The organism is Bradyrhizobium sp. ARR65, from assembly GCF_000472385.1.
GTDB lineage: Bacteria > Pseudomonadota > Alphaproteobacteria > Rhizobiales > Xanthobacteraceae > Bradyrhizobium.
The window spans coordinates 1-113,047 of sequence record NZ_AWZU01000001.1 but is presented as its reverse complement, the minus strand read 5'-3'; the positions used below and the strand labels follow the sequence as shown (position 1 = coordinate 113,047).

The 113,047-nt window shown below is 63.8% G+C and carries 109 protein-coding genes, 1 tRNA gene, 1 pseudogene and 1 riboswitch (1 of these 112 cut by a window edge); of the genes and pseudogenes, 50 read left to right on the top strand and 61 right to left on the bottom strand.

The features are described 5' to 3' along the window. Positions 1-390, bottom strand: the 5' portion of a protein-coding gene (locus tag F758_RS43080; RefSeq protein WP_035720369.1) for a hypothetical protein. It extends 45 nt beyond the left edge of the window; the window shows 390 of its 435 coding nt (coding positions 1-390); the start codon lies at positions 388-390; its stop codon lies beyond the left edge, outside the window. A 264-nt stretch (positions 391-654) separates the two neighbouring features. On the opposite strand from F758_RS43080, the gene F758_RS0100580 reads away from it, so the two are divergent. Next, the gene (locus F758_RS0100580; protein WP_051386621.1) at positions 655-1,017 is read left to right on the top strand and encodes an SPW repeat protein; all 363 of its coding nucleotides are present in this window, start codon (positions 655-657) and stop codon (positions 1,015-1,017) included. Positions 1,018-1,092: 75 nt separating this feature from the next. Further along, entirely contained in the window at positions 1,093-1,359 is a 267-nt protein-coding gene (locus tag F758_RS0100575; RefSeq protein ID WP_024506019.1) for a hypothetical protein, read from the top strand. Between the two features lie 71 nt (positions 1,360-1,430). Here the strand turns inward: F758_RS0100575 and clpB are convergent, their stop codons facing one another. Beyond that, on the bottom strand, positions 1,431-4,070 hold the full coding sequence (gene clpB / locus F758_RS0100570) for an ATP-dependent chaperone ClpB (protein WP_024506018.1): 2,640 nt from the start codon (positions 4,068-4,070) through the stop codon (positions 1,431-1,433). Positions 4,071-4,309: 239 nt separating this feature from the next. Here clpB and F758_RS0100565 point away from each other — a divergent pair, with 239 nt between their 5' ends. The 3 genes from F758_RS0100565 to F758_RS0100555 all read left to right on the top strand — a co-directional run bounded on the left by F758_RS0100565 (position 4,310) and on the right by F758_RS0100555 (position 7,956). Next, entirely contained in the window at positions 4,310-5,095 is a 786-nt protein-coding gene (locus F758_RS0100565) for an MOSC domain-containing protein (RefSeq protein ID WP_024506017.1), read from the top strand. 1,023 nt (positions 5,096-6,118) lie between these two features. Further along, entirely contained in the window at positions 6,119-7,723 is a 1,605-nt protein-coding gene (locus F758_RS0100560) for a purple acid phosphatase family protein (RefSeq protein ID WP_024506016.1), read from the top strand. A 29-nt stretch (positions 7,724-7,752) separates the two neighbouring features. Next, positions 7,753-7,956: a hypothetical protein gene (locus F758_RS0100555; protein WP_157449805.1), complete on the top strand. Its 204-nt coding sequence runs from the start codon at positions 7,753-7,755 to the stop codon at positions 7,954-7,956. 235 nt (positions 7,957-8,191) lie between these two features. Here F758_RS0100555 and F758_RS0100550 read toward each other — a convergent pair whose 3' ends face one another. After that, positions 8,192-8,824, bottom strand: coding sequence for a TIGR02594 family protein (locus F758_RS0100550; RefSeq protein ID WP_024506014.1), 633 nt, complete (start codon positions 8,822-8,824; stop codon positions 8,192-8,194). A 232-nt stretch (positions 8,825-9,056) separates the two neighbouring features. On the opposite strand from F758_RS0100550, the gene F758_RS0100545 reads away from it, so the two are divergent. Further along, positions 9,057-9,923, top strand: a complete 867-nt coding sequence (locus F758_RS0100545; RefSeq protein WP_024506013.1) for an alpha/beta fold hydrolase — start codon at positions 9,057-9,059, stop codon at positions 9,921-9,923. A gap of 103 nt (positions 9,924-10,026) precedes the next feature. Here the strand turns inward: F758_RS0100545 and metW are convergent, their stop codons facing one another. Together metW and metX are read right to left on the bottom strand one after the other, a co-directional pair. Beyond that, positions 10,027-10,692, bottom strand: a complete 666-nt coding sequence (metW, locus tag F758_RS0100540) for a methionine biosynthesis protein MetW (protein WP_024506012.1) — start codon at positions 10,690-10,692, stop codon at positions 10,027-10,029. A 2-nt stretch (positions 10,693-10,694) separates the two neighbouring features. Then, on the bottom strand, positions 10,695-11,906 hold the full coding sequence (metX, locus tag F758_RS0100535; protein ID WP_024506011.1) for a homoserine O-acetyltransferase MetX: 1,212 nt from the start codon (positions 11,904-11,906) through the stop codon (positions 10,695-10,697). An 88-nt stretch (positions 11,907-11,994) separates the two neighbouring features. Then, positions 11,995-12,074: riboswitch (SAM riboswitch) on the bottom strand. A gap of 177 nt (positions 12,075-12,251) precedes the next feature. Between metX and F758_RS0100530 the strand changes: the two genes are divergently transcribed. The 3 genes from F758_RS0100530 to F758_RS0100520 are packed head-to-tail and all read left to right on the top strand — an operon-like array spanning position 12,252 to position 15,165. Next, a complete protein-coding gene (locus F758_RS0100530) occupies positions 12,252-13,100 on the top strand; it encodes a chorismate mutase (protein WP_024506010.1) in 849 nt (282 codons plus the stop codon). Between the two features lie 26 nt (positions 13,101-13,126). Next, the gene (hisC, locus tag F758_RS0100525) at positions 13,127-14,224 is read left to right on the top strand and encodes a histidinol-phosphate transaminase (RefSeq protein WP_024506009.1); all 1,098 of its coding nucleotides are present in this window, start codon (positions 13,127-13,129) and stop codon (positions 14,222-14,224) included. After that, the gene (locus F758_RS0100520) at positions 14,221-15,165 is read left to right on the top strand and encodes a prephenate/arogenate dehydrogenase family protein (protein ID WP_024506008.1); all 945 of its coding nucleotides are present in this window, start codon (positions 14,221-14,223) and stop codon (positions 15,163-15,165) included. Before hisC ends, F758_RS0100520 begins: the two co-directional genes overlap by 4 nt. A gap of 527 nt (positions 15,166-15,692) precedes the next feature. On the opposite strand, the gene F758_RS0100510 is transcribed toward F758_RS0100520, so the two are convergent. Continuing rightward, on the bottom strand, positions 15,693-16,889 hold the full coding sequence (locus tag F758_RS0100510) for a DUF2125 domain-containing protein (RefSeq protein WP_024506006.1): 1,197 nt from the start codon (positions 16,887-16,889) through the stop codon (positions 15,693-15,695). Positions 16,890-17,006: 117 nt separating this feature from the next. Between F758_RS0100510 and F758_RS0100505 the strand changes: the two genes are divergently transcribed. Next, positions 17,007-17,606: a gamma-glutamylcyclotransferase gene (locus F758_RS0100505; protein ID WP_024506005.1), complete on the top strand. Its 600-nt coding sequence runs from the start codon at positions 17,007-17,009 to the stop codon at positions 17,604-17,606. Here the strand turns inward: F758_RS0100505 and F758_RS0100500 are convergent. The 4 genes from F758_RS0100500 to ftsE form a co-directional block, all read right to left on the bottom strand. Further along, entirely contained in the window at positions 17,596-18,363 is a 768-nt protein-coding gene (locus F758_RS0100500; protein WP_024506004.1) for a lysophospholipid acyltransferase family protein, read from the bottom strand. The genes F758_RS0100505 and F758_RS0100500 overlap by 11 nt on opposite strands. Positions 18,364-18,389: 26 nt before the next feature. After that, positions 18,390-19,109 (bottom strand): YdcF family protein, encoded by a 720-nt coding sequence (locus F758_RS0100495; protein WP_024506003.1) that lies wholly within the window; start codon positions 19,107-19,109, stop codon positions 18,390-18,392. Between the two features lie 79 nt (positions 19,110-19,188). After that, complete coding sequence (locus tag F758_RS0100490; protein ID WP_024506002.1) at positions 19,189-20,157, bottom strand: cell division protein FtsX; 969 nt, start codon at positions 20,155-20,157, stop codon at positions 19,189-19,191. Positions 20,158-20,160: 3 nt separating this feature from the next. After that, on the bottom strand, positions 20,161-20,820 hold the full coding sequence (gene ftsE, locus F758_RS0100485) for a cell division ATP-binding protein FtsE (RefSeq protein ID WP_024506001.1): 660 nt from the start codon (positions 20,818-20,820) through the stop codon (positions 20,161-20,163). 150 nt (positions 20,821-20,970) lie between these two features. Between ftsE and F758_RS0100480 the strand changes: the two genes are divergently transcribed. Together F758_RS0100480 and F758_RS0100475 are read left to right on the top strand one after the other, a co-directional pair. Further along, positions 20,971-21,831: an MJ0042-type zinc finger domain-containing protein gene (locus tag F758_RS0100480; RefSeq protein ID WP_024506000.1), complete on the top strand. Its 861-nt coding sequence runs from the start codon at positions 20,971-20,973 to the stop codon at positions 21,829-21,831. 39 nt (positions 21,832-21,870) lie between these two features. Further along, the gene (locus tag F758_RS0100475; RefSeq protein ID WP_024505999.1) at positions 21,871-22,245 is read left to right on the top strand and encodes a response regulator; all 375 of its coding nucleotides are present in this window, start codon (positions 21,871-21,873) and stop codon (positions 22,243-22,245) included. 244 nt (positions 22,246-22,489) lie between these two features. Here F758_RS0100475 and F758_RS0100470 read toward each other — a convergent pair whose 3' ends face one another. Further along, entirely contained in the window at positions 22,490-23,827 is a 1,338-nt protein-coding gene (locus F758_RS0100470) for an ATP-binding protein (protein ID WP_051386592.1), read from the bottom strand. Then, positions 23,824-24,486, bottom strand: a complete 663-nt coding sequence (locus F758_RS0100465) for a response regulator transcription factor (protein WP_024505997.1) — start codon at positions 24,484-24,486, stop codon at positions 23,824-23,826. The genes F758_RS0100470 and F758_RS0100465 overlap by 4 nt, the downstream gene beginning before the upstream one ends. 241 nt (positions 24,487-24,727) lie before the next feature. Between F758_RS0100465 and F758_RS0100460 the strand changes: the two genes are divergently transcribed. The 7 genes from F758_RS0100460 to pyk all read left to right on the top strand — a co-directional run bounded on the left by F758_RS0100460 (position 24,728) and on the right by pyk (position 32,019). Further along, positions 24,728-25,477: a COG4705 family protein gene (locus tag F758_RS0100460; protein ID WP_024505996.1), complete on the top strand. Its 750-nt coding sequence runs from the start codon at positions 24,728-24,730 to the stop codon at positions 25,475-25,477. A 68-nt stretch (positions 25,478-25,545) separates the two neighbouring features. Further along, positions 25,546-25,950 (top strand): hypothetical protein, encoded by a 405-nt coding sequence (locus F758_RS0100455; protein ID WP_024505995.1) that lies wholly within the window; start codon positions 25,546-25,548, stop codon positions 25,948-25,950. 74 nt (positions 25,951-26,024) lie between these two features. After that, complete coding sequence (locus F758_RS0100450) at positions 26,025-26,333, top strand: PepSY domain-containing protein (RefSeq protein WP_024505994.1); 309 nt, start codon at positions 26,025-26,027, stop codon at positions 26,331-26,333. A gap of 115 nt (positions 26,334-26,448) precedes the next feature. Further along, positions 26,449-27,243, top strand: coding sequence for a COG4705 family protein (locus tag F758_RS0100445; RefSeq protein ID WP_024505993.1), 795 nt, complete (start codon positions 26,449-26,451; stop codon positions 27,241-27,243). A 512-nt stretch (positions 27,244-27,755) separates the two neighbouring features. Continuing rightward, positions 27,756-29,057 (top strand): hemolysin family protein, encoded by a 1,302-nt coding sequence (locus F758_RS0100435; protein ID WP_024505991.1) that lies wholly within the window; start codon positions 27,756-27,758, stop codon positions 29,055-29,057. 212 nt (positions 29,058-29,269) lie between these two features. Beyond that, positions 29,270-30,343, top strand: coding sequence for a tartrate dehydrogenase (locus F758_RS0100430; RefSeq protein WP_024505990.1), 1,074 nt, complete (start codon positions 29,270-29,272; stop codon positions 30,341-30,343). 257 nt (positions 30,344-30,600) lie between these two features. Beyond that, positions 30,601-32,019 carry a pyruvate kinase gene (gene pyk / locus F758_RS0100420; protein WP_024505989.1) on the top strand — a complete coding sequence of 473 codons (1,419 nt, stop codon included), beginning with the start codon at positions 30,601-30,603 and terminating at the stop codon, positions 32,017-32,019. A 12-nt stretch (positions 32,020-32,031) separates the two neighbouring features. Here the strand turns inward: pyk and F758_RS0100415 are convergent, their stop codons facing one another. From F758_RS0100415 to nikR, 4 genes are all read right to left on the bottom strand, one after another. Next, on the bottom strand, positions 32,032-33,144 hold the full coding sequence (locus F758_RS0100415; RefSeq protein ID WP_245286387.1) for a nickel/cobalt transporter: 1,113 nt from the start codon (positions 33,142-33,144) through the stop codon (positions 32,032-32,034). Continuing rightward, a complete protein-coding gene (locus F758_RS0100410; protein ID WP_024505987.1) occupies positions 33,141-33,782 on the bottom strand; it encodes a DUF1007 family protein in 642 nt (213 codons plus the stop codon). The genes F758_RS0100415 and F758_RS0100410 overlap by 4 nt, the downstream gene beginning before the upstream one ends. A gap of 186 nt (positions 33,783-33,968) precedes the next feature. Further along, the gene (locus F758_RS0100405; protein ID WP_157449802.1) at positions 33,969-34,328 is read right to left on the bottom strand and encodes a hypothetical protein; all 360 of its coding nucleotides are present in this window, start codon (positions 34,326-34,328) and stop codon (positions 33,969-33,971) included. A gap of 279 nt (positions 34,329-34,607) precedes the next feature. Beyond that, positions 34,608-35,102: a nickel-responsive transcriptional regulator NikR gene (gene nikR, locus F758_RS0100400; RefSeq protein ID WP_024505985.1), complete on the bottom strand. Its 495-nt coding sequence runs from the start codon at positions 35,100-35,102 to the stop codon at positions 34,608-34,610. A 224-nt stretch (positions 35,103-35,326) separates the two neighbouring features. On the opposite strand from nikR, the gene F758_RS0100395 reads away from it, so the two are divergent. Then, positions 35,327-36,823 carry an AMP nucleosidase gene (locus F758_RS0100395; protein WP_502689115.1) on the top strand — a complete coding sequence of 499 codons (1,497 nt, stop codon included), beginning with the start codon at positions 35,327-35,329 and terminating at the stop codon, positions 36,821-36,823. A 179-nt stretch (positions 36,824-37,002) separates the two neighbouring features. On the opposite strand, the gene F758_RS0100390 is transcribed toward F758_RS0100395, so the two are convergent. Beyond that, the gene (locus tag F758_RS0100390) at positions 37,003-39,642 is read right to left on the bottom strand and encodes a TIGR02302 family protein (RefSeq protein ID WP_024505983.1); all 2,640 of its coding nucleotides are present in this window, start codon (positions 39,640-39,642) and stop codon (positions 37,003-37,005) included. 166 nt (positions 39,643-39,808) lie between these two features. On the opposite strand from F758_RS0100390, the gene F758_RS0100385 reads away from it, so the two are divergent. Both F758_RS0100385 and F758_RS0100380 read left to right on the top strand, forming a co-directional pair. Next, entirely contained in the window at positions 39,809-40,189 is a 381-nt protein-coding gene (locus F758_RS0100385; protein ID WP_024505982.1) for a carboxymuconolactone decarboxylase family protein, read from the top strand. 9 nt (positions 40,190-40,198) lie between these two features. Then, positions 40,199-41,107 (top strand): NAD(P)-dependent oxidoreductase, encoded by a 909-nt coding sequence (locus F758_RS0100380; RefSeq protein ID WP_024505981.1) that lies wholly within the window; start codon positions 40,199-40,201, stop codon positions 41,105-41,107. Between the two features lie 252 nt (positions 41,108-41,359). Here the strand turns inward: F758_RS0100380 and lysA are convergent, their stop codons facing one another. From lysA to argH, 3 genes are all read right to left on the bottom strand, one after another. Further along, positions 41,360-42,625, bottom strand: coding sequence for a diaminopimelate decarboxylase (gene lysA / locus F758_RS0100375; protein WP_024505980.1), 1,266 nt, complete (start codon positions 42,623-42,625; stop codon positions 41,360-41,362). A 6-nt stretch (positions 42,626-42,631) separates the two neighbouring features. Further along, positions 42,632-42,910 (bottom strand): LPS translocon maturation chaperone LptM, encoded by a 279-nt coding sequence (gene lptM, locus F758_RS0100370; protein WP_024505979.1) that lies wholly within the window; start codon positions 42,908-42,910, stop codon positions 42,632-42,634. A 98-nt stretch (positions 42,911-43,008) separates the two neighbouring features. After that, complete coding sequence (argH, locus tag F758_RS0100365; protein ID WP_024505978.1) at positions 43,009-44,400, bottom strand: argininosuccinate lyase; 1,392 nt, start codon at positions 44,398-44,400, stop codon at positions 43,009-43,011. 164 nt (positions 44,401-44,564) lie between these two features. On the opposite strand from argH, the gene tlpA reads away from it, so the two are divergent. Then, a complete protein-coding gene (gene tlpA / locus F758_RS0100360) occupies positions 44,565-45,254 on the top strand; it encodes a thiol:disulfide interchange protein TlpA (RefSeq protein ID WP_024505977.1) in 690 nt (229 codons plus the stop codon). Positions 45,255-45,326: 72 nt separating this feature from the next. Here tlpA and F758_RS0100355 read toward each other — a convergent pair whose 3' ends face one another. The 6 genes from F758_RS0100355 to F758_RS0100330 all read right to left on the bottom strand — a co-directional run bounded on the left by F758_RS0100355 (position 45,327) and on the right by F758_RS0100330 (position 49,391). Then, positions 45,327-45,524 carry a putative motility protein gene (locus tag F758_RS0100355; RefSeq protein ID WP_024505976.1) on the bottom strand — a complete coding sequence of 66 codons (198 nt, stop codon included), beginning with the start codon at positions 45,522-45,524 and terminating at the stop codon, positions 45,327-45,329. A 179-nt stretch (positions 45,525-45,703) separates the two neighbouring features. Further along, on the bottom strand, positions 45,704-46,582 hold the full coding sequence (locus F758_RS0100350) for a 3-hydroxybutyryl-CoA dehydrogenase (protein ID WP_024505975.1): 879 nt from the start codon (positions 46,580-46,582) through the stop codon (positions 45,704-45,706). Positions 46,583-46,794: 212 nt separating this feature from the next. Continuing rightward, entirely contained in the window at positions 46,795-47,739 is a 945-nt protein-coding gene (locus F758_RS0100345; RefSeq protein ID WP_024505974.1) for an electron transfer flavoprotein subunit alpha/FixB family protein, read from the bottom strand. Continuing rightward, complete coding sequence (locus F758_RS0100340; protein WP_024505973.1) at positions 47,740-48,489, bottom strand: electron transfer flavoprotein subunit beta/FixA family protein; 750 nt, start codon at positions 48,487-48,489, stop codon at positions 47,740-47,742. Positions 48,490-48,605: 116 nt separating this feature from the next. Continuing rightward, complete coding sequence (locus tag F758_RS0100335) at positions 48,606-49,178, bottom strand: cob(I)yrinic acid a,c-diamide adenosyltransferase (RefSeq protein ID WP_024505972.1); 573 nt, start codon at positions 49,176-49,178, stop codon at positions 48,606-48,608. A gap of 18 nt (positions 49,179-49,196) precedes the next feature. Then, positions 49,197-49,391, bottom strand: a complete 195-nt coding sequence (locus tag F758_RS0100330; RefSeq protein WP_024505971.1) for a twin transmembrane helix small protein — start codon at positions 49,389-49,391, stop codon at positions 49,197-49,199. Positions 49,392-49,483: 92 nt separating this feature from the next. Here F758_RS0100330 and F758_RS0100325 point away from each other — a divergent pair, with 92 nt between their 5' ends. Then, positions 49,484-50,419: a YihY/virulence factor BrkB family protein gene (locus tag F758_RS0100325; RefSeq protein ID WP_502689113.1), complete on the top strand. Its 936-nt coding sequence runs from the start codon at positions 49,484-49,486 to the stop codon at positions 50,417-50,419. Here the strand turns inward: F758_RS0100325 and F758_RS0100320 are convergent. Then, entirely contained in the window at positions 50,346-51,623 is a 1,278-nt protein-coding gene (locus F758_RS0100320; protein ID WP_024505969.1) for an ATP-binding protein, read from the bottom strand. The genes F758_RS0100325 and F758_RS0100320 overlap by 74 nt on opposite strands. Before the next feature lie 103 nt (positions 51,624-51,726). After that, the gene (gene gluQRS / locus F758_RS0100310) at positions 51,727-52,596 is read right to left on the bottom strand and encodes a tRNA glutamyl-Q(34) synthetase GluQRS (protein ID WP_024505968.1); all 870 of its coding nucleotides are present in this window, start codon (positions 52,594-52,596) and stop codon (positions 51,727-51,729) included. A gap of 110 nt (positions 52,597-52,706) precedes the next feature. Here gluQRS and F758_RS0100305 point away from each other — a divergent pair, with 110 nt between their 5' ends. The 6 genes from F758_RS0100305 (at position 52,707) to F758_RS0100280 (ending at position 58,884) form a co-directional block, all read left to right on the top strand. Continuing rightward, positions 52,707-53,447, top strand: coding sequence for a DNA-3-methyladenine glycosylase family protein (locus F758_RS0100305; protein ID WP_024505967.1), 741 nt, complete (start codon positions 52,707-52,709; stop codon positions 53,445-53,447). A 2-nt stretch (positions 53,448-53,449) separates the two neighbouring features. Then, entirely contained in the window at positions 53,450-54,541 is a 1,092-nt protein-coding gene (locus tag F758_RS0100300; RefSeq protein WP_024505966.1) for a DUF2855 family protein, read from the top strand. 76 nt (positions 54,542-54,617) lie between these two features. Then, complete coding sequence (locus tag F758_RS0100295; protein WP_024505965.1) at positions 54,618-56,378, top strand: flavin-containing monooxygenase; 1,761 nt, start codon at positions 54,618-54,620, stop codon at positions 56,376-56,378. Positions 56,379-56,741: 363 nt separating this feature from the next. Beyond that, complete coding sequence (locus F758_RS0100290; RefSeq protein WP_024505964.1) at positions 56,742-57,299, top strand: HNH endonuclease; 558 nt, start codon at positions 56,742-56,744, stop codon at positions 57,297-57,299. A 257-nt stretch (positions 57,300-57,556) separates the two neighbouring features. Next, on the top strand, positions 57,557-58,027 hold the full coding sequence (locus F758_RS0100285; protein ID WP_024505963.1) for a carboxymuconolactone decarboxylase family protein: 471 nt from the start codon (positions 57,557-57,559) through the stop codon (positions 58,025-58,027). Then, positions 58,027-58,884, top strand: coding sequence for a sigma-70 family RNA polymerase sigma factor (locus tag F758_RS0100280; protein ID WP_024505962.1), 858 nt, complete (start codon positions 58,027-58,029; stop codon positions 58,882-58,884). Before F758_RS0100285 ends, F758_RS0100280 begins: the two co-directional genes overlap by 1 nt. 121 nt (positions 58,885-59,005) lie before the next feature. Here F758_RS0100280 and F758_RS0100275 read toward each other — a convergent pair whose 3' ends face one another. From F758_RS0100275 to F758_RS0100260, 3 genes are all read right to left on the bottom strand, one after another. Then, positions 59,006-59,947: a dihydrodipicolinate synthase family protein gene (locus F758_RS0100275; RefSeq protein ID WP_024505961.1), complete on the bottom strand. Its 942-nt coding sequence runs from the start codon at positions 59,945-59,947 to the stop codon at positions 59,006-59,008. A 154-nt stretch (positions 59,948-60,101) separates the two neighbouring features. Beyond that, entirely contained in the window at positions 60,102-61,925 is a 1,824-nt protein-coding gene (locus tag F758_RS0100265) for an ABC transporter ATP-binding protein/permease (protein WP_024505960.1), read from the bottom strand. A gap of 122 nt (positions 61,926-62,047) precedes the next feature. Beyond that, positions 62,048-63,868 (bottom strand): ABC transporter ATP-binding protein, encoded by a 1,821-nt coding sequence (locus F758_RS0100260; RefSeq protein ID WP_051386591.1) that lies wholly within the window; start codon positions 63,866-63,868, stop codon positions 62,048-62,050. Between the two features lie 465 nt (positions 63,869-64,333). On the opposite strand from F758_RS0100260, the gene F758_RS0100255 reads away from it, so the two are divergent. From F758_RS0100255 to F758_RS0100245, 3 genes are all read left to right on the top strand, one after another. Next, entirely contained in the window at positions 64,334-65,305 is a 972-nt protein-coding gene (locus tag F758_RS0100255; protein WP_024505958.1) for a S1C family serine protease, read from the top strand. A gap of 21 nt (positions 65,306-65,326) precedes the next feature. Beyond that, positions 65,327-66,397, top strand: a complete 1,071-nt coding sequence (locus F758_RS0100250) for an alpha/beta hydrolase family protein (RefSeq protein WP_024505957.1) — start codon at positions 65,327-65,329, stop codon at positions 66,395-66,397. 134 nt (positions 66,398-66,531) lie between these two features. Beyond that, positions 66,532-66,738, top strand: a complete 207-nt coding sequence (locus tag F758_RS0100245) for a hypothetical protein (protein WP_024505956.1) — start codon at positions 66,532-66,534, stop codon at positions 66,736-66,738. Between the two features lie 277 nt (positions 66,739-67,015). Here the strand turns inward: F758_RS0100245 and F758_RS0100240 are convergent, their stop codons facing one another. The 3 genes from F758_RS0100240 to F758_RS0100230 form a co-directional block, all read right to left on the bottom strand. Beyond that, positions 67,016-67,681 carry a DsbA family protein gene (locus F758_RS0100240; protein WP_024505955.1) on the bottom strand — a complete coding sequence of 222 codons (666 nt, stop codon included), beginning with the start codon at positions 67,679-67,681 and terminating at the stop codon, positions 67,016-67,018. Positions 67,682-67,714: 33 nt separating this feature from the next. Continuing rightward, complete coding sequence (locus F758_RS0100235; RefSeq protein ID WP_024505954.1) at positions 67,715-68,494, bottom strand: sulfite exporter TauE/SafE family protein; 780 nt, start codon at positions 68,492-68,494, stop codon at positions 67,715-67,717. 247 nt (positions 68,495-68,741) lie between these two features. Beyond that, a complete protein-coding gene (locus tag F758_RS0100230; protein WP_024505953.1) occupies positions 68,742-69,215 on the bottom strand; it encodes a hypothetical protein in 474 nt (157 codons plus the stop codon). A 181-nt stretch (positions 69,216-69,396) separates the two neighbouring features. Here F758_RS0100230 and F758_RS0100225 point away from each other — a divergent pair, with 181 nt between their 5' ends. Both F758_RS0100225 and F758_RS0100220 read left to right on the top strand, forming a co-directional pair. After that, positions 69,397-69,666, top strand: a complete 270-nt coding sequence (locus F758_RS0100225; RefSeq protein ID WP_024505952.1) for a PsiF family protein — start codon at positions 69,397-69,399, stop codon at positions 69,664-69,666. Between the two features lie 191 nt (positions 69,667-69,857). Next, on the top strand, positions 69,858-70,943 hold the full coding sequence (locus F758_RS0100220; protein ID WP_024505951.1) for an AbrB family transcriptional regulator: 1,086 nt from the start codon (positions 69,858-69,860) through the stop codon (positions 70,941-70,943). On the opposite strand, the gene F758_RS0100215 is transcribed toward F758_RS0100220, so the two are convergent. Then, positions 70,940-71,458 (bottom strand): disulfide bond formation protein B, encoded by a 519-nt coding sequence (locus F758_RS0100215; protein ID WP_035720356.1) that lies wholly within the window; start codon positions 71,456-71,458, stop codon positions 70,940-70,942. The two genes, F758_RS0100220 and F758_RS0100215, sit on opposite strands and share 4 nt — an antisense overlap. Before the next feature lie 177 nt (positions 71,459-71,635). Here F758_RS0100215 and F758_RS0100210 point away from each other — a divergent pair. After that, positions 71,636-71,720, top strand: a tRNA-Leu gene (locus tag F758_RS0100210). 298 nt (positions 71,721-72,018) lie between these two features. On the opposite strand, the gene F758_RS0100205 is transcribed toward F758_RS0100210, so the two are convergent. From F758_RS0100205 to F758_RS0100185, 5 genes are all read right to left on the bottom strand, one after another. Beyond that, positions 72,019-73,164, bottom strand: a complete 1,146-nt coding sequence (locus F758_RS0100205) for a DUF2336 domain-containing protein (protein WP_024505949.1) — start codon at positions 73,162-73,164, stop codon at positions 72,019-72,021. A 328-nt stretch (positions 73,165-73,492) separates the two neighbouring features. Next, complete coding sequence (locus tag F758_RS43075; RefSeq protein ID WP_024505948.1) at positions 73,493-74,182, bottom strand: hypothetical protein; 690 nt, start codon at positions 74,180-74,182, stop codon at positions 73,493-73,495. 324 nt (positions 74,183-74,506) lie between these two features. Beyond that, positions 74,507-75,208: a hypothetical protein gene (locus F758_RS0100195; protein ID WP_024505947.1), complete on the bottom strand. Its 702-nt coding sequence runs from the start codon at positions 75,206-75,208 to the stop codon at positions 74,507-74,509. A 131-nt stretch (positions 75,209-75,339) separates the two neighbouring features. After that, on the bottom strand, positions 75,340-75,588 hold the full coding sequence (locus F758_RS0100190) for a hypothetical protein (RefSeq protein ID WP_024505946.1): 249 nt from the start codon (positions 75,586-75,588) through the stop codon (positions 75,340-75,342). A gap of 114 nt (positions 75,589-75,702) precedes the next feature. Then, positions 75,703-76,686 (bottom strand): NAD(P)H-dependent flavin oxidoreductase, encoded by a 984-nt coding sequence (locus tag F758_RS0100185; protein ID WP_024505945.1) that lies wholly within the window; start codon positions 76,684-76,686, stop codon positions 75,703-75,705. Between the two features lie 202 nt (positions 76,687-76,888). Between F758_RS0100185 and F758_RS0100180 the strand changes: the two genes are divergently transcribed. Beyond that, on the top strand, positions 76,889-78,451 hold the full coding sequence (locus F758_RS0100180; RefSeq protein ID WP_024505944.1) for an AMP-binding protein: 1,563 nt from the start codon (positions 76,889-76,891) through the stop codon (positions 78,449-78,451). Positions 78,452-78,697: 246 nt separating this feature from the next. Here F758_RS0100180 and F758_RS0100170 read toward each other — a convergent pair whose 3' ends face one another. From F758_RS0100170 to hisE, 8 genes are all read right to left on the bottom strand, one after another. Next, the gene (locus F758_RS0100170) at positions 78,698-79,471 is read right to left on the bottom strand and encodes a thioesterase family protein (protein ID WP_024505943.1); all 774 of its coding nucleotides are present in this window, start codon (positions 79,469-79,471) and stop codon (positions 78,698-78,700) included. A gap of 43 nt (positions 79,472-79,514) precedes the next feature. Continuing rightward, positions 79,515-79,790 (bottom strand): cell division topological specificity factor MinE, encoded by a 276-nt coding sequence (gene minE / locus F758_RS0100165; protein ID WP_024505942.1) that lies wholly within the window; start codon positions 79,788-79,790, stop codon positions 79,515-79,517. After that, entirely contained in the window at positions 79,787-80,602 is an 816-nt protein-coding gene (gene minD, locus F758_RS0100160; protein WP_024505941.1) for a septum site-determining protein MinD, read from the bottom strand. The genes minE and minD overlap by 4 nt, the downstream gene beginning before the upstream one ends. Before the next feature lie 26 nt (positions 80,603-80,628). Next, positions 80,629-81,321, bottom strand: a complete 693-nt coding sequence (minC, locus tag F758_RS0100155) for a septum site-determining protein MinC (protein WP_024505940.1) — start codon at positions 81,319-81,321, stop codon at positions 80,629-80,631. Positions 81,322-81,444: 123 nt separating this feature from the next. Then, positions 81,445-82,413: an NAD(P)H-dependent flavin oxidoreductase gene (locus tag F758_RS0100150; protein ID WP_024505939.1), complete on the bottom strand. Its 969-nt coding sequence runs from the start codon at positions 82,411-82,413 to the stop codon at positions 81,445-81,447. Positions 82,414-82,685: 272 nt separating this feature from the next. Next, positions 82,686-83,195 carry a hypothetical protein gene (locus F758_RS0100145; RefSeq protein WP_051386618.1) on the bottom strand — a complete coding sequence of 170 codons (510 nt, stop codon included), beginning with the start codon at positions 83,193-83,195 and terminating at the stop codon, positions 82,686-82,688. A 122-nt stretch (positions 83,196-83,317) separates the two neighbouring features. After that, positions 83,318-83,917 carry a YqaA family protein gene (locus F758_RS0100140; protein ID WP_084304989.1) on the bottom strand — a complete coding sequence of 200 codons (600 nt, stop codon included), beginning with the start codon at positions 83,915-83,917 and terminating at the stop codon, positions 83,318-83,320. Positions 83,918-84,074: 157 nt separating this feature from the next. Continuing rightward, complete coding sequence (hisE, locus tag F758_RS0100135) at positions 84,075-84,476, bottom strand: phosphoribosyl-ATP diphosphatase (RefSeq protein ID WP_024505936.1); 402 nt, start codon at positions 84,474-84,476, stop codon at positions 84,075-84,077. A gap of 26 nt (positions 84,477-84,502) precedes the next feature. Here hisE and F758_RS43070 point away from each other — a divergent pair, with 26 nt between their 5' ends. The 6 genes from F758_RS43070 (at position 84,503) to F758_RS0100110 (ending at position 92,076) form a co-directional block, all read left to right on the top strand. After that, positions 84,503-84,784: a hypothetical protein gene (locus F758_RS43070; RefSeq protein WP_035720348.1), complete on the top strand. Its 282-nt coding sequence runs from the start codon at positions 84,503-84,505 to the stop codon at positions 84,782-84,784. Positions 84,785-84,911: 127 nt separating this feature from the next. Then, positions 84,912-85,922 (top strand): ABC transporter substrate-binding protein, encoded by a 1,011-nt coding sequence (locus tag F758_RS0100130; protein ID WP_157449801.1) that lies wholly within the window; start codon positions 84,912-84,914, stop codon positions 85,920-85,922. A 76-nt stretch (positions 85,923-85,998) separates the two neighbouring features. Beyond that, complete coding sequence (locus F758_RS0100125; protein WP_024505934.1) at positions 85,999-87,786, top strand: glucan ABC transporter ATP-binding protein/ permease; 1,788 nt, start codon at positions 85,999-86,001, stop codon at positions 87,784-87,786. A 195-nt stretch (positions 87,787-87,981) separates the two neighbouring features. Next, positions 87,982-89,514, top strand: a complete 1,533-nt coding sequence (locus tag F758_RS0100120) for a serine hydrolase (protein ID WP_024505933.1) — start codon at positions 87,982-87,984, stop codon at positions 89,512-89,514. Between the two features lie 189 nt (positions 89,515-89,703). After that, a complete protein-coding gene (locus tag F758_RS0100115) occupies positions 89,704-91,392 on the top strand; it encodes a long-chain fatty acid--CoA ligase (protein WP_024505932.1) in 1,689 nt (562 codons plus the stop codon). Positions 91,393-91,590: 198 nt separating this feature from the next. Then, entirely contained in the window at positions 91,591-92,076 is a 486-nt protein-coding gene (locus tag F758_RS0100110; RefSeq protein WP_024505931.1) for a peroxiredoxin, read from the top strand. A gap of 138 nt (positions 92,077-92,214) precedes the next feature. Here the strand turns inward: F758_RS0100110 and rnhA are convergent, their stop codons facing one another. The 3 genes from rnhA to ispH are packed head-to-tail and all read right to left on the bottom strand — an operon-like array spanning position 92,215 to position 94,624. After that, positions 92,215-92,679, bottom strand: coding sequence for a ribonuclease HI (gene rnhA, locus F758_RS0100105; RefSeq protein ID WP_024505930.1), 465 nt, complete (start codon positions 92,677-92,679; stop codon positions 92,215-92,217). Beyond that, on the bottom strand, positions 92,676-93,656 hold the full coding sequence (locus F758_RS0100100) for a homoserine kinase (protein ID WP_024505929.1): 981 nt from the start codon (positions 93,654-93,656) through the stop codon (positions 92,676-92,678). The genes rnhA and F758_RS0100100 overlap by 4 nt, the downstream gene beginning before the upstream one ends. 5 nt (positions 93,657-93,661) lie before the next feature. Next, complete coding sequence (gene ispH, locus F758_RS0100095; protein ID WP_024505928.1) at positions 93,662-94,624, bottom strand: 4-hydroxy-3-methylbut-2-enyl diphosphate reductase; 963 nt, start codon at positions 94,622-94,624, stop codon at positions 93,662-93,664. A 305-nt stretch (positions 94,625-94,929) separates the two neighbouring features. Here ispH and F758_RS0100090 point away from each other — a divergent pair, with 305 nt between their 5' ends. Beyond that, a complete protein-coding gene (locus tag F758_RS0100090; protein ID WP_024505927.1) occupies positions 94,930-95,625 on the top strand; it encodes a DUF1013 domain-containing protein in 696 nt (231 codons plus the stop codon). Positions 95,626-95,928: 303 nt separating this feature from the next. Here the strand turns inward: F758_RS0100090 and F758_RS0100085 are convergent, their stop codons facing one another. From F758_RS0100085 to F758_RS43065, 5 genes and pseudogenes are all read right to left on the bottom strand, one after another. After that, entirely contained in the window at positions 95,929-96,657 is a 729-nt protein-coding gene (locus tag F758_RS0100085; protein WP_024505926.1) for an OmpW/AlkL family protein, read from the bottom strand. Positions 96,658-96,883: 226 nt separating this feature from the next. Next, positions 96,884-97,090 (bottom strand): DUF6494 family protein, encoded by a 207-nt coding sequence (locus tag F758_RS0100080; protein ID WP_024505925.1) that lies wholly within the window; start codon positions 97,088-97,090, stop codon positions 96,884-96,886. A 159-nt stretch (positions 97,091-97,249) separates the two neighbouring features. Next, positions 97,250-97,516 carry a hypothetical protein gene (locus F758_RS0100075; protein WP_024505924.1) on the bottom strand — a complete coding sequence of 89 codons (267 nt, stop codon included), beginning with the start codon at positions 97,514-97,516 and terminating at the stop codon, positions 97,250-97,252. 167 nt (positions 97,517-97,683) lie between these two features. Continuing rightward, positions 97,684-99,594 carry a propionyl-CoA synthetase gene (locus F758_RS0100070; protein WP_024505923.1) on the bottom strand — a complete coding sequence of 637 codons (1,911 nt, stop codon included), beginning with the start codon at positions 99,592-99,594 and terminating at the stop codon, positions 97,684-97,686. Between the two features lie 298 nt (positions 99,595-99,892). Continuing rightward, positions 99,893-100,654: pseudogene (locus tag F758_RS43065) on the bottom strand (tetratricopeptide repeat protein). A gap of 136 nt (positions 100,655-100,790) precedes the next feature. Here F758_RS43065 and F758_RS0100060 point away from each other — a divergent pair. Beyond that, positions 100,791-102,335 carry a cation:proton antiporter gene (locus tag F758_RS0100060; protein WP_024505922.1) on the top strand — a complete coding sequence of 515 codons (1,545 nt, stop codon included), beginning with the start codon at positions 100,791-100,793 and terminating at the stop codon, positions 102,333-102,335. Positions 102,336-102,342: 7 nt separating this feature from the next. Here F758_RS0100060 and F758_RS0100055 read toward each other — a convergent pair whose 3' ends face one another. Next, complete coding sequence (locus F758_RS0100055; RefSeq protein WP_024505921.1) at positions 102,343-103,143, bottom strand: SDR family NAD(P)-dependent oxidoreductase; 801 nt, start codon at positions 103,141-103,143, stop codon at positions 102,343-102,345. Positions 103,144-103,334: 191 nt separating this feature from the next. On the opposite strand from F758_RS0100055, the gene F758_RS0100050 reads away from it, so the two are divergent. After that, positions 103,335-104,510 (top strand): YncE family protein, encoded by a 1,176-nt coding sequence (locus F758_RS0100050; protein ID WP_024505920.1) that lies wholly within the window; start codon positions 103,335-103,337, stop codon positions 104,508-104,510. Between the two features lie 208 nt (positions 104,511-104,718). On the opposite strand, the gene F758_RS0100045 is transcribed toward F758_RS0100050, so the two are convergent. After that, positions 104,719-105,210: a hypothetical protein gene (locus F758_RS0100045; protein ID WP_502689112.1), complete on the bottom strand. Its 492-nt coding sequence runs from the start codon at positions 105,208-105,210 to the stop codon at positions 104,719-104,721. Positions 105,211-105,412: 202 nt separating this feature from the next. On the opposite strand from F758_RS0100045, the gene F758_RS0100040 reads away from it, so the two are divergent. After that, positions 105,413-105,715, top strand: coding sequence for a hypothetical protein (locus F758_RS0100040; protein WP_024505918.1), 303 nt, complete (start codon positions 105,413-105,415; stop codon positions 105,713-105,715). A 26-nt stretch (positions 105,716-105,741) separates the two neighbouring features. Here F758_RS0100040 and F758_RS0100035 read toward each other — a convergent pair whose 3' ends face one another. Together F758_RS0100035 and F758_RS0100030 are read right to left on the bottom strand one after the other, a co-directional pair. Continuing rightward, positions 105,742-106,938, bottom strand: coding sequence for a hypothetical protein (locus F758_RS0100035; protein ID WP_024505917.1), 1,197 nt, complete (start codon positions 106,936-106,938; stop codon positions 105,742-105,744). 26 nt (positions 106,939-106,964) lie between these two features. Beyond that, the gene (locus F758_RS0100030; RefSeq protein WP_024505916.1) at positions 106,965-107,591 is read right to left on the bottom strand and encodes an NUDIX hydrolase; all 627 of its coding nucleotides are present in this window, start codon (positions 107,589-107,591) and stop codon (positions 106,965-106,967) included. Between the two features lie 70 nt (positions 107,592-107,661). Here F758_RS0100030 and F758_RS0100025 point away from each other — a divergent pair, with 70 nt between their 5' ends. The 3 genes from F758_RS0100025 (at position 107,662) to F758_RS0100015 (ending at position 110,051) form a co-directional block, all read left to right on the top strand. Then, a complete protein-coding gene (locus tag F758_RS0100025; RefSeq protein WP_024505915.1) occupies positions 107,662-108,087 on the top strand; it encodes a PaaI family thioesterase in 426 nt (141 codons plus the stop codon). 80 nt (positions 108,088-108,167) lie between these two features. Beyond that, entirely contained in the window at positions 108,168-109,178 is a 1,011-nt protein-coding gene (locus tag F758_RS0100020; protein WP_024505914.1) for an aldo/keto reductase, read from the top strand. 252 nt (positions 109,179-109,430) lie between these two features. Further along, positions 109,431-110,051, top strand: coding sequence for a hypothetical protein (locus tag F758_RS0100015; RefSeq protein ID WP_024505913.1), 621 nt, complete (start codon positions 109,431-109,433; stop codon positions 110,049-110,051). Between the two features lie 57 nt (positions 110,052-110,108). Here the strand turns inward: F758_RS0100015 and F758_RS0100010 are convergent, their stop codons facing one another. Beyond that, positions 110,109-112,232: a tetratricopeptide repeat protein gene (locus tag F758_RS0100010; protein WP_245286384.1), complete on the bottom strand. Its 2,124-nt coding sequence runs from the start codon at positions 112,230-112,232 to the stop codon at positions 110,109-110,111. Positions 112,233-113,047: the final 815 nt, after the last annotated feature.

The following is a 113,047-nucleotide window of genomic DNA, read 5'->3' as shown; positions in this document are numbered from 1 at the left end:
GGTGAGGCCGAATGCGACGGCCGCCAGCGGCAGCAGCATGTCGATGGCTGCATGCATGCTGTGAAGCTGGCTCCCCCAGACGGCGAAATCGCCGAGTCTCCAATCACGGAACGTCGTGTCCTGGGGATGTCGGTCATGCGGCTTCGGGTGCCGTTTCCCAACCAGGGACAGCTCCCAGGGCAAGAGGACGGCGAACAGGAGCAGGACGCTCACCATCGCGAGCGGCAGCGACATGTCGTCCGGTTTGCCGAACTGGTGGTCGAAGAAGATCCAGGCCGCCAGCGCGAACCACACGACAAGCCCGATCGCAACCACATAGATCCTCGGGTGGAGATAATCGAACACCGGCTTGTTGTGATCGACAAGGTTCTCGTCGAGATCCCCAGTCATGGCCCATCCTTCCGCTTGGTGCGCGTCCTGCTGCAGGGCAACGATGGAGGGCGACCACCTCGGACCGGTTTGTCTTGGCCGGATTTTGGAAGAGGTTCCGCGTCGCTGCGATATCTGGTGCAGCCTCCGACGGCGGACATAGGCAAAACCCGGGTGCTTCTGAGCCGGTTTCATTAAAATTTGCCGGCCCACATCGGAACTGCCCGGTAGTCCGCAGGTTGAAACCCTTCGGAGAAAGACCTTCGAGTTTCGATGGAGGCTGCCATGGAGAGCTGGTCAAACGCAAAGATTTGCGACGTTGCGAACCTGATCCTCGGCGCGTTCCTGTTCTTCTCACCCTGGATCTTCGCCTTTGAAGCCGGGAACATGTCCCAGAATGCCACCATTGCCGGTATCGCGATCGTGGTGCTGGCGATTGCGGCACTGTCCGCCTTCGCGGTCTGGGAAGAATGGCTCAACCTGATCGTCGGTCTGTGGACCCTGATTTCACCCTGGGTGCTCGGGTTCCATGCATCGACCACACCGATGACGGTCCATGTGATCGTGGGAGCCTTGGTGGCGATCCTCGCCGCGGTCGAGCTTTGGATCATGTCCCAGAACCCGCCCCGGCTCACTGCGAACCGCTAAGGCCGAATCCGCTGACCTGCGTAGTCCCGTCCGCCAGCGGCGGACGGGATCGCGCTGACAGAAGGGGGAGATGCCATGCGACGTATCACGCGCGAAGATGCGATCAAGGCGGTCGGGGGCGCCGATGATGTCGTGATTTCACAAATCATCGGAACCGGCGCGACTGTCGACGAGCTGGCAGAGGCTCAGGCCTGGATCGCCAATGACGAGCCGTTGATCAATACCGGCAGGCCACTCCCAAGCGGCCGCGTTGGCGAACTCGTCGATATCCTGTCGGAGCTTCAGGCGGCCGAAGACGACGGTGACGAGTCTAGCGGCGTGCCAACCGCCAATGAGGGCTGATCGCAGGACACTGATCGCAAGACAGATGAAAGGGCGCGGCTCTAAAGCCGCGCCCCGATCTGCCATTCCGCTTAGTTCAGCTTGCGCTTTGGCGGCGGCGCCTCGAATTGGGCAATCTCTGCCGTTCGCGGCGCCTTGCCGTTGAAGGTCAGCACATTGCCCTCGGCCGAAATCACAACCTTATCGCCGTCCTTGATCTCACCAGCGAGGATCATTTCCGCGAGCGGATCCTGCACGTAGCGCTGGATCACGCGCTTGAGCGGGCGCGCGCCGTAGGCCGGGTCCCAGCCCTTGGTCGCGAGCCAGTCGCGCGCGTCGGGGTCCAGCGTGAGGATGATCTTGCGCTCCTCCAGGAGCTTTTGCAGCCGCGCGAACTGGATCTCGACGATGCGGCCCATCTCGCTCCTCTGCAGGCGATGGAACAGAATGATCTCATCGATGCGATTGAGGAACTCGGGACGGAAATGCGCACGCACCATGCCCATCACCTGCTCCCGCACCAGCGAGGTATCCTCGCCCTCAGGCTGATTGACCAGGAACTCGGAGCCGAGATTCGAGGTCATGATGATCAGCGTGTTGCGGAAATCCACGGTGCGGCCCTGACCGTCGGTCAGGCGGCCATCGTCGAGCACCTGCAGCAGCACGTTGAAGACATCAGGATGCGCCTTTTCGATCTCGTCGAACAGCACGACCTGATAGGGTCGCCGGCGCACCGCTTCGGTCAGCGAGCCGCCCTCCTCATAGCCGACATAGCCGGGAGGCGCCCCGATCAGCCGGGCCACCGAGTGCTTCTCCATGTATTCGGACATGTCGAGGCGGACCATCGCGGTCTCGTCGTTGAAGAGGAACTCGGCTAGCGCCTTGGTCAACTCGGTCTTGCCGACGCCGGTGGGGCCCAAGAACATGAACGAGCCCATGGGCCGGTTCGGATCCTGCAGACCTGCACGCGAGCGCCGCACGGCGGTGGCGACGGCATGCACGGCCTCGGCCTGGCCGACGACGCGCTGACTCAACACATCCTCCATCTTCAGGAGCTTGTCCTTCTCGCCCTCCAGCATCTTGTCGACGGGCACGCCGGTCCAGCGCGACACCACCTGTGCGACGTGGTTGGCGGTGACGGCCTCCTCCATCATCTCGCCGCTGTTCTCCTTGGCCTCGATCTCGGCGAGCTTCTTCTCGATCTCCGGAATTTTGCCATAGGCGAGTTCGCCGGCGCGCTGGAATTCGCCGCGCCGCTGGGCGTTGGCGAGTTCAACCCGCAACGCATCCAGCTCGCTTTTCAGCTTCTGCGCGTTCGACAGCTTGTTCTTCTCCGCGCTCCAGCGCTGGGTCAGCGCGGCCGACTTCTCCTCGAGATCGGCGAGTTCCTTCTCAAGCGCCTGCAGCCGGGTCTTGGAGCCGGGGTCTGTTTCCTTCTTCAGCGCCTCCTGCTCGATCTTCAAGCGGATGATCTCGCGATCCAGCGAATCCAGCTCTTCCGGTTTGGAATCGACCTGCATCTTCAGCCGCGCCGCGGCCTCATCGACCAGGTCGATCGCCTTGTCGGGCAGGAAACGGTTGGTGATATAGCGGTTGGACAGCGTGGCGGCGGCCACGAGCGCGGAATCGGCGATCCGCACGCCGTGGTGCTGTTCGTATTTGTCCTTCAGGCCGCGCAGGATGGACACCGTGTCCTCGACCGTCGGCTCGTTGACATAGATCGGCTGGAAGCGCCGCGCCAGCGCCGCATCCTTCTCGACGTGCTTCTGGTATTCGTCGAGCGTGGTGGCGCCAATGCAGTGCAGCTCGCCGCGCGCCAGCGCTGGCTTCAGCAGGTTGGACGCGTCCATCGCGCCGTCCGCCTTGCCGGCACCGATCAGCGTGTGCATCTCGTCGATAAACAGGATGTAGGTGCCCTCGGAGGAAGTGACTTCCTGCAGCACGGCCTTTAGCCGCTCCTCGAATTCGCCGCGGTATTTCGCGCCGGCAATCATCGCGCCGAGGTCGAGCGCAAGCAGCCGCTTGTCCTTCAGGCTATCCGGCACGTCGCCATTGACGATGCGAAGCGCCAGACCCTCGACAATGGCGGTCTTGCCGACGCCCGGTTCGCCGATCAGCACCGGATTGTTCTTGGTGCGGCGGGACAGAACCTGAATCGTGCGGCGGATTTCCTCGTCGCGCCCGATCACCGGATCGAGCTTGCCGTCACGCGCCGCCTGCGTCAGGTCGCGCGCATATTTCTTCAGCGCGTCGTAGGCATTTTCGGCCGTGGCGGAATCGGCGGTGCGGCCCTTGCGCAGGGACTCGATCGCCGCGTTGAGGCTTTGCGGCGTCACGCCGCCCTTGGCCAGGATGCTGCCGGCCTCGCTGTTCTTCTCCAGCGCCAGCCCCAGCAACAACCGTTCCACCGTGACAAAACTGTCGCCGGCCTTCTCGGCCGCCTTCTCGGCGGCATCGAAAGCCCGCGCCAAGTCCGGTGACAGATAGATCTGGCCGGCGCCGCTTCCGGAAACCTTTGGCAGCTTGTTGAGCGCGTCCTCGGTCGCCTTGAGGATGGCGCGCGAATTGCCGCCGGCGCGGTCGATCAGCCCGCCCGCGAGGCCCTCGGAATCGTCCAGCAGTACTTTCAACAGGTGCAACGGCGAAAACTGCTGGTGGCCATCGCGCATGGCCAGCGACTGCGCGGACTGGATGAAGCCCCGTGCGCGCTCGGTATATTTTTCGATATTCATCAGTCATTCCCTCAAGCCTGCCACCCCCGCCTCGAAAGCACGGACTTGGCATCTTCATTGGGTTTTCCGCTGCTGGTGTTGACCTTCCTCAACGGGCCGAGCGGAGGTATCGCCGACGTTTCCGCCAGCTTGCGGCAAATGTGGGAAGGGCCTATCCCGAACGGAAGAGGCGGCTTCACAAATTCGTGCGCAGCTTTAGCCTCGGGGCAGAAATCGACCAGGAATCCGAAGGGAATCGAATGCCTGATACACCCCCCGCCGCAATCAGCGGTCTCTACCGCTACCCGGTGAAGGGCCTCACGCCTGAGGCTTTGGAGAAGGTAAGCCTGGCTGTGGGCCAGACCCTTCCGGCGGACCGCCGCTATGCCATCGAGAATGGGCCTTCGGGCTTTGACCCCGCCGCACCGGCCTGGCGGCCCAAGACCCAGTATTTGATGCTGATGCGCGACGAGCGGCTGGCCACGCTGCGCAGCCAGTTTGACGATGCAACGAACCTTCTCACCATTCGCAAAGGCGGCGACGTGGTCGCGCGCGGCGACCTTGAGACCGCGCAGGGCCGCGAGATCATCGAGAGCTATTTCGCGCAAGACTTTCAGCCCGAATTGAAGGGGCCGCCGAAGCTGCTGTCGGGCGGCGGACACAGCTTTTCCGACGTCGCCAAGAAGGTTGTCTCGATCATCAATCTCGGCAGCATCGCGGCCATCGAGACCATGGTCGGCGCCAAGGTTAATCCCTTGCGCTTCCGCGCCAACCTTTACTTGCGCGGCTGGCCTGCCTGGCACGAACTCGGTCTCGTCGGCCAAACGCTCGCAATCGGCGAGGCGCGGCTCAAGGTCGTCAAGTGCATCACCCGCTGCGCCGCGACCAATGTCGATCCGGAGACGGGCGCGCGCGACTTGGAGATCCCCGCCACGCTCATGCGAGAGCTCGGCCACAATGAATGCGGCATCTATGCCGAGGTGATCTCGGGAGGCACGATAGGGGTGGGTGACCGCATCGAGTTGGACGAACCGAGGCTGGTTTGAGAGAAGCGCTCTCGCCTTGGCGGACATAGCGGAAATCAGGATCAAACTGTCGGCGCATTCGTTCAAAAGACACACCTTCGCATTCCCGCGGCGTATCCCGCCCGGGTTCTGCTTTCACCTTGTCCCTCTTGAAAAGACAGAGGGCACAGGGAAGGCCGGGTGGCCGCATGCACCCGGGGCCCTCGCGCAAGAAAATTTGCGCGAGGCGCGTTGACCACAGGTACAGGCGGTAGCAACCGGCCTTCCCTGCGCGGTGGTTTACGGCTTACTTCGTGCTCTCCCCGGTGAACCAGCTTCTTGCCACCGTCGCCTTGCGATTATCTGCGCATCTCTGCCCGGTTGGGCTCAACGCAAAGCTCGCAAGACTTGACGCCTGCATGGGCGCGCCAGGACCACACGACTTCACCGTCCGCGAACCCCTCCACGCGCGCGGCGGAATCTCTCGCATGGCCCGCCGAATTTCTGATGGAGACGCTTTGAGCGCCGCTCGTCCCGCGCGCCGTTCGGTCGCTCACGACAAAGCCGCCCTGCGACCACGCGCGCGCACGACGCCCTCGCGTCCACCGCATCCTGAGAGCCCAACGTTTCGTGACGTTCGCGAGACGCCCCTCTTTCCCGGGCCCGGACGATGCAAGCATGCACGATTTCTGAAAAAGCGAAAGAAGGATATTTTTGCGTGGCGGACTGGACAGTCCAAATCAGCTTGAGCGGAAACGCGAAATTCGATTTTTCGCGCACGTGGTTTTTGAGGCTCACTGACAGCCCCGAGACCACGCAAGGCAGAAAAATTTCGACCGATCTTGCCCCGTCGCGCGAATCGCCTACTCACGATTGATGAGCCATAGCGCGGCCTCGTCGGGGCGCGGCCGCGGCGGTCCTGCAGTCTGGCCGCGCGGTCCCGTGCTCTGGCGGGAGCAACGGCGGACGCACAACCACTGGATCAGCCCTTGAGGCCGGTTCGCCGAACTGTCGTCAAGCTGCGATAGGCTCTTCCGGCCAACAGCTGAGAGCAAATCGATTCAAATGACCACGCACGACACCGACACAATCGACCTCGATCTCAGCCGCCGCAAACTGCTCGCTGCAGCAGGCATCGGTGGTGCGGCTTATCTGGCAGCGTCGCTCGTAGGAAGCGGCGACGCCGAGGCCGCCACCGTCTCGCCCGAGGCATCGGCCGATCCGGTGACGATACCTCCGGTCGCCGGGCTGCACCTGCAGTTCGGCGCGGATGCGTCGTCGGAAATGGTGGTGTCCTGGCACACGCTGCAGCCCGTGCAAAATCCCCGCGTTGTGCTCGGGCATCTCGACGGCAAGCTTGAGCAAACGGTGCAAGCCAAGGAAACGAGCTACCTGGATGCGAAGTCGAACAAGCGCGTCTACGCCTATCATGCGAGGCTCGGTGGTCTGCAGGCCGACTTTGCCTATCTCTACGGCGCCATGCATGACGGCGCCGAACCGGAATTCGCGACCTTCCGCACCGCACCGCGCGGCCGCGCACCATTCACATTCACGAGCTTCGGCGATCAGGGCACGCCGACGCTCGGCAAGAAGTTCGTGCCGCCTGAAGGTGTGACTATGCGCAATCCCACCTATGTGAACGACAATCTCGGCTCACCGGCGGCCGGCGATACCACGCTCGGCATTGAGCGGTTGAAACCACTGTTTCACCTATTCAACGGCGACCTCTGCTACGCCAATCTCGCCGAGGACCGGGTGCGGACCTGGTGGGATTTCTGGGACAACAACAGCCGCAGCGCCCGCAAGCGTCCGTGGATGCCCTCACCCGGCAATCACGAAAACGAACTCGGCAATGGACCGATCGGATATCAGGCCTACCAGACCTATTTCTCGCTGCCGGAAGCCGAAGGCCAGACGGAGGTCACCCGCGGGCTCTGGTACGCCTTCACGGCCGGCTCCATGCGCGTGATCAGCATCGCCAACGACGACATCTGTTATCAGGACGGCGGCAACTCCTACGTCCGCGGCTATTCGCAAGGGGCTCAAAAGGCCTGGCTGGAAAAGGAACTGGCCGCGGCGCGCAGCGATCACGATATCGACTGGGTCGTCGTGTGCATGCATCAGGTCGCGATCTCGACGGCTGACATGTTCAACGGCGCAGACCTCGGGATCCGCGAGGAATGGGTGCCGCTGTTCGACAAGTATGGCGTTGATCTCGTGGTGTGCGGACATGAGCACCACTATGAGCGCTCGCACCCGATCCGCGGGCAGGAGTCGAACGCGACGTTGACGCCTGTGCCCGCTGCGACCACAACGGACGTGATCGACACGACGGAAGGAACGGTCCACATGGTCATCGGTGGCGGCGGAACGTCCGCCCCGTCGAACCAGTTGTTCTTCAACCCGCCGGCGTGCCGGGTGATCACCGCTGTTGGCGAGCCCGACCCGAAGACGGGCAAGCGTCCGCCTGTCTATGTCAAGGAACAGGCGCCTTGGTCGGCAGTACGAAATGCAGCGCATGCCTACGGCTTTGCGGCATTCGCGCTCGATCCAGGTTCGGCTCGCGGCGGCACCACCTCGATCAGGGTGACCTATTACGATGTGGTCGGGCCGGATGGCCAGTTGGCCCCCTTCGACACCTTCACGCTGCGCCGCCCCCGCCGCGACTAGACCATGATCCGATTAGACAGAATCGGATCATGATCTCATCCCTTTGTTTAAGCATGATTCTTTTGGAAAACCGCTACACGCTTTTCCGGATCATGCTCAAGGCGATTTCACGTTTGGGCTTTGACGATCCGGATGGCGGGCAAAGCGCAAGCGCGCCCACCATCCGCGTTTCGGCAGATGTGGTGGGCACGGCGCACAGCGCCTTTGCCCACCCTACAATTCGAATGCGCTAGAGCATCCGCCGATCAAGTTGCAGAGGTCCGTCATTGCAAGGAGCGAAGCGACGAAGCAATCCAGACTGCATCTGCGGAGAGAGTCTGGATTGCTTCGCGGAGCCTGTCATCGGGCCGCGCTTAGCGCGGACCCGTTGGCTCGCAATGACTGCGGAGGCCGGGCGGGCCGTCCCCCTCGATTCGAGAAGCGCGACGACGATCCAACCTGATCTCATCGCGCTCCAGCGATGTCAGATCAATTCGGCATCACATAGGCGTAGATGCGGCCGCGCGAGACCGCCGCCTCGCGCACACGGTGGCCGTTGTTGCCGGAAATCATGATCGGATTGCCCCGGGCGTCGATGCCGGTGATGATGCCGACATGGCCGCCGCCGCGCCGGCTCATCACTGCAATCGCGCCGACTTCGGGACCGGACACCCGCTGGCCGTAATGGGCGAACGAGGCCGCAAGATCGGAGCCGGTGCCGCGATGGCCGGTCCGCTCCAGCACCATGTTCAGGAAGCGCGCGCACCACAGGCTGCCGCGCCCCGTGGGATTGCCGCCGAGATAGCGACGCGCCTCAGCAATCAGGCTCGAACCGCTGAACCCGCCCGACATCGCAACGCCGCTCGAGGCCGCGCCGGATTGCGTCACATCGAAGCCATCCGAACCCATTTGCGCGACACCGCGCTCCGAGCGCGAAGCACGAGCGTAAGTACGGTGGTGGTGGACATGCCGCTTGGCGAAGTGGTGGCTCGCATGGCGCGACTGCGCATGGTGCCTTGAGCCGTGATGAGATCTCGCCGAAGCGGGAGAAGAAACGGCGACCGCCGCTGAACAGAAAGCCAGCGCAACAAGCGACCGGCCGAACGCAGAAAACGCAACCATACTCATTCCCTGGTTAGCACCCCCATTTCCGTGCCGGCCATCCGCGATGGGCCGACGCGCGCGGGCCGTATGAGAATCCGGATGTGGCAAGAACATGACGCATGCCGCGATGCAGAAACCATGTTTTGCGAATTTCCGCGATGATTTAATGCCTGCGTTGCGGCGGCCGCATTGCTGCCGGCCGCATTAACTGCGATTTTTTACCTTCGGCCAAAACAACAAGGAAACGCCCATGCCCCACGCCCTCACGAAGGATAACGTCCGTCTGTATTTCGAAGAGGTAGGCAGCGGGACGCCGATCCTCTTCCTGCATGAGTTCGCGGCCGACCACACCAATTGGGAGCCGCAGATGCGCTATTTTTCGCGCGGTCACCGCTGCATTGCCTATTCCGCGCGCGGCTACACGCCCTCCGACGTGCCGCCTTCGCCCGAGGTCTACAGCTATAAGCATTTTTATACCGACGCACTTGCCGTGCTCGATCATCTCGGAATCGAGGCGGCGCATCTGGTGGGGCTTTCCATGGGCTCCTACTCGTCGCTGCAGATCGCGCTTCATTCGCCGCAGCGTGCGCTCTCGATGACGCTCGCCGGCATCGGTTCAGGGTCGAGCCTCGAAAATCTCGAGAGCTTTCGCGCGCAATGCCGCGCCACGGCCGAGCAGTTCGAGACACTCGGCTCGGTGAAGGTTGCCGAAGTGACGCGCGAGGCGCCGGGGCGGATTCCCTTCCTGGTCAAGGATCCGCGCGGACACGCGGATTTCTATGCGGCGCTGGCGCGTCATGATGCCAAGGGCTCCGCCAACACCATGCGCGGTTTTCAGGGCGGCCGTCCCTCGATCTACACGATGACCGAGGCGATCAAGAAGGTGGCGACGCCGGCGCTCATCATCTGCGGCGATGAGGACGACAATTGCGTCGAGCCGAGCCTCTTTTTGAAGAAGCATTTGCCCGCGGCCGGACTGACGTTTTTCCCGAAATCCGGCCATGTGCTCAATCTCGAGGAGCCGGCGCTGTTCAACGAAATGGTCGAACGCTTCATCGCGCTTGTCGAAGCGGGCCGCTGGCCGCCGCGCGATCCGCGATCGTTGGTGGCAGACTGATATACGATGTCATTCCGGGGCGCGCGCAAGCGCGAACCCGGAATCCGGAGGTTGCGGCGCGAGATTCCGGGTTCACGCTTCGCGTGCCCCGGAATGACGGCATTTATCTATACTTCCCCGCCCGGCTCAGCAGGAACACGCCCTGCTCGCCGAACATGTTCCAGAACCACCAGGGCAGCTTGAGCCGCAGCGGCCGGCCGTAAATGTCGAGGGCCCAGGACCGCTCCATCTTGACGCCGATCTCGTCACAAAGCTGCACGAAGTCCTTGATGGTGCAGAAGTGAATGTTGGGCGTATCATACCAGGTGGCGGGCAGGTTTTCGGTACGCGGCATGTGCCCGCCGATCAGAAGCTGCAGCCGCATCTTCCAGAAGCCGAAATTTGGAAACGTGACGATGGCGCGGCGGCCGATCCGGAGCAGGTTCTCCAGCACCGCTTTCGGCTGTCGTGTTGCCTGCAGCGTCTGCGACAGGATCACATAATCGAAGGCGTCATCGGGGTAATTGACGAGGTCGGTGTCGGCGTCGCCCTGCACCACCGCGAGTCCCTTGGCGACGCAGCGGTTGACACCCTCACGCGACAGTTCGATGCCGCGGCCGTCAATGCCGCGGCTCTCCAGAAGCTGTAAGAGATCGCCATCGCCGCAGCCGACGTCAAGCACCTTTGAGCCGGGCTCGATCAGCCCAGCCACCAGAAGGTGATCGCCACGATGCCGACCGGGCGAGCTTGCTGCCGCGCCATTCAGCGGCAAGGCTTCCTGCACGGACATGATCAGCTTCCATTGTTGAGTCCGCGCGCCTTGCCCGCCGATTGCAGGAAGGCACGGGAGATGTCGAAAAATTCGGGCACGTCGAGCAGGAAGGCGTCGTGCCCGCGGTCGGTCTCGATTTCCGCAAACGACACGCGCGCGCTGGAGGCATTGAGCGCATGCACCAGCGCCCGCGACTCCGAGGTCGGAAACAGCCAGTCGCTGGTGAACGACACCACGCAGAAGCGCGTCTTGATTTCGCGAAAGGCTTCCGCCAGCACGCCATCATGATCGGCCGCGATGTCGAAATAATCCATCGCTCGCGTCAGATAGAGATAGCTGTTGGCATCAAAGCGCTCGACAAAGGACGAGCCCTGGTAGCGCAGATAGCTTTCGACCTGGAAATCCGCGTCGAAGGAGAAGGTCGGGAGCTCGCGGTCCTGCATGCGCCGGCCGAACTTGCGATGCAGCGCAGCGTCCGAAAGATAGGTGATATGCGCGGCCATGCGCGCGACGGCGAGGCCGCGATGGGGGTGGCTGCCAAGGTCGGCATAACGGCCGCCATGCCAATCCGGATCGGCCATGACCGCCTGTCGGCCGAGCTCGTGGAAGGCGATGTTCTGCGCGGAATGGCGCGTCGAGCAGGCGATCGCAAGCGCGGAGAACACGCGCTCGGGATAGGCCGCGGTCCATTGCAGCGCTTGCATGCCGCCCATCGAGCCCCCGACCACGCAGAACAGCGTCTCGATGCCGAGGCGATCCAGCAGCATCGCCTGCGCCCGCACCATGTCGGGAATGGTGATGATCGGAAAATCGAGCCCCCACACCTTCCCGGTCAAGGAATTGATCGAGGCAGGTCCGGTCGACCCCATGCAACCGCCGATCACGTTGGAGCAGATGATGAAATAGTGATTGGTGTCGAGCGGCCGGCCCGGTCCCACCATCGTCTCCCACCAGCCCGGCTTGCCAGTGACCGGGTGCACATTGGCGACATGCTGGTCGCCGGTCAGCGCGTGGCAGACCAGAATGGCGTTGGAGCGATCGGCGTTGAGCTTGCCATAGGTTTGATAGGCGATCTGGAACGGCGACAGATCGAGCCCGCAGTCGAGCTTGAGCGGCTGATCGGCACCGAACCGCGCGAGGGGCGAACTCGGATGGTCCACCTCATGCGACCGTTCGTCCGCGCTGACCGACGGAGTTTTCGCGGGACTCGGCCTGGACTTTACGCTTGCCATCTTGCACTGACCTCGTTTGCGATGGCGCAGAAGCCAGCGCTGAATTCAGGCCACAAAAAACCCGGCCTGAACAAAGGTTCGGCCGGGATTTCATCTCTCCCCGGCCTGTTTAGCGAGTTGTTTAACGTGGCTGCAAGCCGGCCGGCTCAAATGACCACGGAACTGCACAAAGGTAGTCCGCCATCGCCGCCTCGTCAAGCCAAAGGGCGTGGTTAACGCAGGAGAGCGCTGCGGGCACGGACCAGCCGATTTGACGTTTCTCTTTGCTTTCGTCGGCTGTCTTTCCTAATCAATCCTCAGCGTGCCGGTCGGACTCAGCCGATCCGGCTCCCAAGGCATTCAATCATGTCCCAGCGTCCACCCGCCCCGCCTTCGCTCGCCGAGCTGCGCGAGGAAATCGATCGCATCGACGAAGGCATGCACCGGCTGCTGATGCAGCGCGGCGATATCATCGACCGCCTGATCCAGGTCAAGCAGACTCAAGAGGTCGGTTCTGCCTTTCGCCCTGCACGCGAGGCCGACATGATGCGCCGCCTGGTCCAGCGCCATCGCGGCATCCTGCCGCTCGACACCGTCGAGAGCATCTGGCGCGTGATCATCTCGACCTTCACCTATGTGCAGGCGCCGTTTTCGGTGCATGCCGACGTGTCGCTCGGTGAATCCGCGATGCGGGATTCCGCACGTTTCCATTTCGGCTTCACCGTTCCCTATGTCGCGCATTTCAGCGCCGCTGCCGCGGTCGAGGCGGTCGCGAAGTCGAAAGGCGATCTGGCGCTGGTCTCCGCCGTCTCCAGCCGCATCCCGTGGTGGACGACGCTGGAGGCGGTTGGTGCCCCGAAGATCATCGCGCGGCTGCCCTTTGTCGAGCGTGCCGACCACCCGGCGGCGCTGCCCGTTTTCGTGGTCTCGCGCGTGGCCGACAGCGCCATGGTGACCGAAGTCGAAACCTGGAGCGTGCGGGTCTCGGGCTGGAATGCCGAGGTCGCACACGCGCTGTCGCCGCTGGCCGAGATCGTCGCCGTGCCGGATACCGCTTTCGACGGTGCGGCGCTCTTGGTCTCGATCGCAGGAGCCAACCGGCTGGAAAAGATCAAGCTGGCGCTCATCGAGGCCGGCGCCTCGGTGCGCTCAACGGCTCTCGTCGGCAGCCACGCAACGCGCTATACGGTCCCTCCAAGCGGATCGGCCAAATAGCCGCCTCGCCAATTCCGGAGTTGAAGATGTCCCGCCCCGTGCCGAATCCCGGCATTCTCGATATTGCGCCTTATACGCCCGGCAAGAGCCCGGTGCCGGAACCGGGTCGCAAGGTGTTCAAGCTTTCGGCCAACGAAACACCGTTCGGCCCCTCGCCCAAAGCGATCAAGGCTTATAAGGATGCGGCGGCGCATCTGGAGGACTATCCGGAAGGCACATCCCGGGTGTTGCGCGAGGCGATCGGCCGCGGGTTCGGGCTCGACCCTAACCGCATCATCTGCGGCGCCGGTTCGGACGAAATTCTGAACCTGCTGGCGCACACCTATCTGAGCCAGGGCGACGAGGCGATCTCCACGACGCACGGCTTTCTCGTCTATCCGATCGCGACCATGGCGAACGGCGCGAAGAACGTGGTCGCGCCCGAGAGCGAGTTTACCGCCGACGTCGATGCTATCCTCAAAGCGGTGACGCCGCGCACCAAAATGGTGTGGCTCGCCAACCCGAACAATCCGACCGGGACCTATCTGCCGTTCGACGAGGTCAAGCGGCTGCGCGCCGGCCTGCCCTCGCATGTGCTGCTGGTGCTCGATGCGGCCTATTCCGATTACGTGTCGCGCAACGACTACGAGCGCGGCCTTGAACTCGTGGCGACCACGGAGAACACCGTGATGACCCATACCTTCTCAAAGATCCACGGTCTCGCCGCGCTGCGGGTCGGCTGGATGTTCGGACCGGAACACATTGTGGATGCCGTCAATCGGATTCGCGGCCCCTTCAATGTCTCGACGCCCGCGATGGTCGCGGCGGTGGCCGCGATCGAGGACACCGCGCATCTGGAGATGTCGAAGGCGCATACAGAGAAATGGCGCAACTGGCTGACGGAGGAGATCGGCAAGCTCGGATTGAACGTGACGCCGAGCGTCGCCAATTTCGTGCTGATCCATTTCCCGACCGAGAAGGGCAAGACCGCGGCCGATGCCGACGCGTTTCTTACCAAGCGCGGGCTGGTGCTACGCGCGCTGAATAACTACAAGCTGCCGCATGCCCTGCGCATGACCATCGGTACCGAGGAGGCCAACCGCCTCGTCGTCGAAGGCTTGCGCGACTTCATGGGCGGCAAGTGAACGGCGTCGCACCGCAATTTGCGCGGCTTGCGCTGATCGGTTTTGGCCTGATCGGCGGTTCGATCGCGCGCGCGGCGCGGGCGCAAGGGTTGGCGGCCGAAATCATCACCACCGCGCGCTCGGAAAAGACACGCGCGCGGGTCGCCGAGCTCGGCGTCGTCGACCGCGTGGTCGACACCAACGTGGAAGCGGTCAGGGATGCCGATCTCGTCATCCTCTGCATTCCCGTCGGCGCCTGCGGCGCGGTTGCGCAGGAGATTGCCGCGCATCTCAAGCCCGGCGCGATTGTATCCGATGTCGGTTCGGTGAAAGGCGCGGTCGTCAAGGACATGGCGCCGCATCTGCCGAAGCACGTGCACTTCGTCCCGGCGCATCCCGTGGCCGGCACCGAACATTCAGGGCCCGATTCAGGCTTCGCCGAGCTGTTCATCAATCGCTGGTGCATCCTGACGCCGCCGGAGGGCACAGACGCAGGCGCTGTCGATCGCTTGCGCGCGTTCTGGGCCGCGATGGGCGCCAAGGTCGAGGTCATGACGCCGGAGCACCATGACCTCGTGCTGGCGATCACGAGCCACCTGCCGCACCTGATCGCATACACCATCGTCGGCACGGCCGACGAGCTTGCGCAGGTGACCTCGTCGGAGGTGATAAAGTTTTCCGCCGGCGGTTTTCGCGATTTCACCCGCATCGCGGCGTCCGATCCCACCATGTGGCGCGACGTTTTCCTGGCCAACAAGGACGCCGTGTTGGAGATGCTCGGCACGTTCAACGAGGACCTCGCCAAGCTGACGCGGGCGATCCGCCGCGGCGACGGCGAGGCGCTGTTCGACCACTTCACACGCACCCGCGCCATCCGCCGCGGCATTGTCGAAATCGGGCAAGATTCCGCTGCACCCGACTTCGGGCGTCCGCACCCGCAGCTCCAGAAGAAGCCGGACTAAAAAGGAAGGCCCAACCGGTGATTGGCTGAGCCCTGTCAGTTGGAGCAACACACGGGAAAGATGATGGGCGTTATGACGCCCGCAGGGAGGACTTCGAAATTTCAGTAGGCTCTGCCGAAGCGCCTGTGATGCATCCGATGTGGCCGTACCTCCAGCCTCGGGCCACCTATGTCAGGACGCGCAGGGTAAAAGGCCAGCGCATCGCGCGGCGCCGATCGCCCCGCGTTGAGAACGTCGGCGTTGGGATGATAGAATGCAAAAGCACCGGGTTCCTGAACTGCAGCCTGCGCAAAGGCCTGTGTGGCAAATAGCGCGGAGAAAAGCACCGCCGCGCCGAATAACTTGAAACCAACCATTGCTATCCTCCTGTCACGGCCCGCAACGTACGGTTCGAGCCGCCTGAGAACTAGACCTGCAGTTGGGCGTTCTCATTCCCGACCAAAAGAGGAGCAGCCATCACTCTTCCGCGAGCCCGGTACAAGCTTCGTAAATTACCGCTCGCGAGGACGTGAAATGATGGTCGAACTTCAAAATAGCGGCGGGATATCGGCGACCTTCAAGGGTCCTAAGAACACCGCACCATCAACGAACCGCAGCGGAAAGGTCCGCGCCTTCTTGCCCTCGAGCTGAGCTTCGGTGCCGAGCGCATTGATACCGGCCGCGACACCGACGTTCGCGTTCTGCTTCACAACCTTGCCGAGGCCAGGAATAGCGCGATCGAGCGCACCGAATAGATTATTGATGTCCTGGCTCTTCACGCCGGGCGCGACACGGTCGAGCGTTGCTTGCGGCACGCCTTGCTCCAGCATCTTGTCGATTCCCAGCGCCGGGATCACTTTCTCGATGCCCGCGACCGTCATCTGCAATTCACCATCGAGCCGGCCATTGGCCGAAAGGCCCAGCTTGCCGGCTGCGACCGCGATCACATCCCCCTGCTGGATACGCGATTGCAGAATTTCGATATGGCCGCCTGCGGCCTGGATCTCGCGAAAGCGCTCCGGCCACGGCTTGGGTGCGAAATCCTTCAGGCCGCTCACCATCGCCCGCACATCGGCATCGAACGGCTGCGTCAACAGCGGATGTACACCCTGGATGCTGCCCTGGTTGATCTCCACGAGGCTTTCAATATCGGGATGATCGCCCGGCGAGCCCTGCGCGATGCGGCCGTGCAGCTCGATATGCTTGGCGCTCGCGAACGGGACCTGCACGGCCCCTTCAAGGCGATCGATCGCGGCATCGTCGAACACGATCGAGGCGCGCTGCGGTGTGGCGGGCAAGCCGAACACGCTGCTGCGTCCCTTGCTCCAGTTGACGACGTAGCTCGGCTGCTGCGCGCTTTGCTCAAAGATCTTTGCCGGCGCGGTGAACTCCGCGATCACGAGTTTCGGATCGTAGATTTGCGCGACCGCGAGTATCTCACCGAGCTTTGCCGTAACCGGCGCTTGCGACGGCTGGCCGGCCATTTGCGAGATCAGTGACACGGTCACGTCGTCGCAGCGGACTTCGAGACGGAATGGGAAGCCTGCGATCGAATGTCGCGCGCAGTCGTAGACCCGGCCGGATTTTGCCTCCTGCGCGCGCCAGGCATCGGCTTTCACACCGACCTGGGAGGCGGCGTAAAACCAGAATGCGCTCCAGCCGATGGCGGCGATCAGAAGCAGAACGGGAGCAACGAAAAGCGGCCAAAGCGGGCGCTGGCGCTGCGCAAGCGTAACATCAGACATGGGCCGACCCCTTTGAGCAGCAATTTTGTCAATAAAGCGGAGACGGATCGGCACGGCCAAGCCGGGCCATTTTGATCATTCGCCAAATTCTGCTAGCCGTTAACCGCAATGGCGGCAATGACCCTTTCCGACACGGACTCTTCCAAAGGTGACCTCTGGGTGTTCGGCTACGGTTCGCTGATGTGGCGACCGGGCTTCGACTATCTCGAGCGGGTTCCGGCGCGGCTGATCGGCGAGCACCGTGCGCTGTGCGTCTATTCCTTCGTGCACCGGGGCACGCCGGAGAAACCCGGATTGGTGCTCGGCCTTGACCGCGGCGGAGCGTGCCGCGGCATCGCTTTCCGGGTCGCCGCGAATAGGCGCGCGGAGACCATCGCCTATTTGCGCGCGCGCGAGCAGGTCACGTCGGTCTACCGCGAGGTAACGCGTTCGGTCTGGCTGGAGGACGACGCGCGACAGCGCGTGAGCGCGCTTGTTTACGTCGTCGATCGCGGCCATGTGCAATATGCCGGTCGGCTGACGCCGGCCGAGCAGCTTCGCCATGTGCTGCAAGGGCACGGCCAATCCGGCAACAACCGCGATTACGTCCTTTCGACAGTGAAGGCGATCGAAGCCGAAGGTTTTCGCGACGGCCCGCTGCATCAGCTCGCGCTGATGCTGCATGAATCGCATCCGCTGCATGCCGCGCCGGATAGCGAGAAAAGCGTCACGCCTTGACCGTGGTAGACGCGCGGCGGAACAATCGCGCCTGCTCGGCGCGGCCGGCTGCGACGAGTCGCTCGGTCGTTTGTTCGATCGCGGCACGCAAGCGCTCGAGAAATTCCTCGCGCGGCAAGCCCGGCGGCAGAGGATCGAGAAACTCGACCACCAACGTTCCCGGATAACGCATGAAGGTGCGGCGCGGCCAGAACAAGCCGGAATTGAGCGCAACCGGCAGGCACGGCACGCCGCACTCGACATAGATCTGGCCCACGCCGGGCTTGTAATGCGGCGCCGCGCCGGGCGCCGTGCGCGTGCCTTCGGGGAAGATCACGAGCTGGCGGCCGTGACGAACTTCCTGCACCGCGCGACGCACCATCGCCAGCAGGGCGCGCCCACCGGCGCGGCGGTCGATCGCGATCATGTTCGCCTTTTTCAGAAACAGGCCGAAGATCGGAATCCACAGCAGCTCGCGCTTGAGCACGAAGAACGGGGCCTCGAACAAGTGGAGCAGCGAAATGGTCTCCCACATCGACTGGTGCTTGGAGGCGACGAGCAGCGGACCCTTCGGAATCTTCTCGGCGCCCCTGAACTCGACCTTGATGCCGCACACGATGCGCATCAGGACGATGTTGGTTTGTGCCCACCAATGACCGACACGCAGCAGGGCGGCGCGCGGCAGCACGAGCGTTGGCACCGCAATCACGGCCCAGAACAGGAACGCCGGATAGAACAGGATGTTGAAGAGGAGCGAACGCAGGAAAATCGCAACCATCGAAGACCTTAAATTAGTTCGCCAAATTAGTTCGCCTGAGCCGTCGCCGGCCGGCGCGGCGGGCTTAAAGTCGGGGGAGCTTCCGGCGCATCGAAGTTCAGCTCGATGCCGAGATCGGCCAGACACACCCTCAACTCAGCGGCGAGATATTTCACATACTCCGATAACACCAGTCGCAGGGTCGCACCACCGGACCACCATGGTTCTTCGCGCCATTTATCGCCGACCACCGCGAATGGGATGAGCTCGATGTCGGGCATGGCGTGCGACAACTCCACGATCGCGCGCGGCATGTGGTAGTTCGACGTCACCACGATCAGCGATTTGAATCCGCGCTCATGCGCCCAGCGCCGCGCCTCCGCCGCGTTGCTGCGAGTGTTGACGGCGGAGCGGTCGAGATCGACGCAGCAACCCAGGTAGGACTGGCCTTCGGGAAGCGAGCGCGAGATGTCATTAGCTCCGCTCGAGGGATGCACGCCGGAGATCAGCAGCCTTTTGCCGTAACCTGCGGCCAGCAGTTCCATCGCGTCGGATACCCGCGAACTCCCGCCGGTCAGCACCACGATGCCGTCCGCCTTGTGGTCGGGTGCGATCTCCGCGCCGCGAAGCTGCGCCAGGAAGCCGCCAAAGCCGGCCGCGACTCCGACGACGGCAAGGCCAAGCACCGCGACGATGGTCCTGCGCAGCCGGCCTCGTCCCCGGCGCGCGGGCGCATGCGGCTTGTCGTCGGGTGGCGGCGTGCTCATACGATGGTTAACGTCCTCTTCGCCAGGTAATGTTAGAAAGCTTTTTGGGCGAAGTGGAGTCCGCCGCGTCACGCCCACGTCACTCGATCTCGTCCAGCGTGGCAAACAGCGTCCGCCGCGAGGCCCAGGCGGTGATCGCCGCGATCAGCACCGCCTGCACGGCCAGCGCGAGATAGCCTGATGGCCGCAACGAGAACGTGCCGAGCAGCGCCGCGAACTGGTCACCGACCGGCGTGCCGGAGAACCAGGTGGCAATCGATTCGGAAAAGCCAAACGCGAGCATGGCGACGCCGCCGCCGATCAGGCCGCCTTCGAGCCCGAGCAGCAGGAAATGCCAGAAAAAGCGGTCCGCGATGTAGCGGTCGCCGGCGCCGACGAAATGCAGCACCTCCACGATCGGACGGTTGGCGGCCATCGCGCCGCGGGTCGCGAAGGATACCGAGATGATGGTCGCGACGATCACCAGCGCCAGAATGCCAAGCCCTGCAAACACCGTGGCGCCGCTCATCGAGCGCATCCGCTCGATCCAGGCGCGGTGATCGTCCACGGTGGCGGTGGGAGCGGCCTGCGTCACCGCCTTGCGCAAGCCGGCCAGATCGAGCGCGCTGCCGGGCTGCACGCGCCCGACAATGAGGCGCGGCACGGGGAGATCGTCCAGCGCCAGCCCACTGCCCAGCCACGGCTCCAGCAGCTTTGCCGATTCATCCCTGGTGAAGGGACGGACCTCGAGGATGCCCGATTGCGCGCGCATCGCCGCCGCGGCCGCCGCCGTGTCGCGCTCGAGATCGCGCCCGGTTTGCGGCCGCACCTGGACGGTGATCTCGCTGGCGACGTCCGACTGCCACTCGGCGGCCGAGGCGCTCACTAGCAGTACGGCACCTGTCGTAAGCGAAGCGAGAAAGGTCATGATGGCGACCACGGCGACCAAAGCGCGCCCGGCGATCGAAGCCCGCGGCACGATCGGCGACAGGTTGCGCGCGCGCGCCGGCAACTGCGGACGCTCGTTGCCGAGGTCCACCAGAGGTCCGTGCTGCTCAACCCTGTTCATGGCCTACTCGTAGATATGCAGACGGCCCTGGTGCAGCACCAGCCGCCTTGCGTCATATTGATCCATCAGCGTGATGTCGTGGGTGGCGATGACCACCGCGGTGCCCGACTTGTTCAATTCGATGAACAACCTGAGCAGCCGCCGTCCCAGCGTCGGATCGACGTTGCCGGTCGGCTCGTCCGCCAGCAAAAGCTGCGGACGGGAGATCACGGCGCGGGCGATCGCCGCACGCTGCTTCTCGCCGCCCGAGAGAATCGGCGGCAACGCGTCCATCCGCTCGCCTAATCCGACCCATTTGAGCAGATCGATGACCTCCTTGCGGTAGCTCGATTCGTCGCGCCCCATCACGCGAAACGGCAGCGCGACGTTCTCATACGTCGTCATGTGATCGAGCAGGCGAAAATCCTGCAGCACAATGCCGATCCGTTTGCGCAAGTTCGCGACGCCGTCCTTGCCCAGCAGCGAGACGTCGTGGCCGAACAGATTCACAAGGCCGCGCGTCGGCCGCAGCGACAGGAACAAAAGTTTCAATAAGGACGTCTTGCCCGCGCCGGAGGGGCCGGTGAGGAACTGGAAGGAATGCGCCGGGATGATAAAACTAAGGTCGCGCAAAATCTCCGGTCCAAGCCCGTAACGCAATCCGACATTTTCGAACCGAACCAAGCCTAGCTCCGTTCGATGGAGGACCCGGATGGAACCGGTAAACCGCGCATTAAACGCGCGCCGTGAAGCGGTTTTGCTTCGGCTATGGTTTCCGGTTCGTTAACGGTCGCCTTGTAGCATTGCTGCAGGGTAAGCTGAGAATCCTGCTCCATGCACATCGTCTGTCCCCATTGTACAACCTCTTACGCGATCGATCCGGCCACATTGGGCGCCACCGGCCGCATGGTCCGCTGCTCCCGCTGCAAGGAAGTCTGGCTGGCGCGCCCGGAAGACGCGGTCGAGCCGGTCGCGCCCATGATGGCTGGAGCCAGCCCGACAAACGACGCCGATGCCGCGGCCGAATGGGAGGCCATGGCGCGCGGGGAAGCCGGCGAAGAGCCCCCGCACGTCGAGAGCCCATCCATTGCGGGCGACTTCCCGTCCGACCGCAACTTCTCGTCTCACATAGATGAAGCCGATTGGCAAACTATGGCGCATCATGAGGCGGAGGAAGGGCAAGACGGCGACCGTCAGCCCTGGTTCCGCAAGCTTTTGCCGCACCTGGCGCCGCGGGGGCGCGTCGGGAGTTTCCTCCTCAAGCCAAGTACCGCCTGCGCCGCCTTGGGGGCTCTGGCGGCTGCCCTGGTGATCTGGCGGGCCGACGTGGTGCGGCTGATGCCGCAGACTGCCGCCTTCTACCGGATGGCCGGCCTTGGGGTGAACCTGCGCGGTGTGCAGTTCAAGGATGTCAAGGTCACGACCGAAACGGTTGAAGGTAAGCCGGTGCTGGTGATCGAAGGCACCATCGTCGGCGAGACCCGCAAGAGCGTCGACCTGCCTCGGCTGCGCTTTTCCGTGCGCGACGCGCAGGGAGCGGAAATCTATGCCTGGAACGCGGTGCTGGACCAGACGGTGCTGAAGCCCGGCGAACGCGCTGCGTTCAAGTCGCGCCTGGCATCGCCGCCCGCGGAAGGGCGCAGCATCGATATCCGCTTCTTCAACAAGCGAGACATTGCCGGCGGAAGTGTATAATGCGGAGCAATCGCATTTTCGCTGGTGAGATTGTCTCCGATGTCGCGCGTCCTGATTGCCGATGACGAAGATTCCATGCGCACGCTGGTGGCGCGGGCGATCGCCATGGACGGTCACGAGACCGTGACTGCGCAGGACGGCGCCGAGGCGTTGGAGATCCTGACACGGGAGGACGGCGCCTTCGATCTCCTGCTCACCGACATCCAGATGCCGGTCATGGACGGAATCGCGCTGGCGCTGTCGGCGGCGCGCGACTTTCCGCGGCTGACCGTCTTGTTGATGACCGGCTTTGCCGACCAGCGCGAGCGCGCCTCCAATCTCAACGCCATCGTTCATGACGTGGTCACAAAGCCGTTTTCGGTGGCCGATATCCGCACCGCGGTGGCGGACGCGCTCGCCGCGCGGAAGGGGTAGCGGCAGCGCGAGTGCGTGGGGTGCGCAAAGCGAAATGTGCCCACCGATCGAGCCGAGTTTTGCCACGGTGATCACGGCGCATGCGCGCGTCTGCCCATCGTACAACTTTGTCCGAGGCGATGTGCGGTCATTTCCCGATTCAATTTTCAAACAGCGCACCCCGTCATTGCGAGCGTAAGCGAAGCAATGACGCCGGCGTGAGCCCACGTTCTCGCGGCGGAGTTCGCCCGAGCTTTGCATCGACTTACGCCACGCGGGAGACTTCCTTTGACGGATCGGCTGCAAGCGGCAGACGAACCGTCACGCGAAGCCCGGAGCGGTCGGCCCTGCCGATATTTTCCAGCCTGATCGAGCCGCCCAGCCTCTCTACCACACGCTTCACGATCGATAAGCCAAGGCCGCTGCCTTCGCCTTGCGGATAAGAACCACGAAAGAACGGCTCGAAGATCCGTTCCAGATCAGGGGATGCGATGCCGGGTCCCGTGTCCTCGATTTGCAGGACGGCCACCTCTCCCTCTCGATACACGCCGACATCTATGCTTCCCGAACGCTGCGTGACGCGCAGCGCATTATCGAGCAGATTGCGCACCATCGTCGTGAGCATCACAGGCTCAGCGCGTACCGCGATTGGTTCAACAAGTTGGAAACCGAGATCTATCCCGCGATCAAATGCATGCGGGAGCAAGTCAGCGACGACCTCCTTGGTGGCGCCGTCCAGTGCGGCCAGCGGCATTTCACCGGCCTCCGCGAGGGGAGCTTCGTGTCGAGCCAGCGCAAGCAACTGCTCGAGCAAATGCTTGGTGCGCTGCATGCCCTGCCGTAGCGCGGCAAGGCGGTCCCGCGCGGCCTCGGGAATGTCCACCGAATCGAGGTTCTCCGCCTGCAGGCTGAGCGCCGTAATCGGCGTCCGCAATTCATGTGCAGCGTCGGCAACAAACCGCCGCTGCTGATCCATCAGCGAGCGTATTCGCGCCAGCAATCCGTTGATGGAGTTGATGAACGGATGCAATTCGCTCGGCGTACCGGACAGCGGCAGCGGAGTGAGTTCGTCGGCGCGTCTTGCATCGAGATCGCCCGCCAGCCGCACCATCGGCCGCAGCGACCGCGTGATGACCAGCGCCGTGACCAGCATCAGACATGGAATCAGCGCGGCGATCGGCAGCAGCGTGCGAAAGGCCATGTCGCGTGCGGTCTCGTCGCGAACCGCGGTCGGTTGCGCGACAGCGAAACGGCTTCCGTCCGATCGCGTCTGCAACAGCACCCGGATCGGCTGCCCCTTGCGGGTGGCGATCTGCAGGCCGTCCTTCAAGCCGAAAAGCTGGCGATCGTCGGCCGGGCCGCGCGGCGTCTTTCCCAGTTCGATCAGCCAGACGTCGGTATCCTCCTCAACGCCCTGCAGAGGCTGGCCGCTGGCAAAACTACCGTTTTGAACGACGCTCGCGAGCTGGATCAGGACCGAATCCTGCAGCTCCATGGCCTCGCCGAATGCCCATTCGTAGACGAACATGACGCCGATGGCGCCCGTCAGGATGATGATTGCGGTCAGCCCGATGAACAGGCGTCCGCGCAGCGACCTGATCATGACGAGCGGTCCACCATCCAGCCGACCCCACGCACGTTGCGGATCGCCGCAGCCCCGAGCTTCTTGCGGATGGTATGGATCAAAAACTCGATTGCATTGCTCTCGATCTCCTCGTTCCAGCCGTAAATCTGCCGTTCGAGCTCGCCGCGCGACAGGATCGTGCCCGGCCGCGCCAATAGCGCCTGCAGCAGCGCGAACTCGCGCGCGGTGAGCATTGCGCTCTCGCCGATGAAAGAGGCTTCGCGGGTAGCCGGATCGAGGCTGAGCTTTCCATTGCTCAGGACCGGCGAAGCTCCGCTGCCCTCTCGGCGGAGCACGGCGCGCATCCGCGCCAGCAACTCGCGCATCTCGAACGGCTTGATCAGATAGTCGTCGGCGCCGAGATCGAGTCCCTCGATCCGCTCGTCGACGCCATCTCGCGCGGTCACGATGATGATAGGTAGCCTGCGGCCGAGTGCACGCAAGTGCCGAAGCACGTCGCGGCCGTCGGCCTTCGGCAGCCCGAGGTCGAGCAGGGCAAGCTCGTAGGCTTCGCTCTCCGCCGCATGGATGGCGGTCTCACCGTCCATCACCCAGTCGACCGCGTAGGCCGCGTCCTTGAGCGCCTGCTGGACGGCCGTGCCGATCATCCTGTCGTCCTCGATCAGCAGAACTCGCATCCTCTTGATCCTTGCCCGGGCACGGACGGCGCACCCCCCCGTTCTCATGCGCCAGACTTAGCGCAGACTTAGGACGGCGTCGCGTATCGCGCGCCGCGAAAAATGCCTGTTCGAGCAGTTCCGGAAAATATCGCTCTAAGTCGCGCCTAAGTCGGCCGTGCTCATGATTTGACAGTGTCTGGGGCTATATCGTTTCCGGGAGAACCGCGTGTCCACCACCTGGCAAATCCGCTTATCGCCGATGCTGAACAAGGTTCCAGAAGTCACTCTGATCTTCTGGGCCATCAAGGTGCTCTCAACGACGGTCGGCGAGACCGGGGCCGACTATCTCGCGGTGCATGTGGGTCTTGGGGCGAACCTGACGCTGGCATGCATGGCTTCCCTGCTGTTTGCCGCGCTGATCCTGCAGCTCCGTGCCCGCCATTACGTTCCATGGATCTACTGGCTGACCGTGGTTCTGGTCAGCATTGTCGGCACCCAGATCACCGATCTCCTGACCGATAAGCTTGAGGTCAGCCTCTATGTGAGCACGGCCGTCTTCACCTGCGCGCTGGCCGCGACATTCGCGATCTGGTTCGCCGTCGAGCGTACGCTGTCGATCCGCACGATCGTGACCTCGCGCCGCGAACTGTTTTATTGGGCCGCCAATCTTTTCACCTTCGCGCTGGGCACGGCGGCGGGCGACCTGGCCACTGAAGCGCTCGGGCTCGGATTCCGGCTCGGTGTGATCGTGTTCGGCGTGCTGATCGCGTTTGTCGCCGTTTTCTATACGCTTGGCGTGAACTCGGTTCTCACCTTTTGGCTGGCCTACATTCTCACCCGGCCACTTGGCGCTTCGCTCGGGGACCTGCTGTCGCAATCTCGACATTACGGTGGGGTCGGTCTCGGCACAGTCCACACCAGCCTCGCTTTCCTCACCGTCATCATCGCGCTGGTCGCCTGGATGACGTTCGAAGGTGACCGCACGGAAGGCGCCGATCCGGCGCAGTGATTTCCGCATCTTGCATATCCACCAGAAGCCCGGGCGATCACGCGTGGGCCGCAATGAGGAGATTTCAGATGAACAGACTGATCCTGGCCTCGGTCATCGGCGTGCTGACGGTCGCTTGGGGCGAGCCGCATATGCATGCAGGTCAGCGAAGCTCATTCGTGCCGCTCGCCGAAGCCGCAACGTCCTCGAAGCTCGGCGACCTCTCGCCATTCCGCGCCATCGTCGTCGACGTCGCCGACTTGATCGACAAGGGCGATCTGCCGGGCGCCAAGACGCGGATCAGGGATCTCGAGGTGCAGTGGGACGATGCAGAAGCCGCCCTGAAGCCGCGCGCCGCCGTCGAGTGGCACATCGTCGACAAGGCGATTGATCGTGCCCTCGAAGCTTTGCGTGCAGCAACGCCGGACCCCGTCAACTGCAAGCAGACCATCACCGAACTTCTGTCTGCGATGGATTCGGTCGAGAAGTCCTGATGTGACCAGGCACCAATCGCCGGACAGCAAGCGGCGGCCTTATCTTCGTAAGCGGGGCAAGAAAGGAGCTAGAGATGAGAAGAATGTCTTCGGCCATGCTGAGCCTCGCAGCGAGCCTCATGTTAGGCGCGCTGCCCGCTTGGGCTTACACCGGAGAGAAGCTGGCAAAGCAGGCCAAGATCGGGATCGCACAAGCGAGAGCCATCGCTCTAAAGGCCTATCCCGGTAGGATAACCGATGAAGAGCTTGAATGGGAGAAGGGTGGCAGCGGCCTGCGCTACTCTTTCGACATCAAGCATGGATCGACTACGCAAGAAGTCGGCGTCGATGCCCGGACGGGCAAGGTGCTCGAAAACAAGAAGGAGGGGCGTCACCCGGACTGAACGCGCATTCCGCCCGGGCGCAAGCGAAGGCTCGGCGCTGAAACGCTTGACGCCTCGCGCGGCCTTCATTGGAAACCACTCGACCCATTCCCCTCTAACGACGTGATGCAATGCCATGACAGCTTTCAAATCCCACGATCCACGCGACGCTTTCACGAAGGTTCCTGAGGTCACGCTGGTCTTCTGGATCATCAAGATTGCCGCCACCACTCTCGGTGAAACCGGTGGGGACTCGGTGACGATGACCCTGGATTGGGGGTATTTGACCGGGACGGCGATTTTTCTTGCCGCACTCATCGCCCTGGTCGTGGCGCAGATTCTCGCCAAGCGCTTCCATCCTTTCCTTTATTGGTCGACGATCGTTGCTTCCACCACCTTTGGCACGACCATGGCTGATTTCGCCGACCGGTCGTTGGGGATCGGCTATACGGGAGGCTCATCGCTGCTTTTGGTCCTGCTGCTGGCGACGCTGGCGCTTTGGTATTTTGCCGAGGGTTCGATCTCGGTTGCGACGGTGAGCCGGCCGAGAGTCGAAGCGTTTTACTGGGCGGCCATCACGTTTTCCCAGACTCTGGGAACGGCGTTGGGAGATTGGGCGGCCGACACGACCGGCCTCGGCTATGAAGGCGGCGCGCTCGTGTTTGGAGCGGGGCTGACCATTCTGGCAGCGGCGTATTTCTGGACGAGCATCTCGCGGGTGACCTTGTTCTGGGCCGCTTTCATCTTGACGCGACCGCTTGGCGCAACGGTTGGCGACTTCCTTGACAAACCCGTCGACCACGGCGGCCTGGCGCTCAGCCGGCCCATCGCCTCCGCTGTCATTGCGGCATTCATCGTTGGCTGCATCCTGCTCCTGCCGCAACGGGCGGGAAGGCACCCCGGCGAATCCTACGCCAGCACCGGAAGTTAGGGCATGATCCGGAAAAGTGTGAAGCGGTTTTCCGACGAGATCATTCTCAAAGAAGAACCCAAAGCGCGATAGCAATTCAGCCTAATCCCACCGCGCTTTAGAGCGTCCGCCGGCCAAGTTGCAGAGCCGGACGAGCGCCAATCTCCGGCGTTATTGCGAGCGCAAGCGACGCCTCGCCATAGCTCGCGCAGCGAGCGACGGCGGGTCGCCGCTTTTTGTTCCTCGCAATGACGCCGAAGGTTGGCGCTCGTTCGCGGAGCGTTGCCGGGCGGACAACGCGTAGCGTTGCCGGGAGCTCGCTTGTCCGGGACTTGTTTCTCGATTCTATTTTGATCAGCGCTCCGCCACCGTCCACCTGCACAAGCGTCGTGCCATGGAGTGGGCTGTGTCAATTTGACGCGAATGGCGCGTTGCAATGTTGAAGCGGAACGAGAATCGGGCAGCCGACGTAAAGCTTGCTTATATAAGGCGGAGTCCGCGCATTGAACCGCGGCAGGTCCGGTACACTCAAAATGTTGCTGCTTGAACTCGCCATCGTCGTTGTCCTGATCGTCGTCAATGGTTTGTTGTCGATGTCCGAACTGGCGATCGTCTCCTCCCGCCCCGCGCGGCTCGAAATCCTCGCGCAAAAGCGCGTTCGCGGCGCTGAAACCGCGCTCAGGCTTGCTTCGGATGCAGGAAAATTCCTGTCGACCGTGCAGATCGGGATTACGCTGGTCGGCGTCTTGTCGGGCGCGTTTTCGGGAACCACGCTTGGTCAGCGCCTGACCGAGCGCTTCGTCGAGCTCGGCCTCTCGAAATCGATATCCGACGTTCTGGGGATCGGCCTTGTCGTGACCGTCATCACCTACGCAACGCTGATCGTGGGCGAGCTCGTTCCCAAGCAGGTGGCGCTGCGCGATCCAGAAGCTGTCGCCGTGAAGGTAGCCCCGGCGATGGATTTCCTGGCGAGGATCTCACTGCCGCTCGTGACCCTGCTCGACATCTCTGGAAAGGCCGTCCTGACGATACTGGGCAGGAGCGGCGAAGCCGAAGAGAAGATCTCCGAAGACGAGATCCATCACGTGGTGAGGGAAGCAGAGAGTGCGGGCGTGCTGGAGCCCGGAGAAAAGGAGATGATCGCGGGCGTGATGCGGCTCGGCGACCGCCCGGTGGGCGCCGTCATGACACCTCGCACCGATGTCGATGAAATCGACCTCAACGACGATCCGAAGGTGATTCGCGAAGCCTTGGCGAAGAGCCCGCATTCACGCCTGCCGGTCACCGACGGCGATCGCGACCGTCCCATCGGAATCCTGCAGGCAAAGGATATGCTGGTCGCCTATCTGCGCGAGGAAGTGCCCGACTTTCGGGCCCTCGTGCGCGAGGCGCCGATCATTCCGGCATCTGCCGACGCCCGCGACGTGCTTGCGATCTTGAAGGCTTCGGCAGTGCATATCGGTCTGGTGCATGACGAATACGGTGCGTTCGAGGGCGTTGTCACGGCCACAGACATCCTCGAAGCCATCGTCGGCGCCTTCCATTCCGAAGAGGGGCCGCCCGAACCTGCCTACGTGGCCCGCGCCGACGGCTCGTTTCTGGTCGCTGGGTGGATGCCGGTCGACGAATTCGCAGAGCTGTTATCGGTGCCCGTCCCACCGCACCGCGGCTATCATACGGTCGCCGGCCTGGTCCTGCAGCAATCCGGAACGCTGCCTGAAGTCGCTTACTCCTTCGATCTGGAGGGGTGGCGGATTGAGGTCGTCGATCTCGATGGACGTCGGATCGACAAGATCCTGGCAACGAAGATCAAGGCGACTCCGCGCGAAATCTGACGCGGAGGCCCGGACGCGCAGCCACGTTTTTCAGGATCGCAAAAAGTAATCGCGAACGGGGTTTGCATTTACCGGGCGCTCGCATAGCCTGCCCCGCGGCGCGGGCGGCACCGCCGGCGCGACCGCCCTTCTCACCCTCAACTCTCCGGCTCCCAACGCGGAAGTGCGGAGCCCGCCGTCGGCGGCAGTGATTCCCTCATGGAGCATTCCACATGCGAAGCTACTCAATTGCAGCCATTCCCGCCGATGGCATCGGGCCCGAGGTGATCTCCTCCGGCATCCGCGTGCTGGAGGCGCTGGCCAGGCGCGACGGCGGGATCACCTTCAACGTCAAGACCTTCGATTGGGGCTCCGATTACTACAAGAAGCACGGCGTCATGATGCCGGCCGACGGCCTTGCCGAGCTGAAGAAATTCGACGCGATCTATTTCGGTGCCGTCGGGGCGCCCGATGTGCCCGATCACATCACGCTCTGGGGCCTGCGGCTGCCGATCTGCCAGGGCTTTGACCAGTACGCCAATGTGCGGCCGACTAAGATCCTGCCCGGTGTCGCCTCACCGCTGCGCAATGTCGGCGTCGGCGATCTCGACTGGGTGATCGTGCGCGAGAATTCCGAGGGCGAATATGCCGGCGCCGGGGGGCGGGCGCACAAGGGCCTGCCCGAAGAGGTCGGCACCGAGGTCGCCATCTTCACCCGCGTCGGGGTGACGCGGATCATGCGCTACGCCTTCCAGCTTGCGCAGTCCCGTCCGCGCAAGCTGCTGACCGTGGTGACCAAGTCGAACGCGCAGCGCCACGGCATGGTGATGTGGGACGAGATCGCGGCCGAGGTCGCGCAAGGCTTTCCCGACGTGACCTGGGACAAGATGCTGGTCGACGCGATGACGGTGCGCATGACGCTCAACCCGAAAAGCCTCGACACGATCGTCGCGACCAACCTGCACGCCGACATCCTGTCCGACCTTGCCGGTGCGCTCGCCGGCAGCCTCGGCGTTGCGCCGACCGGCAATATCGATCCGGAGCGCCGCTTCCCCTCGATGTTCGAGCCCATTCACGGCTCGGCCTTCGACATCACCGGCAAGGGCATCGCCAACCCGGTCGCGACATTCTGGACGGCGGTGCAGATGCTGGAGCATCTCGGGGAGAAGGAAGCAGCAGTGCGGCTGATGGCGGCGGTCGAGAAGGTCTGCGCGGCCGGCGTGCTGACGCCCGATATCGGCGGAACGGCCACGACCAAAGAGGTAACCGACGCCGTCATCGACGCGATCCACGGCTCGAATGTCTGATCGGGTGATCCTGCGCGGGCTCGCCCAGGCTCAGCCCTGTCTTAAATCGGTGGAACGAAGACAGGGCTGGCGCTTTGAGTGGCGAGGGCAAGGGCCTGCGTCGGCGGACGCGATGCCGGCCGGGTTCATGCCGGGCATGACAGCGTCACGTTTTTCGATTATCTCAGCGATCTTGTCCGTATCGGACCAACGCTTGTGAATATGAACGATGTGCGTGCCGTGCTGGTTGCAGCCGGCGCAGAAAGGGCCAAGTGATCATGCGTCGTCATCGACGGGCCAAAATTGTCGCGACCGTCGGTCCTGCCAGCGCCTCTCCCGATATGCTGGAAGCGCTGTTTCTCGCCGGCGTCGATACATTCCGCCTGAACTTCAGTCACGGGACTCAGGACGATCACGCCAGGGTGCATGCCGCGATCCGCGCGCTGGAGCAGAAGCGCAGGCGGCCGATCGGGATCCTGATGGACCTGCAGGGCCCGAAAATCCGCGTCGGCACCTTGCGCGATGGCAAGATCACCTTCGTATCGGGCGAAACTATCCGCTTTGTGTTATCAGGATCGGAGGGCGACCGTGCGGCGATCCCGCTGCCGCATCCGGAAATCTTCGCGGCCGTGGCGCCCAACCACGATCTCCTGATCGACGACGGGCGGGTTCGCGTGCGGATCACGGGGCTCGGCAATGATTTCATCGAAGCCAAGGTGGTCGTCGGCGGCACCATCTCCAATCACAAGGGCGTCAATCTTCCCGGAACGGTGCTTGACCTCTCGCCGCTCACCGCGAAGGACCGCGCCGACCTCGAATTCGGCCTGCGGCTCGGCGTTGACTGGGTGGCCCTGTCCTTCGTGCAGAAGCCGTCAGACCTCATCGAGGCCCGCGCGCTGATCGCCGGACGCGCCGGGCTGATGGCGAAAATCGAAAAGCCGGCGGCGCTGGAGCGGATCGAGGACATCATCGGCCTCTCGGACGCGGTCATGGTGGCGCGCGGCGATCTTGGCGTCGAAATCCCGCATGAGGATGTGCCCGGCCGCCAGAAGGAGCTGGTGCGCGCCTGCAGGCTGGCCGTAAAACCGGTGATCGTCGCCACGCAGATGCTCGATTCGATGGTCGCCGCGCCGACCCCGACGCGCGCGGAGGCGTCCGATGTGGCGACCGCCATCTACGACGGCGCGGACGCGGTGATGCTCTCAGCGGAGTCGGCGACCGGCCGCTATCCGCGTGAGGCGGTCGAGATGATGGACCGCATCATCAGGAGCACGGAGCGGCATAAGATGTACCGGTCCATCATCGAGGCGGCGCAGCCGGGCGAAGAGCAGACGCCGCCGCACGCGGTTGCCGCCGCCGCGGCCGATCTCGCTTCGGCCGTCCATGCGACGGCGATCGTGGCCTACACCTCGAGCGGGACCACGGCCGCACGCGTCGCACGCAAGCGGCCGAGCCTGCCGATCCTGGCGATTACTCCGAACCCCGAGATCTGCCGGCGGCTGTGCCTGCTTTGGGGCGCTCACAGCGTGCTCTCCGAGGACGTGCAGAGCTATGAGGAAATGGTCGCGCATGCGACCGAACTCGCGATCGAGGAAGAGTTCGCCCAAGAGCGCGATTTGCTGGTGGTCGTTGCCGGCATCCCGTTCGGCCAGGTCGGAACGACCAACAATCTGCGCGTCGTTTCGGTGTCTGCATGATTGCCGGCCGCTCTACCCCGTGAACATCCAGAGCTGCTCGCTCGCCATATAACCGGCCAGCAGCAGCGCGCCGAAGCCGACGATCAGCGCCGCGGCGCCGACCTCGACCGCTCTCATCGCGAGCATGCCGAGCCCGGCCCGTGCCGTCGCCACGCGGCCTGCGAGATGCCGCGCGCTGACGGCGAGCGTTGCGATCACGGCTACAGTGATCGCGGTGCCCAATCCCATGATCAGCGTCGCGCCGACACCGGTCCAGAACAGGTCCTGCGCCAGCGCAAAGATGAGGACGATGATCGCCCCTGAACATGGCCGCAGTCCGACCGCGACCACGGCGGACAGGCCGCGTCGCCAGCCGCCTGCGCCGGCGAGATCCGCCGGCTCGGGGCCATGAGCGTGGCTCCAGGCGGACGCGTGATCGTCGTGATCGCAATGAAAGCCGTGCACGTGGCCGGTGCATCCCTCGACCTGGCATTGCCCGCCACGGATGGCGATTGCGCCAAGCCGCTGGCCGGTTAGCTGAAGCGGCTTGACGCCTTGAGCCGGAGCGAAGGCAAGGAGGGGCGCTTGCCGCCAAGCCAGCGCGCGGCAGGCAATGAGAAAGCCGCGGCTCTTGACGTAGAGCAGGCGCAGGCCGATCAGGATGACAAGGCCGTAGCTCGCGATCTCGACGAGGTGGACCGTCAGTCCGATCGCCTTGGCGGTCGCGCCGAGAAGCGCGGCGGCGATCGCCACGATGATAATGGCGACGACCGATTGAATGCCTGCCGACGCAAATGACAGCACGACGCCGCGGCGCCAGGTCTCCGCGTTGGCGACGAGGTAAGAGGAGATCACGGCCTTGCCATGCCCCGGCCCGAGCGCGTGGAATACGCCGTAGACAAAGGAGACGCCGAACAGCCACCACATCGCGGCGCCGTCCGCCTTGGCTGCCCTGATCAGGCCCGACAGCGACCGGTAGAAGGCTGCCTGTTGCGCAAAGATCCAGCCCGCGAGTCCGGAGGCCGACGTGGCAGCGGCCGGATGAGGGGCTCCGAATGGCGCCCCCTGCGCGGACACCGCATGAATTGCGCAGATCGCGAACACTGCCGCCATCGCCGTCAGCTTCGCAGCACTTGATCTGGTCATGGGCATTTCACCAGCATCTTGTTGGCGAAGATTGCTCCATAGGTGCTGGAGGGATCGAGCGGCTCGTTGTCGAGCTGGCTGAGCCGCGCCTGTTCGGCCGGTGTCGGCTGGTGCGGCAAATCATAGGTCACCATACATTGCGGCGCGCCGGTCACGGAAACCGGCTTGTCCTTGGCGAATTCGAAATCGACGAAGATCGTGGGATCGTAGACCTCGATTTGCACGGATTTCGCCGCGGGGGCCGCCTTCAAAGGCAGCGTGAAATGCAGCGTGAGGGCGGCGTTCTTGTAGTCGAGCCAATAGTCGACGGGATCGGAGAACTTCAGCTTCTTGCCGTCGGCGCGGGCAAAGGTGAAGTAGCCATACTCCTTCAGCGACTCCACGTTGGTCTGGGCGAGAGAGGCCAGCTCCTCCCGCGTGTACTGTCCCTTCTTGGCGTGCTGGATGCCCTGCAGCGCAAAAGCGGAGAACATGTCATCGAAGGTCCAGTCGTGGCGAACGCCGGTCATGGTGCCGTCGGCTGCGTAGAGCACTTCGCTGTGGAAGGTGACCCAGACGTGGGGATGCGCCTCCGCGCCCGTCATGAACGAGGAAAGCAGGAGAAAGGCGCAGAAACCGTATGAGGTGAGTTTTGTCATGGCCCATCTGCCGGATCGGGAAATCGGTTCGAAGCGCCCGCGGGCGGCGGACGGTGTGATCTCGGATGCGCGCAAGCTTTGCGAGGTGAGGGGTGCGCCTTCGTCGCGCAACTGCGGGACGCGCGCGACGCATCGCCACGCATCATCATGCAGACGACGGCGAGGGACGTCGCCCTCGGCCTTCAATCAGGATGAGCGGGCGACCTCGACCCAGTCGCGCATTACGGGCGGGGCACGCGACAGGAAAGCCGCACGGCGCGGCCGGAATGGGATGTCGGAAACCGAAATGACCGAACGACCGAACTCTGCGAACTCGGGCAAGGGAGGATTCGCCGGCGCATCCGGCATCGACGAATTCGACAGCAGGAAGCTCGAGAAGCAGATCGTGCAATGGTCGTCGTCGTCGGCAAGCCGCGACGGAAGCCGCTTCGTGGCTTTCTGTTGTGATGCGAGGTGCCCGACGCCCGCGACACCCGCCTCGCCGCGCTTGGCGAAGGCCAGCTCGTGATTGTGGATGTGCGCGAACGACAGCACGAGCTGCAGCATGAGCGCTGCGAGCGCGAGACAGGCTCCGCAGCGCTGCGCCAAGGCCCGTGCCAACATGACTTTTGCTCCCGCCAAGGAGTCGTCCCCGTTCACGCCGCCACTATGCAGCAAAGGAATATGGCGATCCATAGGCCATTATCGCCCGCTGTGCCAGATCGGGAGCGCCTCCGGCGCACGTTAGATCATGATCCGATTAGATGGAATCGGATCATGATCTCATCTCTTTGTTTGAGCATGATCTTTTCGGAAAAACCGGTTTCCACTTTTGCGGATCATGCTCTAGCGCGCGGATTTCGCCTTCGCTCCGGTGTGACGAACATGCGCATGAGGATGAACGTGCGGCTTGCCGCCGCCATGCGCGTGCGCCTCCGCCTCCAGCGCCACCGGGATAACCACCAGCCGGCCGTGGCGAACCCCGCGTTCGGCGATGACATGCTCGGAGAAATGACGGACCTCGGCGGAGGAGCCGCGCAGCACGGCGACCTCGAGACAGGAGTTGTGGTCAAGATGAACATGCATGGTCGCAACCGAAAGGTCATGATGATCATGCTGAGCCGTGGTCAACCGCTTGGCGAGCGCGCGAACCTCATGGTCATAGACATAGACCAGCGCACCGACGCAGGCGCCGCTTTCATGGCCATGCGCGCCCTCCTGCAGGCCCGCGCGGATCAGATCACGCAGCGCCTCCGAGCGATTCTGGTAGCCGCGGTCCTTCTGAAACCGATCGAGCTCCTGGACCAGGTCCTTATCGAGAGTTGCGGTGATGCGCTCCATGGCCGGCCCCTGTCTGCAGCCGCGGCACAGTAGCGAACGAGTACAACGCCGGTCAATTTGCCCGGCGGCGCCGCTCGCGTGTTCCCCGGGGATAGTGGGCCAGGATAGGCCCGCTGGAGATCCTGTGCCGTCAAAGCCAGATGCGTCTGGAAATGAACAGCTCCCGACCTATTATAGGCTGACTAGCAACGACATGACCCAAAAGCGAATCGGCCTTGCACAAGATCAATCCCGCTCCGACCATCCTGACCCCGCCGACGGTCGCGACCGAAGCGTTCACCGATGCCGGCGCTGCCGTCGGCCGCCTTGAGGAAATCTACGAGCGCAACACGCAATTCCTGCGGGATCGCTTCGAGGCCTATGTCAACGGCGAGGCGCTCACCACGCGGGTGCGTGCCAACTATCCGTTTGTGCGTGTGACCACCTCGACTTATGCGCGGCTGGATTCGCGGCTCGCCTATGGCTTCGTCGCGGGACCCGGCGTGCATGAGACCAGCGTGACGCGGCCGGACATTTTCCGCGCCTATCTCACCGAGCAGATCAGGCTGTTGATCGAAAATCACGGCGTGCCGGTCGAGGTCGGCGAGTCCAGCGAGCCGATCCCGATTCATTTCGCCTATCGCCGCGACATCAACATCGAGGCGGCGCTCACCACGGGCGACAGCTCGGCCGCGACGCGATCCCTGCGCGACCTGTTCGATACGCCCAATCTCGCAGCCATGGATGACGCGATCGCCGACGGCACGCTCGATCTGCCGCCCGGCGCCCCGGAGCCGCTGGCCTTGTTTCGTGCGGCGCGCGTCGACTACTCGTTGCGCCGGCTTTATCACTACACCGGCACCGACCCGGAGCACTTCCAGAATTTCGTGATCTTCACGAACTACCAGTTCTATGTCGACGCCTTCGTGCAGCTCTGCCTGCAGCGGCTGAGCTCGGGCCAGACCGGTCCCGATGCCTTCGTCGGTCCCGGCAACGTGATCACGCGCAACGCGCGCCTCGGCGGCGGCACGAGCGGGAGTGCTCCCGAGCGCGCGCCGCAAATGCCAGCCTATCATCTCGTCGAGCCCGGCTATCGCGGCATCACCCTGATCAATATCGGGACGGGCCCCTCCAACGCCCGGAACGTGACCGACCACGTCGCGGTGCTGCGGCCGCACGCCTGGCTGATGCTGGGACACTGCGCGGGCCTGCGGAACACGCAGAGGCTCGGGGATTACGTCCTCGCCCATGGCTACGTGCGCGAGGACCATGTGCTCGATCATGAACTGCCGCTGTGGGTGCCGATCCCGGCGCTGGCCGAGATGCAGGTCGCGCTTGAGGAAGCGGTCGGCGAAGTCACGGGGCTTTCGGGTTTCGAGCTCAAGCGGCTGATGCGCACCGGAACGGTGGCGAGCGTCGACAATCGCAATTGGGAAATCAGCGGACCCTCGGTGATCCGGCGGATGTCGCAATCGCGCGCGATCGCGCTCGATATGGAATCCGCGGCGATCGCGGCCAACGGCTATCGCTTCCGCGTTCCCTACGGCACCTTGCTGTGCGTCTCCGACAAGCCGCTGCACGGCGAGATCAAGCTCGCCGGCATGGCCAGCGAGTTCTACCGGCGACGCGTCGGCCAGCATCTCGAGATCGGGTTGAAGGCGCTGGAGCGGCTCAAGCACCAGGAGTCGGAGCGCCTGCACTCGCGCAAGCTGCGCAGTTTTGCGGAGGTGGCGTTTCAGTAGGAGTGCGAGGCGCGAGCATCCGCCGATCGAGTTGCAGAATCGGACGAGCGTCTTCACCACTGACGCCGGAGCGCGCTGTTGGTCGCAGCGAACTCCGTCACTTCCCCTTCTGGGAGAAGGTGGCGCGGACGAAGTCCGGGACGGAATGAGAGGTCTCTCGCCTCGCCGCCAGAGCGCCCTCAATTCTCCTTCAACAGCCGCTCGAGATAGTCGAGCTCGAGCTGCGGCCGCGAGGGATCGCCGAGGCGACGGCGCAGTTCTTCGATGATCTTGCGCGCCCGCTGCACGTCGATCTCGCCGGGCACCATCTTGGACAATTCGTCGCCATATTCGCGGCCGCGCAGCGGACGACCGAGCGGATCGGTCTGGTTGCCGCCGCCCTGCTGCCGTCCGACGCGGTCGCCGGGCCCACCGTTCTGGCCGTCGCCATCGCCCTGCTGCATCGCCTCGGCAAGGCTCTGGGCGCCCTTGCGCAAGGCATCCAGCGCACGCCCCTGCGACTCGACCGCGCCGTCGGCATTGCCGTCACCGAGCTGGCCCGAGGCATCGCCCATGGCGGTGTCGGCATCGCCGAGACCATTGCCGCTGTCGCCCTGGTCGGCTTGCTGGTCATCGCCCTGCTGATCGCCGCCTTGATCGCCGCGCTGGCCCTGCTGCGGCTGGCCGCGGCTGCCCTTGTCGCCGCGCTGCATCTGCTGTCCGAGGCCGCGCTTGGCGAGCTCGTCCTGCAGCTTCTTCAGGCGGTCGCGCAGGTTTTCCTGATCCTGCTGCAGGTCGCTCATGCCCTGGTCGCCCTGCTGCTTGCCCCGCATGCGGTCGCGCCGCGAATCCTGGCCCTGCTTGAAGGTCTTGTCGCGCAGTTGCTGCTGCTTGCGGATCATGTCGCCGAGCTCGTTGAGCGCCTGCTCCATGTCGCTGTCGCCGGATTGTCCCGGCTGCGCCATTTGCAGGTTCTCCAGCATCTCCTGGAGCTGCTCGAGCAGTTGCTTGGCGCCTTCCTTGTCGCCCTGGCGCGACAGCCGCTCCATGCGCTCGATCATGTTGTTGAGATCCTGCTGGCGCAGGACCTTGGTGTTGGGATCGAGCGGACGCGCGAGTGCCTGCGGATTGTTGCGGAACTGCTCGGCGAGCTGGCGCATGTAGTTGTCCAGCGCCTGGCGCAGATTCTCGGTGAGCTTCTTGATCTCCTCGTCGGTGGCGCCGCGATCCAGCGCCTGCTTGAGCGCGTCCTGCGCCGCGCGGAGCGCCTTGTCGACGTCAGTGATGTCGCCGTCCTCGATCGAGACCGCGAGCGCCCACAGGCTCGCCACCACCTCGCGCAAGCCATCGTCGGTGCGCGCCGCCTCGAGCTGGTGCGTCACGTTGTAGAGCCCGAGATAATGCCCGGTCTCACCAGGCATGAACAATTCCGGCGCGATCATCAGCGCGTCCAGCGCCGCGTAGACGTCGGAGTTCTTGTTGGCGTCGAGCGCGAGGATGCGGCGCTGCTCGATCAGTGCCCGCGCCAAAGGCTTCGTGAACAATCGCTCCGGCAGGCGCATGTTAAAGGGCTCGCTGTGCGCCTCATTGCCGGCCTCGTCCTTGGCCGAGAGCGTCAGCGTGACATCGGCGCCCGCGTACGGATCCTCGCTCAGATCCTTCACCGTCTGGCCGACGCCATTGCGAGTCCGCGCATTGGGCAGGCTCAGCGCGAATTGCGGCGGCTGGAACAGCGGCCGCGGCGCCGGCGCGCTCTTGTCCGCGGTGCCCTTCTCAGATGCGCTTTGGTCGCCCTCGCCCGCGCGCGCAGCGAGATGAGCCTGGGCTTCGGTGACGCCGTAGTCGTCTTCGAGCTTGTAGGAAAGCTGCAGCGCGCCGCGCGCCTGGCGTTCCGGATCCTTGGCGAGCGAAATGGTGGGCGGGCGGTCGGGAATGGCGGCAAAGCGCCATTGCGGCTGACCGGAGGGCGCACGGACATGCACGGTGCCGTCACCGGTGATCGTGTAATGTTTTTCGTTGGTGCCCTGCGGAGCCTGTTCTTTCGGCGTCGCCTCGGCGATGCCGCCGCCCGTGATGACGTCGAGCGTGCCGCCCGACGAACGCACGATCAGCGTACTGCCGGCCGGAACCGACAGCGGACCCGAGGCGGGCAGCGCCGCCGCCTCCTTGTTTGCTGCCGAGAGAATGATCGGCGGCTTGCCGGTGTATTGCGGCGGATTGACCCAGGCATCGACGCGGATGTTGGTCGGCGCAAGCACCCCGTTCCAGTCGAACGCCGCACCAAGCCGCATCATGCGTTCATCGCCCGCGGCAACATAAGTCGCGACCAGGAGGACGATGACCAGCGCGCGCAACGCCCAGGGATCCTGCAGCGCCAGCCGCGGCGACGGCAGGCCGGCACGGATGCGCTTGATCGCTGCGAGCGTGCGCTCGCGCTGGGCCTGCCAGAGGGCTAGCGATACCGGATCCTGCGTGCTGACGGTGTCAGTGAGCGCGGTTGCGGGGCGGTGGCGGATGCCGGAGCCGCGATCGAGCCGGGTCAGCGCCTGCTCGCGGCTAGGCCAGCGAAACCAGACCATTGGCCACAGGGCGGCGAGCGCCAGCACCGCGAACAGGCCAAAGCCGATCGCGCGCGCGAGCGTCGGCAGGCTTAGCCAGAGTCCCGACCAAGATACCACCAGGAACAGCCCGATCACGGTCAAAAGCCGCGCCAAAGGCGGCCAGGCACGTTCCCAGGCGATCGCGTATTTGGCCCGCTGAAGGGCCTGATCTAGCTTTAGCCGCGCCAAGGCGTCGCTGTTTCGCGACGGCTCCAGCGGGTCGGGCGTGACACCGCTCAAGAAATTCTCCGAGGTTGCCGGCACAACATCTTAACACAACGGCAGCAGTGAGGCACCCGTTCCTCCCCGGGGATCAGCCCCGAATCCACGCATAACACGCAGGCGTGACTGGCCTGGAGCGACCACTTAAGGTCGGCAGCCCAATGTGAAGCCTCGAGGAACGCTCATGGACCAGAAAACTTACGACAAAGGCCTGGAAATTCGCAAAGCCGTGCTCGGCGAGGCCCATGTCAACAACACACTTAAGACCGTCGACAGCTTCAACAAGCCGTTCCAGGAGCTGCTCACCGAATATTGCTGGGGCGCGGTGTGGGGACGCGAGGAGCTGCCGCGCAAGACGCGCAGCATGCTCAACATCGCCATGATCTCGATCCTCAACCGGCCGCATGAATTGCGCGCGCATCTGAAGGGCGCGCTCACCAACGGCGTCACGCGGGAGGAGATTCGCGAGATCCTGATGCAGGTCGCGATCTATGGCGGCATGCCGGCGGCCGTCGACAGTTTCCGCGTCGCGCGCGAAGTGTTTGCCGAAATCGACAAGGCTTGAGGCTGCCCAATGGATATCGGATTCATCGGGCTGGGGAAGATGGGCTTCCCCATGGCCCGCCGGCTGATCGAGGCCGGGCATCACCTGACCGTATTCGATACGCGCAAGGAACCGGTCGAGGCGCTGCGCGCGCTCGGCGCCGAGGCCGCCTCATCGCCGAAAGAGATCGCCGATCGCACCGAGACCGTGATGGCGAGCCTGCCCTCGCTGCAGGCCTCGCTCGATGTCGCAACGGGTGCTGCCGGCGTGATCGAAGGCAAGCGCGTGAGGCGCTTCGTCGATCTATCCACGGTCGGCTCGCAGATGGCACTGCGCATTCACGATTTGCTCGGGGGGCGCAACATCGTGCAGATCGACAGCCCCGTCTCCGGCGGTGTCGCCGGCGCCGAGAAAGGAACGCTGGCGGTCATGGTCTCGGGGCCGCGCGCGGAGTTCGAGGCGGTGAGAGGCGCGTTGGAGGTGATCGGCAAGGTGTTCTTCATCGGCGAGAAGCCGGGCTCCGGGCAGACGATGAAGCTCGCCAATAATTTTCTCTCGGCCACCGCGATGGTGGCGACATCGGAAGCCGTGGTGATGGGCGTGAAGGCCGGGCTCGATCCGAAGGTGATGATCGATGTCATCAATGCCGGATCGGGCCTCAACACCGCAAGCCGCGACAAGTTTCCGCGCTCCGTGCTGCCGCGCAGCTTCGATTTCGGCTTCGCCACGGGGCTGATGGTGAAGGACGTGCGGCTTGCGTTGGAAGAGATGAAATCTCTGGGCCTGAAGATGGAGGTCGCCGAGGCGGTCGGGCGGCTATGGGAAGTCGTGATCCGCGACGAGGGCGCGGAGTCCGATTTCACCGCGGCGATCAAGCCGATCGAGAAGGCGGCGGGCGTCGTGGTGGGAGAAACAACCGGCATTCACGCCACCAAATAAAGGCGATCGTCCGGCCAAGCGCCGGGACCCAGAACCACAGGCGGTCATAGGATGGCAATGACCAAGCCACACGTCATTGCCGGGCTTGTCCCGGCCATCCACGTCTTTGCAGCCTACAATGAGCAAGCGCGTGGATGCCCGGGACAAGCCCGGGCATGACGGAGGAGAGAGATTCGCGCCACAAGTCCCGCCTGGCGGTATGGGTCCCGGCCTTCGTCAGGCGGACACCGAAGGTGCTTTAGCAGCAATGCCTCACAGCCACGGCGCCGGTCTATCCAGCGCGATCAGCGCATCAACATCAAGGCGCGGACGCACGACGGCGTATTGGTCGCCTTTCACCAGCACTTCGGGCACCAGGGGGCGCGTATTGTAGGTGCCGGATTGCACGGCGCCATAGGCGCCGGAGGTCATGATCGCCAGGAGATCCCCGGCCCTGGGCTCGGGAAGGGTGCGGTCGAGCGCGAGATAGTCCCCGCTTTCGCAGACCGGCCCGACAACATCGGCCACGATCGTCTTCGCGCCCCCTGCAGCCTCAAGCACCGGCAGGATGTCGTGATGCGCCTCGTACAGCGTCGGCCGGATCATGTCGTTCATCGCGGCGTCGATGATGACGAAGTTCTTCGCTTGGCCATGCTTCACATAGATGACGCGCGCAACCAGGATGCCGGCATTGCCGACGATCAGCCGGCCCGGCTCGAACAGGAGCGTGCAGCCGAGATTATGCGCGATGCGCTTGACCATCGCGGCGTAGGCGTGGGGCTCCGGCGGCACCGCGCGGTCCAAGTGATAGGGAATGCCCAAGCCGCCCCCGAAATCGATATGCGAGATATCGTGACCGTCGGCACGCAGCGTCTGCACGAATTCAACGAGCAGGCGGAACGCCGTCTCCATGTTTGTGAGATCGGTGATCTGGCTGCCGATATGCATGTCGGCACCTCGCACCTTGATGCCCGGCAGCTTCGCGGCCCGCGCATAGACCGCCCGCGCATGGGTGAGCGGAATGCCGAACTTGTTTTCGGACTTGCCGGTGGAGATCTTGGCATGAGTACCGGCATCGACGTCCGGGTTGACGCGCACCGAGATGCTTGCGGGTCGCCCGGTCTCGACGGCAAGCCGCGACAGCAGTTCCAGCTCGGGCTCGGATTCGATGTTGATGCAGAGAATGTCCGCTGCGAGCGCGGCGCGCAGCTCGGCGTCGGTCTTGCCGACGCCGGAAAACACGATCTTGTGCGGCGGGATGCCGGCGGCCAGCGCCCGCTTCAATTCGCCGCCCGAGACCACATCGGCGCCAGCCCCTAGCCTCGCGAGCGTGCGCAGCACCGACTGGTTGGAGTTCGCCTTCATGGCGTAGCAGACGAGCGCTTTTTCGCCTGCGAATGCCTCGGTGAACACGCGGTAATGCCGCTCCAACGTCGCGGTGGAATAGCAATAAAACGGCGTCCCCACGCTTGAGGCGAGCTCAGCGAGGTTCACCGCCTCGGCGTGCAGCACGCCGTTGCGATAATCAAAATGGTTCATGGCTTCTCAGTTACCCAGAAGCGGGTCGAGGATGAAAGCTTTTTTGCCGCCTCTGGGCGCGGTCGGCCCAGCTTCCGTGCCATAGGTCGGATTGAAGACGCTGGGCCGGTTCGCGGCCTCCTGCTCGGTGTCGGTGGCCGGCGGGGGATTGGCCGTGGAAGCCGACGAGGCGGTCGGCGGCAATTCCAGCGGGCCCTTGCGGCCGCAGCCCGCCAGCGTCAGCGCAGCCACGCTCACGAACAGGACGGCCCATCCCGAAAATCTCGGGCGAAAATTGCGATTCACGGCGAAATCCCCAATGCGCGGCGCACCATACAAAGATTGCTTCGGTCTGGCGAGAGCTCAATCACCATGAAATTGCAGCGAGATTCGCCAACCCAGCCCTATTTTCGCTGCTTTTCCAGCCGCCTCGCCCAGGCCTTGGCCTGGGAGAGCACGTTTTTCGGCGCGGTACCACCGTAAGAGGTGCGGCTTTTCACCGATGATTCCACCGAAAGGACCTTCAGCACGTCGGCGGTGATCTTGGGCTCGATCTCCTGCATCGCCGCCAGCGGCAGTTCATGCAGCGCGACGCCATCTTGCGCCGCTCTCGCGACAATCCGCCCGGTGACGTGATGGGCATCGCGGAACGGCATTTTCAGCGTTCGCACTAGCCAATCGGCGAGATCGGTCGCGGTGGCATAGCCCTCGCCGGCGGCCGCCTTCATCCTGGCCTCGTCGGGCACGAGGTCGGCGACCATGCCGGTCATGGCGCGGATGGCTAGCGACAGCGCCGCAAAGGCTTCCATCGCGCCCTCCTTGTCCTCCTGCATGTCCTTCTGATAGGCGAGCGGCAGGCCCTTCATCACGATGAGGAGCCCGGTCAGCGCCCCGATCACGCGCCCGGTCTTGGCGCGCACCAGTTCCGCCGCGTCCGGATTGCGCTTCTGCGGCATGATGGAGGAGCCGGTGGTGAACTTGTCGGACAACCGCACCAGGCCGACCAGCGGCGAGGTCCAGATCACGATTTCCTCGGCAAAGCGCGACAGATGCACCGCGGTGATCGCCGCGGCCGACAGCGTTTCCAGCACGAAGTCGCGGTCGGAAACCGCGTCCAGCGAATTGGCCATGGGACGATCGAACCCCAGCGCTTTCGCGGTGGCTTCGCGGTCGATCGGAAAGGAGGTGCCGGCGAGCGCCGCGGCGCCGAGCGGGGACTCGTTGAGGCGCTTGCGGGCATCGGCAAAGCGGCCGCGATCGCGCCCCGCCATCTCGACATAGGCGAGCAGATGATGGCCGAAGGTCACCGGCTGCGCGGTCTGCAGATGGGTGAAGCCCGGCATGACGGTTGCGGCATGTTCGCTGGCGCGCGCCACCAGCGCGCTCTGGAACTGAAGTAGCGCCGCATCGATCTCGTCGATGGTGTCGCGGACATAGAGACGGAAATCGGTGGCGACCTGGTCGTTGCGCGAGCGGGCGGTGTGCAGCCGGCCCGCCGCGGGCCCGATCAATTCGGCAAGCCTGCTCTCGACATTCATGTGAATGTCCTCGAGCGCGCGCTTGAAGTCGAAGGCGCCTTTGCCGATTTCTGACAAAATCGTGTCTAGACCCCTCGCTATATTTTTTGCATCAGAGCCCGTGATGATGCCCTGGGCGGCGAGCATGGCCGCGTGCGCCTTGGACGCGGCAATATCCTGGGCGTAAAGGTGCCTGTCGACGTCGATGGAGACGTTGATCTCCTCCATGATCGCATCGGGGCGTTCGGAGAACCGGCCACCCCACATCTTGTTGCTCATGATTTGCTGCTCAATGTCCTGCCATTCGTCTAAATCTGGCGCCGTTGCGGCGGGCCCACGCTCCTTGTTTAAGCATGATCTCTTCGGAAAGCCGGTTTCCACTTTTCCGGACCATGCTGTAGGGCGCGTAACGTCGGCCCCTGCATAGCCGTATCCGATACAGAATGACAAACGATATGCCCGAACATCCCACAACCCCGCCGGCGAGGCCTGCGCGCCGCATTCCGCTGGCAATTGCGGCGGTCCTGATCGGCGGCGGCATCGGGTTTGCCGCCCTTTACGGGTTCGGCAGCCTGCACCATGAGGCGGGCGATCCCGCCTGCCGCGGCGCGGTCGACACGGCGAAAAGGATCGCCCCGCTGGTGCATGGCGAGGTGGCGGCGCTCAACGTCGCAACTAGCCCATTGAAGCTGCCGGACCTCACCTTTGAAGATGCAGACGGCAAGGCGAAAAAGCTCTCCGACTGGCACGGCAAGACGGTGCTGGTGAACCTCTGGGCCACTTGGTGCGTCCCCTGCCGACGGGAAATGCCCGCGCTGAACGGTCTTCAGGAGAAGCTTGGAGGCCCCAATTTCCAGGTGGTCGCGATCAACATCGACACCCGCGATCCCGACAAGCCGAAGAATTTCCTGAAAGATGCCAACCTGACCCGGCTCGGCAATTACAGCGACCAAAAAGCCAAGGTGTTTCAGGATCTTAAAGCGATAGGTCGGGCGCTGGGCATGCCGACCTCAGTGCTGGTCGACCCCAAAGGGTGCGAAATCGCGACCATCAATGGCCCCGCCGAGTGGAACAGCAACGACGCCATCAAGCTGATTACGGCGGCGATCGCGCCGGCTGCGGCAGGACTTTAGGTTCCGTCATCCTGAAGGCGCAAGCGAAAGCGAGCCTCGAAGGGCGAAGGACCAGGGTGTGGTGTGCCTTCCCTAGGCCGAGATATTGAGATTGTTACCGATCCCGGCGCCGACATTTGCCAGCGAGGGCTGCTGACCGGCGCCAAGCAGGGTCAGGACCGTCGATTTCTGCGCATCGAGATTCTGCTTCAGCAAGGTGGTGGCGACCTGCGTCTGCAGCGCCCCTGCCTTGGCGACCATGACGTCGCTGACCATGCTCACCAGATCCATACGCAAATACCCCTTTTGCAGGCACCGTACGCATGGATCGTTAATGAAGTGTGGAGATTGGGGGTGGGGAAACGCCGCGCCAGTTGTGCTCGTCATACGCGGGCTTGACCCACGTACCCATCCATCTTCAAAGAAAGCCGATGATGGATCGCCGGGTCAAGCCCGGCAATGACAAGCCGTTACCGCGTCGGGACCGGCTTGGGGCCGCGATAATCGTAAAAGCCGCGCTGGGTTTTGCGCCCCAACCAGCCGGCCTCGACATATTTCACGAGCAGCGGACAGGGACGGTATTTGGAGTCCGCGAGTCCCTCATGCAGCACCTGCATGATCGAGAGGCAGGTATCCAGGCCGATGAAATCCGCCAGTTCCAGCGGCCCCATCGGGTGATGCGCCCCCAGCTTCATGGCCGCATCGATCGCTTCGACGTTCCCGACCCCCTCATAGAGGGTGTAGATCGCCTCGTTGATCATCGGCATCAGGATGCGGTTGACGATGAAGGCGGGGAAATCCTCGGATACCGCGACCTGCTTGCCGAGCTTTGCGACGAATTCCTTGGCGGCCTCGAAGGTGGAATCATCGGTGGCGATGCCGCGAATCAGCTCGACCAACTCCATCAGCGGCACCGGATTCATGAAATGAATACCGATGAAGCGCTCGGGCCGATCGGTGGTCGAGGCGAGCCGGGTGATCGAGATCGAGGAGGTGTCGGAGGCGATCAGCGCCTCGGGCTTTAAGATGGCGCAGAGATCGTGAAAGATCTTGCGCTTGACCTCCTCCTTCTCGACCGCGGTCTCTATCACCAGGTCGCAATCGGCGAGATCGTCGAGCGTTCCGGTCAGCGTGATGCGGCCGATCGCCTTGGCCTTGGCACCCTCGCTGATCACCTGCTTGGCGACCTGCCGGGACAGATTGCCGTTGATGGTTGCCATGCCCGACTTCAGCCGATCGGCCGAAACGTCGTTGAGCACCACGTCAAAGCCTGCGAGCGCCGCGACATGAGCGATGCCATTGCCCATCTGGCCCGCACCGATCACGCCGACCTTCTTGATCACAGCCATTTTCTCATCCACCGGAACGGCGCGCTCACCGCGCCTGCCCTCTAGGGCGCAATAAGATTAGGCGGAATCTCGGTCGCGCTCTAGGTCTTGATTGCGCATCAGGTTCGGAAAAACCAGAGCCCCCTCGCGGCTCAACGCGGTTCTCCGGGTCCCGATTATGCTCCATAAAACAACACCGGCCGGATTTTTCCATCCGGCCGGTGGTCCCGAATTCACTTGCCGAGCTTACCGAGCTCCGAGGTCAGTTCAGGAACCGCCTGGTAGAGATCGGCGACCAGGCCGTAATCGGCGACCTGAAAGATCGGCGCGTCCTCGTCCTTGTTGATCGCCACGATCACCTTGGAATCCTTCATGCCGGCGAGATGCTGAATCGCGCCGGAAATACCGACGGCAATATAGAGCTCGGGCGCGACCACCTTGCCGGTCTGGCCGACCTGCCAGTCGTTCGGCGCGTAGCCGGCGTCGACCGCGGCGCGTGAGGCGCCCACACCGGCGCCGAGCTTATCCGCGAGCGGCTCGATATACTTGCTGAAATTCTCCCGGCTCTGCATGGCGCGGCCGCCGGAGACGATGATTTTCGCCGAGGTCAGCTCGGGCCGGTCGCTTTTCGCGACTTCCTCGCCGACAAAGCTGGAAAGGCCGGGATCGGCCGTGGCGGAGACGTTCTCGATTGGCGCGCTGCCGCCCTCGCCGGTCGCGGCGAAGGTCGAGGTGCGCACGGTGATGACCTTCTTGGCGTCCTTCGACTTCACGGTCTGGATCGCGTTACCGGCATAAATGGGCCGCTCGAAGGTATCGGGCGACACCACCTTGATGATCTCCGACACCTGCATGACGTCGAGCAGCGCCGCGACGCGCGGCATCACGTTCTTGAAGCGCGAGGTCGCCGGGGCGACGAGAGCGTCATAGGAAGACGCGAGCGACACGATCAGCGCGGCCAGAGGCTCGGCGAGATCATGGGCATAGACGTCGCCCTCGGCGAGCAGCACCTTCTTCACGCCGGAAAGCTTTGCGGCGGCCTCCGCCGCGCCCTTGGCATTCTGGCCGGCCACCAGCACGTCGACATCGGCGCCGAGCTGGCTTGCAGCCGTCACCGCCTTGTTGGTCGCATCCTTCAGCGATGCGTTGTCGTGTTCGGCAATCAGCAACGTCGTCATTTAGAGAACCCCGGCTTCATTCTTCAGCTTCGACACCAGCTCGGCGACGTCCTTGACCTTGACGCCTGCCTTGCGACCCGGTGGTTCCGCGGTTTTCAGGATTTCGAGATGGAGGCTAAGATCGACGCCGTAGTCGGATGCGTTCTTCTCCGCGATCGGCTTCTTCTTCGCCTTCATGATGTTGGGCAGCGAGGCGTAGCGCGGCTCGTTCAGCCGCAGATCCGTGGTGACGATCGCCGGGCCCTTCAGCTTGACCGTCTGCAGGCCGCCATCGACCTCGCGCGTCACCTTGAAGTCGCTTCCTTCGACCTCGAGCTTGGAGGCGAAGGTCGCTTGCGACCAGCCGAGCAGCGCCGCCAGCATCTGGCCGGTCTGGTTCGAGTCGTCATCGATCGCCTGCTTGCCGAGAATGATCAGGCCCGGCTGCTCTTCCTCAGCAACTTTCTTCAGGATTTTCGCGACCGCCAGCGGTTCGACGGTACCCTCGGCCTTGACCAGGATGCCGCGGTCAGCACCCATGGCGAGCCCGGTGCGGATGGTCTCGGACGCCTGCGCCGGTCCGATCGAGACGACGACGACCTCGGTTGCCTTGCCGGCCTCTTTCAGCCGCAGCGCTTCCTCGACCGCGATTTCGTCGAACGGATTCATCGACATTTTGACGTTCGCGAGTTCGACGCCCGATCCGTCGCTCTTGACGCGGACCTTGACGTTGTAATCGACCACGCGCTTCACCGGCACCAGAACCTTCATCGATCCTCTTTCGCTTAAGGCTAATTCAAGGGTTTGATCTCTGGGCGCGGAACCTAAAGGTCCCATTCATCCCGGTCAACGCGCGAGGCGGCAAAAATCGCCCCGAACGGCCACCTCTACCGGTTCTGACCGGGTATCCAAAGCACATCGCCTGCACCGTTATTATTCGCTGCGCGGCTGGCGACAAATAGGAAATCCGACAGCCGGTTCATATACTGGATCGCCGCGTCGCTGACCGGCTCATCCGGCTTGGCCGCAAGTTCCACCATCATGCGTTCCGCCCGGCGGCATATTGTGCGCGCCAGATGCAAATAAGCCGCGCCCGCGGTGCCGCCCGGCAGCACGAAGGAGGTGAGCGGCGCGAGCTTCGCATTCAGACTGTCAATATCGCGTTCCAGGCGCTCGACCTGGCTCGACACCATGCGCAGGCGCTCCGCCTTGCCCTCGCGCTGCGGCACCGAGAGGTCGGCGCCCAGATCGAACAGGTCGTTCTGGATCAGCCCCAGCATGGCGTCGAGCTCAGCCATGTCCTTCACATGCAGCCGCGCCACGCCGATGGCGGCGTTGGTCTCGTCGACGGTTCCATAGGCGGAAACGCGCAGATCGAATTTCGGACGGCGCTCGCCACTGCCGAGCGCGGTGGTGCCGTCGTCGCCGGTACGCGTGTAGATGCGATTGAGCACGACCATGATCTCAACTCCCTCTCATTAATGCCCCATCACCCAGACCGCGAGCATGGCGATGACGATCGCGACGAATTGCAGCAGCACGCGCAGGCGCATCAGGCGCTGCGACGTATTCGGCGAACCGCCCCGCATCATGTTGACGAGACCGAGCAGCAGAACCAGCGCGACGGCAGCGAGTGCGACGGGGAGGATGAACTTGCTTAGAAAGGTGGCCATCGCGGCTAGATAACATCCGCATGACGCCTGCGCCATCACCCCCCGCGCGCGGTTTTGATGCAACGATCTGGCTTTTTGCCGAGTAATATCAGATGGTAGCTGCAGCCGCCGTCGCCGGGATAAGGTGCATTGTGAAGCAGCTTCGCTACGTCTTCCATGTCGTCATGGATGCGTTCTACACCTTCCTCGCCGACGACGGTTGGGCGATCGCAAGCCATATTGCGCTCTCGAGCCTGATGGCGCTGTTTCCTTTCCTCATCGTGCTGACCTCGCTGGCCGGCTTCTTCTTCGGCTCCAAACAGCTCGCCGACCAGGCGATGCAGCTCCTGCTGCAGACCTGGCCGCACCAGGTCGCCGACGCGCTGTCGGACCAGATCCATGATGTGTTGAGCACCACGCGCGGCGATATCCTCACCGTCGGCGCAGTGCTTGCGGTCTATTTCGCCTCCAACGGCGTCGAAGCGCTGCGGGTCGGGCTCAACCGCGCCTATGCGGTGGTCGAGCCGCGCCGCTGGTACTGGCTGCGGCTGGAATCGATCGGCTACACGCTGGTTGCCGCCTTCACGGCCCTGGCGATGGCCTTCCTGATCGTGCTCGGGCCGCTGATCATCGAGGCCGCGCGGCGGTACATTCCCTTGATCGTCGAGACCAACGAACAGCTTCTGAACGTTCTCCGCTACGGCATCACCATCACCGCGCTGACGGTGGCGCTGTTCATCCTGCATGCCTGGTTGCCGGCCGGGCGGAGGAGATTTTTGCAGATCCTGCCCGGCATCGTCTTCACGCTGGTGGCCTCGCTGGTGTCAGGAATAGGTTTCGGCCAATATCTGGCGCGCTTCGCCAACAACTATGTCACGATGTATGCGGGGCTCGCGTCAGTGATCATCGCGCTGGTGTTTCTGTATTTCATAGCCGCGATCTTCGTCTATGGCGGCGAGCTCAACGCGGCCATCATCAAGTCGCGCCTGCCCCATGGCGTGTCGCTTCAAGCAGCGCAGTCGCTAACGCCCGCGGGGAGACAGGCTTGAGCAGAAAGGCGTCGGCGCCGGCCGCACGCGACGCCGCCTCGTCCTCGCCGCGGCCGGACACCCCGATGATGGGGATGCGTCCATGGGGCGGCGCAAGCCTGCGGATTCGCCTGATCGCCTCGATCCCGTCGATGCCGGGCAGAACCATGTCCATCAGCACGGCGTCGAAGGCGCCCTGCTCGACCCGCGCGATGGCATCCTCACCGCGACCGATGAATTCCGCCTGATGTCCGAGCTCGGTGAGGATGGTGTTGAGCACGACGCGCCCGAACGGATTGTCCTCGACGCTCAGGATCCGCAGCGCATGGCCGCCTTGCGGCAGCGCGCCGTCCGCCTCGCCCGCGTGCGTGGCCTGCGGCTGCTGGGCGGATTTGAGCGTAACCGTGAGCGTGAAAGTGGTGCCGCCGCCGCCGCGCTGCGACACCGCGACATCGCCGCCCATCGCGCGCGCGATCTGCTTCACCGAAGACAGGCCCAGGCCAGCGCCGCCGAAACGCGCGGCGATGCTGACATTGGCCTGCGAGAACGGCCGGAACAGGCGCTTGATCTCCTTCAGCGACACGCCGATGCCGCTGTCGGAGACGACGAAAGCGATCGCGATCCTGTCTTTGCTGCGCCGAGCGACACTCACCTTGAGCGCGACGCTGCCTCGCTCAGTGAACTTCACCGCGTTGTCGATCAGGTTCTCGAGGGCGGCACGGAGCCGCACCGGATCGCCAACCACGAGTGAGGGCAGGTCTTCGGCAATCTCTACCTCCGGCTGCAGCCCCTTGGCCACGGCCCGCCCGGCAAGGGCGTCGCCTGCAATGCGCGCCAGCGCCCTGACGTCGAATAAATCGTCGCGGAGCGCCGCCCTGGCGTGGCCGGGCTTGGCGGCATCGACGAACAGGGTCGCGAGTGCGGAAAGATGCTCGGCGCCGGCCTTGATGGTATCCACCCAGCGCCGCTCGCGCTCGCCGAGATCGGAGGTGGCCAGGAGATCGCTGATCGCGAGAATGCCCGTCAGTGGCGTGCGCACTTCATGGGCAAAGGCGGCCAGCGCAGCCTCGATCACACCGGAACCTGGCTCGGCTTTGACCCTGGCCTTGGCGACCTTGGCCTTTGCCTGGGGCTTTCTTTGGGCACGAGGGCGCGGCCGGCCCGCGGGAACGCGCTTGCCTGCCGATTGCTTCTTGCTGCGCTTAACGCGCGACCTTGACGCCATGATTGCCGTGGACCCCGCCCCCGAAAACAGCATCGCACGGCAAGGCCGCAGGAGTCACGGAGACGTTTGGGCTGTCCTGACCCAAGCCTTAACGAGCCATTGATCAGGGTAAGCCGAGCAGACTCCGGATATCGGCCGGCGTGGCACCCGCCGCACGCAATTCGCGCAAGCCTGTGGCCCTCGTCGATTTCGACAGCTTGTACCCGGCTTCGTCGACAATGAGACGATGATGGCGATATCGCGGCTGGGGCAGGCCGAGCAGGTGCTGCAACAGCACGTGCACGCTGGTGGCGTGAAACAGGTCTTGACCGCGGACCACCTCGGTCACCTCCTGCAAGGCGTCGTCGACCACAACCGAAAGGTGATAGCTGGTCGGCGTCTCCTTGCGCGCCAGAATGACGTCGCCCCAGGCCCCGGGGTGAGCTTCGATCCGGCCGGTCTCGCCCGCGGGCCCCTCGCCCTGTTCGGTCCAGAAAACCCGGCCCGCCCGCGCCATCGCGGCGGCCATGTCCAGCCGCAGCGCGTAAGGCGCGCCAGATTCCATCAGCCGCGCGCGCTCCCCGGCAGAAAGCTGTTTCGCGGTCCCCGGGTAAAGCGGCGCGCCGTCGGGATCGCGCGGCCAGGGACCGCTCTGCTCGCGCTGAGCCACGAGCCGCGCGACCTCGGCGCGGCTCTCGAAGCTTGGATAGACCAAGCCTTCGGCAGAGAGCTGTTCGAGCGCGTTGCCATAGTCGGCAAGGTGTTCGGATTGGCGCCGGACCGGCTGCTGCCAATTGATGCCAAGCCAGGCCAGATCCTCATGGATCGCCATCTCGAACTCCGCCCGGCAGCGCGCGGGGTCGATATCCTCGATCCGCAGCAGAAAACGGCCGCCCGATTGCCGCGCGAGGTCGAAGTTCAAGAGCGCCGAATAGGCGTGGCCGAGGTGAAGATAGCCGTTCGGGCTCGGGGCAAATCGGAAAACGGGTGGCATCTTTCGTCATTGCCGGGCTTGACCCGGCAATCCATCCATCAAGACTCTGTTAAGATGTGAGATGGATGCGCGGGTCAAGCCCGCGCATGACGAGTGAGTTGCTGCCAGCCATGACCGTCCACCTCCACACCCAGACCGACCTCGAAGAAGCCCTCGAGAAACTGCTCAAGCTCGACCCGCGCCTCAAGCCGGTCCTGGAGATCGCGGGCATGCCATCTCTGCGGCGGCGCGAGCCGGGCTTTGTGGGGCTCGCGCACATCGTTTGCGGGCAGCAGCTTTCGACCGCGAGCGCGGCGGCAATCTGGGGCCGGCTCACCGCCGCCTTCGATCCGTTTCACCATGACGCGTTCCGCCGGGCCCGGACCGACCGGCTGGGCCGGCTCGGCCTGTCGGCGGCCAAGATCAAAACGCTGAAACACATCGCACGCGAACTCGCGGAAGAGCGCTTAAACCTCGACGTCCTGGCGGAAGAGGACGCCGACGCCGCCCACCACACGCTCACCGCGCTGCCCGGCATCGGGCCGTGGACCGCCGATGTCTACCTGCTGTTCTGCCTCGGCCACGGCGATGCCTGGCCGGCGGGCGACCTCGCCGTGCAGGAGGCGATGAAAATCGGTCTCGGCTTGCAGGAACGACCGAGCGAGAAGCAGATGGCGCCGCTGGCAGAACCCTGGCGCCCACTGCGGGGCGCCGCGGCGCATTTGTGGTGGAGTTACTATCGGGCCGTGAAGAAGCGCGAAGGCATCATCGCGAGCGGGACAAAAGCGAACAATTTTTCAAACAATGTTGCAGTTGCAAAGGGTACCCCGACCAAAGCAAAGATCTCGGCGCGAAAGCAGCCGGGGTCCTGATCATGAATTGCACCGCCTTTGTCGTTGCCCGTGACGATCTCAAGCAAAGCAAGCTCATCGAGATGCAACTGCCCGATCAGGCAAGCCTGTCCGGCGAAGCGCTGCTGGTGAAGATCGAGCGCTTCGCCTTCACCGCCAACAACATCACCTATGCCGTCGTAGGCGATGAGCTGAAATATTGGCAGCTATTCCCGGCCCCAGACGGTTTTGGCAACATCCCGGTCTGGGGCTTTGGCGAGGTAATCGCGTCAAAGCATCCGGCTGTGGCCGTTGGCGAGCGCCTGTTCGGCTATTACCCGATGGCAACCCATCTGTTGATCGAAGCATCCGACGTGAGCAAACGCGGTTTGCGCGACGCGGCCGCGCATCGCCAGGGCGTGGCGCCGGTCTACAACGCCTATGCGCGCGTAACCGGTGACCCCGCTTATGAGGGGCGGCAGGGCGACTACCAGGCATTGCTGCGGCCGCTGTTCATGTTGTCGTTTCTGGTCGACGATTTTCTCGCCGAGAACGAGTTCTTCGGCGCGCAAAGCGTGATGCTGTCCTCGGCTTCCAGCAAGACCGCGTTCGGACTAGCTCATCTCTTGCATGCGGGGCGGCCGGGCATCAGGGTGATCGGGCTGACTTCCGCGCTGAATGCAGGCTTCGTCGCTTCGCTCGGATGCTATGACGAGGTCGTGACCTACGACCAGGTGAGTTCGCTGCGAGCGGATGCGCCGACGGCGTTCGTCGACATGGCAGGCAACAGCGACTTGAGCGCCAAGCTGCATCGCCACTTCGGCGACCACATCAGATATTCCGGCCGCATCGGTCTCACCCATCGCGCGAGCGTCGCGGACGAGCCGGAACTGCCCGGCGCGAAGCCGGCCTGGTTCTTCGCCCCCGACCAGATCCGCAAGCGCGCCAGGGAATGGGGCCCGGGCGGCATCGAAAAAAGATTTGGCGCCGCCTGGATCGGCTTTGCACCGAAGCTCGAGCAATGGCTCACCGTCGTCAAAGGCCACGGGGCTGCCGCCGTGCAGCGGATTTATCTCGATACGCTTTCGGGACGTATTCCGCCCGATCAGGGCCATATGCTGTCGCTTCTTGGGTGAGGCGCTTTCTGCGCGCCCGCAAATTGTATAGCCTTGCGATGAGGCCGCGGACCAAGACGGCCGAAGGAAACGCGCAATGCTCGACAGGACCGACGACGTCTCGGTTGCCGCACGCGATTGGCTTGCGGCGTTTGAAGCCTCGCTCGCGAGCCCGGATGGCAGCCTGGAACATCTGTTTTGCGGCGAGAGCTATTGGCGCGACGTGCTAGCGCTGAGCTGGAACATCCAGACCCTCAACGGCGCCGACGCCATCCTGAAACAACTAAGGCCATTGGCCGCTCGCGCAGCTCCTGCAATGTTCCATCTCGATCCGGACCGCGCCGCCCCGCGCTGGGTCACGCGCGCCGGCACCAGCACCGTTGAGGCGATCTTCAAGTTTGAAACCAAGCTCGGCCGCGGCCACGGCGTTCTGCGGCTGGTCCCGGATGCAGGCGATGGCAATCGGCTGAAGGCGTGGACGCTTCTCACCGCGCTGGAGGAGCTGAAAGGTTTTGAGGAGCAACTGGACAGGACGCGGCCGCGCGGGCAGGCCTATTCGCGCGATTTTCGCGGACCCAATTGGCTCGACCAACGCCGGGCATCAGCGTCTTATGCTGATCGCGACCCAGCCGTGCTCGTGGTCGGCGGCGGACAGGCAGGGCTCGCAATCGCCGCGCGGCTGAAGCAGCTAAAGGTCGACGCGCTGATCGTCGATCGCTGGCCGCGCATCGGCGACAATTGGCGCAGGCGCTATCACGCGCTGACGCTGCACAACCAGGTGCACGTCAATCACCTGCCCTATATGCCGTTCCCGCCGAACTGGCCGACTTACATCCCCAAGGACAAGCTCGCCAACTGGTTCGAAGCTTACGTCGATGCGATGGAGCTGAATTTCTGGACCGGCACCGAATTCCTCGGCGGCACCTATGACGAAGCGCGAGAGCGCTGGGACATCACGCTGCGCCGCTCCGATGGCACGACGCGCGAGATGCATCCGCGCCATGTCGTGATGGCGACCGGTGTGTCCGGCATTCCCAACCTGCCGGACATTCCGAGCCTGAAGAATTTCGCAGGCAGGCTCGTGCATTCCAGCCAATACGAGGACGGCGAGGATTGGAACGGCAGGCGTGCGATCGTGATCGGTACCGGCAATAGCGGACACGACATCGCGCAGGACCTTTACTCCAGCGGCGCCGCCGTCACGCTGGTGCAGCGCAGCCCGACGCTCATCACCAATATCGAGCCTTCGGCCCAGCTCGCTTATGCCGCCTATAGTGAGGGGACGGTGGAAGACAACGACCTGATCGCGGCCTCGATGCCGCTCAAGCTCGCCAGGCGCAGCCATCAGATGCTGACGGAGCAATCCAAGAAGTTCGATCAGGATCTGCTCGACCGGCTCGCGCGCATCGGCTTCAAGCTCGATTTCGGAGAAGACGGCACCGGCTGGCAGTTCAAATATCTCAGCCGCGGCGGCGGGTACTATTTCAACGTCGGCTGCTCGGACCTCGTCGCCAGCGGCGCGATCAGCCTGCTGCAGTTTGCCGACATCGACGGCTTTGTCGCCGAGGGCGCGCGGCTGAAAAACGGCGACATCATTGCCGCCGATTTGATCGTGCTCTCGACCGGCTACAAGGGCCAGGAATTTCTGGTGCGGAAGCTGTTTGGCGAGGACGTCGCTGACCGCGTCGGCCCGATCTGGGGCTTTGGCCAGGCGGAGGAACTCCGCAACATGTATACGCGCACGAAGCAGCCGGGGCTTTACTTCATTGCCGGCAGCCTCGCGCAATGCCGGATCAACTCGAAATTTCTGGCGCTGCAGATCAAGGCGATCGAGGAGGGATTATTGCCACGGGCATAAGCCCCGGGGCACGTCATTCCGGGGCGCTCGCGGAAGCGAGCGAACCCGGAATCCGGAGGTTGCGCGGCGAGATGCCAATCCGGCTGGAACTGGGCTCGCCCAGAATTAGCCGCATTTTCGTATGGGCCGCACAATCGGACCAACAAGCGGGCCTAAAGTACCGACACGTCCCAACATAAGAGGCTCCACAATAAGAGCTCCACAGCCCTGATTCGCCCGTTTCCGCGGCTTGCTGCTGCGCGTGCTACGCGGAACGTGCTTGCGGGATAAGCTCTTCTAAGCTCTTCACAATCCCGTCACGCTGCCTGTAGTATGTCGGTACATGCTGCTTCGCAGCCGATCTCTGGGGGTCAGGAGCGTTATTTGAACGCACATGTCTCACAAGGCGGTTGGCCGGTGCTGGTGTTGAACGCGGATTTCCGGCCGCTGAGTTACTATCCGCTGTCGCTTTGGTCGTGGCAGGACGCGATCAAGGCGGTGTTCCTCGACCGCGTCAATATCGTAGCGCATTACGAGAAGGCGGTACGAAGTCCCTCATTCGAAATGCAGATCCCGAGCGTCGTCTCGCTCAAATCCTTCGTCAAGCCGACCACCCACCCTGCCTTCACCCGCTTCAACGTTTTCCTGCGCGACCGCTTCAACTGCCAATATTGCGGCTCGCCCGACGATTTAACCTTCGACCACATCATCCCGCGCTCCAAAGGCGGCCAGACGACCTGGGAAAATGTGGTAGCCGCCTGCTCGCCCTGTAATTTGAAAAAGGGCAATCTCACGCCGCAGCAGGCAAAGATGTTTCCGAAACAGACGCCCTACGCGCCCACCGTGCACCAGCTCCACCGCAACGGCCGCCTGTTTCCGCCGAACTATCTGCATGATAGCTGGCTGGACTATCTGTATTGGGATACGGAGCTGGATCCGTAGGGTCGCGGCGACCAACACAGAACAACGTCATCGCGCTCACTAGCTCGCCCGTTCTCAATCCCGCCTTCCGCCAAAGACGCGTTCGCGAGACTCGCCGGCTCGAGGTGGCCTGTGATGTACGGGCTGCAATCGCAACATCTATTGGAATCGTCTCCATCGGCTAGACTACGCGATCGAGGTCAAAAAAATCGCCGAACATGTCACACGGGGAAATTCTACCTCGTCATGGTGTCGTAACCAATCAAAGGAAGGGAACCATGACTGCGAAACTTGATCCGTTTGCCGTTGCGCCTGCACTCATGAAGAGCTGGATGAGCACATCCATGGCCGTCGCTTCCAGCCTGGAGCCGAGCCTGATCGAGCTCGTGAAGATCCGCGCCTCCCAGATCAACGGCTGCGCCAATTGCCTCAACATGCACACGGCCGAAGCGCGTGCGAAGGGCGAGACCGAGCAGCGCATCTATCTGCTGTCGGCCTGGCGCGAAGCCCCGTGCTATTCCGACCGCGAGCGTGCGGCCCTCGGCTGGACCGAGGTGCTGACGCGGCTCTCCGAGGGACATCCACGCGATGCCGCCTACCAGGCCTTGAAGGCGCAGTTCACGCAGGAGGAGCAGGTGAAGCTCACGCTGATGATCAACGTCATCAATGGGTGGAACCGCCTCGCCGTGGGATTCGGCTTGTGGATCGAGCCGGAGGCCGCAAAGGCGGCCATGGCCGCGGTCGCGTGATGGCGGACGTGAGATCCGAGGACGCAGCGGCGAGCTTCAACCCGCTGCGTCCAAAGCTCATGCGCGTCGCCTATCGCATGCTCGGCTCGATGGCCGACGCGGAAGACGTGGTGCAGGAGGCTTTCATTCGCTGGATGGGCGCCGACCGCAACGAGGTGCAGGAGCCGGAAGCCTTCCTGCGCCGCACCGTCACACGGCTTTGTCTCGATCAGCTCAAATCGGCGCGACGCCGGCGCGAGACATATGTCGGTCCCTGGCTGCCCGATCCCGTGGTTGAGGACGAGCCGGACCAGGACGTGACCTTGCCGCTGATGCTGGCGCTTGAACGCCTTTCGCCGCTGGAGAGGGCCGCCTTCCTGCTTCACGACGTGTTCGGCTTAGGCTTTGACGAGGTCGCGACGACCATTCAGCGCGATTCGGCGGCCTGCCGCCAGCTCGCCGCCCGCGCACGCACCCATATCCGCGAAGCGAGGCCGCGCTTTGCGGTGGAAAAGCAGCGTGGCCTCGAACTCGCCGAGGCGTTCTTCGTCGCTTCGCGCAACGGCGATATGAATGCACTTGGCGCGATGTTGGCGGCCGACGTCAGCATCCATGCGGACAGCGGCGGCAAGCGTCCGGCAGCCCTGACGCCGATCGTCGGGTTCGATGCCGTGATGAAGCTGCACGAGCTTCTCGCGGCCCAGTTCCAGAAGAATGGCTCGAAACTTGTCCGCGTTGTTTTTGTCAACGGCTTGCCCGGCTTTGTTACGCTGGAAGCCGACGGCGAGCTACAGACCACCGCGCTGGAGATCGAGGATGGAAAGATCGCCGCGATCTATGTCGTGCGCAACCCGGACAAGCTGAAGCATCTGCACTAGACTTTCGGTCGTCATTGCAATGACGGGCCTGGTTGAAGGTGTTCGTCCGGCTCTGCAACTTGATCGGCGAAATGCTCCGGTTGCGATGCTAGCGCATCTTCTTGAATATGCGGATCGCGAATCATCGCCCCCATCGCAACGCCAGCGCATCGAGGTCGCGCGCGAGCTCGATCAGTCCTGACCGGAATACCGGGGGCAGCGGCTGCAGTGGATGGCGCACGCAGTCCGAGCGGATGACGCCGCCTTCGTGCATCAATACCTTGGCGGCACGCAGGCCGCATTGGCGGTTTTCATAGTTGATCAGCGGCAGCCAGCGCGCATAGGCCGCCTTGGCCTCATCGCGACGTCCGGCGAAATAGGGATCGATGATCTGCCTGATACCATCAGGATAGCCGCCGCCGGTCATGGCGCCGGTCGCGCCTGCATCGAGATCGGCCATCAGCGTGATCGCCTCTTCGCCATCCCAGGGGCCTTGAATCGCGCTGCCGCCCGCCTCGATCAGGCTGCGCAGCTTGCTCGCGGCCATCGGCACCTCGATCTTGAAATAGCTGATGTTCGCAAATTCCTTGGCGAGCCGCGCCAGCAGCGCCACCGGGAGCGGCGTGCCGGCGACCGGGGCGTCCTGAATCATGACCGGAATGCGGATCGCTTCGGCAACGACCTGGAAAAATTCGCAAATGCTCTTCTCGTCCACGCGAAAGGTCGCGCCATGATAGGGCGGCATCACCATCACCATGGCGGCTCCGGCCGCCTCGGCCTGGCGGCTGCGGGCGGCGCAGACCGCCGAGCTGAAGTGGCTGGTGGTCACGATCACCGGCACGCGACCGGCGACATGTTCGAGCACCGTATGCATCACAGTCTCGCGCTCGGCATCGGTCAGCACGAACTGCTCGGAGAAATTGGCCAGGATGCAGATGCCGTGCGAGCCGGCATCGATCATGAAGTCGATGCAGCGGCGCTGCCCATCGAGGTCGAGGGCTCCGCGCTCGTCGAAGATGGTCGGCGCGACCGGAAAAACGCCGCGGTAGGGCTGACCGGCCGGGTTGGAGAGAGCAGATGACATTGGCGATTCCCTCTTCTTTATTATCGCGTTTGTTATCGCGCGGCACGACGCGGTCCGCGCGCATCGGTCTTCTCGACCAATATGCCAAGCTTATGGGCCCGCGCACAATTGCCTTTTTGACGAGCCCCGTCCACGCAATCGCTTTTGTGTGCGCCTAACCGCGCGCGGCCCGGCGCGCATCTGCGGCTATGGCGGCCCGCCGGATCGGCGCATCGGCGACGATGACGGCGCCGTCGACCTTGCGCGCAAGCGACAGCTTGCGGTCGTGAAAGGCCTCGAGCTCGGGACGATGGCCGACGCTGATGATGGTCGCGTCCGGCAGCTCTCGCGCGATCGCTGCCATCAACTCGGCTTGGCCCTCGACATGCAGCGCGGAGGTGGCTTCATCCAGCGCGATGACGTCGGGCCGGTGCAGCAAGAGGCGCGCGATCGAAAGCCGCTGCTTCTCCCCTTCCGACAGGATCTTGTCCCACGCCGCAACATCATCAAGTTGCGGCAGGAACTGGCCGAGGCCCGCGGCCGCGAGTGCGCGGGCAGCGTGTTCGCGGCCGATCTCGGCCCGTCGCAAGGGATAAGTCACGGCATCACGCAGGCTGCCGGCCGGCACGTAGGGACGCTGCGGCACGACCAGCACGCGCGCGCCCGCGCCGAGCGCGATCCGCCCCCGGCCCCATGGCCAGCAGCCGGCAATGGCGCGCACCAGCGAGCTCTTGCCGGTGCCGGATTCGCCGGTGATCAGGACGTGCTCGCCGCGGCCGATCACGACATTGGCGCGCCGCACGATCGACCGGCCATCATCGAGGAACACGCCGAGCTCGCGAAGATGCAGCGACCCCTCTCCCTCCCGACTGCGCTCGATGCGGCCGGTGCCCGCCTTCTCGCTAGTCTCGAGCACGTCGATCGCCAGCAGCAGCGCGCCGACGCGGCGGGCGGACGCGGTCCAATCGGCGAGCCTGGTGTAGTTCTCCATGAACCAGCTCATCGCGCCCTGCACGATGGTGAAGGCGGAGGCCACCTGCATGATCGCGCCCAGGCTCATCGAGCCGTCGAAATAACGCGGCGTGCACAGCAGGATCGGCACCACGCCGCATAGCTGCGCGCTGCCCTGCGAGACGATCACGGCGCGCATGTGCTGCACCATCAGGTCGCGCCAGCGCGCGACCACGCTTCCAAAATTTTGGCTCAAGCTGGCCTGTTCGGCGTCGGCGCCGCCGAGCAGCGCGATGCTTTCGGCGTTCTCCCGCACCCGGGTCAAGGCGTAGCGATATTCGGCCTCGGCCTGGTTCTTCTGCTCGGTCAGCGGAATGAAGCGGAACGCGATTGCCAGCATCGATCCGTTCGCGATCAGCGCATAGACGACGGCCGCGATCACCAGGAATCCCGGGATTGTCAGCGAACGACCGCCGATCTCGAGCGCGAGCGCGCCGCCGACCGTGTAAAGCACCACGATGAAGGTCGCGGCCGACAGCAGCGAGGTGACAAAGCCGGTGACGAAATCGACCGGCATTTCGGTGGCAATGCGCAGATCGTCGTTGATGCGGTGTTCGGGGTTCTTGTGGTCGCCGCCGATCAGCTCGAGCTTGTAGAAGCGGCTATTGGCGAGCCAGCGCTTGAGCAGATGCTCATTGATGAACGCGCGCCAGGTCCTCTGCATGGTCATGCGCCCCCACATCGCGAACACGCAGAGCACGAGGTAAAGCCCGACTAGAAGCGGAAACAGCAGAGCCTGGTGCAGCGCGACCGGACCATTCCTGGCTTCGAGCGCGTCGTAGAAATGCCTGTTCCAGAGATTGATGCCGTAGGTGATGCCGAGACTTGCGAACACGACCGCGGTCAAGCTCACCGTGAGAAGCCAGGCTTGTCCAGAACCCCGGCCCCTCCAAAAGTCCCCCGCGCTCCGGCAAAAGCGACGAAGACGCGAGGACGCGGTCGCATGCGCACCGGAAGGCACGCACTGAGCATCGCTGAGCAGGCTCATGGATTCCCCCTCTGTGCCGGACTTCAGGCGCAAGCCAAGAAGAACGCGCAGCTTGGGTTCCGGGTTCCGGAAGCAGTCTGCCGCCCGGCGCGAGGGTGAGGTCGCGGGCCTGGCGCCTGGGTCTAGCCCACCGCGGAGGCGTCGACGTCGTTCTCGATCAGGCCGCGGTGCTGCCGGCGCACCAGCGAGGCATAGTAGCCGTTCTGCCGCATCAATTCGCCATGCCGGCCGCTCTCGATGATCTGCCCCTCCTTGAGCACGATGATACGGTCGGCGTTGACCACCGTTGACAGCCGGTGCGCGATGACGAAGGTCGTGCGCGGCGCGATGAGGTTTTCGAGCGCATGCTGCACGGCCTCCTCGGATTCCGCGTCCAGCGCCGAGGTCGCCTCATCCAGGATCAGGATCGGCGGGTTCTTGAGCAGCGCCCGTGCAATGGTGATGCGCTGGCGTTCGCCGACCGACAGCAAGGCGCCGCGCTCGCCAACCACCGTGTCATAGCCGTCCGGCAGGCGCATGATGAAATCATGCGCATAGGCGGCCTTTGCCGCCGCCTCGATCTGTTCGATCGTCGCCTCGGGCCGGCCGTAGGCGATATTGGCCTTGATGGTGTCGTTGAACAACAGCGGGTCCTGCAGCACCACGCCGATATGCCGCCGCAGCGAGCTTTGCTTGATGGTGCGCAAGCATCGCCCGTCGATGGCGATGCGCCCTTCCAGCGGATCATAGAACCGCATCAGAAGCGCCATCAGCGTGGTCTTGCCGGAGCCGCTGGGACCGACGATGGCGATGGTTTCCCCGGGGCTGGCATGCAGCGTCACGCCGTTCAGCAGCGGACGCTGCGGCTGTTCGTAGTGGAAATGCACGTTCTCGAAACTCACTTCGCCCTTGACGTCGGCCAGGTCGGTCGCATCGGGGGAGTCACCGAGATGCTCCTGTACATTGAGGATGCCGAAGATCTCGTCCAGCGACACCGAAGCCTTGCGCAGGTTTGAGTAGACGCCGCTCAAACCCTGCACTGGGCCGAACAGTCCGCCGATATAGCCGAGAAACGCAACCACCGTGCCGACCGTGATCTCGCTTTGGACGACGAAATAGGCGCCGAGCGCCAGCCCGCCAAGCCGCGCCATCGCGACCACGAGATTGCTCGCCGACGCATAACCCGCATCGGTCGCGACGCCGCGGATGACGACCTTGTTGGCGGCGGCGACGTCGCGCAAAAAGCGCGCCTTTTCCGCATCCTCCATCGCGAAGCTGCGCACGATCACGATGCCGGACAGCACTTCGTTGAACCGTGAGTAGATCTGCGCCCAGCGGTCGAGCAGCGTGCGCTCGCGCTGCATCTGCTCGGGCCCGGCATAGCCGGCAATGAAGGCCGGCAACGGGGCAAAGGCGAGCACGAACAGGGCAAGGCGCCACTCCAGCCGCAACATGATCGCGATCGCAATGACAAGAAAGATGACCGACGGCATGATATTGAACAGGATCAGGGTCACCGCGCTGGTGAAACCCTGGATGCTGCGGTCGAGCCTGGTCATGATAGCGCCGATGCCCTCACTGCGCTGGATGCGGAGCGGCATCCGGTGCAATTTGCCCATGGTCGCCTCGAGCAGCGCGTATTGCAGGCCGATGCGGGTGCGCCAGGTGAGCCAATTGGCGAAGCCGTCCATCGCCTCCCGCGTAACGGCGAAAGCGAGAAGAAGCAGCACGCCGGCCATAATTGCCGCGGCTTGCCGCATTTCGGTCAACTGGTCGAACACCGACTTCAGCACCAGCGGCTCGAAAGCGTTGATGGCGGCAACCGCGAGCACCAGCCCGACAATGAGGATGATGGCGTGCCGCTGCGGCAGCGCGAATCGCACCGCGGCATGCAGCCGCTTGAGCCGTCCCATCGTGTTCAACGGTACGTTCGGTAAATTGGGCCTGAGCGCTTGTCCGTGCATTATCGGCGCCACCTAAAGCGATTCCCCGGTCAAGGAAAGCTGGAACTTGCCGCCGCTATCCAATCATCGCGTCATCGCGGCACATTGAGCGGAGCGCCCGATGATCGGAACCCATGGCTGCCGACGGTCGCGCCGTTTCAAGGGACAGAGCAGAGCGGCCGAAGCTCGCGCCCAATTCCGCATCCATACCCTCGTAACGAGTGGCGCTGCACAAATGCAACCGATCCAGGCCACCGCGACGAATAATACCGCGGCCGCGGTTCAAGACGGGCGTCGTCCGCTACCGAACGGCTCGAACCGACCATGATGGATCGATCACGTTTGCAACGGCTGGACAGAACTGGTGCGTGCGGCGACAATGGTGCTAAATTAGCTTCAATTGCCGCTCCGGCCGCCGCCGAGTCCAATGGGTGATGCTCGGCCGACCGTTTGCGCGAACCCCGCGCCGTGAACAGGAGAGCCGCGATGCCCTCTTTGACAGAATGGCGAGTGCCACCCGCCTATCAGCCACATCCGGGCGACTACAGTTTCGATATCGATCGTGTGCTGTCCTCGATCGTCGGCCTGCATTCGATCATTCCGCCGGACGCCTTCAGCGCGGAAACTCTGGGCACTGAGCGCGCCGGCAACGGCGTTGTGATCGACGACGGCCTCGTGCTGACCATTGGCTATCTCATTACCGAGGCCGAGTCCGTCTGGTTGCATCGTGGCGACGGGCGCGTCGTGGAAGGTCACGCCCTCGGTTTCGATGCCGTCACCGGGTTCGGGCTGGTGCAGGCGCTCGGCACTCTCGACCTTGAACCCTTGCCGCTGGGCTCCTCGGCCGCGACGCGCGTCGGCGACAGTGTCGTGGTGGGCGGCGCCGGCGGGCGGACACGGTCGGTTGCCAGCCAAATCATCGCCAAGCAGGAATTCGCCGGCTATTGGGAATATCTGCTCGACGAAGCCATCTTCACCTATCCGGCGCATCCGAACTGGGGCGGTACCGGGTTGATTTCGGCGAGTGGCGAGCTGATCGGCATTGGCTCGCTCCAGCTCGAACGCGAGCGCGAGGGCAAGGCCGAGCATGTCAACATGATCGTGCCGATCGACCTGCTCACGCCGGTGCTCGAGGACTTGCGCAAATTCGGCCGGGTCAACCGCCCCGCGCGCCCCTGGCTCGGCATGTACACGACCGAGATCGACAACAAGGTCGTCGTGATCGGCATTTCCAGCAATGCACCCGCGGCGCACGCCGAGCTCAAGGCGGGTGATGTGATACTGGCGATCAATGGCGAGCGTATCTCGAGCCAAGCGGCGTTCTATCGCAAGCTCTGGGCGCTCGGATCCGCGGGCGTCGACGTGCCGCTGACCGTGCATCATGAAGGCGTCACCTTCGACGTGGTGCTGGCCTCGACCGACCGCGCCAAGCTGCTGAAGGCGCCGCGGCTGCATTAACGCGAGCGACAGGAAGGCGCGATGAGCGAGGCCGTGGTGGACGATATCCTGGCCTTGCTGCCGCCACTGCTGCAGTCGCTGGAAGCGCTCTCCTTCATTGCGCGCCATCTGCACCCGCCGGACTTCGACCGCATCATGGAAATGGTCGGTGCGCCGGAGGACACCTTGCAGGCCGCGCGCTCACAGCTTTCCGAATGGCCCGACCGCTTCGCCGGCGTTCGCGCCGCGCTCGAGGCGGGGAGCGATGCGGCGCTTTCCGCCTTCGCTCTCTTGCGCGCGGTCCAGCACGGCAACGGCGATCTGGCGACGGCGTTCCGCGCCTTGCGCTATGCGCCGCAGGCACAGGAAGCGCTCTATCCGCTGGCGGCGAAATTTCCGCCGATCAACGAATTCTTCCTTGATCCCGGCGTGCGCGAGGATGCCGACCTGCTGGCGCGGCTCGCCCAGCCTGCCGCCGAAAACACCGGGATTATTCACGACCACAACGAGCCGGGCAGCCGCGGCGGATTTTCGTTGTATGTACCGGAATATTATTCGACCAGCCGCGCCTGGCCGCTGGTGGTGGCGCTGCACGGCGGCAGCGGCAATGGCCGCGCCTTTCTCTGGAGCTGGCTGCGCGACGCGCGCAGCTTTGGTGCCATCCTGATAACTCCGACCGCCACGGGATCCACCTGGTCATTGAGCGGAGCCGATACCGACACGCCGAACCTGATGCGTATCCTGGAGACGGTGCGCGACCGCTGGAATGTTGATCCCACGCGACTGCTGCTCACCGGCATGAGCGACGGCGGCACGTTCTGCTATGTCACCGGGCTCGACAGCGCCTCGCCTTTCACGCATCTGGCTCCCGTCTCCGCCACCTTCCATGCCTTGATGGCGGCCATGGCCGACGCGGAACGGTTGCGCGGCCTGCCGATCCATCTCGTACACGGCAGGCTCGACTGGATGTTTCCGATCGAGGTGGCGCGGCACGCGCGCGATGCGCTCGCCGCTGCCGGCGCCAACGTCACCTATCGCGAGATCGAGGATCTGAGCCATTGCTATCCGCGCGAGGTCAATGCGGAGATTTTGCGATGGTTGGACGTTTCCTGACGTTTCTGCGAGCCTGTTCGAGCCCGAGGAGGTGACGCGCCGCTGGCCACGGTACAGCTATCGGATGCGGGAACAGTCGGCGGAACCATCCAGCAGGGTCGGCGTTAGTTGCCGGCACACGGAGGATTGGCACCATGCAGACCATTCTTGGCATGATTCTCGGCGCCGTCTTGTTGGCTTTGGGCGTATATGTCTACGACTCGATGCAGACGTCGAGTGTGGCCAACGGCCAGGTCGCGGAGACCAATCGCACCATCGTGAACTGGGATGTCGTCGCCAGTGACTGGCACTCCCTAAAGGCACGCGCGCACGATGATTGGGTCCGGATCTCGTCGAAATAGCCTCGACGCGGCTCGTATCCGTTAGTCAGCCGCTGATCAAGTCGCAAAGCCGCCTGAGTACCCAAGCCCGTCATTACGAGGAGGGAAGGCGACGACCCGCCGTCGCTCGCTGCGCGAGCTGTGGCGAGGCGTGAAGTCCCGCCGAAGCGCGTTTGCGCGTAGGCGGAAGCAATCCAGACTGCATCCGCGGAGAAAGTCTGGATTGCTTCGCTTGCGCTCGCAATGACGCCGGGGGCTTGGCGCGCGTCCTCTCGATCCGCTCAGCCCGGCGATTGTGTTAGTTGCCAGCCTTGGCCTTGCGCGCATCCGCGATCACCTGTGCGAATTGATCCATCGTGAGCACGCCCGGGACCCGGAATTTGCCGACGATGAACGAGGGCGTGCCCCTGAAGCCCAAGCCTTCGGCCTGCTCGTTGTTGCGGGTGAGAATGGCAACGATCGCCTTTTCATTGGCGGCGAGATCGCGCTTGGCGCGGTCGACGTCGATACCGGCGCCGGCGAGCACCTCATCGATCCGCGGCTCCGTCAGCTTGGAGTTGACGCCGAGCAGCGCATCATGGGCCTTGTTATATTTGTCCTGATACTTGCAGGCCAGCACCATCTTCGCAGCGATGACCGAGACCGGTCCAAGAATCGGCCAGTCCTTCCAGACCAGGCGCACTTTGCCGTCGTCCTCGACCACCTGGCGCAGCTCCGGTTCGAGCTTGCGGCAATAGGGACATTGATAGTCGAACCATTCGACGATCGAGATATCGCCATTGACGTTGCCGGCAACGGGAACGTCAGGATCACGCAGCACCGCGGCTTCATTCGGCTCGGCGCGGCGCAATTGCGCCTGCGCCGGAGGAGGTAGCGCGCCAAGCATCGCCGCCCCGCCGCCAATCACGCCCAGCATTTTACGCCGGCTCAGTGTCAGTCCGGCTCGCTCGATCAATCCAGTCATGTGATAGCGCCCCGCTTGGCCCGCATCTAATCTTCAGTGTGGCAACAAAGTGCGCGCCAACATATACAGCGCCACCGCTATCACAACCGTAGCAAACAGGGTATTCAGCGCCCCTCGCCGCCCCGAGAGATGGCGCGCAGCGCGCGTCCCGGCGAGGCCGCCGCCAACGCCGCCCAGGATAAACAGGCCCGCCAGGCGCCATGCGACCAGACCCGACCAGGCATAGCTTGCCGCGGTGGTGAGACCGAACGTGGTCACGGCGACCAGCGACGACGACACCGCATTCATGATCGGCATGCCCGTCGCCAGCATCAGCGCCGGCACGATCAGGAAGCCGCCGCCGATGCCAAAGAAGCCGGACAGGGTGCCGGTGGCCGCGCCAAGCGAGATGATCGCCGGCAGGTTGGCACGGCTCATCTTGACATCGCTCACGCCGATCCGCGCGCGCGTCTTCAGCATCAGCATCGCGATCACCAGCATGACTAGCGCGAACAGCGCCAGCAGTTTCTGTCCCTCGAGCATCTTGCCCAGCGTCGAGCCGGCGAGCGCCCCAACCATGCCGGCGACGGCAAACACCAGCGCCACCGGCCACACCACGGTGCCGCCGCGGGAGTGATTGAAGAGATTGAACGCGGCGTTCATGGCCACCGCGATCGCGCTGGTACCGATCGCCATGTGGGGCTCGGGCACGCCAACCACATAGACCATGAGCGGCACCGCCAGGATCGATCCGCCGCCGCCGACCAGGCCCAGCGAAAATCCGACCAGCGCCCCCGACGCGAGCGCCAGCACGCTTTGCATCGCGGAGAGTATCAAGAGACAGGACTCATTTGCACGATGCGCCCCTATAACCTGCCCGCGGTGCGACTGCCAGCGGCGGCTGCGCAATCCTTGCGCACATTCAGATGATTGCGGGGGCAGTGGTTGCGGGGGCAGTCTGGCTTCGCGGCATGATTGCCATCAACGTACCGGTCGTGGTCCCGATCAGGCTTTCGGTCCCATCGGCTGAAGAGTGGGGCTCGCGGCCGGAACACTCGATCCGGCCGCGTCATCTGGGGCGTCAGGCCGCGCCCTTCAGATGCTTGTTGCACTCGCTGTAGTAGCCGCCGCCCTTCTGGATCCATTTCATGCCGCCATTGCCGTTGCTGGCCTTGTTGGCATTGTACTGGTCGACGCAAGTGTGCAGGCGCGCCTTGCCCGGAGTCTCCTTGGCATATTTCGGATCGATTGCGTTCGGGAAGACGGCGGGGCCCGAGGGCGCAGCGGGCGCGGCTGCAGGCGCGGCCTCCTTGGCCTCCTTCGCAGGTGCAGGTGCTGGAGCGGCCGCAGTCGCGGCGGCCGGACTTGCATCGGCGCCGCATTGCGCCTTGCGGAAGTCATTCCACTTCTGGCCACCCAGCGTGCCGGCCTCCTTGGCGGCTTTGTACTTCGCACTGCACTCCTGCATGGTCAGCGCCTGCGCCGGCGCGGTCACGGCCAACGCGGCCAAACCCGCGCCCGCGATCGCAGCCAATAATTTTGCTTGAAAGGTCATCCTAAGCTTCTCCCTGGCAACTGGCTAAAGGGACTGCATCCTAACGTCAGGCACGCCGATGACAAAGGCGCGTTCTGTTGCTTCCGCAAAATATAGTGCCGGGCGATGTGCCTTTATTCATCAGCGGTTCAGCATTACAGCGCGAGGTTGCACGCGTTTCTCCACTCGCACAGGTGCACCCATGAAGCTTTCTTCGCTTTTCGCCACTGCCGCTCTCGCCTCGGTGCTGCTTGCCGGCCCCGCCTTCGCGCAGTCCACAACCGCGCCCGCCGCCAAGAGCGACACCGCCGCGGCGCCGGCTCCGACCGAGAAGAAGGCGAGCAAGGCGCGCTCGGCCGAATCGCTCGAATGCTCCAAGCAGGCCGACGAGAAGGGCTTGCACGGCAAGGAGCGCAAGAAATTCCGGTCCGAATGCATCAAGAATGCGAAGGCGGGCGAAAAGGCCAAATAGCGGTTCAAGCAGCGCTGCAAGCAACGCTTCGCGCATGACCGTTCGGACGTGACGGTCGAGACGTGACAATTCCGTATCACCCTCCCCTCACCGGCTGCTGATGGGGAGGGTGACCGCCGTCGAAACCTCTGCATTGCTGCACCTGCGTCAGCGCAATTGTCTCAAGAAGCCGAATTTGCGATGAAGGCGGCGTGAAGCAGATCACCGCCTCCTTGAGCCTCGTCCTTCCCAGCCGCGCCAAATTGTTCAGCGCGGTCGAAACGCTCGCCATTGGCGCTGCCGGCGGCCTGCTGTTTTTGTGGGCAAACCTGCCGGGCGGGCTGATTTCCGGCGCGATGATCGCGGTGGGTGCCGCGGCACTGGCAGGACGTCCGCTCAGCCTGCCGCCGCATGTCACCCAGACGCTCTTGGTGCTGCTCGGCATCTCGCTGGGTTCGGTGGTGTCGCGGCAATTGATCCAGCATGTCAGCGCTTACCCCATGACCATCGCGCTGCTCGCGCTCGCGACCTTCTGCTCGACCTTCGGCTCAAGCCTCTATCTGCAGCGCATTCACGGCTGGGACCGCACCTCGGCCTTTCTTGCCGGGAGCCCCGGCGCGCTGTCGCAGATCACGATCCTGGCGGTCGAGCGCGGCGCCGACCTGCCGGCGATCGCGGTGGTGCAGACCATGCGCGTAATCATCCTGACCGCCGCGCTGCCCATGCTGCTGGCATTGACCGGAGCGGCGCCCGCCGCCGCGCCCGCGCTCCTCACCTCGCCCGCCTCGCCGCTCGGGCTGTTGGCGCTGCTGGCGGCCTCGCTCGCGCTGGCGCTGGTGTTTCGCCTGATCAAGTTTCCGGCGAGCTGGATGTTCGGGGCCATGATCGCCTCCAGTGTGCTGCATGGCGCGGGCTGGATCGAAGGAGGCCTGCCGAACTGGGTGCGCAGCGTCGCGCTGGTCGGCATCGGCGCATTGATCGGCAGCCGCTTCGCGCGAATGAAGATCAAGGTGCTGCTCGGCCATATCAACGCCGCGCTGGGCTCGTTTGCGATCGCTATCCTGGTCTCGGCGCTCTTTGTCGGCCTGATCGTCGCAACCACCAATGTGCGGGCCGCCGATCTCATCGTGGCCTTCGCACCGGGTGCGATGGACGCCATGCTCGCCCTGGCGCTCACGCTGCATATCGACCCGATTTTCGTCGGCGCGCATCATTTGTCGCGCTTCGTGTTCGTCACCATCGCCACCCCCGGCATCGTCCATCTGTTCGGACGGCCGCAGGATGATGTGGACGATTAGCGCTTGGCGGATCTGGCAATGCCCCAGGCGGCGATTGCAGCCATCAGCGCCGAGATCAGCGCGTTGTAGCCGGCAAGCGAAATCCCCAGGAAGCGCCACTGCACCTCGTCGCAGCGGATCACCTTCACCTTATCGAGCTGATCGAGCAGGCTGCCGGCCTTGCCGAAATCGACCAACGGGCCGGTGCAATCGGTCGGTCCCTGCCAGAATTTCCATTCGACGCCGGCGTGATAGATGCCGAAGAGGGAATTGCCGGCTGCCGCCAGCGCGATGATGACGAGCCCCGCGATCAGCAGCGGCCGCGGCGCGCCCTTGGCCGCGGCGAAGGCAACGAGCGCCGACAGCGGAATAACGCCATAATAGGCGTAGCGCTGCTCCAGGCAGAGCGGGCAGGGCTGGATGTCCAACACGAGCTGAAAGAACCAGGCGCCGGCAATCGTCGCGGTCGCGACCACCAGTACTAGCAGCGCCGCCGTCAGTGCCGGACTTGCCTCAGAACGTGCCTGCGAGGCCATGGCCGTGGATGTCACCTTTGCCTCTCCCCTCCAAAGTCCGATCAGGAGCCTCCTATCTCCGGAAAAGATCGCTGTCGAGGCGGCGGCAATCACATCGGCGCGGGTTGACCCGGCCGGGCCGCTGGCTATAGTCCGCCCGCTTCGCGACACAGGCCCTTTGGCCGAGGCTCGCCGAAGGCCCCTGTGGCGGAACTGGTAGACGCGCTCGACTCAAAATCGAGTTCCGCAAGGAGTGCTGGTTCGATTCCGGCCAGGGGCACCAACCGCCTTCGCCAGGCTTCGGCGGACAGGCCCTTCGCCGCTCCGCGGCTTTGGCTGGGCAAGCCCCGTTTGGATCTCTGCTTCAGGCGGTCGATCCGTCATCCTGAGGCGCTCGCGCCAGCGAGCCTCGAAGGATGAACGGCCCCGTTGCCGCAGCCGGGCCGTCTCCTTCGAGGCTCGCTCCGCTCGCGCCTTCAGGATGACGGTATCAATGCCCGTGCGCGCGGCAAGCAGATTCCTGCTTTGACTGTCAAACGACCAAATGGCGGATGCGATCGTATTGAACGCGTCCCACGTACCTACCGCAGCATCGCCTGCAGGCTGGCGGCCTCCTGTGCCGCGAGCGGCGGGTTGGCTTCGGTGAAGAGGTTGCGGCGCGCCTCATAGAACTCGAGCACACGCTGCGCGGTGCGCTGTTCGAGCCGTTCGAAATTTTCGCGGGCGCGCTCGATGTCTAGTTTCGATAGCCGCCGCTCGGCCACCGTCATCAAGAGCAGCGCCTTCGCGGTAGCCCAGGAGCAGCCCGCCGCTTTCGCGATCACCTGGATCGCGCCCGGATTCTCGTTAAGCACGGCCCGCTCGACCATCTCGATATGACAGCCGGCAAGCGCCGACAGCATCGTCACGGTCTTTTCAAAGTCCTGCGCGCGCGCGGCGGCGTGGACGTCCGCTTCGCGCAGCTCCTTCCAATCGGTGAGCCGCTTGACCCGGTGCTTGGCCTTGACATGATCCTGCGACTTCCTACGCACCTCGACGTTGATGTCGTCGATCACCTCCGTCACGGCGCCATGCACGACATCGGCCAGTTTCGGATTGGCCGCGATGATCTTGCTGCACACCGAGGCGGAGGCGGTTTCGAGAAGCTTCAGCAGATGATGGCGGGGGATGTCCCGACGCGCACCCACATGCGCCGCAAGCTGCTGGTCGTGACCGGAGCGCACGACGAGCGCGCGAAAACCGTTGTCCGAGATGCGGGCGCCTTCGTTCCTGGCGACGGCGTGAACCACCTTGGGCTCGCCGCGCTCGATCAGGACATCGGTGATCGCTTCACTGATCGTCTCGCGCTGCGCAATCGCGTAGAGATGTCCCTGGCTCTGGGTGCTTGCACTCGCGATCAGATCCGACTCGCTGAGCGCGTTCGATTCCGTGAGCACGGGAGCCGCGACCGCGACCGATTCGTCCAAAGCGAAGGCGCGCACCAGCGCCGACGGTGCATTCGAGTCCGTGGCAAAGCGGCGGGCAAGCTTGATCCGGGTCCTGAGCTCGATGACCTCGACCAGGACCTTGAAGACATCGTCGAACAGCTCGATCTGCCGCTTGGAATAGCGCGCCGAGCCGGCCAGAAACAGATCGGTGATGCGCGTCAGCGCTTTGAGTTGCCGTTTGGTCGAGCCGGAGGTCGTCGCATCCTGCACGTCGCGGATCAGAGAATAGAACATCGTCATAGCGTGGTCTCGTCAGGCATTTTCGCCCTAAGGCGAGAGGAGAGAGGTATTTAGTGGTAGCGGCCGCGCGTGAAAATTATGGGTTCGAGCTCTCTCGGAGATGATTTAAATTGTAGCGATTGCCTCAACCTCCGGACTACCGGACTCTCTCCGTCGCAAGCTCCGGTCTGTTCAGGACGACATTTGTTGAAACATTTCGGTTCGATTGCAGCAGCTCGCAGAACGAGTTTCGCTTCGCTCACCCATCCTCCGGCGTGGCTTAGCTACCGCCCATGATGTCGGTCGACGTCGCAAGAGCCTTTCCGGGTGCCAGGGCACGCACTCGCCCTCAATCATCCGAATCGAACATCCTCATCGGCGGGGCATAGAAGCGCGGGGATTCGTCGTAATATCCCGGCCCGCGCTCGGCGTCGCGATAGCGGGACCGATAACGGCGATCGGAATAGGTCCAGTCGCCGTCGCCGCGACCGTTCCCCGCCTGTTGATCGAAGCTGTCCTGGTCCTGCTGGTCGCGGCGATGACGATGCGCCCAACGCTGCGCCCGCTCGCTGCGCCGCCGATCGGTCTGACGCTTCAGATCGGCGTCGCCGGCCTTGGCGTAGGCGTCTTCAGGTGCGGAGACCGACTTGGCCGTCGCCGCCTCGGGCGGCTGCGCCTCTTGCGTAGCCTGCTTCGTTGGCGCCGCCTCGGCGGACCTTGCTGGCTGATCGGCTGACGCCTTCGCCTCCGCCGCTTGGGCCGGAGCCGGCGTGGTATTGCCGCGATCGGCCCGGCGATCCTGCGCCGGCCCCCTGCCATCGACCGCCGGATCGATGAAGGCCAAGCTCGCGCCGACATAAGCCAGCGGAGCGGACGCGGGCATCGGCGGCGCGCGCTCATCGAGGGTGGCCGCTTCCACGCCGTATTTCGGCGCGTGCGGATTCATGACATTGGCGATCCAAAACCCGCCGCCCAGGCCGCCTGCAATGGCAAGACCCACCGTTCCGATCCCCCCGAAGAAAGCAGTCGAAGCGCGCATGGTCGCCTCCTCGTTGCTCGCGGGCAAACGTTCGAACTTTCCCGATGTTCCGGCAACGGCTGACGTCCCGCCCTCCCGATCACGATCCCATGATCATGGGGCAGCAAAGCCTGCTGTCGAAGATGGAGATGTCCCGGCGAAGGCCGGGCCTATACCCACAGGCCGGTGTCAATTTGCTTGCGAGCTGGCGGTTACGCTTTTCTCCGCGCCAACTGCGGCCTGTGGTTATGGGTCGCGGCTCTGCGCGCTGATGCGCTTGGCCGGGACGAGCGGTGGGGGTGAAAGGCCAGGACGAACGGGTAGCTCGCGCGGGCTGCCGACGCCTCAAATCGCGGCGGCCACTTTTTCCAGGCCGATGACACGGGCGAGCTTGCGCACTTCGTCCTTCTGGTCTTCGCGCAACTGGAACAGCAGCGGCATCGCTGCCGATTTCAATTGCTGCACTTCGGTCGAATCTGGATCGATCGAGCCGGCATTCGCATTTGGATTGACGCGCCGCGCGGCTTCGATCTTGCGGGCAAGAGCGTGCAGCGCTTGCTCGACACCGGGCCAATAATATTCCTGGTCGGGCGTCAGTCTTAAGCGCGCCTTGATGCCGGCGATCTGGGCGTCGGATAGCAGCGCGTATTTCTCCGGCCGTGGATGGCTCGCAACCTTCGGCTTGGGCGGCGCGGGCGGCTCGGACGGTGTTGCGGCCGCGGCGGGCTCCGACGACGGCGCCACGGCGGGCAGCATCGCCACCGCCTTGGCGGCTTCGATATCGGCATCGCCGGTGGAGGCATAGGCCTGCCGCAACGGCTCGGTCTGGGCGGCCGTCTCCGCCGGTGCGGCGGGCGCCTGCGGCAGCGAGGCGACGACCGTCAGCTTGTCCTGCTTGGCCTCGCGATTGGCGACCACCGCCTTCAGGTCAGGCACGGAAGCGGCCAGCCCAGCCTCGGGAATGCTGTCGCGGGCCAGGATGCTGGCGGCTGCAGCCCCGACTACGAGGAAGCAGGTCAGGGCGAGGAGTGTGATGGCCTTGGTCAAACAAGTCTCCGTCCCGGTCGGCAATCGACCGTCTTCTGACGAAAAAGTGAGCATTAATTAAGGCTTAAACGGGCCATCGTTGCGGCAAAGGCACACTTGAGACCCGTCGAAGTCGCCGAAAGGCCGGCCGCTCAGGCGACGGCGGCCAGCTCATAGGCGTCCTGGATATCGGCGACGATATCGGAGGCCTCGAACAGCGCGCGCGGCTCGACCGAATGCAGGCTCACGGTCCAGTTGCTCCCCTTCCTGGTGCGGGGCGTCTTGAGGACGTCGAAGCGCACACTGCGGCACAGCGGATGGCGCTGCAGCGCGTGGAAGACGCGAATCCTGAGCTCGTCGAGCGTCGCAGGCGTTTTGGCAACAAGGGTCTCCGGTCCCATCGCGCATCCCTCTTCTCGTCCCGAGCGCCGACCGACGGGCGCGGGCGTTCGGGAGGATTGTCGGGGCGGGCTGGTTAATGCCGCGTTAAGGTTAAAACAAGCTGGCGCGGCAATTCAGGCGCGTAAGTCCTGGGACCGGCTCGTGCGATATTCAGCCAGCGTCCGGGCAACAAGCTCATCGACCGACAGCACCTCTGTCACGCCCGAGGTCGCGTGCCCGGCGCTCCAGATATCGCGCCAGCGTTTGGGGCGATTTTCAACGTCGATATCCCTGCCGATCTCGATCACGCCATGCGCAGGCAGATTATCGGGATCAAGGCCCGCGGCGACGATCGACGGCTTCAGCATGTTGGTCTGCAGGCCCGTAAAAGCGCTGGTGAGTAGAATATCGTCGGCACTGCTTTGCACCAGCATCGCCTTGTAGCGCTCATCGGCCATGCTCTCGCGCGTGGCGATGAACCGGGTGCCCATATAGGCAAGATCGCAAGACAGCGCTTGCGCGGCGCGCAGCGCGTGGCCGTCGCTGATGCCGCCGGCGAGCACGAGCGGACCGCCGAAAAACGCTCGCACCGCGCGCACAAAGGCGAACGGATTGAGCCAGCCGGTCTGGCCGCCGGCGCCGGCCGAGAGCAGCACCAGCCCGTCCGCGCCGGCTTCCAACGCGCGCTCGGCATGGCGGATGGACGCGACGTCGGCAAACACCAAGGCGCCGGCATCATGCAACGGCTTGAGCACGGGCGCGGGCGAGCCGACCGAGGTGATGACGAGTTCGGGCTTGTATCGCAGCAGCACGGCGAGATCGTCGTTCAGCCGCGCGTTGGAGCGGTGCACGATCAGGTTCGGGCAGAGGGGAGCGGCGGGCTTTCCGTCTGCATCCTCATGGCGCTGCAGCCGGGTCTCGATCTCGCCAAGCCATGCATCGAGCTGCTCAGGCGCGCGGCAATTCACGGTAGGAAAAGCGCCGATCACGCCGTTGCGGCAGGCCGCCACGACCAGCTCGACGCCTGAGACCAGAAACATCGGCGCGGCGATCAGTGGCAGGCTTAAGCGCGCGCGAAAACGCGAGAGCGGATCGTGGTGCGGCGGAGCAGGCGGCAAATTTGTTTTTCCGGCTTGAACAGGAATGCTAGCTTTTGCGGCGAAGTTTGGCACGTTCGAAGGCCGGGCACAAAGTCGACCACCGTCATTCCGGGGCGGTGCGCAAGCACCGAACCTGGAATCTCGAGATTCCGGGTTCGCGCTCACGCGCGCCCCGGAATGACGGGCGGTAACGACCAAAGAGGCAGGGAGGACATTCTTGATGAGCAACCCGCTCTACGCGTTTCCGACCGTCGGCGAGCAGACGTTGCGGGCGTTGGCACGTTACCCGTCCCGCAATGCCTTTAGCTGGCCCGGCGGATCGATCACCTATCAAGGCGCGACCGACCTGATCGGCCGCATCCAAGCCGTCTTCACAAGGCTAGGCCTGCAGCCGGGCGCGCGCGTGGCGTTTCTGACCGCCAACCGCGCCGACACCTGGTGCGCCGGCGTCGCCGCGCAACTGGCAAGGCTCGCGATCACATGGCTGCATCCGCTGGCCTCGCTGGAAGACCAATTGTTTCAGATCGAAGATTCTGAAGCGCAGATGCTGGTGGTCGATGCGGCGGCCTTCCGCGACCGCGGCGGCGAGCTCGCCGCTAAGGCAAGCGGCATCGGGACCGTGTTCACGGTGGGACCGGCCGATTACGGCATCGACCTCCTGCAGGCGATCGAACAGGCGGGCAGTGCCAGCGCGCGATGTCTTGCCAACCCTGACGATGTCGCCAGTCTCAACTACACCGGCGGCACGACGGGGAAATCGAAGGGCGCGCTGCGTCGTCATCGCGAATATGGCGGATTTGCCGGCGCGATCCTGGCCGATTTCGAGATCCCCGAAGCAGCGCGCTATCTGACCGTTGCTCCGATCAGCCATGTCGCGGGCACAAAAGTGCTGCCGACGCTGATGCGCGGCGGTACCGTGCATATGCTCAGGGGTTTTGATCCCGAAGCCGTGTTCAAGACCATCGCGCGCGAGCGGATCAACTTTACGCTGTTCGTGCCGACCATGATCTATGTGCTGCTCGATCACCCCGCGCTTGACAAGACCGAGCTCTCCTCGCTCGAACTCGTGCTGTATGGCGCCTCCGCGATGTCGCCGTCGCGACTATCGGAAGCTTTGCAGCGGATCGGGCCGGTGTTCTCGCAGCTCTATGGCCAGACCGAATGCTATCCGGTGTCGGTGCTGCGCAAGGCTGATCATGATCCGAAGACGCCCGAGCTGTTTCTATCCTGCGGCTTTCCGATCGCCGCGTGCGATGTCAGGATTCTCGACGATGACGACCGTGAGGTGAAGCCTGGCGAGCCGGGCGAAATCTGCGTCCGCGCCCAGCATGTGATGGCCGAATATTGGAAGCGGCCGGAGACCACGGCAGAGACGCTGAAGAACGGCTGGCTGCACACAGGCGACATCGCCACGGCCGACGAGCGCGGCTACATGTACATCCTCGACCGCAAGAAGGACATGATCGTCTCCGGCGGCTTCAATATCTTCCCGCGCGAGGTCGAGGACGTGCTCTCCCAGCATGACGACGTCGCGATGGTCGCGGTGATCGGCGTGCCCGATGACAAATGGGGCGAGGCGGTCACCGCGGTCGTCGTGCCGCGCGAGGGCACGCGTCCCAATGCGGACGAGTTGATCAGCCTGGTGAAAGCGCGCAAGGGCTCGGCGCATGCGCCGAAGCGGATCGAATTCGTCGATAAATTGCCGATGACCGGCGTCGGCAAGGTCGACAAGAAAGTCCTGCGCGCGAGCTTCTGGGCCGGCCGCGAGCGGATGGTGGGTTAGATTTCTAAAATCCTGTTACCGTCACCCCCGTGCAAACGGCTTTGCCGTTTGTCGCTGGAGACGCTCGCGAAGCGAGCCTCGAAGGGCGACGGCCCGGCTCTCGCGGCGGGGCCGTTCATCCTTCGGGCCGCGCTTCGCGCGGACCTGGTGGCTTGCACCTAAGGACGACGGATCAAACAGGGTTGCGCGGTGGGCAAAGCGCGGCGTGCCCACCCTACAATCAAGGCGCGGGCAACCACGGCCGCCTTACCGCTTCTCGATCACCAGGCTCTGCACGGCGCGGCCGAAATAGCCCTGTTCGTCAGCGAGGCGCGCCATGGCGAGACCGGCGCCGTCGCGACCGATCCAGGATTCGCCATCGAGCAGGATCCACTCGCCGACCGGCTGCCGCGCCATGCTGACAGTGAGGTCGGCGTTGAGAAAGGTCCATTCGCGAAAATCGAGCACGGTCGAGGTGCCGTTGGCGAAGTCGGCGGCGGCGACCGCTCGCATGGCCTGCGACACCGAGAAACCTTCGACCAGCGGTCGGTCGACGCGGTACCAGATCGCCGCCTTCCCCGGAACGCCGAACCGGCCGCGCGCGGCGCGCAGGGACATGCCCGTCACGAACGGGCTGCTGGAGAATCTTGCGGGATCTTCCGGCGACTCGGCTGGCCCCGGGAGTTCGACCTTTTCCTCTCCAAGCTCAGCCGGCAGCGGCTGCGGCTGAACCTTGATCTTGAGCACGGTCGCGGCCACCACAAGCGTGTCCTCCGCCAGCAGCCTCACGGCGCAAAGCTGGATCTTGCGACCCTCGCGCAACACGTCCGTTTGCAGCCTCAAGGGCGACAACGGCACCGGCCGCATCAAATCGATTGTCACGCGTGCAACGCGCATCTCGATGGGCGCAGCAATCCGCTCGGCCGCCCACACCGCGAGCGAGGCCGGCGCAGAGCCGTGCTGCATGCGCGGATTCCACGGACCGGCGGCATGGGGACTGACAAGGACGCGATTGCCCTCGACGCGATAGATGGCTTCCATCGATCAGGCCGCCATCGCAAATCTGGCCACGTCCGGCGCGAGCTCAGCTCGCCGCGCGCAACGGTTCGTTCGGCAGTTCGATATCCACTTCCAGCGTCGAGACATGTTTTCCTTTTTCCATCCGAACCACGACCTTGTCCGGATCGAGCGTAACATGCCGCGAGACCACCGCGAGAATTTCCTCGCGCAGGCGCACCAAAAGATCGGGCTGACCGACCAGGCCGCGTTCATGCGCAAGCAGGATTTGCAGCCGCTCGCGCGCCACCGCTGCGGTCGAAGAGTTGCGGCTGGAAAACAACCGCAGGAAACCCATGCTCATGCAGCCCTCCGTCGTAGCAGAAGCTTCATCAGACCCTTGCGCTCGGCCGGCACCTTCATGGTGACCGTTTCGCCCAACAGCCGCTTGGTCGCATCCATGTAGGCACGCGCCGCGCTGGTCGACGGACCGTTCAGGACAACGGGGCAGCCGACATTGGACGCGCGCAAGACATCCTGGCTCTCGGGGATGATGCCGAGCAGCGGGGTGGCCAAGATTTCCAGCACATCCTCGATGGCAAGCATTTCGCCGCGCGCGGCGCGGGCCGCATCAAAGCGGGTGATCAGGATGTGCTTGGTCACCCGCTCGCCCTTCTCGGCCTTGACGGTCTTGGAATCGAGCATGCCTATGATGCGATCGGAATCGCGCACCGACGACACCTCGGGATTGGTGACGATGACCGCCTCGTCCGCATAGCGCATGGCAAGGGTGGCGCCGCGTTCGATGCCCGCCGGGCTGTCGCAGATCACCCAGTCGAAGCTTTGCCGGAGTTCGTCGATCACACGTCCCACGCCTTCATCGGTGAGCGCGTCCTTGTCCCGCGTTTGCGAAGCCGGCAGCAGCCAGAGATTCTCCAGCCGCTTGTCACGGATCAGCGCCTGGCTGAGTTTTGCGACCCCCTGCACGACATTGATAAGATCGAAGACCACCCGCCGCTCGGCCCCCATCACGAGGTCGAGGTTGCGCAGGCCGACGTCGAAATCCACCACGACGACCTTCTGCCCGCTCTGCGCAAGCGCGGCGCCGATCGCCGCCGTGGACGTGGTCTTTCCGACGCCGCCCTTGCCCGACGTCACCACAAGCACTTTGGCCATTGCCAACCTCCTTTTACTGTCAGTCATCAAGTAAGCGGCGTGATCCGCATGACCCCGCCGTCAAGCCAGGCCTGCGCGGGACGGTTGCGCAAGGCCTCGTCCAATTCTTCCGCGGTCTGGTAGTAGCCATCGATCGCCAGCAGCTCGGCCTCGATCTTCTGGCAGAAGATGCGCGCGTGAGGATTGCCGTTGACGCCCGCCATGGCGCGGCCGCGCAGTGTCCCGTAGACATGGATGGAACCGCCGGCGACGAGTTCGGCGCCCGAGCCGACCGATCCGAGCACGGTAATGTCGCCATCCGGAAACACCACCGATTGGCCGGAGCGAACCGGGCTGTCGAGCAGGAGCGAGGCCACCTGCGGCCTCACTTCGGGCTTCTCCGGCTCGACCTGCGCGATCTCGCAGACGCGGCCGCCGCTCAGGACCGGCGGCATGGTCGGCGATAGCAGCGACGGATCGACGCCCTCGATGCCGAGAATGCGGATGTTCTTCTTTTCCAGGCTGACGATGAGATGGGCGATCGCGGAGCGGCTGAGCTCCACGGCGGAGAGGTCCAGCACCACCGGCTTGCCGACGAAGAAGCCGGGCGAGCGGGACAACGTCGCGTCGAGCTCGGCGAGCCAGTCGACGATCGGGACGACCGGCGTGAAAACAAATGCCAGATAGGAGCGGCCTCGCAGGCGAACCGGCTGGGTTACGGGCTCCGCAATAGCGTCCATGACTGTCGACTCGCCATCCTTAGTGAATGGTTAAGAATCGACCCGTCATGGTTAATGAACGTTTAAGATTCGGCGGATCCCACAAGGCGGAATTGTGAAAAAAGCTCGGCCGCCCACCCACCCTTAGAGTGGCGGATCGACCGCCTCGTCGTATTCCTTCTTGAAGCGGGCGATCAGCTCGGCGGCGGGGACGATCTTACCGATCGAGCCGACGCCTTGGCCCGATCCCCAGATCTCCTTCCAGGCCTTTGGCTTTGCCCGCTCGCCGGAGGCATCGGTGCCAAAGCTCATCTTGGAGGGGTCGGAAGTCGGCAGGTTTTCCGGATCCATGCCGGCGGCCACGATCGAAGGCTTCAGGTAGTTGCCGTGCACGCCGGTGAACAGGTTGGAATAGACGATGTCTTCGGCGCCCGAGGTGGTGATCATCTCCTTGTAGCGATCCGCCGCATTGGCCTCCTCCGTCGCGATGAAGGCCGACCCGATATAGGCGAAGTCGGCGCCGAGGATGCGCGCGGCGCGAATGGCCTTGCCAGTGGCGATCGCCCCCGAGAGCGCGATTGGCCCATCGAACCACTGCCGCGTCTCGGCTACAAAGGCAAAGGGCGAAATGGTGCCGGCATGACCGCCGGCGCCCGCCGCCACCAGGATCAGCCCGTCGGCGCCCTTCTCGATCGCCTTGCGGGCAAATTTCTGGTTGATCACGTCGTGGAAGACGATGCCGCCCCAGCCATGCACCGCCTGATTGAGCTCCTCGCGCGCGCCGAGCGAGGAGATGATCATCGGCACCTTGTGCTTCTCGCAGAGCGCAAGATCGTGCTCGAGCCGGTTGTTGGATTTGTGCACGATCTGGTTGACCGCGAACGGCGCCGAGGGCGCGTCCGGATGCGCCCGATCGTAGGCCGCGAGTTCCTCCTTGATGCGTGCGAGCCACTCGTCGAGCAGCGCAGCAGGCCGCGCATTCAGCGCGGGAAACGAGCCGACCACGCCGGCCTTGCACTGCGCGATCACGAGATCGGGCACGGAAATAATGAACAACGGCGAACCGATCACGGGAATCGAGAGGCGGCCCTTGAACAAGGCGGGCATGGACATGCGCGAAAGATCCTTTTGCTTATTCCGGGACACGGGATGTCTTTCCAGTGTAAAGATGCCAGACATCGTGCCAACAGCGCAACTGCCGAAGAGCGGTAATCGGAGCAAGGTCCGCGGCCGCCATGATCGCGTTGTCCAGATCGTACCGGGCCGCACTTCGCGCGGGCCCGGTGGCTCGCGCCTCCAGCGACAAATGGCGAAGCCATTATGCGGGGATGACGGTGTGGATCGGCGAGGAGAAGACGCTCGTGCGGGCGAGCGAGGAGCAGCACCTACTGGCACAGCGCGCTCGTCACATAATTGTCCGTGCGGCAGTCGTCAGGTTTGCGGGCGCGACCGGGGATCAGGACCTTGGCCGAGCAGGTTTGTGCGGAATCGGTGCTGAGGCTTTTGCCTTCCTTGAAGCCTTTGCTTTGGCAGAGCTTGTCGGCGCCGAGTTTGCAATCCGGCGTTCCATTGGCCGCGACGGGGCAGACGATGCGACCCGAGATCATCGAGCCGGGGCCCGTGAAGCGCGACAGCGCATCGCCTGCGCCTTTGGCGACATCTTTGGCGCGGGCGTTCAGATCATCGATGGTCTCGCTGGGGCTCTTGATCTTCGGCACGATTTTGTCGAACAGCTTGCCCATCTCGTTGATCAGGCCGGGATTCTCTTTGGGCATCGGCGGCACCGGCTCGCTCTGCGGCTGCGGAGAGATCGTCGGCGGGCCCGGCTCCTGCAGGCCGAGGCTCGGCTGCGCCGGCGCGTTCTGCGAACGGGCCGGACCGCCCATGCTCAGCATCGACAAAACGACAATGGCGCCCAAGCTTCTCAAATGCAGCGCCCAAAACGGCCAGAACCAGCAATCATTGCGCCGACCGTAACCGAAAGCCGGCACACCGGCAAAGCGATCGGTGGCCGCCCTTAGAGCAGCCAATAGACAATGACAAAGCCGAGCACGAGCACCGCTGCGCCCAGCAGCACCCAGAAAGTGAGATGCTTTTCGATCCTGACCCGGATCCAGTCGCCATAGCGATTGAGCAGCACCGCGGCGACGAAGAAGCGTCCACCGCGGGCGATGATCGAGCACACCACGAACAGCCAGATGTTGAAGCCGGCAAAGCCTGAGGTGATGGTCACGAGCTTGTAGGGGATCGGGGTCAGCCCCTTGCCGATGATGATTAAGGCGCCCCATTCCGCGTAGGACGCGCGAAATGCTTCGACCTTGTCGGAGAGGTGATAGAACTCGATCAGCCAATGACCGAGCGAGTCGTAAAGCAGTGCGCCGATGGCATAGCCGAGCATGCCGCCGAGCACCGAGGCCGCGGTACAAACCGACGCATAGAGCCAGGCCCGCTGCGGCCGCGCCAGCGACATCGGGATCAGCATCACATCCGGCGGCACCGGAAAGAAGGAACTTTCCGCGAATGCTACGCTCGCCATGATCCACAGCGCATAAGGCTTGTGCGCGGCGTCGATACACCAGTCATAGATACGTCTGAGCATGGCGCGATGAACCACCATGGGACGAATTTGTCCATGGCAAGATGGAAGAATTTGATCGTGACACTGGCGCATGACGCGGACCCGAAAGGGCCGCGTCAGCGCAATGTGAATGCCGGTCTTCGCAAAAGACCATGTCCGATCAGAATGCTAGAGCACGATGACGGCTCATTGCGGTCTAATGCCGCTTGCGCAGATTCCGGCCTTCCAGCGCGACGATTGGCCGCCTTGTGACCCTGGTCGACGCCGGCTTGGGTAGTTTGAGCGGCGATTTCGGCATCTTCTCGGCAATCCCAAGCAGATTTTCGCGCCGTTCCATCTCCCGCCAGACGTCGGCGGGCCGGACGCCGGCCGCCGCCCACAGCACGGCAAGGTTATAGAGCAGATCGGCGCTTTCGCGGATCACCGCGTCCGGGTCGCCATGGATGGAGTCGATCGCGACCTCGATGGCCTCCTCGGCCACCTTCTTGGCCATCTTGGACGGGCCGCGCTGAAACAGCCGCGCGGTGCGCGACCTCGAGGGGTCCAGATGTTTGGCGGCGAGGACCGCCTGATAGAGCCGTTCGATCGAATCAGTCATGGCAACACTGACAATAGTCGAAAGCGATGGCCGGCGTGTTAACGCGGAGCATCAAGAAGCACCAAAAGACAGAAAAATCCGCCAGCCGCATGAACTGCAACCGGCGGATCACGAAGGGGAGGAAGCCGTTTACCAGCGGATATTCACTGCTTGCTTTTACGCCTGATTTGACGCGCGCAAAACCGTACAAGTACGGTCACCGTATTCGACGGGACCACGACAAGACCATCGCGATCGTGACGGGTTCCAGCGCGGCCGCGCCGCCGCCAAGCGGCCAATTGCGAAAACGTGACATCGCCTGCTCATGAAGCGTTCACATTTGGGGCGGCAGAATGCTGTCCGCGTGTTCTTCTCGACACCGCCGTCGGCCTCTCCGGTGTAAACAACATGGGCACGAGCCGAACAGACGCATTTCACCGCTTTCTAGGCCTGCTCATGGGTCTGTTGACCCTCGCCTTCACAGGCCTGATCACGGCGCAAGCCGCCGAGGACAAAAAGCCGCAGACCTCCGTTCAGCTCAGCTTCGACCGTCCGCTCGATGCCAGCATGGCACCTTTCGTCGCAGCCTCGAGCGGCGGTCTGTTCGGCAAGGAAGGCTTTGACGTCAGCTTCAATTTTGCAAGCGGCTCGCCGGACGCGATCGCGCGTGTGGCTTCAGGGAGCAGTGAGTTCGCCTTGGTCGACATCAACGAACTGGTTCGCTTCCACGGCAAGGCCGACGCGCCGCCGATCAAGGCGGTGTTCGTGCTGTTCAACCAGGCCCCCTACGCGATCGTCGCGCGCAAAAGCCGAGGCATTCGCACGCTCGCCGACGTCGAGGGCAAGACGCTCGGAACGGCTGAAAGCGACTTGTCGTTCCATCTGTGGCCGGCGCTCGCGCGCCAGAACGGCATCAAGCCGGCCAACGTGAAAGTGTACCGGATGAGCGCGGCGGTGCGCGAGCCGATCCTCTCCGCGGGACAAGTCGATGCGGTGGCCGGCTTCTCATATCTCTCCGCCGTCAACCTGCGCGACCGCGGCGTTCCCGCAAGCGACCTCGCCGTGCTGCGTTATGCAGACTATGGCTGCGAGGCCTATGGCTTCGCCATCATCGTCAACCCGGCCTTTGCAGCGACCAGGCCCGATACGGTCAAAGCCTTTGTGCGCGCGGTGATCGGCGGCATCCACCTCGCTATCAAGGAGCCGGAGCGCGCCGCGGACGAGGTCGTCGCCCGCATGGATGGCGGCCAGCGCGACCTCGAACTTGAGCGGCTGCGCACCGTGATCGCCGACAATATCCTCACCACCGAGGCCAAACGCAACGGCATCGGCGGCATCGACCCGGCGCGCTTCGAGCGGGCAATCGACCAAATTGGCGAGGACTTCAAGTTTCACAAACGGCCATCGGCAGCGGACATCTTCGACGACAGCTTCCTGCCACCGGTCCGCGTCCGGCTGATCAATTGAGCTACCGCTACCATGCAATCCTCGATTAGAATGCGAGCACGGCCCTTTTCCGGGCAGGCTTTCGAATCTTGACGGCATGTCTCTGTTTCGCCTTTACACCCGCGTGCTCGAACTGCTCGGCAAGGAGACGCGGCTCGCCATCATCCTGGCCGTGGCCAATCTGATCCTTGCGGCGGCACAGTTCGCCGAACCGGTGCTGTTCGGCCGCATCGTCGACGTGCTCTCAAGCACAACGGCTCAATCCGCATGGCCTCTGCTGGGAGCCTGGGTGGCATTCGGGTTGTTCACCATGGCAGCAGGTGCGGCGGTAGCCTTGCATTCCGACCGCCTTGCGCATCGCCAGCGCCAGGCGGTGCTATCAAGCTATTTCGAACATATTCTGCAGTTGCCGCTGACCTTCCATACCGGCACGCATTCGGGCCGGTTGATGAAGGTCATGGTCAACGGCACCGATGCGCTGTGGCGGCTCTGGCTCGGCTTCTTCCGCGAGCATTTTGCCGCCATCCTGTCGGTGATCGTGCTATTGCCGCTGTCGCTCGTCGTCAACTGGCGGCTTGCCATTCTTCTGTTCCTGCTCTGCATCGTCTTCACGGCGATCACCACCTTCGTGGTGCGCAAGACCTATGGCATGCAGAGCCAGGTCGAGGAGCACTATAGCGACCTCTCGGCGCGCGCCTCCGATGCCATCGGCAACATCGCGCTGGTGCAAAGCTTCGTGCGGGTCGAGGCCGAGGTGCAGGGCCTGCGCTTCCTCGCCGACAATCTGCTGTCGGCGCAGATGCCGGTGCTGTCGTGGTGGGCGCTGGTCACCATCATCACCAAGGCCTCCACCACCCTCACCGTGCTGGCGATCTTCACGCTCGGCATCGCGCTGCACCAGCAGGGTCTCACCTCCGTCGGCGAGATCGTGATGTTCGTTTCCTTCGCCACCATCCTGATCCAGAAACTCGAGCAGGTGGTCGCCTTCGTCAACAATTTGTTCATGGAGGCGCCCAAGCTGCAGGAATTTTTCAAGGTGTTGGACCAGGTGCCGGCGGTGCACGACCGCGCCGACGCGATCGATGTCGGGCGGCTTGCGGGCCTCGTCGAATTCCATGACGTCACGTTTTCCTACGACGGCAAGCGATCGGCGGTTGCGGACCTTTCGTTTAGCGCTCTGCCCGGCCAGACCATCGCGCTGGTCGGCCCGACCGGCGCCGGCAAATCCACCGCGATCGCGCTGCTACATCGTGCATTCGATCCGCAATCCGGCTTCATCAAGATCGACGGCATGGACGTGCGCGGGTTGAAGCTGGCGGCGCTGCGGCGAAACATCGGCGTGGTGTTCCAGGAGGCGCTCCTGTTCAACCGCTCGATCGCCGACAACTTACGTGTCGGCAGGCCGGATGCGACCGAGGAGGACTTGCGCAAGGCGGCCACGCGCGCCCAGGCGCTAGAGTTCATCGAGCGGGCCGAGCACGGCTTCGACACCAATGTCGGCGAACGCGGACGGCTGTTGTCCGGCGGCGAGCGGCAGCGGCTGTCGATCGCGCGGGCCCTGCTGAAAGACCCGCCGATCCTGATCCTGGACGAGGCGACATCCGCGCTCGACGCGGTGACCGAGGCCAAGGTCAACGCCGCTCTCGATGAAGTGATGAAGGGCCGCACCACCTTCGTGATCGCGCACCGGCTCTCCACGATCCGCCATGCCACACGCATTCTCCTGTTCGAAAACGGACGCGTGATCGAAAGCGGAACTTTCGATGAACTTGTCGCGAAAGGCGGCCGTTTTTCGGAACTCGCGCGGGCGCAATTCATGCTGCAGGGTGCGCAGCAACCCGGCACACAAAAACCCGAAAGTGGAGCCGCCGCTGTGCAGGCTTAGGTCATTGGCCGAAATTCGGCCCGCTTCGGCGTCGAATTAGTCGCGCTAGCCTCTGTTCTGGACGGCCGAGCCGGTATAGGTTTGCATCACTGTGCCCGCCGGCGCCGGACACGCTTGAAACCCGAACGTCACATCCGGGACCTCCTCTTCTCCTCAAGGATTCAAGAGCGGGTCTCAAAGCACCGGAATCGGATAGTGCCTCTTCTTCGCACCTCGCTCTTTCGTATTTGGTTTCGCAAGGCATCGCTGAGCGGCATCCTTCTCGCGGCCGTGCTCGCGCTGGTCGCGCCGCGGCTCGCCTACGCCGAAGCGCATCTGCTGATCGAGGCCGATACCGGAAAGGTGCTGGAGGCCGAGAACGCGACGATGCCGTGGTATCCGGCCTCCGTCACCAAGATCATGACCGCCTATGTCACGCTGAAGGCGGTCAAGGACGGCAAGATCACGCTCGATACGCTGCTCACGGTGTCGCCGACAGCAGCCTCGCAATCGCCGTCGAAAATGGGCTTCAGGCCGGGCACCCAGGTCACCGTCGATAACGCGCTGAAGATGATGCTGGTGAAGTCGGCGAACGACATGGCCGTCGTCCTCGCCGAAGGCGTGGGCGGCTCGATCGACGATTTCTGCGCAATGATGAACGAGACCGCGCGAAAACTCGGCATGACGCAGACGAGCTACGTCAACCCGAACGGCTTGCCCGCCGATGGCCAGATCACCTCGGCGCGCGACCTCGGAATCCTGGCGCGCGCGTTCCTGCACGACCTGCCGGAATACGAGTACTTCGTGCACATTCCGGCCATCCGCTTCGGCCACAGGGTCACGCAAAACTTCAACAAGCTGATCGGCCGCTATCCCGGCGCCGATGGCTTCAAGACTGGGTTCATCTGTGCCTCCGGCTATAATCTCGTGGCCTCCGCGACGCGCAATGGCAAGCGGCTGATCGCGGTGGTGCTGGGCGCCTCCTCGGGCCAGATGCGCGCGGTGCGCGCCGCGCAGATGCTGGAGCGCGGCTTTGCGTCCAACTCGCTCGCCTGGCTGCGCCCCTCGCTCGGCAAGGTGGAGGACCTCGTGCCGGTGGACACCTCGCCGCCCAACCTGCGCGACGAGATGTGCGGCGGCAAGCGCCACAAGCCGGCCAGCGACGAGGACGACACGGTCGCAAGCAACAGCGGAACGCCCGGCAGCGGCGACTCCAACCTGATGTTCTATACTTCGGGGCTGCAGCCGCAGGTCGCCAACGTGGCCGCTTTGATAGCCGCACCGGCCGACGCGGCAGAGCCGGTTGTGGTCTACACCGGGCCGACCCGGAGCGGCGCGGACCTGATCGCCGCTGTGTCGGCCGACGCCGACAGTCAGAATCAGAATCCCAGGCATGCTGCCAAGAGTAACGGCGCCAAGAACAAGAAGTCGCGGGTCGCGGCAACCAAGCCGGATGCCGCCGTCGAACCAAAGGCCGACGCCAAGGCCAACGGCAAGGACTCCAAGGCCACAGGCAAGGACGCGAAAACCGAACCGAAGGCGGCCGCAAAACCCGCCGCCATCAAGCACGCCAACGCCAAGCCCGATGCGTCGGCCAAGCCCGCATCTGACAAGCCCGCGGCGAGCGGCGGCAGCACGGCCGCCAAACCGGCCAAGCCGAAATCGGTGGCGGCCAAGCCCAAGGCGGCAACGGGCGAGTCGAAGCCCGCGCCGAAGGGCTCCTCATCCGACGGCAAGCCGGCGAGCTGAGCGCTCTCGGGCGCGGCCGTGCCAATGCATGCGCCGGCCGCGCAATGGCTTAAATCAAGGCATCAAGCGAAAATCCGCGTAAGTTCCCCGGCGGCTTGCCATGGGCTCCGCCATGGCCCAATACTGCGCCAAAACAGGCCCTCCGCATCGAAGATGCCGGAGTGAGCCGATCAATCAGAAGGGAAGGCCATGGAGCGGATCTGGCTCAAGCAATACCCACCCGGCGTGCCCGCCGATATCGACCCCAGCCAGTACGCCTCACTGGTCGATCTCCTGGAAGAGAGCTTTGCGAAGTTCGCGGACCGCAGGGCCTTCATCTGCATGGACAAGTCGATTAGCTACCGCGATCTCGACGAGATGTCGGCCTCGCTCGCCGCCTATTTGCAAAGCAAGGGCCTGGCCAAGGGCGCCCGTGTCGCGCTGATGATGCCCAACGTGCTGCAATATCCAGTTGCGATCGCGGCCGTGCTGCGCGCCGGCTTCGCCGTCGTCAACGTCAATCCGCTCTACACCCCGCGCGAGCTCGACCACCAGCTCAAGGATTCCGGCGCTGAAGCCATCATCGTGCTGGAGAATTTCGCGCATGTAGTGCAACAGGTGCTGCCGCAGACCCAGGTCAAGCACGTGATTGTTGCCAGCATGGGCGACCTGCTCGGCTTCAAGGGCGTGATCGTTAACCTGGTGGTGCGGCGGGTGAAGAAAATGGTGCCGGCGTTTTCGATTCCACGCGCCGTCCCTTTCAACGATGCGCTCGCCGCGGGGCGCAACCTGCCCTTCTCCAAAGCCAAGATCGGCCCCGACGACGTCGCCTTCCTGCAATATACCGGCGGCACGACCGGCGTTTCCAAGGGAGCGACGCTGCTCCATCGCAACATCGTCGCCAATGTGCTGCAGAACGATGCCTGGCTGCAGCCGGCGCTTAGTCGGCCGCCGCAGATCGACCAGCTCCTCGTCGTCTGCGCGCTGCCGCTCTACCATATCTTCGCGCTGACGGCCTGCTATCTGTTGGCACTGCGCGCCGGCGGCGCCAATCTGCTCATCCCCAATCCGCGCGATATTGGCGGCTTCATCAAGGAATTGATGAAGTACCAGGTCAACAGCTTCCCGGCGGTGAACACGCTCTATAACGGGCTGATGCACCATCCCGATTTCGCCAAGGTCGATTTCTCCAAGCTGAAGATCTCGAACGGCGGCGGCATGGCGGTGCAGCGCCCGGTGGCCGAGCAGTGGAAGAAGATCACCGGCTGTCCAATCGCCGAAGGCTACGGCCTGTCGGAGACTTCGCCGACGCTCACCTGTAATCCGGCGACGGCGACCGAGTTCAACGGCTCGATCGGCATTCCCGTGCCATCGACCTCTATCTCGATCCGCGACGATGATGGCAACGAGGTGCCACTTGGGCAGCCCGGCGAAATCTGCGCTAGGGGACCGCAGGTGATGTCGGGCTACTGGAACCGGCCGGACGAGACCGCCAAGGTGATGACCGCGGACGGCTATTTCCGCACCGGCGATATCGGCGTGATGGGACCCGACGGCTTCATCAAGATCGTCGACCGCAAGAAGGACATGATCCTGGTCTCGGGCTTCAACGTCTATCCGAACGAGATCGAGGAAGTGATCGCAAGCCACCCGGGCGTTCTGGAATGCGCCGTGATCGGCGTGCCCGACGAGAAATCGGGCGAGGCGGTGAAGGCTTTCGTGGTGAAGAAGGACCCGAACGTTACTGCGGAGGAGATCACCAAATTCTGTCACTCGCAACTGACCAACTACAAGGTGCCCAAGCACATCGAGTTCAGGACCAATCTGCCCAAGACAAATGTCGGCAAGATCCTGCGCCGCCAGTTGCGCGAGGAGAAGAGCGCGGCGGCGGCGGCGTGAGTGCCGCCATTCACCCCGTCATTCCGGGGCGGTGCGACAGCACCGAACCCGGAAATCTCGCTCCACAACCTCTAGATTCCGGGTTCGCTCGCTCTGCGAGCGCCCGGAAATGACGGTGACTGTGTCACGCGCCCGAAGTGATTTCCTCCTCGTCCAAAATACATTAAAACTCCGCCGCCCCAAGAAGGAGAGATGACGATGACCATTCAAGTTGGCGACAAGCTGCCGCAAGCTCAATTCCGCATCATGACGGCGGACGGCATCCAGGTCAAAACCACCGACGATATTTTCAAGGGCAAGAAGGTGGCGCTGTTCGCGGTGCCCGGCGCCTATACCGGCACCTGCCACAAGATGCACCTGCCCAGCATTTTCCTGAACGCTTATGCGATCAAGGACAAGGGCGTCGATACCATCGCCATCGTCTCCGTCAACGATGCCTTCGTCATGAATGCCTGGAAGCGCGACACCGACCAACGCGATGAAGCCGTCTTCCTCGCCGACGGCAATGCCGATTTCACCAAGGCCATCGGCATGGAGCTCGATGCCTCCGCCAACGGGCTGGGCATCCGCTCCAAGCGCTATTCCATGCTGGTCGAAGACGGCGTGGTGAAGAAGCTCAATCTCGAGCCCGCCCCTGGCAAGGTCGAGGTCTCCGGCGGCGACACGCTGCTGGCGCAGCTCTAGTTTCTTTGTCGTCATTCCGGGGCGATGCAAAGCATCGAACCCGGAATCTCGAGTTTTCCGGGGCTCGCCTCGAAGCCTGTCATCGGACCGCGCTTTGCGCGGCCCCGTTGGAGGCGCCCCGGAATGACGAGCGATCGCCTACTCCCTCACCCGCTGCTGCATGCGCGCCATGGCGATGCCGTCGCGGGCAAGCTGGTCGGCGCGCTCGTTCTCGTCGTGGCCGGCATGGCCCTTGACCCAGTGCCAATGCACCTGATGCGGCTTGAGCGCGGCATCGAGCCGCTGCCATAGCTCGACATTCTTAACGGGCTTCTTGTCTGCGGTACGCCAGCCGTTGCGCTTCCAGCCATGGATCCAGCCGGTGATGCCTTGGCGCACATATTGGCTGTCGGTGTAAAGCTCGACCTCGCAGGGTTTTTTCAAAGCCTCCAGCGCCGAGATCGCCGCCATCAGCTCCATGCGATTGTTGGTGGTGTGGAGCTCGCCGCCTTTCAATTCCTTCTCGACTTCGCCGAACCGCAGGATCGCGCCCCAGCCGCCCGGGCCCGGGTTGCCGGAGCAGGCGCCGTCGGTATAGACGGTGACCCTGGGCAGCGCGCTCACGCCACCAGCCCCGCCGCGAGTCCGTAATCGCGCACGCTGTTCACGCTCTGATGGAAGCGCAGCTTGCGGACATATTCGAGCGGATCCTTGGGCTTGACCAGCGCGCCCGGCGGCACGTTCAGCCAGTCGACCAGCCGCGTCAAAAGAAAGCGGATCGCCGCCCCACGCGCGAGCAGCGGCAACGCGTCCTGCTCGGCATCGGTCAACTTGCGCTCGCGGCCATAGGCCGACAGGAAGGCGCGTGCCTTGGTGACGTTGAAGGAATGATCGGCCTCGAAGCACCAGGCGTTCAGGCAGATCGCCACATCATAGGCGAGGATGTCGTTGCAGGCGAAGGTGAAATCGATGATGCCGGAGAGCTGATCGCGAAGGAAGAAGGCATTGTCCGGAAACAGGTCGGCGTGAATGACGCCTTCAGGCAGATTGCTCGGCCACACGCCGCTTTCGAGAAAATCGAGTTCAGTGGCGAGAAAGTCGCGCAAACCCGGCTGCACCTCGTCGGCGCGCGCCTTCGCGGCGTCGAACAGCGGCCGCCAGCCCGCAACCGACAGAGCATTCGCCCGCGACATCGCAAAATCGCGGCCCGCCAGGTGCATTTTCGCGAGCGCCTGGCCGACGCCGGCGCAATGGGTTGCGTTCGGCTTGCGCGGCCAGATGCCTTCCAGGAAGGTGATGATCGCCGCAGGCCTGCCTGCGAGCTCGCTCAGCGCCTCGCCGCCTCTGTTCGTCACCGGCTGCGGGCAATTGATGCCGTGGGCGGCGAGATGCGTCATCAGGCCGAGAAAGAACGGCAGATCACCTCGCGCGACGCGCTTCTCATAGAGCGTCAGGATGAAGGAGCCCTTGGAGGTGTGCAACAGGAAATTGGAATTCTCGACGCCTTCGGCGATCCCCTTGTAGGACAGGAGATCGCCGAGGTCGTACTGGCTCAAGAATCCGGCAAGCTCGTCGGCGGCGACGTCGGTATAGACCGCCATGTGGTTTACGCCGCGTCGGGCCGCACCGAACGCGGCAGCGGAAAGAACTCGTTCTCTTCCGCGGCCGACACCGTCTCCACATGCAACTGGTAGCGCTCGGCGAAGGCGTCCATGATCTCCTCGACAATAACCTCCGGTGCGGAGGCACCCGCGGTGATGCCGAGGCTCTTGATGCCGTCAAAACGCTTCCAGTCGATATCGCTGGCGCGCTGGGCCAGGACCGCAATCGGGCAGCCCTCGCGTTCGGCGACCTCGCGCAGGCGTTGCGAGTTCGACGAATTGGGCGCGCCGACCACGATCAGTGCATCCACGACAGGCGCCACCTTCTTCACCGCGAGCTGGCGATTGGTGGTGGCGTAGCAGATGTCTTCCTTGTGCGGCCCGGAAATGTTCGGGAAACGCCCCTTGAGGATGGCGACGATATCGGCGGTGTCGTCGATCGAGAGCGTGGTCTGGGTCACAAAGGCGAGGTTGTCGGGGTCCTTGGGGGTGAAGGTCTGGGCATCTTCGGCGGTCTCGATCAGGGTCACCGCGCCCGCGGGCAACTGGCCGAGCGTGCCGACCACCTCCGGGTGATGGGAATGGCCGATCAGAAGGATCTCGCGGCCGCGCTTGAAGTGGATCGCCGCCTCCCGGTGCACCTTGGTGACCAGCGGGCAGGTGGCGTCCAGTGAAAAGAAATTGCGCTCCTGCGCCTCGGCGGGAACCGATTTCGGCACGCCATGGGCGGAAAACACCACAGGTGCATTGGTATTATCGGGGATTTCAGCGAGTTCCTCGACGAAAATGGCGCCCTTCTTCTTGAGGCCGTCCACGACGTATTTGTTGTGAACGATCTCGTGGCGCACATAGACCGGGGCGCCATAGATGGTCAGGGCCCGTTCCACGGTATCAATCGCCCGCACGACCCCGGCGCAGAAGCCCCGTGGCGAGCAAAGCACGATTTTCAGGTCTGGTTTGGCTGGCATGGGAGCGATCTCGGGACCGAATCACCCCTCACCGGCGGGCCAGGGACGGTCGACACGGCCTAGGACTTGGGACTGCTTTCAGGCGCTGTCAAGGCAATTTGTGACGCATGATCCGGAAAAGTGGGTACCGGTTTTTCGAAAAGATCTTGCGCAATCAAAAAGCTAGTCCGCGAGGAGCATCCTCGCGGCTTGGCCCATTGCGTCACGGGGCCTATAGGCCCTATATAGAGGATAATTCCCGTCATCGTTGATGACCACCGGTTTCGCCTGCGCAACAGGTGGGCGAAGCACAAAGGAGATTTGCCATGAGCAACGCCCCCCTGATGCCCAAGGCGACTGCTGTCTGGTTGCTCGATAATACCGCGCTGACCTTCGACCAGGTCGCCGATTTCACCAAGATGCACCCGCTGGAAGTGCGCGCCATTGCCGACGGCGACGCCGCCCAGGGGATCAAGGGCATGGACCCGATTTCCAACGGCCAGTTGACCCGCGAGGAGATCGAAAAGGGCGAAAGGGACCCGAACTACCGCCTGAGGTTGCAGGAGACCAAGGTAGTCCTGCCACCCCAGGCCAAGCGCAAAGGCCCGCGTTACACGCCCGTGTCGCGCCGCCATGAGCGGCCGAGCGCAATCCTCTGGCTGGTCCGCAACCACCCCGAGCTGAAGGACGCGCAGATCATGCGCCTGGTCGGCACCACCAAGAGCACCATCCAGAGCGTGCGTGACCGCACCCATTGGAATGCCTCCACCCTCACTCCGATGGACCCTGTCACGCTCGGCCTGTGCTCGCAGCTCGAGCTCGATTTCGAGGTGCAGCGCGCCGCCAAGGAGAAGCCGGCAGATGCGGCTTATGCCGGCGCCACTCTGCTGCCAGCTTCCGAGACGACCCGCAAGGAGCCGGAGTTCGAGGGCGCCGAGAAGAAGAGCGACGACCTCAATGTCGATGCGGTGTTCGCGAAGCTGAAAACGCTGGGCGGCAAGAAGCAGGACGAAGAAGAGTAAGGGGCAATCAGCCGTACTTTTTGCGGTCATGCCCCGCGCAAGGCGGGGCATCCAGTACACCGCGGTCTCTCGGCTCGATCACTGGCGTATCTGGAGTACTGGATCACCCGCCTTTGCGGGTGATGACAGGCCAAACACAACCGCGCTCCCATCCCATGAGAGCGCGGCTTTGGAAACTGGCCTCGTCCTTCCCAGGCAATGCCCGCAGCCGGTCTTTGGAGCGCGCCATCCGCGTTCCAACCTTTGTTTTGAGCATGATCTTTTTCGGAAAACCGCACACACTTTTCCGGATCATGCTCTAGCCTAGAACTTGTAAGTGACGCCGCCTGCCACCAGCCATGGATCGATATTCGCACGTCCCAAGACGGGGATGCCGCCGCTAACCGTCGCCGAGTAATTCGGCTGCAGGAACAGCTTTTTGACGTCGAAGTTCAGGCCCCAATGGCGGTCGAACATATAGTCGAAACCAACCTGCACGGCCGCACCGAAGGCGTTGCTGATGTGGAATTGGGTCACCGCGAGTCCGTTCCACGGCACGTTGGCGGCGGTCTGGCTGAAGAACCACGTATAGTTCACGCCGGCGCCGATATAGGGCTTAAACGGCCCCAGATCGGTGAAGTGATACTGCAACGTAAGCGTCGGCGGCAGCAGCCACGACTTGCCGATATCCAGCCCCTCCAAGCTCCCGGTGCCCGTGACGTGGTGCTTGGTCGCGCCCAGGATGAGTTCGGCCGCGATGTTCTTGGTGAAGAAGTAGCTGATGTCGAGTTCAGGGACGACCGAATTGCTGATCGAAAGGCCGGAGTTCGGCGATGACAACGCGGGCACGCCGAGCACGTTGACGTTGCTGCCCGATGCATCGGGAATCACCCCAAGGGCGCGAACGCGAATCATCCAGGGATTCCAGGGCTCAACAGTCGGCGGCGCCTTCTTATAGACCGGCAGGTCAGCAGCCTGCGCCGTCAGCCCAGCCCCGGTGAGCGCCCCGGCAATGACCAGCAGCGACGACGCGCCCAGCATTATTCTCTTCATTTCAGTCCCCATAAGCCGTGTCGCCGCAGGATTTGCGCGACACGGTTTCAGAGCAGGTCTGGGGGCTGAAGGATTTGATCTCAGTCAAACGGCGCCGCAATGCGCCGCGATGTTGCAGGCGCGCAACAACAGCTGCCAATGCGAACGAGTGGCGTCCGAAACGCGATAGGAAACCACCACCACTCTAGTCATGCCCTGCCTTTGCGGGGCACGGCTGAGCGCGTCACTACCCCAACTCAATCTCCTCCGAGATCTCGTGGGTGAGATTGATGCCGCCGAGCGTCAACACCATTTTGGCCGGCAGCTTTTCATGACCCTTGAGGCGACCGCTCGCGATGGCTTCACGCACCGCCTTTTCCATCTCGCGCTGCGAGGTGATGCCGACCTTTTTCAGAAACCTGCGTAAACTCTCGTTGAAGACGTCTTCGTTCATGAAGGCCTCCCGCATCGGTTACGATGAGATCATGATCCGGATCATGATTTCATCTCTTCGTTTGAAAGCAATCTCCGCGCAAACGGTTCGCGTTTGTTAGCTAAGGGAAGACCGGTTTCCACTTTGCGCTGACGCGCCCTTCCGGGTCCGGATCATGCTCTAGTTCGGATGATTCATCATCCATTCGCCGAGGTCGCGCTGCTTCTTGTCGGCGCGCGTGATCGCGTTGCTGCGCTGGACGTCGCGGTCCCTTCGGCAGGCGACATATTGCGGCGAACCAGCGGGGCCGCCATTGGCCCGGCAATAGGTGTCATCGTCCTCGCTGAGGCCCGCCGACATCGGCGCATCATAACGCGAAGCACAGGCGGTGAGCGAGAGGGCGATGAGAGTGAGGGCGATCACACATCGAGACTTCTTCAGTCGCATACAAATTCCTTGCCTTTGGTCCGCCCTCAGTAGCGCAGATTGAGGAATTTGTAAGTCCCTCCGTCATTCCGGGGCGCGCGCTCGCGCGCGAACCCGGAATCTCGAGATTGCGGCGCGAGATTCCGGGTTCGTCGCTGGCGCAAGGCGCCGGAATGACGTCGTGAAAGTCACACCCTGCCCTTTAGCGCAGCGCCGATCTCGTCGAGCACCTTGGGCTCCTCGATGGTGGCCGGCATCGTCCAGGGTTCGCCATCAGCCATCTTCTTGATGGTGCCGCGCAGGATTTTGCCCGAACGCGTCTTCGGCAGACGACCCACTGTGATGGCGAGCTTGAATGCCGCTACCGGCCCTAGCTTCTCACGCACCAGGGCCACGATCTCCTTTTCGATCTCATCCGGCGCGCGCGTCACGCCCGCCTTCAGCACCAGAAAGCCGCACGGCACCTCGCCCTTGATCGCGTCCTTGATGCCGAGCACGGCGCATTCGGCGACATCGGGGTGCGAGGCCAGAATCTCCTCCATGCCGCCGGTCGACAGCCTGTGGCCGGCGACATTGATGATGTCGTCAGTGCGGCCCATCACCCAGACATAGCCGTCCTCGTCCTTGAAGCCGGCATCGGAGGTTTTGTAGTAGCCGGGAAACTCCGATAGATAGGAGTCCTTGAAACGTGCATCCTGCTGCCACAGCGTCGGCAGGCAGCCCGGCGGCATCGGCAGCTTGATCACGATGGAGCCCATGGTGCCCGCGGGCACAGGCTTGGACGCTTCGTCCACGATGTCGACCTGATAACCCGGCATCGGCACAGTCGGCGAGCCATGCTTGACTGGGAGCATACCCAGGCCGACCGGATTGCCGGCGATGCACCAGCCGGTCTCCGTCTGCCACCAATGATCGATCACGGGCACCTTCAATTGCGCCTCCGCCCACTCCACCGTTGGCGGATCCGCGCGCTCGCCGGCGAGGAAGAGCGTGCGGAAGCGCGACAGGTCATACTGCTTGATCAGTCTGCCCTCAGGATCTTCCTTCTTGATGGCGCGAAAGGCCGTCGGCGCGGTGAAGAAGGCAACTGCCTTGTGCTCGCTGATCACGCGCCAGAATGCGCCGGCATCGGGTGTGCCGACCGGCTTGCCCTCATACATGATCGAGGTCGCGCCATGGAATAGCGGGCCATAGACGATGTAGGAATGGCCGACCACCCAGCCAATATCGGAGCCGCACCACCAGACTTCGCCTGGATTGACGCCATAAAGGTTGAACATCGACCATTTCACCGCGACCAGATGCCCGCCATTGTCGCGCACCACACCCTTCGGCACCCCGGTGGTCCCTGAGGTGTAGAGGATGTAGAGCGGATCGGTCGCGAGCACCGGAATGCACGGCGCAGACTTGCCGGCGAGGAGTGCCCTGCGGCGCAGGCTGCTCCAGTCATAGTCGCGACCGGCCGTGAGATCGCAAGGCGATTGCGGGCGCTGCAGGATGATGCAGGCTTGTGGCTGGGTGGATGCGATCTTGATCGCCTCATCCAGAAGCGGCTTGTATTGCACGATGCGGCCGGGCTCGATGCCGCAGCTTGCCGAGAAAATCAGCTTTGGTCTGGCATCGTCGATACGGCTCGCCAGCTCTTTGGCCGCAAAGCCGCCGAACACGACGCTGTGCACCGCACCGATGCGCGCGCAGGCCAGCATCGCCACCACCGCTTCCGGCACCATCGGCATATAAAGGATAACACGGTCGCCCTTGGTAACGCCGAAATCGGACATCACCGCGGCGAGCGTCTGCACCTCCTTGAGGAGCTCGGCATAGGTAAATCTGGTAATGGCATTGGTGAGCGGGGAATCATGGATCAGCGCCGCCTGATCGGCACGTCCATTCGCGACATGACGGTCGAGCGCGTTGTAGCAGGTATTGACGACGGCGCCCGCGAACCAGCGGCCGTAAGTGCCCATGGCGGGGTCGAAGATCTTCTTCGCGGGCTCGATCCAGTCGATATCCTGTGCCGCTTCCGCCCAAAACGCTTCCGGATCGGCAAGCGAGCGGGCATAGACCTCGTGATAGCGGCTCTTTCCCTGAACGTTCATGGCGTCTTCCTCCCGGCCTCTCCTTTCGTCATGGCCGGGCTTGTCCCGGCCATCCACGCTTTCGCCAAAAGCAAGAAAGGCGTGGATGCCCGGGTCAAGCCCGGGCACGACGCATGCGGAGGCTTGGCGATTTTGCGGGCATTGTCACGCGGCGAGCGAACAATTCAAGTCGAAAAGAAATGCTCCGTTCGGCTAACGGCGGAAATGCCCGCGCGTCACTGGGGCAGTTGAACCGGTACGGCAACCGTCCACTTCTCCCGCAAGGAGAGCTGAACGACATGCGCGGACAGAGCTCGCCTTACCGCTCGATCGCGAGCAAATGATCCAGCCGTTCCCGCAACGCCTTCTGCAGGTCGTAACCGGGACGGCCGAAGGCGGCATTGCGCTGTGCGATAAAGTCCGCCTGCTGCCGCTGGAGCTCGTGGGCCGCGCGCGGGTTCTCGGCCGATGCCGCGCGCACCAGCTTGCTGTTCAAAACGTCGATCTGCCGATCAAGATCGGCGAGATCGGGACTGGCGCAGATCGCCCTCTCAACGGGACGGTGGGCGCTTCCACAATTGAAGCTCGGCTTGCCCGCGACGGCCATCTGCGCCCCCAGACGCTCCAGCTCCCGGGCCAGGCGTTTTTAATTGGCTCTTGCCGCGGGGTGATCCGGATTGAGCTTGAGCGCGGCGGCGAAATCGGAGACGGCCTTGGGCCGATCGCCCTTTTTCCACCACAGCTCGCCGCGGGCATTGAAAATATCGGCCAGCGTCGGATCGAGCTGGAGCACGGCGTCGTAATCGGCGATCGCGCGATCGGTCTGATCCTTGCGCGCAAGCACCTCACCGCGCGCGATCAGGGCCTTGAGACGGTCGGCCTTCGCGGTCTTGTCGTTGTCGATCAGGGCGCCGCAGGCGACCATGATCCTGTCCTCGTCATTTCCGGTGATCGCCGCGAGGCAAGGCGCCGGATCGACCGGCGGCACTTTCTCCGCTTCCGTTCCTGTCGCACGCGCGGTCCGGAACCCGGCAGCGCACGGCAGCGAGACAAGCGCCGCAATCAAGATCCAAGCTCTCATCCCAAGCCGCATCGAATCGTCCGCGAATGCGATATTGTCGGGCCAGGCCGCTCGACGGCCGCGCCACTATACATGCGAATTTTGATGTAGATTGCCGCGTCGCTGCTGCAAAGTCGCAGATCTCGGGGTATTTTGCTTGACGACATTCGAATGGATCATCGCATTGCTGCTCGGCGCGGTGGTGCTGTCGGCGCTTGCGCGGCGGGCGTGCGTGCCCTACCCGACATTCCTGGCGGCGGGCGGTGCGCTGCTCGCCTTCGTGCCTGCGAGCCCCTCCTGGACACTGGAGCCTAAGCTCGCATTAGCGCTGTTCGTTGCGCCGGTGCTGATGGATGCCGCCTACGACACCTCGGTGCGGGACCTGCGCCGCAATTGGCTTCCGATTTCGACGCTGGTCGTGGCTGCCGTAGGTGTCACCACCGCGGCCGTGGCCGTGCTGGTGCACTGGTGGCTGCCGGACATGCCGTGGCCGGCCGCGGTCGCGCTCGGCGCCATCGTCGCGCCGCCGGATGCGGCGGCCGCAACCGCCATCCTGCGCCAGGTCAAGCTGCCCTACCGGCTGATGAAAATTCTCGAAGGCGAGAGCCTGCTCAACGACGCCAGCGCGCTCCTGATCTATCGGATTGCCGTGACCGCTTTCGCCATGGAGCATCTGAGCTGGAGCGAGTTTGGGTCATCGGTCGCCCTGGGCCTGCTTGGCAGCGTTGCTGCCGGCTACCTCTGCGGCAGACTTTGGTTTCTGGCCCTGCCCCGCTTTGACGATGCGCCGAGCGCGATCATCCTGCAATTCGTCGGCGTCTTCACGGTCTGGATCGTGGCCGAGCATCTCGGGCTGTCAGGCATTTTGACCATTGTCGTCTACGCAATCGTCCTCGCCCGCACCGCACCTGCGCGGACGCCGGCGCGTTTGCGCGTGCCGACCTATGCGGTCTGGGAAACCGCGGTGTTCATCCTCAACGTGCTGGCCTTCATTCTGATCGGCATGCAGCTACGCCCGATCTGGACGCGGCTCGACGATGCGGTGCGGCTGCAATATTCTGAAGTTGCAGCTTCGGCGCTCGCGGCAGTGATTCTCGCCCGCATCGTCTGGATCGCAATCTATGGCACGAGCCTGCGCGCGCTGGTCGCGCAAGGCTGGCTCCGCGCGGGCAGAAGCTTCAGGCTGCCGACACTGAAGGGCGGCATGATTGTGTCCTGGTGCGGCATGCGCGGCATTGTCACGCTCGCGGCGGCCTTCGCGCTGCCGGAGGGCTTCCCCTATCGCGATCTGATCCTGCTGACCGCCTTTGCCGTCGTGCTCGGATCGCTGATCATTCAGGGCCTGACGCTGCGGCCGCTGATCCTGGCGCTGCAGTTGAAGGAAGATGATTTCATGGCAGGCGAAGTGGCCTACGCGCGCGGCGCGGCCTATCGCGCGGCGCTCGAAGAGATCGAGGGCGATCCTTCCGAGGAAGCCGAGCTTTTGCGGCTCGAATATCGCGGCCTCCTGCTGCAGGCCGACGGCGATCCCAATGGCGGCCTTGCGACGGGCGAGCTGCCCGCCGATCCGCTGCGACGGCGTGCGATCGCAGCCGCGCGGGACGCGATCTTGCGCCTGCGGGAATCGGAGGCGATCGGCGACGACGCTTTCCATCAGATCGAGGAGGAACTCGACCGGGCCGAGCTTGGCGCGCACGGCTGACGAGGCTTCACGCCCTGCAGGTCAGACCGCCGTCGACCACGAGCTCAATGCCGGTGATGTAGCGGGACTCGTCGGAGGCCAGGAACAGCGCGGCATTGGCGACATCCCAGGCGTCGCCCATGTGGCCCATCGGTACCTGCGCGTCGCGGGCGCGCCACATCGCGTCCACATCGCCCTTCGCGTAGCTTTGCGCGAGCCCGGCGGAATGCTCGACCATCGGCGTCTTCATCAGGCCAGGCAGAATGGCGTTAACGCGGACGTGCTTGCTCGCGAACTCGACCGCGGTGGTGCGCGTCATCTGGTTCATCGCCGCCTTGCTGGCGCCGTAGCTGACATAGGAGATGCCGACATGGCGGATCGAGGCGATCGATGAAATGTTGATGATGGAGCCGCCGCCCTGGGCCACCATGACCGGGATCACGTGCTTCATGGCGAGATAGGCGCTCTTCAGATTGATCGCGAAGACGCGGTCCCATTCCGCCTCGGTCACATCGACCACGCTGCCCATTTCCGCGATGCCGACATTGTTGTGCAGCACGTCGATGCGGCCGTAAGCCTTGAGACAGGCGGCAACCATCGCCTCGACCTCGCCGGCGCGGGAGACGTCGGCGGTGAACGCGCTCGCCTTGCCGCCTTCGCCGGCGATGATTTTGGCGGTCTCCTCGGCTGCCGCGGCGTTGCGGTCGACGCAGAGCACCAGCGCGCCCTCGCGTGCAAAAGTGACCGCAGTCGCCTTGCCGTTGCCCCAGCCCGGGCCGATCGAGCCGGCGCCCACCACCAGTGCCACCTTGCCCTTGAGCCGATCCATCGCGAACTCCCCTTGTCGTTTCTGCTTATCGGACGCGCATGCCATTCGCTTAACGGGCACGCCAGGTCAAGCCGCTCGAATGACGCGCCCTTGGTTCGCTTTCGCTACTAGCAAGAGCGGGCTTCACTGCGTAGTCTGGCGCGCGCGAATGCCGGCCTCGAAGAACGCCGGCCATCCGGGAGAACGCCATAATGCAATTCAATCGCTTTGTCCGCGTATCATTTTCAGCCGCAATGCTGCTCTGCGGCTCCAGCCTGCTGACCTCAGCTCTTGCAAAACCCTTCATGATCGTCGGGCTCGACGAGAAGACGGTGTGGGATGACGACGGCAAGCCGATCCTCTCAGCGCCCGGCAAGGACCAGGTGCTGATCGTCGACCTCGCCAATCCGGAGAGCCCGAAAATCGTCGCGAGCCTGCCCTTGAAGAACTCCGTGGTCGGACCGCCGGTCAATGTCGACATCGACCCCTCAGGCTCGGTTGCGCTGGTCGCCGACTCCGTCGACGTCGTTAAGGAGGGCGAAGCGCTGAAACAAGTGCCGGACAACAAGATCTATGTCATAGATCTCAAGGCGAGCCCACCCAAGCTCGCCGCGACCATTACCGGCGGCAAGCAGCCCTCAGGCCTGAGCTTCAGCCCGGACGGGAAAATGGCACTGGTCGCCAACCGCGCCGACAACTCCATCAGCGTGCTCTCGGTCAACGGCACCGACGTCAAGGTCACCGACACGGTGCAGATGCCGGACAGCGTCTCGCATGTGGTGTTCACACCCGACGGCAAGCGGGCACTGGTGACGCGCTTTCCCGCGCATAAGCTCTCCGTGCTCGATATCGCGGGCGGCAAGGTGACCTACAGCAAGATCGACCTGCCGACCGGACAATGGCCCTATAACGTCGTGGTGTCGCCCAATGGCAAGCTCGCGCTGACATCGGACAATGGCGGCGCAGGCTCCTCCGACGGCAGCGTCGATACCACGAGCGTGGTCGACCTCGAGGCCAATCCGCCGCGCATCATCGATCGCGTCGTGGTCGGCGACGGGCCGGAAGGGCTCGCGATAAGCCCGAAGGGCGATCTCGCGGTCGCCGCCATCCTGCGCGGCTCCAACATGAAGAAAGCGTTCTTCTATCACAAGGACGGCAGCCTCTCGATCCTGAAGATCGACGGCAAGAAGGTGACCAAGACCCAGGACATCGAGGTCGGCGGATTGCCGGAGGCCGTCGTGTTCACGCCGGACGGCAAATACCTTTTGGCCGGCAACTTCCTGAGCAACGATTTTTCGATCCTGAAGGTCAACGGCACCAAGGTCACCGACACCGGCAAGCGTTTCCAGGTCCCCGGCCATCCCGCCTCGGCCCGGATGGGACATTGACGAAGATACGGATGTCGCGAGTGCACCTCGCCCCGCTTGCGAGGAGAGGTCGGATCGCGAAGAAATCCGGGTGAGGGGGCACTCTCCGCGAGCTCAGTGCTTGGATGGAGCCCCTCACCCCGACCCACTCCCCGCGAAATGCGGGGAGTGGGAGAACTTCGTCCTTCGCATCAAAACAAATCATGTTCCGACGCGCGCCTTCAGCTCCTCACTGGAAGGTCATATCCAGACATTTCGAGATGTCGGAGCCGAGCCCCGAAGAAATCGTGATGCAGCCGCGCACCTTCTGCTGCGTGGTATCGGCGGCCCAGATCGAGTAGCCGCCCTGGCCGAAGAACGAATTGGTGTTCGGCGGCTCGGTCTCGGTGGCGTCGAATGCGTAATGAGAATCGGTATCGAATATCCGCGGCTTCTTGCTGCAACTGCCGTCGGTCTGCACGTTGATGACTTCCTTGTTGTCGCGCGTCAGCGCGAGCGAAACCTGGCAGCGATAATATTCAGACGTCCTGGTGTTGAAGATATAGGTGTAGGACTTGCACGTGGCGGTGTTGAGTTTCCCCGGGGCAAGCCCTCGGCTGCACGAGATCCGCTGATTGTTGGCGAGCTTGAACAATTCGTCCGCCTTGGCCGCGGCGACCAGCGTCGAAAACGCCAACAGGGCCCCTCCTGAAACTCTTATGACGTGGTTCATTCGAATCATCCCAATCATCTGCTTTTGTCGAATTGTCTTAAAGGAAATGCGGAAGATAGTCGCGAGGCAACCAACGGGAAATCACAAACTCATCCGCGACGCGTGATGCTGGCGATGACCGATTGTGATGACCGCGTCATGTTGACGCCATGACGGCGTTCGCGATTTGTTCAAAACGAACGCAGGCCTCGGGGATGGGAGAACGATCATGATGCGATTTGCGACAAAGGCGTTTCTCGGCGCCCTCGCGTTGAGTGCAACGGTAGCGGCCGCGTTGGCCCAGGCCTCGGCGCCGACGCCCTGGGAGCTCAAGCACGACACGGGTTATGCCTATAGCAAGGACGGCAAGCTGCTCACCTACAAGATGGGCACCAACAACGCGGGCCTGCTCTTCAAGGGCGCGAGGAAGGTGCCGAAAGGCACGCTGTTCTTCATCGGCCAGAATGGGCAGCTCTATATGCGTACCGGGCCCTATCTCGAAAGCGACGGCACCTTCATGTTCGGATCAGATTAAGTCTTCCAGCCGGGACGACGGGGATACTAAAACGCGGCAGCCAATTCCTTCGCGCCGGCTTGTTTGCTGTTGGCGTCCATCCGCGCATCGGTGACCGCAAGCAGCTTTGCCACCGTGTTGTGGCGGATCGCCACCGGGTTGCGCTCATAACCGCTCCGCTGGAAGAAATTCGAGGTCGGCACCTGTTCCCGCATGATTTGCGGCATGGTCACCATGTCGAACCCGGTGCCGTCGCCGGTGAGATTCATCATCTCGAGCTCGGCGGCCGTGAGCGGACGCATATAGCCTTTCTCGCGCGCGAAGATCACCGAGGTCAAAAGCTTGTGGGTCTGCAGCATCGGGCCGACATCGATGTCGAGCACCATCGCGTGCAGCGCCCAGCCCTGCGGGCTATCGCCGATCTTCGCATGCGCCGACCAATCATCTGGCACCGAGCGCGCCAAGGCCACCATCTTCTTCAGCACCGCAAGCTTGTGGTCCATCACTTGCCGCGCGGGACCGGACAGATTGGCGGCCTTCTGCGCCAAGGCCTTGATGAAGCCGGGGCCCTGCTCGGCCAAGAGTTCGACGGTGTTGGTGGTGAGCAACTGGTTGTAGCCGATCGCGGTCGATACCGCGCGCGAGCCGTGGATCAGGCCCGACTGCGAGTCATGCCTGCCGTCGCCGCCGGTCTCGAAGGCATAGACCCGCACCGCCTGCTCGCGCGTGAGCCCCGAGGCCGAGGCAAAGCGGGCATAGGCGCGCTTGAACTCCATCTCGGTGGTAGGCCGCTGCGGTGCCCATTGGAAATACTCGGAAGCCGCTCTCAGCAGGTCAGCCATGACAGGAATCTGTTTGCGCGGACGCTCCGGCGCCTCCGGCTCGATCTCCGGCGCCGGGTTCACCGGCCGCTTCGGACCGGTATAGACCGGCGGCTGGGTCAGCACGTAATCGTCAAGCGTGATCTCTTGATGATCGCGCCGCTTGGCGTTGCGACCGCGGCGCTTCTCGGCGATCAGGTTCCAATAGGCATCCGCCTCCTGCTCAAAGACGTTGCGGGCCTCGAGATATTCCTTGAGCTTGCGGCGATAGTCGAGGATGACCTCAGGCGGGACCGCCTGCGCCATGGCGCCGGCGACAGCCGGCGGGAGGGAACCGGAATCAACTGCAAAGGCCGGAACGGCCAACAGAGGCAGAGCGAGCGCGACGGCGAAAAGGCGGAGACGAATCATTCGGTGATGCATGCCGTCGGTTGTAGCGCAAACCAAGGCTACTTCCAGGCAAACACCGGCTGTTCCAGCTCGGCAACCCGGGTCTGGCGCCCGGCCAGCAGCTCGCGAAATTGATAGATCATGGCCGCGGTTGGGGCGTGGATCAGCCGGCCTTCGTAGTGAAAGCGGATCACCCGCCGCGTGCTTTCAGGGATGGTGACGAAATCGAAGGCGTCCGCGCGCTCGATCGTGTCAAGCGCAATCTCGTGCACGGAAGCGACCTCCTGCGCATTCGGCGAGATCGCCTGCCCGCCATCCGCCCACACCACCACCGGCGTGATCAGATAGCCGGAGCGGGTCGGATAATCGTCGAGCAGGCCGAGCACCGCAGCAGCCGTCAGTGTCAGCCCGAGCTCTTCGTTGAGTTCGCGCAAGCCCGCCTCGATCGGCGTCTCGCCGGCATCGCATCGCCCGCCCGGCAATGCCCATTGCGCGCGATGCGCCCGCAGACCCGCGGCGCGACGCGTCAGCAGGAAGCTCGTCTCGCTCGCCTCATTCGCGCCCGTGAGCGCGATCACGACGGCGGCGCGCTTCAGCCCGGGCGCTGAATCGACCGGCGCCGCTCGCGCGAACGCGGCGCAGAGCGCGGCGATATTCCGCCGCGTGGTATCAGTGAACGGTCTCATGGCGCTTGACTACATCAGTCCGGCATTCGATGAAACGACCGCGCTGAGATCTGAGAAACGGAAATTCGAAATGACCGACCGGGCCGTCGCGGCAAAACTCAAATCCGACGGCTGGTCCCTTGTCGAAGCAACCGGATTCATCCAGCTCGTCGGCCCGCTCTGGCAACGTGTCGTCGACGGCGAGTATGAATACGCGCTCCACACCGAAGACAAGCATCACAACCGCCGCGGCCTGGTGCAGGGGGGCGTGCTGATGACATTTGCCGACCGCACCTGCGGCATGACCGCGCGCTTCGTCACCGGCAAGCCGATGCTCGCGACGGTGCAACTCGACGTGCATTTTGTCGAGGCCGGCAAGATCGGCGAAATCCTGATCTCCCGGCCCCGCGTGGTGCGCTCGACGCGCAGCCTGATCTTCATCCGGACGGAGGTCACGGTCGATGAGCGTTGCATCGCCATGGCCAATGGCGTGTTCAAGATTTTGAAGAGCGAGTAGATTTTGAGCACGTCGGGCGATGCTTCGCATCGCCCCGGAATGACGGTACGTTTGCCTCGCGCCAAGGAGGAATGACATCCATGCAATACCGCCAGCTCGGCCGCAGCGGCCTGAAGGTTTCGCCGATTTGCCTGGGCACCATGATGTTCGGCGGGCCCACGGATGAGGCAACATCGCAGCGGATCATCGCGAAGGCGCGCGAGGCCGGCGTCAACTTCATCGACACGGCGGATGCCTACAACAAGGGCGCGTCCGAAGAGGTGGTCGGCCGCGCCATCGCCAACGACCGGCAAAGCTGGGTCCTCGCCACCAAGCTCGCCAACCCCATGGGCGAGGATCCAAATCGCGGGGGACTGTCGCGGCGCTGGGTGTTGCAGGCGGCGGACGAGAGCCTCAAGCGGCTCGGCACCGACTGGATCGACATCTACTACCTGCACAAGGAAGATCACGCGACGCCGCTGGAAGAGACTGTGCGGGCGATGGGCGAGCTGATGCGCGCCGGCAAAGTGCGCTATTTCGGCGTCTCCAACTATCGCGCCTGGCGCGTCGCCGAAATCTGCAACATCTGCGACCGGCTCGGCATCGACCGCCCCGTCGCGAGCCAGCCCTATTACAACGCGATGAACCGGATGCCGGAGGTGGAGCACTTTCCGGCCTGCGGCTATTACGGGCTGGGCATCGTGGCCTATAGCCCGCTCGCGCGCGGCGTGTTGACCGGCAAATACAAGCCGGACGCCGCGCCCGACAAGGACACGCGCGCGGGGCGCAACGACACCCGCATGATGCAGACGGAATGGCGGCCCGAATCCTTGAAGCTCGCGCAGGAGATCAAGCAGCACGCGGAGGGCAAAGGCATCACCGCCGGCCAATTCGCCGTCGCCTGGGTGCTGAACTCTGCATTCGTGAGTTCGGTGATCGCCGGCCCTCGCACCGAACAACAATGGGACGACTACATCCGCGCGCTCGATTACAGATTCACGGCGGACGACGAGGCGCTGATCGATCGGCTCGTGGTGACAGGCCACCCTTCGACGCCCGGCTACAACGATCCGGCCTATCCGATCGAGGGAAGGCGGGCGCGCACGGGCTGAGCGATACCAGCAGCCGCGCCGATGACGCACGGCCTGGACGGGACGCCGCTCTCGCCGTTGCGCATGTGTATTTCGGAAGAGATTACCGGGACTTACCTGTCGTTCGCGCCGTCGATGAGAGAAGCGGCGTAAACGGGGAAGGACAATGATTACTGCCCCGGAATCGCCCAAAGTCGTGCTATTGAAGGCATGATTTGGCCGCAGTCCCCGAGCGGGGTCGTGCGGGCGATAGGCGGGGTATTTGATCCATACATGACCGAGAGGCGTATTGGACTGCGCTTGTTCAAGCTTCGGCCCGCTCGCAGCGGCATCGTCGCGGTGCTCTGCCGGCGGGCGTGGGCGATCGCGGGCATTTGCTTTGTGACGACATCCTTTGCTCAGTCGCTGCCTGATGAAGTCGATCCGGATATCGATCTTTACGCGCTCATGTCCGGCACGTGCAGCACGCTGAAAATCGGCGGGCACGATTTCACGTGCAAGACCGTCGCCTATTTTCATAGCGAGAAGGGGCGCGCCGATTTTACCGTGCCGCTCGACGATCCCGCCGACGAAAGTCACGTGATCTCGTTCTCCGGCGAGAACGGCCACCGCACGCAGGCAAACCTTTACCTGCTGGCGATCGACCGCATGCTGCTGAAATCCAAGGAACGGCCGAAGGTCGATGGCCTGCCGGTACCGGCCGTGCAATCCTCCTCGGGTCTGTGCAAGCAGGTCGGCAATTTCGCGGCCGGACAGGTCTCCAGCATCTCCTGCTCGGCCACCGACGACGCCGGCAAGACCTATCAACTGCAATTCGAATCCGACGGCTCGCCGATCACGATACGGCGCGTCAGGCAGTCCGCGCCGACAATCAAGCAGGACCCGTATCGCTGAGGGATGAGCCCTCCTCGGCCTGTAATCTTGCATACCCTCAAAATCGACGCCGGCCCCTCAGGATCTCGAGGACGGCGGCCACAACAGTTGCCGCTCGCCGGCCGCGACGCGGGCGAGGTCGGCGGAGGCGCGCGCGATGACGCCCTCCCACGCGCGCGGCTTCTCCTGGCGGAAAAGCCGCATGGTCGGATACCAGGGGCTATCCTCGCGGTCCCGCAGCCAACGCCAATCGAGCGCATAGGGCAGCAGCAGCCAGACCGGACGGCCGAGCGCGCCCGCGAGATGCGCAACCGACGTATCGACAGCGATGACGAGATCGAGCGCCGCAACTGCGGCCGCGGTATCGGCGAAATCGCCAAGCGCCGGCGCGAGATCAATGATGTCGGCGCCAAGCGCCGCCATAGCCGGCGCATCCGCAGCGCGCGTCTCCTTCTGCAGGCTGAAGAGCTGCGCGCCCGGCGTGACCAGCCGCGGCAGCAGCTCATCCGCCGGCAGCGAACGCTGCCGATCGCCCTTGTGCAGCGGATTGCCGGCCCAGACCACGCCGACCCTCAACGAGGTTGAGCAGCCAAGGGCCTGCCGCCACTTCGCGAGCCTTTCCCCATCGGGATGCAGATAGGGAACGGCGGCCGGGATTGTATCGAGCTCCGTGCCGAACACGCGCGGCAGACCCATCAAGGGCAGTTGCAGATCGACCGGCGGCAGCGCCTCGCCGCGGGAGACGACGGTCACACCTCGCATGTCGCGCAACAGCGGCACCAGCGGAGGCTGGACCTGCAGCACGACCGGGCCGCCGATCCCCATGACCATCGGCAGGTAGCGCACGAGCTGCAGCGCGTCGCCCAGCCCATATTCGGAGAACAACAAAAGCGTGCGGCCCTCGAGCGGCTCGCCCTGCCATTCCGGCTGGTTGAACGCGGGATAGTGGTGAGACCACAGCTTGCATTTGCGGCCCCACTGAAACTCTTCGAAGCCGTTCTTGAGGTCGCCGTTCATCAAGAGGAAATGCGCATGATTATATCGCGCCAGCGGCTGATCCGGATCGAGCGTAATCGCCAGATGCGACACCCGGAGTGCTTCATCGAGCTCGCCCGCGCTGCGCAGCGAAACCGCCAGATTGGCATGGCCCTTGGCAAAGGCGGGGTCGACCTCGATGGCGCGGCGATGCGCGGCGACCGCTGCCTCGATGTCGCCCCTCGCCTCCAGGATGATGCCGCGATTGGTGTGCGCCATTGCATAGTCAGGCTTGAGTGCGATCGCGAGCTCGACCGCCATCATGGCCTCGTCGAGCTCACCGAGCTCGCAAAGACAGGCCGCAAGATTGCTCAGGATGACGTGGTCGCCGGGATCGAGGGCTGTCTGCCGATAGACCTGCGCCGCCTCCTCCAGGCGTCCCGCCTCATGCAGCGTCAGGCCCAACAGCCGCAGCGCGTCGACATCGTCCGGCGCCAGCTCGATCGCGCGGCGGTAATGGCTGATGGCGTCCTCGAGCCGACCTTGCTGATAGAGCGCCGCGCCGAGATTGCGCTCTAGGCCGGCATCGCCGGGATCGGCTGACAGCGCCCGGCGATAGGCGTCAACCGCCTCCTCGAGCTTGCCTTGATCGGAGAGAACGTTGCCGAGGTTGAGCCAGGCGCCGCGGTAGTGCGGATCGCGCGCGAGCACGGCGCGGTAGGCTTGCTCGGCCTCAGAGAACCGGGTTTGGCCGGCGAGCGCGACGGCGAGGTTGAAACGTGCGCGGGTCAGTTCGGGATCGAGCGCAAGCGCGCGGCGCAAACTGCCTTCGGCTTGTTCAAAGCGCGACAGATCGCATAAGGACGCGCCGAGCTTGGCGTGCAGGCCGGCATCCTGCGGCTGCAGCAGCACCGCTCGCTCGAACGCCGTCGCCGCGCCCTCCTGCTCGCCTTTCACCGCGAGCGCATCGCCGAGCGTGGCGAGCGCCGGCGCATGGTCGGGCGCGAGACTGAAGACGCGAGCGAGCAGCTTTGCGCCCTCGGCCGCGCGATCGCTGACGAAGGCAATGACGGCGGAGAGGTGCAGCGCCGGAACGTGATCCGGATGCAGGTCGAGGATGTCGGCGCAGAGCGCGCCGGCCTGCTCCGCCCGGCCCGCGTCATAGTGTTCGACCGCCTCTAGCAGTTTCCGATCGACCGCTGCTTGTCCCACAATATCCCTCTTCACCAGACCTCGCAGATGGAAGTTAAACGGATGACCGCGGCTATTCAGGCAGCCCAGCTCGATGACGGCCGTCTTGAAGGATGGCCCACACCAGGGTGGAAGCCAGGGGCCGGCAGTCTCGCGGCGCGCTTCGCGCCCGAGCTTTGCATCATCTTCGTCCCTCTAGAAATAAAGAGGGCGCAGGGAAGGCCGGGTGGCCGCTGCACCCGGGGCCCTCGCGCCAAGAAACTTGCGCAAAGGGCGCGTGACCGCAGGTACAGGCGGAGACACTCCGGCCTTCCCTGCGCGAGTGGTTTACGGCTTACTCCGCGCTCTCCCCGGTGAACCAGCTTGTTTGCCACCGTCATCGGCGCGATGCGCAAAGCATCGTCGCCAACTTGGCGCCTGCATGGGCGCGCCAGGACCACACGACTTCGCCGTCCGCGCCTGTGCCGCTCGTCTCTCGGCACCGCCGCGTCCACCGCATTCCGCACCACGTTCGTGACGACGCGTAACGCCCCTTGTATCCAAGAAAACTGTCAGAATGCGCGAACGGGCGGTTCTCGGAAAACCGCCCGTCGCTGGAACTGAGCCCGTTACGCCCCAAAGGCGCAGAGCCTGTTGATCAGAGCGAGGGACAGCTCCGGNGGTCTTCCCAACCCGAACAGTTGCANGGGCTTCGAGCCCGTATCGAGCAAGGAAGGGAGTGGATGATGGCACAAAATCAGAGCGGTGTCGTCGGCATCGACGTGGCCAAGGACAAGGTGGATGCCTGCATTCGCAGCGTCACATTGCGGCAAACATTCCCGAACACCGCACAGGGTCATCGCAGGCTGGTG

Bases quoted from the DNA above. Each gene is read 5' to 3' on its own strand.
- minC (WP_024505940.1), bottom strand. From the start codon at position 81,321: ATGGACGCTATTGCGGAGCCCGTAACCCAGCCGGTTCGCCTGCGAGGC.
- F758_RS0100020 (WP_024505914.1), top strand. From the start codon at position 108,168: ATGCAATACCGCCAGCTCGGCCGCAGCGGCCTGAAGGTTTCGCCGATT.
- F758_RS0100280 (WP_024505962.1), top strand. From the start codon at position 58,027: ATGGCGGACGTGAGATCCGAGGACGCAGCGGCGAGCTTCAACCCGCTG.
- F758_RS0100555 (WP_157449805.1), top strand. From the start codon at position 7,753: ATGATCTCATCCCTTTGTTTAAGCATGATTCTTTTGGAAAACCGCTAC.
- tlpA (WP_024505977.1), top strand. From the start codon at position 44,565: ATGACAAACGATATGCCCGAACATCCCACAACCCCGCCGGCGAGGCCT.
- F758_RS0100075 (WP_024505924.1), bottom strand. From the start codon at position 97,516: ATGCGACTGAAGAAGTCTCGATGTGTGATCGCCCTCACTCTCATCGCC.
- F758_RS0100285 (WP_024505963.1), top strand. From the start codon at position 57,557: ATGACTGCGAAACTTGATCCGTTTGCCGTTGCGCCTGCACTCATGAAG.
- F758_RS0100140 (WP_084304989.1), bottom strand. From the start codon at position 83,917: ATGGTGGTTCATCGCGCCATGCTCAGACGTATCTATGACTGGTGTATC.
- F758_RS0100445 (WP_024505993.1), top strand. From the start codon at position 26,449: ATGACAGCTTTCAAATCCCACGATCCACGCGACGCTTTCACGAAGGTT.
- F758_RS0100450 (WP_024505994.1), top strand. From the start codon at position 26,025: ATGAGAAGAATGTCTTCGGCCATGCTGAGCCTCGCAGCGAGCCTCATG.
- F758_RS0100250 (WP_024505957.1), top strand. From the start codon at position 65,327: ATGAGCGAGGCCGTGGTGGACGATATCCTGGCCTTGCTGCCGCCACTG.
- F758_RS0100230 (WP_024505953.1), bottom strand. From the start codon at position 69,215: ATGACCTTTCAAGCAAAATTATTGGCTGCGATCGCGGGCGCGGGTTTG.
- F758_RS0100115 (WP_024505932.1), top strand. From the start codon at position 89,704: ATGGAGCGGATCTGGCTCAAGCAATACCCACCCGGCGTGCCCGCCGAT.
- F758_RS0100205 (WP_024505949.1), bottom strand. From the start codon at position 73,164: ATGACGATGTTCTATTCTCTGATCCGCGACGTGCAGGATGCGACGACC.
- F758_RS0100415 (WP_245286387.1), bottom strand. From the start codon at position 33,144: ATGACCAGATCAAGTGCTGCGAAGCTGACGGCGATGGCGGCAGTGTTC.
- F758_RS0100355 (WP_024505976.1), bottom strand. From the start codon at position 45,524: ATGGATCTGGTGAGCATGGTCAGCGACGTCATGGTCGCCAAGGCAGGG.
- F758_RS0100055 (WP_024505921.1), bottom strand. From the start codon at position 103,143: ATGGATCGGCTCAAGGGCAAGGTGGCACTGGTGGTGGGCGCCGGCTCG.
- F758_RS0100265 (WP_024505960.1), bottom strand. From the start codon at position 61,925: ATGAGCCTGCTCAGCGATGCTCAGTGCGTGCCTTCCGGTGCGCATGCG.
- F758_RS0100545 (WP_024506013.1), top strand. From the start codon at position 9,057: ATGCCCCACGCCCTCACGAAGGATAACGTCCGTCTGTATTTCGAAGAG.
- F758_RS0100085 (WP_024505926.1), bottom strand. From the start codon at position 96,657: ATGAAGAGAATAATGCTGGGCGCGTCGTCGCTGCTGGTCATTGCCGGG.
- F758_RS0100130 (WP_157449801.1), top strand. From the start codon at position 84,912: ATGGGTCTGTTGACCCTCGCCTTCACAGGCCTGATCACGGCGCAAGCC.
- F758_RS0100560 (WP_024506016.1), top strand. From the start codon at position 6,119: ATGACCACGCACGACACCGACACAATCGACCTCGATCTCAGCCGCCGC.
- F758_RS0100490 (WP_024506002.1), bottom strand. From the start codon at position 20,157: ATGAACAGGGTTGAGCAGCACGGACCTCTGGTGGACCTCGGCAACGAG.
- F758_RS0100500 (WP_024506004.1), bottom strand. From the start codon at position 18,363: ATGGTTGCGATTTTCCTGCGTTCGCTCCTCTTCAACATCCTGTTCTAT.
- F758_RS0100380 (WP_024505981.1), top strand. From the start codon at position 40,199: ATGGATATCGGATTCATCGGGCTGGGGAAGATGGGCTTCCCCATGGCC.
- F758_RS0100435 (WP_024505991.1), top strand. From the start codon at position 27,756: ATGTTGCTGCTTGAACTCGCCATCGTCGTTGTCCTGATCGTCGTCAAT.
- F758_RS0100340 (WP_024505973.1), bottom strand. From the start codon at position 48,489: ATGAAGGTTCTGGTGCCGGTGAAGCGCGTGGTCGATTACAACGTCAAG.
- F758_RS0100255 (WP_024505958.1), top strand. From the start codon at position 64,334: ATGCCCTCTTTGACAGAATGGCGAGTGCCACCCGCCTATCAGCCACAT.
- lysA (WP_024505980.1), bottom strand. From the start codon at position 42,625: ATGAACCATTTTGATTATCGCAACGGCGTGCTGCACGCCGAGGCGGTG.
- F758_RS0100330 (WP_024505971.1), bottom strand. From the start codon at position 49,391: ATGGCCACCTTTCTAAGCAAGTTCATCCTCCCCGTCGCACTCGCTGCC.
- F758_RS0100260 (WP_051386591.1), bottom strand. From the start codon at position 63,868: ATGCACGGACAAGCGCTCAGGCCCAATTTACCGAACGTACCGTTGAAC.
- F758_RS0100465 (WP_024505997.1), bottom strand. From the start codon at position 24,486: ATGCGAGTTCTGCTGATCGAGGACGACAGGATGATCGGCACGGCCGTC.
- minE (WP_024505942.1), bottom strand. From the start codon at position 79,790: ATGAGCATGGGTTTCCTGCGGTTGTTTTCCAGCCGCAACTCTTCGACC.
- metW (WP_024506012.1), bottom strand. From the start codon at position 10,692: ATGTCCGTGCAGGAAGCCTTGCCGCTGAATGGCGCGGCAGCAAGCTCG.
- F758_RS0100080 (WP_024505925.1), bottom strand. From the start codon at position 97,090: ATGAACGAAGACGTCTTCAACGAGAGTTTACGCAGGTTTCTGAAAAAG.
- F758_RS0100215 (WP_035720356.1), bottom strand. From the start codon at position 71,458: ATGGCCTCGCAGGCACGTTCTGAGGCAAGTCCGGCACTGACGGCGGCG.
- F758_RS43070 (WP_035720348.1), top strand. From the start codon at position 84,503: ATGGCCGGCGTGTTAACGCGGAGCATCAAGAAGCACCAAAAGACAGAA.
- F758_RS0100015 (WP_024505913.1), top strand. From the start codon at position 109,431: ATGACCGAGAGGCGTATTGGACTGCGCTTGTTCAAGCTTCGGCCCGCT.
- hisE (WP_024505936.1), bottom strand. From the start codon at position 84,476: ATGACTGATTCGATCGAACGGCTCTATCAGGCGGTCCTCGCCGCCAAA.
- F758_RS0100505 (WP_024506005.1), top strand. From the start codon at position 17,007: ATGACCCTTTCCGACACGGACTCTTCCAAAGGTGACCTCTGGGTGTTC.
- metX (WP_024506011.1), bottom strand. From the start codon at position 11,906: ATGGCAAGCGTAAAGTCCAGGCCGAGTCCCGCGAAAACTCCGTCGGTC.
- nikR (WP_024505985.1), bottom strand. From the start codon at position 35,102: ATGGAGCGCATCACCGCAACTCTCGATAAGGACCTGGTCCAGGAGCTC.
- F758_RS0100455 (WP_024505995.1), top strand. From the start codon at position 25,546: ATGAACAGACTGATCCTGGCCTCGGTCATCGGCGTGCTGACGGTCGCT.
- F758_RS0100240 (WP_024505955.1), bottom strand. From the start codon at position 67,681: ATGACTGGATTGATCGAGCGAGCCGGACTGACACTGAGCCGGCGTAAA.
- F758_RS0100295 (WP_024505965.1), top strand. From the start codon at position 54,618: ATGCTCGACAGGACCGACGACGTCTCGGTTGCCGCACGCGATTGGCTT.
- F758_RS0100320 (WP_024505969.1), bottom strand. From the start codon at position 51,623: ATGGCGTCAAGGTCGCGCGTTAAGCGCAGCAAGAAGCAATCGGCAGGC.
- F758_RS0100025 (WP_024505915.1), top strand. From the start codon at position 107,662: ATGACCGACCGGGCCGTCGCGGCAAAACTCAAATCCGACGGCTGGTCC.
- F758_RS0100580 (WP_051386621.1), top strand. From the start codon at position 655: ATGGAGAGCTGGTCAAACGCAAAGATTTGCGACGTTGCGAACCTGATC.
- F758_RS0100345 (WP_024505974.1), bottom strand. From the start codon at position 47,739: ATGACGACGTTGCTGATTGCCGAACACGACAACGCATCGCTGAAGGAT.
- F758_RS0100470 (WP_051386592.1), bottom strand. From the start codon at position 23,827: ATGATCAGGTCGCTGCGCGGACGCCTGTTCATCGGGCTGACCGCAATC.
- F758_RS0100460 (WP_024505996.1), top strand. From the start codon at position 24,728: ATGCTGAACAAGGTTCCAGAAGTCACTCTGATCTTCTGGGCCATCAAG.
- F758_RS0100040 (WP_024505918.1), top strand. From the start codon at position 105,413: ATGCGATTTGCGACAAAGGCGTTTCTCGGCGCCCTCGCGTTGAGTGCA.
- F758_RS0100565 (WP_024506017.1), top strand. From the start codon at position 4,310: ATGCCTGATACACCCCCCGCCGCAATCAGCGGTCTCTACCGCTACCCG.
- F758_RS0100050 (WP_024505920.1), top strand. From the start codon at position 103,335: ATGCAATTCAATCGCTTTGTCCGCGTATCATTTTCAGCCGCAATGCTG.
- F758_RS0100245 (WP_024505956.1), top strand. From the start codon at position 66,532: ATGCAGACCATTCTTGGCATGATTCTCGGCGCCGTCTTGTTGGCTTTG.
- F758_RS0100125 (WP_024505934.1), top strand. From the start codon at position 85,999: ATGTCTCTGTTTCGCCTTTACACCCGCGTGCTCGAACTGCTCGGCAAG.
- F758_RS0100035 (WP_024505917.1), bottom strand. From the start codon at position 106,938: ATGCATCACCGAATGATTCGTCTCCGCCTTTTCGCCGTCGCGCTCGCT.
- F758_RS0100350 (WP_024505975.1), bottom strand. From the start codon at position 46,582: ATGGCTGTGATCAAGAAGGTCGGCGTGATCGGTGCGGGCCAGATGGGC.
- F758_RS0100225 (WP_024505952.1), top strand. From the start codon at position 69,397: ATGAAGCTTTCTTCGCTTTTCGCCACTGCCGCTCTCGCCTCGGTGCTG.
- F758_RS0100530 (WP_024506010.1), top strand. From the start codon at position 12,252: ATGTCCCAGCGTCCACCCGCCCCGCCTTCGCTCGCCGAGCTGCGCGAG.
- F758_RS0100575 (WP_024506019.1), top strand. From the start codon at position 1,093: ATGCGACGTATCACGCGCGAAGATGCGATCAAGGCGGTCGGGGGCGCC.
- ispH (WP_024505928.1), bottom strand. From the start codon at position 94,624: ATGCCAGCCAAACCAGACCTGAAAATCGTGCTTTGCTCGCCACGGGGC.
- gluQRS (WP_024505968.1), bottom strand. From the start codon at position 52,596: ATGCCACCCGTTTTCCGATTTGCCCCGAGCCCGAACGGCTATCTTCAC.
- F758_RS0100275 (WP_024505961.1), bottom strand. From the start codon at position 59,947: ATGTCATCTGCTCTCTCCAACCCGGCCGGTCAGCCCTACCGCGGCGTT.
- F758_RS0100430 (WP_024505990.1), top strand. From the start codon at position 29,270: ATGCGAAGCTACTCAATTGCAGCCATTCCCGCCGATGGCATCGGGCCC.
- F758_RS0100180 (WP_024505944.1), top strand. From the start codon at position 76,889: ATGAGCAACCCGCTCTACGCGTTTCCGACCGTCGGCGAGCAGACGTTG.
- F758_RS0100385 (WP_024505982.1), top strand. From the start codon at position 39,809: ATGGACCAGAAAACTTACGACAAAGGCCTGGAAATTCGCAAAGCCGTG.
- F758_RS43075 (WP_024505948.1), bottom strand. From the start codon at position 74,182: ATGCGCGCTTCGACTGCTTTCTTCGGGGGGATCGGAACGGTGGGTCTT.
- pyk (WP_024505989.1), top strand. From the start codon at position 30,601: ATGCGTCGTCATCGACGGGCCAAAATTGTCGCGACCGTCGGTCCTGCC.
- F758_RS0100300 (WP_024505966.1), top strand. From the start codon at position 53,450: ATGAATTGCACCGCCTTTGTCGTTGCCCGTGACGATCTCAAGCAAAGC.
- F758_RS0100510 (WP_024506006.1), bottom strand. From the start codon at position 16,889: ATGTCTGATGTTACGCTTGCGCAGCGCCAGCGCCCGCTTTGGCCGCTT.
- F758_RS0100150 (WP_024505939.1), bottom strand. From the start codon at position 82,413: ATGTCCATGCCCGCCTTGTTCAAGGGCCGCCTCTCGATTCCCGTGATC.
- F758_RS0100410 (WP_024505987.1), bottom strand. From the start codon at position 33,782: ATGACAAAACTCACCTCATACGGTTTCTGCGCCTTTCTCCTGCTTTCC.
- hisC (WP_024506009.1), top strand. From the start codon at position 13,127: ATGTCCCGCCCCGTGCCGAATCCCGGCATTCTCGATATTGCGCCTTAT.
- F758_RS0100090 (WP_024505927.1), top strand. From the start codon at position 94,930: ATGAGCAACGCCCCCCTGATGCCCAAGGCGACTGCTGTCTGGTTGCTC.
- F758_RS0100550 (WP_024506014.1), bottom strand. From the start codon at position 8,824: ATGGTTGCGTTTTCTGCGTTCGGCCGGTCGCTTGTTGCGCTGGCTTTC.
- F758_RS0100170 (WP_024505943.1), bottom strand. From the start codon at position 79,471: ATGGAAGCCATCTATCGCGTCGAGGGCAATCGCGTCCTTGTCAGTCCC.
- F758_RS0100325 (WP_502689113.1), top strand. From the start codon at position 49,484: ATGGTAGCTGCAGCCGCCGTCGCCGGGATAAGGTGCATTGTGAAGCAG.
- F758_RS0100335 (WP_024505972.1), bottom strand. From the start codon at position 49,178: ATGGTCGTGCTCAATCGCATCTACACGCGTACCGGCGACGACGGCACC.
- F758_RS0100045 (WP_502689112.1), bottom strand. From the start codon at position 105,210: ATGATTCGAATGAACCACGTCATAAGAGTTTCAGGAGGGGCCCTGTTG.
- F758_RS0100070 (WP_024505923.1), bottom strand. From the start codon at position 99,594: ATGAACGTTCAGGGAAAGAGCCGCTATCACGAGGTCTATGCCCGCTCG.
- F758_RS0100480 (WP_024506000.1), top strand. From the start codon at position 20,971: ATGCACATCGTCTGTCCCCATTGTACAACCTCTTACGCGATCGATCCG.
- F758_RS0100495 (WP_024506003.1), bottom strand. From the start codon at position 19,109: ATGAGCACGCCGCCACCCGACGACAAGCCGCATGCGCCCGCGCGCCGG.
- F758_RS0100145 (WP_051386618.1), bottom strand. From the start codon at position 83,195: ATGCTGAGCATGGGCGGTCCGGCCCGTTCGCAGAACGCGCCGGCGCAG.
- F758_RS0100100 (WP_024505929.1), bottom strand. From the start codon at position 93,656: ATGGCGGTCTATACCGACGTCGCCGCCGACGAGCTTGCCGGATTCTTG.
- F758_RS0100405 (WP_157449802.1), bottom strand. From the start codon at position 34,328: ATGCTGCAGCTCGTGCTGTCGTTCGCGCACATCCACAATCACGAGCTG.
- F758_RS0100475 (WP_024505999.1), top strand. From the start codon at position 21,871: ATGTCGCGCGTCCTGATTGCCGATGACGAAGATTCCATGCGCACGCTG.
- clpB (WP_024506018.1), bottom strand. From the start codon at position 4,070: ATGAATATCGAAAAATATACCGAGCGCGCACGGGGCTTCATCCAGTCC.
- F758_RS0100305 (WP_024505967.1), top strand. From the start codon at position 52,707: ATGACCGTCCACCTCCACACCCAGACCGACCTCGAAGAAGCCCTCGAG.
- argH (WP_024505978.1), bottom strand. From the start codon at position 44,400: ATGAGCAACAAGATGTGGGGTGGCCGGTTCTCCGAACGCCCCGATGCG.
- F758_RS0100030 (WP_024505916.1), bottom strand. From the start codon at position 107,591: ATGAGACCGTTCACTGATACCACGCGGCGGAATATCGCCGCGCTCTGC.
- minD (WP_024505941.1), bottom strand. From the start codon at position 80,602: ATGGCCAAAGTGCTTGTGGTGACGTCGGGCAAGGGCGGCGTCGGAAAG.
- F758_RS0100110 (WP_024505931.1), top strand. From the start codon at position 91,591: ATGACCATTCAAGTTGGCGACAAGCTGCCGCAAGCTCAATTCCGCATC.
- F758_RS0100190 (WP_024505946.1), bottom strand. From the start codon at position 75,588: ATGGGACCGGAGACCCTTGTTGCCAAAACGCCTGCGACGCTCGACGAG.